This window comes from Phyllobacterium zundukense (assembly GCF_002764115.1).
Lineage (GTDB): Bacteria > Pseudomonadota > Alphaproteobacteria > Rhizobiales > Rhizobiaceae > Phyllobacterium > Phyllobacterium zundukense.
In genome coordinates this window covers 1900447-2012443 of sequence record NZ_CP017940.1, presented here as the reverse complement: position 1 = coordinate 2012443, position 111997 = coordinate 1900447, and the positions used below count along the sequence as shown (strand labels likewise).

The 111997-nt window shown below is 57.3% G+C and carries 118 protein-coding genes, 4 tRNA genes and 2 pseudogenes (2 of these 124 running past the window's edge); 81 read left to right on the top strand and 43 right to left on the bottom strand.

What is annotated here, in order from left to right; translation table 11 throughout:
* The 6 genes and pseudogenes from BLM14_RS10095 to BLM14_RS10070 form a co-directional block, all read right to left on the bottom strand.
* Positions 1 to 272 carry the 5' end (the start) of an ATP-binding protein gene (locus BLM14_RS10095; RefSeq protein WP_099999238.1) on the bottom strand. The gene continues 1432 nt to the left of window position 1, outside the view, so 272 of the gene's 1704 nt are visible here — the first part of the coding sequence; the start codon lies at positions 270 to 272; its stop codon lies off the left edge, out of view.
* Between the two features lie 36 nt (positions 273 to 308).
* Positions 309 to 794, bottom strand: a pseudogene (locus tag BLM14_RS32655) (HD domain-containing protein); the annotation flags it as partial.
* A gap of 50 nt (positions 795 to 844) precedes the next feature.
* Positions 845 to 1162 carry an HD domain-containing protein gene (locus BLM14_RS10085; protein WP_133123849.1) on the bottom strand — a complete coding sequence of 106 codons (318 nt, stop codon included), beginning with the start codon at positions 1160 to 1162 and terminating at the stop codon, positions 845 to 847.
* The gene (locus BLM14_RS31765; RefSeq protein ID WP_237143327.1) at positions 1152 to 1559 is read right to left on the bottom strand and encodes a hypothetical protein; all 408 of its coding nucleotides are present in this window, start codon (positions 1557 to 1559) and stop codon (positions 1152 to 1154) included. Before BLM14_RS31765 ends, BLM14_RS10085 begins: the two co-directional genes overlap by 11 nt.
* A 325-nt stretch (positions 1560 to 1884) precedes the next feature.
* Entirely contained in the window at positions 1885 to 2829 is a 945-nt protein-coding gene (locus BLM14_RS10075; RefSeq protein ID WP_099999235.1) for an adenylate/guanylate cyclase domain-containing protein, read from the bottom strand.
* 223 nt (positions 2830 to 3052) lie between these two features.
* On the bottom strand, positions 3053 to 4126 hold the full coding sequence (locus tag BLM14_RS10070) for a sensor histidine kinase (RefSeq protein ID WP_099999234.1): 1074 nt from the start codon (positions 4124 to 4126) through the stop codon (positions 3053 to 3055).
* Between the two features lie 313 nt (positions 4127 to 4439).
* Between BLM14_RS10070 and BLM14_RS10065 the strand changes: the two genes are divergently transcribed.
* The 4 genes from BLM14_RS10065 to BLM14_RS10050 all read left to right on the top strand — a co-directional run bounded on the left by BLM14_RS10065 (position 4440) and on the right by BLM14_RS10050 (position 8035).
* The gene (locus tag BLM14_RS10065) at positions 4440 to 4823 is read left to right on the top strand and encodes a nuclear transport factor 2 family protein (protein ID WP_099999233.1); all 384 of its coding nucleotides are present in this window, start codon (positions 4440 to 4442) and stop codon (positions 4821 to 4823) included.
* 187 nt (positions 4824 to 5010) lie between these two features.
* Positions 5011 to 5289: a hypothetical protein gene (locus BLM14_RS10060; protein ID WP_099999232.1), complete on the top strand. Its 279-nt coding sequence runs from the start codon at positions 5011 to 5013 to the stop codon at positions 5287 to 5289.
* Between the two features lie 65 nt (positions 5290 to 5354).
* Complete coding sequence (locus BLM14_RS10055) at positions 5355 to 6125, top strand: pyrroline-5-carboxylate reductase (RefSeq protein WP_099999231.1); 771 nt, start codon at positions 5355 to 5357, stop codon at positions 6123 to 6125.
* A gap of 269 nt (positions 6126 to 6394) precedes the next feature.
* Positions 6395 to 8035, top strand: a complete 1641-nt coding sequence (locus tag BLM14_RS10050; protein WP_099999230.1) for an arylsulfatase — start codon at positions 6395 to 6397, stop codon at positions 8033 to 8035.
* Between the two features lie 12 nt (positions 8036 to 8047).
* Here BLM14_RS10050 and BLM14_RS10045 read toward each other — a convergent pair whose 3' ends face one another.
* The 4 genes from BLM14_RS10045 to BLM14_RS10030 all read right to left on the bottom strand — a co-directional run bounded on the left by BLM14_RS10045 (position 8048) and on the right by BLM14_RS10030 (position 10587).
* Positions 8048 to 8446, bottom strand: coding sequence for a YciI family protein (locus tag BLM14_RS10045; protein WP_099999229.1), 399 nt, complete (start codon positions 8444 to 8446; stop codon positions 8048 to 8050).
* Positions 8447 to 8497: 51 nt separating this feature from the next.
* Entirely contained in the window at positions 8498 to 9142 is a 645-nt protein-coding gene (locus BLM14_RS10040; protein WP_099999228.1) for an FMN-binding negative transcriptional regulator, read from the bottom strand.
* A 111-nt stretch (positions 9143 to 9253) separates the two neighbouring features.
* Positions 9254 to 9745, bottom strand: a complete 492-nt coding sequence (locus tag BLM14_RS10035; RefSeq protein ID WP_099999227.1) for an anthrone oxygenase family protein — start codon at positions 9743 to 9745, stop codon at positions 9254 to 9256.
* The gene (locus tag BLM14_RS10030) at positions 9742 to 10587 is read right to left on the bottom strand and encodes an NAD(P)H-binding protein (RefSeq protein ID WP_099999226.1); all 846 of its coding nucleotides are present in this window, start codon (positions 10585 to 10587) and stop codon (positions 9742 to 9744) included. Before BLM14_RS10030 ends, BLM14_RS10035 begins: the two co-directional genes overlap by 4 nt.
* A 93-nt stretch (positions 10588 to 10680) precedes the next feature.
* Here BLM14_RS10030 and BLM14_RS10025 point away from each other — a divergent pair, with 93 nt between their 5' ends.
* Both BLM14_RS10025 and BLM14_RS10020 read left to right on the top strand, forming a co-directional pair.
* Positions 10681 to 11313 (top strand): TetR/AcrR family transcriptional regulator, encoded by a 633-nt coding sequence (locus BLM14_RS10025; protein ID WP_204251952.1) that lies wholly within the window; start codon positions 10681 to 10683, stop codon positions 11311 to 11313.
* 2 nt (positions 11314 to 11315) lie between these two features.
* Positions 11316 to 11756, top strand: coding sequence for an SET domain-containing protein-lysine N-methyltransferase (locus BLM14_RS10020; RefSeq protein WP_099999224.1), 441 nt, complete (start codon positions 11316 to 11318; stop codon positions 11754 to 11756).
* On the opposite strand, the gene BLM14_RS10015 is transcribed toward BLM14_RS10020, so the two are convergent.
* Both BLM14_RS10015 and BLM14_RS10010 read right to left on the bottom strand, forming a co-directional pair.
* On the bottom strand, positions 11753 to 13231 hold the full coding sequence (locus tag BLM14_RS10015) for a pyridoxal phosphate-dependent decarboxylase family protein (RefSeq protein ID WP_099999223.1): 1479 nt from the start codon (positions 13229 to 13231) through the stop codon (positions 11753 to 11755). The genes BLM14_RS10020 and BLM14_RS10015 overlap by 4 nt on opposite strands.
* A gap of 188 nt (positions 13232 to 13419) precedes the next feature.
* On the bottom strand, positions 13420 to 14055 hold the full coding sequence (locus BLM14_RS10010; protein ID WP_237143326.1) for a cysteine hydrolase family protein: 636 nt from the start codon (positions 14053 to 14055) through the stop codon (positions 13420 to 13422).
* Positions 14056 to 14326: 271 nt separating this feature from the next.
* Between BLM14_RS10010 and gatB the strand changes: the two genes are divergently transcribed.
* The 5 genes from gatB (at position 14327) to BLM14_RS09985 (ending at position 17855) form a co-directional block, all read left to right on the top strand.
* Positions 14327 to 15829 carry an Asp-tRNA(Asn)/Glu-tRNA(Gln) amidotransferase subunit GatB gene (gatB, locus tag BLM14_RS10005; RefSeq protein ID WP_099999222.1) on the top strand — a complete coding sequence of 501 codons (1503 nt, stop codon included), beginning with the start codon at positions 14327 to 14329 and terminating at the stop codon, positions 15827 to 15829.
* On the top strand, positions 15830 to 16336 hold the full coding sequence (locus BLM14_RS10000; protein ID WP_099999221.1) for a GNAT family N-acetyltransferase: 507 nt from the start codon (positions 15830 to 15832) through the stop codon (positions 16334 to 16336).
* The gene (locus BLM14_RS09995; protein WP_099999220.1) at positions 16333 to 16821 is read left to right on the top strand and encodes a GNAT family N-acetyltransferase; all 489 of its coding nucleotides are present in this window, start codon (positions 16333 to 16335) and stop codon (positions 16819 to 16821) included. The genes BLM14_RS10000 and BLM14_RS09995 overlap by 4 nt, the downstream gene beginning before the upstream one ends.
* An 87-nt stretch (positions 16822 to 16908) precedes the next feature.
* Positions 16909 to 17307, top strand: a complete 399-nt coding sequence (locus BLM14_RS09990; RefSeq protein ID WP_099999219.1) for an NADH:ubiquinone oxidoreductase subunit NDUFA12 — start codon at positions 16909 to 16911, stop codon at positions 17305 to 17307.
* A 98-nt stretch (positions 17308 to 17405) separates the two neighbouring features.
* Positions 17406 to 17855, top strand: a complete 450-nt coding sequence (locus BLM14_RS09985; RefSeq protein ID WP_099999218.1) for a DUF2155 domain-containing protein — start codon at positions 17406 to 17408, stop codon at positions 17853 to 17855.
* A 49-nt stretch (positions 17856 to 17904) separates the two neighbouring features.
* On the opposite strand, the gene BLM14_RS09980 is transcribed toward BLM14_RS09985, so the two are convergent.
* The 8 genes from BLM14_RS09980 to BLM14_RS09945 form a co-directional block, all read right to left on the bottom strand.
* The gene (locus tag BLM14_RS09980; RefSeq protein WP_099999217.1) at positions 17905 to 18318 is read right to left on the bottom strand and encodes a VOC family protein; all 414 of its coding nucleotides are present in this window, start codon (positions 18316 to 18318) and stop codon (positions 17905 to 17907) included.
* Between the two features lie 150 nt (positions 18319 to 18468).
* Entirely contained in the window at positions 18469 to 19002 is a 534-nt protein-coding gene (gene aat, locus BLM14_RS09975; protein WP_237143534.1) for a leucyl/phenylalanyl-tRNA--protein transferase, read from the bottom strand.
* Between the two features lie 83 nt (positions 19003 to 19085).
* On the bottom strand, positions 19086 to 20447 hold the full coding sequence (accC, locus tag BLM14_RS09970) for an acetyl-CoA carboxylase biotin carboxylase subunit (RefSeq protein ID WP_099999215.1): 1362 nt from the start codon (positions 20445 to 20447) through the stop codon (positions 19086 to 19088).
* Positions 20448 to 20478: 31 nt separating this feature from the next.
* On the bottom strand, positions 20479 to 20940 hold the full coding sequence (gene accB, locus BLM14_RS09965) for an acetyl-CoA carboxylase biotin carboxyl carrier protein (protein WP_099999214.1): 462 nt from the start codon (positions 20938 to 20940) through the stop codon (positions 20479 to 20481).
* A gap of 38 nt (positions 20941 to 20978) precedes the next feature.
* Positions 20979 to 21422: a type II 3-dehydroquinate dehydratase gene (gene aroQ, locus BLM14_RS09960; RefSeq protein WP_099999213.1), complete on the bottom strand. Its 444-nt coding sequence runs from the start codon at positions 21420 to 21422 to the stop codon at positions 20979 to 20981.
* A gap of 122 nt (positions 21423 to 21544) precedes the next feature.
* Positions 21545 to 22336 (bottom strand): DsbA family protein, encoded by a 792-nt coding sequence (locus BLM14_RS09955; RefSeq protein WP_099999212.1) that lies wholly within the window; start codon positions 22334 to 22336, stop codon positions 21545 to 21547.
* 53 nt (positions 22337 to 22389) lie between these two features.
* Complete coding sequence (locus BLM14_RS09950) at positions 22390 to 23799, bottom strand: M48 family metalloprotease (RefSeq protein WP_099999211.1); 1410 nt, start codon at positions 23797 to 23799, stop codon at positions 22390 to 22392.
* Between the two features lie 178 nt (positions 23800 to 23977).
* Positions 23978 to 26917: an Rne/Rng family ribonuclease gene (locus tag BLM14_RS09945; protein WP_099999210.1), complete on the bottom strand. Its 2940-nt coding sequence runs from the start codon at positions 26915 to 26917 to the stop codon at positions 23978 to 23980.
* A gap of 714 nt (positions 26918 to 27631) precedes the next feature.
* Here BLM14_RS09945 and BLM14_RS09935 point away from each other — a divergent pair.
* From BLM14_RS09935 to prfB, 3 genes are all read left to right on the top strand, one after another.
* Positions 27632 to 28837, top strand: coding sequence for an N-acetylmuramoyl-L-alanine amidase (locus BLM14_RS09935; protein ID WP_418314229.1), 1206 nt, complete (start codon positions 27632 to 27634; stop codon positions 28835 to 28837).
* 262 nt (positions 28838 to 29099) lie between these two features.
* Entirely contained in the window at positions 29100 to 31559 is a 2460-nt protein-coding gene (locus tag BLM14_RS09930; RefSeq protein WP_099999207.1) for a penicillin-binding protein 1A, read from the top strand.
* A gap of 114 nt (positions 31560 to 31673) precedes the next feature.
* Positions 31674 to 32802, top strand: a protein-coding gene (prfB, locus tag BLM14_RS09925; protein WP_099999206.1) for a peptide chain release factor 2 whose coding sequence is annotated in 2 segments (ribosomal slippage) — positions 31674 to 31742 and positions 31744 to 32802 — 1128 coding nt in all. Because the reading frame shifts where the segments join, the coding sequence is not laid out codon by codon here.
* A gap of 7 nt (positions 32803 to 32809) precedes the next feature.
* Here the strand turns inward: prfB and BLM14_RS09920 are convergent.
* The 4 genes from BLM14_RS09920 to bcp all read right to left on the bottom strand — a co-directional run bounded on the left by BLM14_RS09920 (position 32810) and on the right by bcp (position 35397).
* Positions 32810 to 33091 carry a helix-turn-helix domain-containing protein gene (locus BLM14_RS09920; protein WP_099999205.1) on the bottom strand — a complete coding sequence of 94 codons (282 nt, stop codon included), beginning with the start codon at positions 33089 to 33091 and terminating at the stop codon, positions 32810 to 32812.
* A gap of 21 nt (positions 33092 to 33112) precedes the next feature.
* Positions 33113 to 33406 carry a type II toxin-antitoxin system RelE/ParE family toxin gene (locus BLM14_RS09915; protein WP_418314177.1) on the bottom strand — a complete coding sequence of 98 codons (294 nt, stop codon included), beginning with the start codon at positions 33404 to 33406 and terminating at the stop codon, positions 33113 to 33115.
* Positions 33407 to 33535: 129 nt separating this feature from the next.
* Complete coding sequence (locus tag BLM14_RS09910; protein WP_099999204.1) at positions 33536 to 34816, bottom strand: M23 family metallopeptidase; 1281 nt, start codon at positions 34814 to 34816, stop codon at positions 33536 to 33538.
* 107 nt (positions 34817 to 34923) lie between these two features.
* Positions 34924 to 35397, bottom strand: coding sequence for a thioredoxin-dependent thiol peroxidase (bcp, locus tag BLM14_RS09905; RefSeq protein WP_099999203.1), 474 nt, complete (start codon positions 35395 to 35397; stop codon positions 34924 to 34926).
* A 229-nt stretch (positions 35398 to 35626) separates the two neighbouring features.
* Here bcp and BLM14_RS09900 point away from each other — a divergent pair, with 229 nt between their 5' ends.
* The gene (locus tag BLM14_RS09900) at positions 35627 to 38935 is read left to right on the top strand and encodes a YhdP family protein (protein WP_157929511.1); all 3309 of its coding nucleotides are present in this window, start codon (positions 35627 to 35629) and stop codon (positions 38933 to 38935) included.
* A gap of 205 nt (positions 38936 to 39140) precedes the next feature.
* On the opposite strand, the gene tyrS is transcribed toward BLM14_RS09900, so the two are convergent.
* The gene (gene tyrS, locus BLM14_RS09895) at positions 39141 to 40394 is read right to left on the bottom strand and encodes a tyrosine--tRNA ligase (protein WP_099999201.1); all 1254 of its coding nucleotides are present in this window, start codon (positions 40392 to 40394) and stop codon (positions 39141 to 39143) included.
* Between the two features lie 129 nt (positions 40395 to 40523).
* On the opposite strand from tyrS, the gene BLM14_RS09890 reads away from it, so the two are divergent.
* On the top strand, positions 40524 to 41624 hold the full coding sequence (locus BLM14_RS09890; protein WP_237143503.1) for an anhydro-N-acetylmuramic acid kinase: 1101 nt from the start codon (positions 40524 to 40526) through the stop codon (positions 41622 to 41624).
* Here the strand turns inward: BLM14_RS09890 and BLM14_RS09885 are convergent.
* Positions 41621 to 42295, bottom strand: a complete 675-nt coding sequence (locus BLM14_RS09885) for an alpha/beta hydrolase (protein WP_099999199.1) — start codon at positions 42293 to 42295, stop codon at positions 41621 to 41623. The two genes, BLM14_RS09890 and BLM14_RS09885, sit on opposite strands and share 4 nt — an antisense overlap.
* Positions 42296 to 42493: 198 nt before the next feature.
* Here BLM14_RS09885 and BLM14_RS09880 point away from each other — a divergent pair, with 198 nt between their 5' ends.
* The 7 genes from BLM14_RS09880 (at position 42494) to BLM14_RS09850 (ending at position 49400) form a co-directional block, all read left to right on the top strand.
* Complete coding sequence (locus tag BLM14_RS09880) at positions 42494 to 43669, top strand: cysteine desulfurase family protein (protein WP_099999198.1); 1176 nt, start codon at positions 42494 to 42496, stop codon at positions 43667 to 43669.
* A gap of 167 nt (positions 43670 to 43836) precedes the next feature.
* Positions 43837 to 45363, top strand: a complete 1527-nt coding sequence (sufB, locus tag BLM14_RS09875; RefSeq protein WP_099999197.1) for a Fe-S cluster assembly protein SufB — start codon at positions 43837 to 43839, stop codon at positions 45361 to 45363.
* 11 nt (positions 45364 to 45374) lie between these two features.
* A complete protein-coding gene (locus BLM14_RS09870) occupies positions 45375 to 45563 on the top strand; it encodes a hypothetical protein (protein ID WP_133123851.1) in 189 nt (62 codons plus the stop codon).
* A gap of 92 nt (positions 45564 to 45655) precedes the next feature.
* The gene (gene sufC, locus BLM14_RS09865) at positions 45656 to 46411 is read left to right on the top strand and encodes a Fe-S cluster assembly ATPase SufC (protein WP_099999195.1); all 756 of its coding nucleotides are present in this window, start codon (positions 45656 to 45658) and stop codon (positions 46409 to 46411) included.
* Between the two features lie 11 nt (positions 46412 to 46422).
* Positions 46423 to 47694 carry a Fe-S cluster assembly protein SufD gene (gene sufD / locus BLM14_RS09860; RefSeq protein ID WP_099999194.1) on the top strand — a complete coding sequence of 424 codons (1272 nt, stop codon included), beginning with the start codon at positions 46423 to 46425 and terminating at the stop codon, positions 47692 to 47694.
* Between the two features lie 42 nt (positions 47695 to 47736).
* Positions 47737 to 48978, top strand: a complete 1242-nt coding sequence (locus BLM14_RS09855; protein ID WP_099999193.1) for a cysteine desulfurase — start codon at positions 47737 to 47739, stop codon at positions 48976 to 48978.
* 5 nt (positions 48979 to 48983) lie between these two features.
* Entirely contained in the window at positions 48984 to 49400 is a 417-nt protein-coding gene (locus tag BLM14_RS09850; RefSeq protein WP_204252004.1) for an SUF system Fe-S cluster assembly protein, read from the top strand.
* On the opposite strand, the gene BLM14_RS09845 is transcribed toward BLM14_RS09850, so the two are convergent.
* Complete coding sequence (locus tag BLM14_RS09845) at positions 49397 to 49972, bottom strand: hypothetical protein (RefSeq protein ID WP_133123852.1); 576 nt, start codon at positions 49970 to 49972, stop codon at positions 49397 to 49399. The genes BLM14_RS09850 and BLM14_RS09845 overlap by 4 nt on opposite strands.
* Positions 49973 to 50098: 126 nt before the next feature.
* Here BLM14_RS09845 and sufA point away from each other — a divergent pair, with 126 nt between their 5' ends.
* Positions 50099 to 50473: a Fe-S cluster assembly scaffold SufA gene (gene sufA / locus BLM14_RS09840; RefSeq protein WP_099999190.1), complete on the top strand. Its 375-nt coding sequence runs from the start codon at positions 50099 to 50101 to the stop codon at positions 50471 to 50473.
* Between the two features lie 11 nt (positions 50474 to 50484).
* On the top strand, positions 50485 to 50805 hold the full coding sequence (locus tag BLM14_RS09835) for a TfoX/Sxy family protein (protein ID WP_099999189.1): 321 nt from the start codon (positions 50485 to 50487) through the stop codon (positions 50803 to 50805).
* Positions 50806 to 50808: 3 nt separating this feature from the next.
* Here BLM14_RS09835 and BLM14_RS09830 read toward each other — a convergent pair whose 3' ends face one another.
* From BLM14_RS09830 to BLM14_RS09820, 3 genes are all read right to left on the bottom strand, one after another.
* Positions 50809 to 51180, bottom strand: coding sequence for an NUDIX domain-containing protein (locus BLM14_RS09830; protein WP_237143502.1), 372 nt, complete (start codon positions 51178 to 51180; stop codon positions 50809 to 50811).
* Between the two features lie 45 nt (positions 51181 to 51225).
* Positions 51226 to 52731: a DEAD/DEAH box helicase gene (locus tag BLM14_RS09825; RefSeq protein ID WP_099999187.1), complete on the bottom strand. Its 1506-nt coding sequence runs from the start codon at positions 52729 to 52731 to the stop codon at positions 51226 to 51228.
* Between the two features lie 185 nt (positions 52732 to 52916).
* A complete protein-coding gene (locus BLM14_RS09820; protein ID WP_100001179.1) occupies positions 52917 to 53690 on the bottom strand; it encodes an NAD kinase in 774 nt (257 codons plus the stop codon).
* 154 nt (positions 53691 to 53844) lie between these two features.
* Here BLM14_RS09820 and BLM14_RS09815 point away from each other — a divergent pair.
* Positions 53845 to 53920: transfer RNA gene (locus tag BLM14_RS09815), tRNA-Thr, on the top strand.
* A gap of 313 nt (positions 53921 to 54233) precedes the next feature.
* On the opposite strand, the gene BLM14_RS09810 is transcribed toward BLM14_RS09815, so the two are convergent.
* Positions 54234 to 54527, bottom strand: a complete 294-nt coding sequence (locus BLM14_RS09810; protein ID WP_133123853.1) for a hypothetical protein — start codon at positions 54525 to 54527, stop codon at positions 54234 to 54236.
* A gap of 307 nt (positions 54528 to 54834) precedes the next feature.
* Positions 54835 to 55209, bottom strand: a complete 375-nt coding sequence (locus BLM14_RS09805) for a VOC family protein (RefSeq protein WP_099999185.1) — start codon at positions 55207 to 55209, stop codon at positions 54835 to 54837.
* A gap of 493 nt (positions 55210 to 55702) precedes the next feature.
* Here BLM14_RS09805 and BLM14_RS09800 point away from each other — a divergent pair, with 493 nt between their 5' ends.
* The 3 genes from BLM14_RS09800 (at position 55703) to BLM14_RS09790 (ending at position 59583) form a co-directional block, all read left to right on the top strand.
* Positions 55703 to 56533 (top strand): nickel-binding protein, encoded by an 831-nt coding sequence (locus BLM14_RS09800; RefSeq protein ID WP_099999184.1) that lies wholly within the window; start codon positions 55703 to 55705, stop codon positions 56531 to 56533.
* Between the two features lie 224 nt (positions 56534 to 56757).
* Positions 56758 to 57024: a DUF2277 domain-containing protein gene (locus tag BLM14_RS09795; RefSeq protein ID WP_099999183.1), complete on the top strand. Its 267-nt coding sequence runs from the start codon at positions 56758 to 56760 to the stop codon at positions 57022 to 57024.
* A gap of 909 nt (positions 57025 to 57933) precedes the next feature.
* Positions 57934 to 59583 carry an FAD-binding dehydrogenase gene (locus BLM14_RS09790; RefSeq protein WP_099999182.1) on the top strand — a complete coding sequence of 550 codons (1650 nt, stop codon included), beginning with the start codon at positions 57934 to 57936 and terminating at the stop codon, positions 59581 to 59583.
* Positions 59584 to 59622: 39 nt separating this feature from the next.
* On the opposite strand, the gene BLM14_RS09785 is transcribed toward BLM14_RS09790, so the two are convergent.
* From BLM14_RS09785 to rlmB, 3 genes are all read right to left on the bottom strand, one after another.
* The gene (locus BLM14_RS09785; RefSeq protein ID WP_099999181.1) at positions 59623 to 60216 is read right to left on the bottom strand and encodes a YceI family protein; all 594 of its coding nucleotides are present in this window, start codon (positions 60214 to 60216) and stop codon (positions 59623 to 59625) included.
* Positions 60213 to 60812, bottom strand: coding sequence for a cytochrome b (locus BLM14_RS09780; protein WP_099999180.1), 600 nt, complete (start codon positions 60810 to 60812; stop codon positions 60213 to 60215). The genes BLM14_RS09785 and BLM14_RS09780 overlap by 4 nt, the downstream gene beginning before the upstream one ends.
* A gap of 101 nt (positions 60813 to 60913) precedes the next feature.
* Positions 60914 to 61777 (bottom strand): 23S rRNA (guanosine(2251)-2'-O)-methyltransferase RlmB, encoded by an 864-nt coding sequence (gene rlmB / locus BLM14_RS09775; protein ID WP_099999179.1) that lies wholly within the window; start codon positions 61775 to 61777, stop codon positions 60914 to 60916.
* A 240-nt stretch (positions 61778 to 62017) separates the two neighbouring features.
* On the opposite strand from rlmB, the gene BLM14_RS09770 reads away from it, so the two are divergent.
* The 13 genes from BLM14_RS09770 to rpoC all read left to right on the top strand — a co-directional run bounded on the left by BLM14_RS09770 (position 62018) and on the right by rpoC (position 77375).
* Positions 62018 to 62102: transfer RNA gene (locus BLM14_RS09770), tRNA-Tyr, on the top strand.
* Between the two features lie 25 nt (positions 62103 to 62127).
* Positions 62128 to 62201, top strand: a tRNA-Gly gene (locus BLM14_RS09765).
* Between the two features lie 238 nt (positions 62202 to 62439).
* A complete protein-coding gene (gene tuf, locus BLM14_RS09760; protein WP_099999166.1) occupies positions 62440 to 63615 on the top strand; it encodes an elongation factor Tu in 1176 nt (391 codons plus the stop codon).
* A gap of 200 nt (positions 63616 to 63815) precedes the next feature.
* On the top strand, positions 63816 to 64880 hold the full coding sequence (locus BLM14_RS31005; RefSeq protein WP_133123854.1) for a hypothetical protein: 1065 nt from the start codon (positions 63816 to 63818) through the stop codon (positions 64878 to 64880).
* Positions 64881 to 65056: 176 nt separating this feature from the next.
* Positions 65057 to 65132 (top strand) — tRNA-Trp (locus BLM14_RS09750).
* A gap of 227 nt (positions 65133 to 65359) precedes the next feature.
* Positions 65360 to 65560, top strand: a complete 201-nt coding sequence (gene secE, locus BLM14_RS09745; protein WP_099999177.1) for a preprotein translocase subunit SecE — start codon at positions 65360 to 65362, stop codon at positions 65558 to 65560.
* 37 nt (positions 65561 to 65597) lie between these two features.
* The gene (gene nusG / locus BLM14_RS09740) at positions 65598 to 66128 is read left to right on the top strand and encodes a transcription termination/antitermination protein NusG (protein ID WP_099999176.1); all 531 of its coding nucleotides are present in this window, start codon (positions 65598 to 65600) and stop codon (positions 66126 to 66128) included.
* 139 nt (positions 66129 to 66267) lie between these two features.
* A complete protein-coding gene (rplK, locus tag BLM14_RS09735; RefSeq protein WP_099999175.1) occupies positions 66268 to 66696 on the top strand; it encodes a 50S ribosomal protein L11 in 429 nt (142 codons plus the stop codon).
* A gap of 4 nt (positions 66697 to 66700) precedes the next feature.
* Positions 66701 to 67399: a 50S ribosomal protein L1 gene (rplA, locus tag BLM14_RS09730; protein ID WP_099999174.1), complete on the top strand. Its 699-nt coding sequence runs from the start codon at positions 66701 to 66703 to the stop codon at positions 67397 to 67399.
* Between the two features lie 346 nt (positions 67400 to 67745).
* A complete protein-coding gene (rplJ, locus tag BLM14_RS09725) occupies positions 67746 to 68264 on the top strand; it encodes a 50S ribosomal protein L10 (RefSeq protein ID WP_099999173.1) in 519 nt (172 codons plus the stop codon).
* A 47-nt stretch (positions 68265 to 68311) separates the two neighbouring features.
* Positions 68312 to 68689: a 50S ribosomal protein L7/L12 gene (rplL, locus tag BLM14_RS09720; RefSeq protein WP_099999172.1), complete on the top strand. Its 378-nt coding sequence runs from the start codon at positions 68312 to 68314 to the stop codon at positions 68687 to 68689.
* Between the two features lie 185 nt (positions 68690 to 68874).
* A complete protein-coding gene (gene rpoB / locus BLM14_RS09715) occupies positions 68875 to 73026 on the top strand; it encodes a DNA-directed RNA polymerase subunit beta (protein ID WP_099999171.1) in 4152 nt (1383 codons plus the stop codon).
* Positions 73027 to 73166: 140 nt separating this feature from the next.
* Positions 73167 to 77375, top strand: a complete 4209-nt coding sequence (rpoC, locus tag BLM14_RS09710) for a DNA-directed RNA polymerase subunit beta' (RefSeq protein WP_099999170.1) — start codon at positions 73167 to 73169, stop codon at positions 77373 to 77375.
* Positions 77376 to 77594: 219 nt separating this feature from the next.
* On the opposite strand, the gene BLM14_RS09705 is transcribed toward rpoC, so the two are convergent.
* Entirely contained in the window at positions 77595 to 77876 is a 282-nt protein-coding gene (locus BLM14_RS09705; RefSeq protein WP_099999169.1) for a hypothetical protein, read from the bottom strand.
* 468 nt (positions 77877 to 78344) lie between these two features.
* Here BLM14_RS09705 and rpsL point away from each other — a divergent pair, with 468 nt between their 5' ends.
* From rpsL to BLM14_RS09535, 34 genes and pseudogenes are all read left to right on the top strand, one after another.
* Positions 78345 to 78716 carry a 30S ribosomal protein S12 gene (gene rpsL, locus BLM14_RS09700; protein WP_008121760.1) on the top strand — a complete coding sequence of 124 codons (372 nt, stop codon included), beginning with the start codon at positions 78345 to 78347 and terminating at the stop codon, positions 78714 to 78716.
* Between the two features lie 60 nt (positions 78717 to 78776).
* Entirely contained in the window at positions 78777 to 79247 is a 471-nt protein-coding gene (gene rpsG / locus BLM14_RS09695) for a 30S ribosomal protein S7 (protein ID WP_099999168.1), read from the top strand.
* A gap of 33 nt (positions 79248 to 79280) precedes the next feature.
* Positions 79281 to 81368: an elongation factor G gene (gene fusA / locus BLM14_RS09690; RefSeq protein ID WP_099999167.1), complete on the top strand. Its 2088-nt coding sequence runs from the start codon at positions 79281 to 79283 to the stop codon at positions 81366 to 81368.
* 65 nt (positions 81369 to 81433) lie between these two features.
* Complete coding sequence (gene tuf / locus BLM14_RS09685) at positions 81434 to 82609, top strand: elongation factor Tu (RefSeq protein ID WP_099999166.1); 1176 nt, start codon at positions 81434 to 81436, stop codon at positions 82607 to 82609.
* Positions 82610 to 82672: 63 nt separating this feature from the next.
* Complete coding sequence (gene rpsJ / locus BLM14_RS09680) at positions 82673 to 82981, top strand: 30S ribosomal protein S10 (RefSeq protein ID WP_008124902.1); 309 nt, start codon at positions 82673 to 82675, stop codon at positions 82979 to 82981.
* Positions 82982 to 83006: 25 nt separating this feature from the next.
* On the top strand, positions 83007 to 83744 hold the full coding sequence (rplC, locus tag BLM14_RS09675) for a 50S ribosomal protein L3 (RefSeq protein ID WP_099999165.1): 738 nt from the start codon (positions 83007 to 83009) through the stop codon (positions 83742 to 83744).
* Positions 83744 to 84364: a 50S ribosomal protein L4 gene (rplD, locus tag BLM14_RS09670; protein WP_099999164.1), complete on the top strand. Its 621-nt coding sequence runs from the start codon at positions 83744 to 83746 to the stop codon at positions 84362 to 84364. The genes rplC and rplD overlap by 1 nt, the downstream gene beginning before the upstream one ends.
* The gene (locus tag BLM14_RS09665; RefSeq protein WP_027233163.1) at positions 84361 to 84654 is read left to right on the top strand and encodes a 50S ribosomal protein L23; all 294 of its coding nucleotides are present in this window, start codon (positions 84361 to 84363) and stop codon (positions 84652 to 84654) included. Before rplD ends, BLM14_RS09665 begins: the two co-directional genes overlap by 4 nt.
* A 20-nt stretch (positions 84655 to 84674) precedes the next feature.
* Positions 84675 to 85508 carry a 50S ribosomal protein L2 gene (gene rplB, locus BLM14_RS09660; protein WP_099999163.1) on the top strand — a complete coding sequence of 278 codons (834 nt, stop codon included), beginning with the start codon at positions 84675 to 84677 and terminating at the stop codon, positions 85506 to 85508.
* Positions 85509 to 85523: 15 nt separating this feature from the next.
* Complete coding sequence (gene rpsS / locus BLM14_RS09655) at positions 85524 to 85802, top strand: 30S ribosomal protein S19 (protein WP_008124912.1); 279 nt, start codon at positions 85524 to 85526, stop codon at positions 85800 to 85802.
* Positions 85803 to 85804: 2 nt separating this feature from the next.
* Complete coding sequence (rplV, locus tag BLM14_RS09650; RefSeq protein WP_099999162.1) at positions 85805 to 86194, top strand: 50S ribosomal protein L22; 390 nt, start codon at positions 85805 to 85807, stop codon at positions 86192 to 86194.
* Positions 86194 to 86904: a 30S ribosomal protein S3 gene (rpsC, locus tag BLM14_RS09645; RefSeq protein WP_099999161.1), complete on the top strand. Its 711-nt coding sequence runs from the start codon at positions 86194 to 86196 to the stop codon at positions 86902 to 86904. The genes rplV and rpsC overlap by 1 nt, the downstream gene beginning before the upstream one ends.
* 40 nt (positions 86905 to 86944) lie before the next feature.
* Positions 86945 to 87358: a 50S ribosomal protein L16 gene (gene rplP / locus BLM14_RS09640; RefSeq protein WP_099999160.1), complete on the top strand. Its 414-nt coding sequence runs from the start codon at positions 86945 to 86947 to the stop codon at positions 87356 to 87358.
* A gap of 12 nt (positions 87359 to 87370) precedes the next feature.
* On the top strand, positions 87371 to 87571 hold the full coding sequence (rpmC, locus tag BLM14_RS09635; protein WP_099999159.1) for a 50S ribosomal protein L29: 201 nt from the start codon (positions 87371 to 87373) through the stop codon (positions 87569 to 87571).
* 11 nt (positions 87572 to 87582) lie between these two features.
* Positions 87583 to 87825 carry a 30S ribosomal protein S17 gene (rpsQ, locus tag BLM14_RS09630; protein ID WP_099999158.1) on the top strand — a complete coding sequence of 81 codons (243 nt, stop codon included), beginning with the start codon at positions 87583 to 87585 and terminating at the stop codon, positions 87823 to 87825.
* 79 nt (positions 87826 to 87904) lie between these two features.
* Complete coding sequence (gene rplN, locus BLM14_RS09625) at positions 87905 to 88273, top strand: 50S ribosomal protein L14 (protein ID WP_008124924.1); 369 nt, start codon at positions 87905 to 87907, stop codon at positions 88271 to 88273.
* A gap of 10 nt (positions 88274 to 88283) precedes the next feature.
* Positions 88284 to 88595 (top strand): 50S ribosomal protein L24, encoded by a 312-nt coding sequence (gene rplX, locus BLM14_RS09620; RefSeq protein WP_099999157.1) that lies wholly within the window; start codon positions 88284 to 88286, stop codon positions 88593 to 88595.
* Positions 88588 to 89145 carry a 50S ribosomal protein L5 gene (gene rplE, locus BLM14_RS09615; protein ID WP_099999156.1) on the top strand — a complete coding sequence of 186 codons (558 nt, stop codon included), beginning with the start codon at positions 88588 to 88590 and terminating at the stop codon, positions 89143 to 89145. The genes rplX and rplE overlap by 8 nt, the downstream gene beginning before the upstream one ends.
* Before the next feature lie 25 nt (positions 89146 to 89170).
* On the top strand, positions 89171 to 89476 hold the full coding sequence (gene rpsN, locus BLM14_RS09610; RefSeq protein WP_099999155.1) for a 30S ribosomal protein S14: 306 nt from the start codon (positions 89171 to 89173) through the stop codon (positions 89474 to 89476).
* A 12-nt stretch (positions 89477 to 89488) separates the two neighbouring features.
* Positions 89489 to 89887, top strand: a complete 399-nt coding sequence (gene rpsH, locus BLM14_RS09605) for a 30S ribosomal protein S8 (protein WP_099999154.1) — start codon at positions 89489 to 89491, stop codon at positions 89885 to 89887.
* Positions 89888 to 89926: 39 nt separating this feature from the next.
* Positions 89927 to 90460 carry a 50S ribosomal protein L6 gene (gene rplF / locus BLM14_RS09600; RefSeq protein ID WP_099999153.1) on the top strand — a complete coding sequence of 178 codons (534 nt, stop codon included), beginning with the start codon at positions 89927 to 89929 and terminating at the stop codon, positions 90458 to 90460.
* 12 nt (positions 90461 to 90472) lie between these two features.
* Positions 90473 to 90835: a 50S ribosomal protein L18 gene (gene rplR / locus BLM14_RS09595; RefSeq protein ID WP_099999152.1), complete on the top strand. Its 363-nt coding sequence runs from the start codon at positions 90473 to 90475 to the stop codon at positions 90833 to 90835.
* 101 nt (positions 90836 to 90936) lie between these two features.
* Positions 90937 to 91500 carry a 30S ribosomal protein S5 gene (gene rpsE, locus BLM14_RS09590; protein ID WP_091922984.1) on the top strand — a complete coding sequence of 188 codons (564 nt, stop codon included), beginning with the start codon at positions 90937 to 90939 and terminating at the stop codon, positions 91498 to 91500.
* Between the two features lie 68 nt (positions 91501 to 91568).
* On the top strand, positions 91569 to 91769 hold the full coding sequence (rpmD, locus tag BLM14_RS09585) for a 50S ribosomal protein L30 (protein ID WP_099999151.1): 201 nt from the start codon (positions 91569 to 91571) through the stop codon (positions 91767 to 91769).
* 17 nt (positions 91770 to 91786) lie between these two features.
* Positions 91787 to 92263 carry a 50S ribosomal protein L15 gene (gene rplO / locus BLM14_RS09580; RefSeq protein WP_099999150.1) on the top strand — a complete coding sequence of 159 codons (477 nt, stop codon included), beginning with the start codon at positions 91787 to 91789 and terminating at the stop codon, positions 92261 to 92263.
* A gap of 129 nt (positions 92264 to 92392) precedes the next feature.
* Positions 92393 to 93733 carry a preprotein translocase subunit SecY gene (gene secY, locus BLM14_RS09575; protein WP_099999149.1) on the top strand — a complete coding sequence of 447 codons (1341 nt, stop codon included), beginning with the start codon at positions 92393 to 92395 and terminating at the stop codon, positions 93731 to 93733.
* On the top strand, positions 93730 to 94380 hold the full coding sequence (locus BLM14_RS09570) for an adenylate kinase (RefSeq protein ID WP_099999148.1): 651 nt from the start codon (positions 93730 to 93732) through the stop codon (positions 94378 to 94380). The genes secY and BLM14_RS09570 overlap by 4 nt, the downstream gene beginning before the upstream one ends.
* 210 nt (positions 94381 to 94590) lie before the next feature.
* Positions 94591 to 94959, top strand: coding sequence for a 30S ribosomal protein S13 (gene rpsM, locus BLM14_RS09565; protein ID WP_091876975.1), 369 nt, complete (start codon positions 94591 to 94593; stop codon positions 94957 to 94959).
* 131 nt (positions 94960 to 95090) lie between these two features.
* The gene (rpsK, locus tag BLM14_RS09560; RefSeq protein ID WP_008124952.1) at positions 95091 to 95480 is read left to right on the top strand and encodes a 30S ribosomal protein S11; all 390 of its coding nucleotides are present in this window, start codon (positions 95091 to 95093) and stop codon (positions 95478 to 95480) included.
* Positions 95481 to 95590: 110 nt separating this feature from the next.
* The gene (locus BLM14_RS09555) at positions 95591 to 96604 is read left to right on the top strand and encodes a DNA-directed RNA polymerase subunit alpha (RefSeq protein ID WP_099999147.1); all 1014 of its coding nucleotides are present in this window, start codon (positions 95591 to 95593) and stop codon (positions 96602 to 96604) included.
* A gap of 72 nt (positions 96605 to 96676) precedes the next feature.
* On the top strand, positions 96677 to 97105 hold the full coding sequence (gene rplQ, locus BLM14_RS09550) for a 50S ribosomal protein L17 (RefSeq protein WP_027233184.1): 429 nt from the start codon (positions 96677 to 96679) through the stop codon (positions 97103 to 97105).
* A 308-nt stretch (positions 97106 to 97413) separates the two neighbouring features.
* Positions 97414 to 97827 (top strand): annotated as a pseudogene (locus tag BLM14_RS09545) (hypothetical protein); the annotation flags it as partial.
* A 76-nt stretch (positions 97828 to 97903) separates the two neighbouring features.
* Positions 97904 to 98146: a type II toxin-antitoxin system Phd/YefM family antitoxin gene (locus tag BLM14_RS09540; protein ID WP_099999146.1), complete on the top strand. Its 243-nt coding sequence runs from the start codon at positions 97904 to 97906 to the stop codon at positions 98144 to 98146.
* Positions 98147 to 98569 carry a type II toxin-antitoxin system VapC family toxin gene (locus tag BLM14_RS09535; RefSeq protein ID WP_099999145.1) on the top strand — a complete coding sequence of 141 codons (423 nt, stop codon included), beginning with the start codon at positions 98147 to 98149 and terminating at the stop codon, positions 98567 to 98569.
* Between the two features lie 7 nt (positions 98570 to 98576).
* Here the strand turns inward: BLM14_RS09535 and BLM14_RS09530 are convergent, their stop codons facing one another.
* Together BLM14_RS09530 and BLM14_RS09525 are read right to left on the bottom strand one after the other, a co-directional pair.
* The gene (locus tag BLM14_RS09530) at positions 98577 to 99188 is read right to left on the bottom strand and encodes a LysE family translocator (RefSeq protein ID WP_099999144.1); all 612 of its coding nucleotides are present in this window, start codon (positions 99186 to 99188) and stop codon (positions 98577 to 98579) included.
* A gap of 90 nt (positions 99189 to 99278) precedes the next feature.
* The gene (locus tag BLM14_RS09525) at positions 99279 to 100091 is read right to left on the bottom strand and encodes an AraC family transcriptional regulator (RefSeq protein ID WP_099999143.1); all 813 of its coding nucleotides are present in this window, start codon (positions 100089 to 100091) and stop codon (positions 99279 to 99281) included.
* A 268-nt stretch (positions 100092 to 100359) separates the two neighbouring features.
* Between BLM14_RS09525 and BLM14_RS09520 the strand changes: the two genes are divergently transcribed.
* Positions 100360 to 101724 carry a DegQ family serine endoprotease gene (locus tag BLM14_RS09520; protein WP_100001175.1) on the top strand — a complete coding sequence of 455 codons (1365 nt, stop codon included), beginning with the start codon at positions 100360 to 100362 and terminating at the stop codon, positions 101722 to 101724.
* A gap of 18 nt (positions 101725 to 101742) precedes the next feature.
* Complete coding sequence (locus tag BLM14_RS09515) at positions 101743 to 103056, top strand: replication-associated recombination protein A (RefSeq protein WP_099999142.1); 1314 nt, start codon at positions 101743 to 101745, stop codon at positions 103054 to 103056.
* Between the two features lie 50 nt (positions 103057 to 103106).
* On the opposite strand, the gene BLM14_RS09510 is transcribed toward BLM14_RS09515, so the two are convergent.
* A complete protein-coding gene (locus tag BLM14_RS09510; RefSeq protein ID WP_099999141.1) occupies positions 103107 to 104879 on the bottom strand; it encodes a glucan ABC transporter ATP-binding protein/ permease in 1773 nt (590 codons plus the stop codon).
* Positions 104880 to 105079: 200 nt separating this feature from the next.
* On the opposite strand from BLM14_RS09510, the gene crcB reads away from it, so the two are divergent.
* The 3 genes from crcB to BLM14_RS09495 are packed head-to-tail and all read left to right on the top strand — an operon-like array spanning position 105080 to position 107317.
* Positions 105080 to 105457, top strand: coding sequence for a fluoride efflux transporter CrcB (gene crcB / locus BLM14_RS09505; protein WP_099999140.1), 378 nt, complete (start codon positions 105080 to 105082; stop codon positions 105455 to 105457).
* A gap of 36 nt (positions 105458 to 105493) precedes the next feature.
* Positions 105494 to 106480, top strand: coding sequence for an RluA family pseudouridine synthase (locus BLM14_RS09500; protein WP_099999139.1), 987 nt, complete (start codon positions 105494 to 105496; stop codon positions 106478 to 106480).
* A 42-nt stretch (positions 106481 to 106522) separates the two neighbouring features.
* On the top strand, positions 106523 to 107317 hold the full coding sequence (locus tag BLM14_RS09495) for an ATP12 family chaperone protein (RefSeq protein ID WP_099999138.1): 795 nt from the start codon (positions 106523 to 106525) through the stop codon (positions 107315 to 107317).
* Positions 107318 to 107411: 94 nt separating this feature from the next.
* Here BLM14_RS09495 and glnA read toward each other — a convergent pair whose 3' ends face one another.
* From glnA to uvrA, 4 genes are all read right to left on the bottom strand, one after another.
* Complete coding sequence (gene glnA / locus BLM14_RS09490) at positions 107412 to 108821, bottom strand: type I glutamate--ammonia ligase (RefSeq protein ID WP_099999137.1); 1410 nt, start codon at positions 108819 to 108821, stop codon at positions 107412 to 107414.
* 71 nt (positions 108822 to 108892) lie between these two features.
* Positions 108893 to 109231 (bottom strand): P-II family nitrogen regulator, encoded by a 339-nt coding sequence (locus BLM14_RS09485; RefSeq protein ID WP_008123000.1) that lies wholly within the window; start codon positions 109229 to 109231, stop codon positions 108893 to 108895.
* A gap of 250 nt (positions 109232 to 109481) precedes the next feature.
* A complete protein-coding gene (locus BLM14_RS09480) occupies positions 109482 to 110288 on the bottom strand; it encodes a DUF72 domain-containing protein (protein ID WP_099999136.1) in 807 nt (268 codons plus the stop codon).
* 61 nt (positions 110289 to 110349) lie between these two features.
* On the bottom strand, positions 110350 to 111997 hold the 3' portion of the coding sequence (gene uvrA, locus BLM14_RS09475) for an excinuclease ABC subunit UvrA (protein ID WP_099999135.1). Its footprint extends 1274 nt past the window's final position; the window shows 1648 of its 2922 coding nt (coding positions 1275-2922); its start codon lies beyond the right edge, outside the window; its stop codon occupies positions 110350 to 110352.

The following is a 111997-nucleotide window of genomic DNA, read 5'->3' as shown; positions in this document are numbered from 1 at the left end:
CGAATCGCGTCCATTGCGTTCTGAACCAATTCACGGATTGCTGGAAACTTGTCATTCCCATAAAGTTGTTCGCCTCCCAGTTTTTCTACCAGTCTGGGGATGTCAGAAATAGAGAATGCCGTATCGATCGGCTTCCATCCGCGAACCCTTACGGAGTCGGTCAAAGCCATTGGCGTTTCTAAATTGGACACGCGCTTTGCTGAGAAGCGCAAGTCATCACCTCTTAGACGAGACAACAATCCGTCTGTTTTCTTTAGTTCGTCATCGACCATCTTTAATGTGTCGTAAAGTAGCCACCATTCAGAACTTTCCGTTCTTTCAAAATCAGACGTCGATGCGTAATACAAACCATCGCCCCTGAGTTGAGGTTGAGTAAGTCTGTTTTGAAAATGCCAATGCTGTTGCGAGAGGGGGGATAGTCGAGCTTTTCGAAGTGCCAACAGAAAGCCGGGAGCCCGCCTTTCGTCTATATGGGCTGCATCGGCTGTCCGCAGAATGCATGCCAATTTAAGCAAATCGATAGATTAGACCGCTGGGAAAGATGCTGGTGCCGGTATTTTGCGGTTAAGATTGGCCGCTAGAACGTCATGATTCCACCAGTGACTAGCAGCAAGTTGACCAATGAATTGCCCAAGTTTTTGCCGAATCTCACCATTCTCTATCAATGTTCGATGCCCGTTGGGACTTGGCCACTCCGTAAATGGAAGAAACTCTGCCTGCTTCGCATGCTGCTCTCGCAGAAAAACAATCAGTGCGGCCGCGTCGTTTTCGGTACCGTTTGCATTGTATTTCAAGCAGATATTTTGGTGAATTTTCTGCCATTCCCTGGTCAACTTGATCTGGGTCAATCCCCAGGGTAGGACGCCATCGTCATACCAGCATCGTGAAAAAGCAAAGCTCCACCTAGTACAAATCCCTCGAGAGGGTTTATACTATAGTTTTCTCCGGTTATCTGATCTGCAATATCCCACAAGGCGTCTAAATGTGTAATGTCATGTACGGTATATTGGGGAAGATCTACGCTAATTTCCCCTACTAGATAGGCGACCTGTGACCGCATATTCTTGTAAGTCGAAACCAACCTTTCGACTTGCTCGGAATGTTGAATATCGTCGTTGTTTTCAAATAGCTTTTTCCACAACAAGCTCTTTTCAAATGACACTGATTACCTCTAAGCGATTCCGTATGGACAAGTGTAGATGGAACTCGAGCCCACAGCAATCTCTGGTTGAGCTGCTTTTACTGTAGTCCTTTATTTTAAACAAGTTGTGAATGGCCGTTCCAATTTTTACTGCGCGGTCTGGTGTTGTGACTAAATGTAGCCATACTTCACCACCCCGCACCATCTCCGCCATCGCCCGCGCTTCCGCCGTGTGCTGAGCGGCCTCATGCCCATCCGCAACGCCGGTGCTGACCTTCCACTCACCTTCGATCGCGGCGATTTCAATCTCGATGCCGATGATGCCCTTCAGCTGGGCGCGATATAGGTCAGCGACCGCCCAAGGCGCGGCGCCCCGTTGCTGGGCGGCCTTCGAGCGCACTAAATTGGCTTGATACACATGCGCTCACGATCCCAGATCGTTCCAATGGAACAATAAACGGCGCCGGACGTTCATTGAAGACCGGGTGCTGTCACGACAATGCCCTGCTCAAGGCAGGACGGCGCAGACCAGAGCACCCATAGGAGACTCACATGGATCTCACCACACTTCTCATTATTGTCCTTATCATTTTTCTGCTAGGCGGAGGCGGCTGGTATGGCCGTGGGCGCTGGTACTAGGAGACAGCGAGCGATTGCTCATAGGTCCTGAAGAACCAGCCAGCCGGCTTAAAATGCATAATCACTGATAAGCTGCGAACTGCTTGAGTCGGCTCATTTCCGCTCTAACGTGCCGCTGGTCCGGACGCGAGCGTCTCCAGCCGGATCTCGGCCAAACTCCTGAACTCGCCATCCGGATATTTTTCGAGGTAGGCTTCAAACATTACCCGGAGTTCAGTGTCCTTGATGGAGTTCCAGAACTCGAGTTCCACGGTGCGATCTTCGGTTGAAGATTGGTCGGAGATCGAAGGCGTGGCCAGACGGGCCTGAGCCAAAGCTGCGAAGTCTCCTTCCGGAAACTGCGCCAGATAGGCTTGATACTCTGACGGATCGTTGCTCGCCTGTACCGATTGCCAGAACGCAAGTTCAACGGCGTCGGCCCCGGCCGCGACGGGCGGGTTCTGGTCATTTGCCAGGTGAACGCCCTCTGTCGGCGCGACGGGCTCTGTTTGGGGCAGTTCCGCCGTTGCATTCGGATCGAAACAGACGCGGAAGACACGCACGGGTCGGCTAATGTTCTTGACGCGGTGTTCGCCAAGGTCCTCGAACTCATAATCCATTCGGTCGCGCAGGTGATCGCGCACGCCCCGCGTCACACAGATGCCACCCGGCTCGGCGATCGCCTCCAGGCGTGCGGCGACGTTGACGCCGTCGCCGAAGATGCCGCCGTCCTTGACCATCACATCGCCGACATTGATCCCGATGCGCAGCAACATTCGGTTCTTGGCCGGTAGAACGGCATTGGCCTTGGTTAGAGCCTGTTGGATCGAAACGGCGCATTGGACCGCATCGACAACGCTTGCGAACTCGGCCAATACGCTATCGCCGGCGGTGCCGGAGATTTCCCCACGACCGGCCGCGATCAATGCGTCGATGATATTGCGATGAGCTGACAACGTCGCAAGGGTTTGCTCCTCATCATCGTGCATCAGGCGCGAATATCCTTCGACATCCGCAGCCAGAATGGCAACCAGCTTGCGCTCAAGAGGAGGGGCTTCAACCGTGGGCATGTTGCTTATGCGCTCCCTTGTTTGCTTACTCATGTCATGGCCTGGCCCGATTAGTGGCTTTCAATGGTGAACACGCCAGCACGCCACTATATTCGTCATCTGTTTGCGATCCCCGCAGCAAGCGAGAAGCAGTTTTGCATCCCGGTCACGGCTATGCAGCTTCGGAGCCCTTCTCTTCGCCGTCGGCTTGGGGTCTGTCGAGAAGTTCGGGGTGGAAGATGGTTCATGCCGCCTGCGGCATGCGCGACGTGAAGGTCGCCCGGGTGATGGACACGCTAGTACCCTCTGCGCTGCTGGCGACGTCCATGCGGGCATCAAGCTGCTTTACCAGAGCCTCGACAATAGCTGTTCCGAGCCCGCCAGCGGTTTCGCCGACGGTAACAGCGTTTTTCCCGATGCCGTTGTCAGAGACGATCAGTTTCCAGTCTGCCTTGTCAGTCTCGTAGGTGACGGCGATCCGGTCGCCGGATTTGGCTGACGGGAAAGCGTACTTGATCGCGTTGATGACGAGTTCGGTGACGATCAGGCCAAGGCTGACGGCCTTGTCTGATCCTATCCATCCTGCGTCTGCCGTCACATCGAGCGTAAGGGGGTTGCTTTCCCCGGTCATCGAGGCGGCCAGACTGCGGCAGAGCTTCGTCAGGTAAGAACCGACTTCAATCTGGTCAATACTGTTGGATGTATGCAGGTGCCTTTGCACCTCGGCCACCGACATGACGCGCTGATGGGCGTCGCGGAGATGAAGCCGTGTTTCCTCCGACGTGACGGCCCCCGCCTTCAACAGCAAGATGCTGGCAATGATCTGCAGGCTGTTGGCGACGCGGTGCTGCATCTCTTGAAGCAGGATATCCTTCTGGCGCAGCAGCTCTTCTGTCTGCTTGAGCAGGTCATCCTTTTCCCGTTCGATCGCCCGGCGACTGGTTACGTCAGAAAAAGCAAGCAGGATCGTGGAAATGGCGTTGTCGTCGTAGAGAACGGTTCGAGCGTTCAACAGCATGGTTCTGCGGCCGAGATTGGGAAAATCATGCTCGACCTCGAAGCCGTCCATTGCGGCACGTTCGGGAATGATTGTCTCCAACAGGACACGAAGGGCAGGGATGTCCCATTGTCCGTCCCCTAGCGAGTAGAGCAAATGGCCTCGTGTCTGCTCTGGATCGACCTTGAATGTTTCATAAAAGGAGCGGCTGGCAGCCAGCACACGAATTTCACCATCAAGTACAATAAACGGCTCAGGAATCGTGTTGACGATTGCCTGAGCAAGCTTTTGCGCGTCTTCGATATTTTGCAGGTCGATCATGGCAGGAAGTTGATCCAATCTAGACCACGACGCAGCTGTGACAGCCCACGTATAATCCCATGAACAAGATACACCTTCCCGCCAAAGATGTCGCGAACCGTTTTTGCACGCGGCTGTTTAGTTTTGGCTCCGCAAAGGCGGGGCAACCGATCCCAACGATGTCGCCGTGCCCCTCGCGAGGGGCACTGATCTCCAGAATGGAGGGCGGATCGTCGGCCGAATGGAGCGATAGACGTCAGCGTTGGACCGCGCTGCTGGAACTTGACACCGATGTAGAGCGTTTTGCGGTGATACAACATCGCAGGAGGACGTCATGAACGCTCATGCCAAGCCAACGAAGAACGAGATCGTCAACCTTGAGAAATCGTATTGGGACGCGATGAAGGCGAAAGATGGCCGCCGCACTTCCGAACTCTCGGGGAAGACCGCGCTCGTCACTGGCGCACAAGGGGTCATGCGTATCGAGAAAGCGAAAATGGGTAAGATGACCGAGGAAGGAAATTGGAGCCTCGACTCCTATGCCCTCGATGATATCGAAGTATCCATGCCTTCGCCCGACGTTGCGCTCATTGCATATACAGTTCGGCAGAGCGTCACGATGAATGGAAGTCACAAGATCTGCGAGCAGCCGACAGTTCTGTCTGGATTCGCGGGTCAAAAGGATGGGAGTGTCACGCCCACAGCGAGACGTTCTTAAAGTGATATAGGGGGCTGCCCGCGTGACCCTTGCGTGCGGCACCCTCCATGGGGCCAACGGAGTTGGTTTCGTGGCGGTGTCTGCTCTAAGCGGACGCCGCCCGCACTCAGCATTGTCGTTTTGGAGAGAGCACCAATTGAGTTAGATTGGTGCGCTTTGTTTCGGCTACTCTGCTGTAGGAATCATCATGAACAGACCAACTACGGTTCTTCTTCCTTTGGTCTTAGCTGTCGGTTTGCATTCCCCGCCTGCATTTGCCCAAGAGGACACTGCAGCAGCGCAGTATACCACCATCAACAAGATCATCAGAGGTGAGGGAAAGCCCGGTGAAACCGCTACAGCCAAGAACGGGGAAGTTGTTTACACCGTTCTGGAAGGTGGCGTCGTTGAAATCAGGAACTTGCGCTACAACACGGTGCAACGATTCAGTACGATAAAGCCGAACGATAACTTCAAGTCGAAATAACAACGCCAATGTTTGCCATTCGCGACATGGCTTGCTGATGCGTACGTCAAACTAAGCGGGGAACGATGAAATTAGGTTTTGTAGGAACGGGTGCGATAACCGAGGCCGTTGTCACTGGCTTGATGAAATCGAGAACGGATATCAGTTCTGTCATCGTCTCTCCCCGTAGTGCGCACGCCGCATTCCGGCTGGCAGAGATGTTTCCACTCGTGCGCGTAGGCGTCGACAATCAGGATGTCGTGGACAGCGCCGACATCGTCTTTCTTGCGGTCAGACCACAGATCGCCGAGGAAGTGGTCAAACAACTCCGATTTCGTCAGCAACAGCAGGTGGTGAGTTTTATCGCTGCTGTCCAGATCGAGGCGCTTGCCGGTTGGATTGGCGCGCCCGTAACCATTACCCGGACAATTCCCCTGCCATTCGTCGCTGAGTTGCGGGGAGCGACGGCAATCTATCCGCCCAATGAACAGGTGGCTGAGCTGTTTTCTTCGCTCGGGACTGCGGTGCAGGCAGAGAACCTCAAGCAATACGATCTTTTCGGCGCGGCGAGTGCGCTGATGGCCACATATTTCGGCCTGCTGGAAACAAGCGCCCATTGGCTCGAAGCGGAAGGAATGTCCTATGATCAGGCGAGCCTGTATCTCAAGCAGCTGTTTGGCGGCCTGTCCCACGTAACGGACGCCTCGAAGGAGCAATCGTTTGAGGCAATGGCTTCCGAGTTTTCGACAAAGGGCGGTCTGAATGAGCAGGTCTTCACCGAGTTTACCGGGAATGGTGGAACGAAGGCCCTGACGCTTGCCCTCGATTCCGTACTCAAGCGTATCGAACAGAGCTGAATTAGCGGGCGCTGACACCCGGCGGCGACTGGCCCATTGCGGACCTCGTCGACGCGCGAGAAACGGATGTTACCGTTACGTACTTGTTCCTCGCCTGTGAGAGAACGATCATCCGTGGCCAAGACACGCCGCTCAGTCCTGTTATCGGCATCACGGCGTGCAGCTTCGCACGGTCACAGAGCACATGAGGTGCTACGGGCGTAACGACGTCGAACTACCCGCAGCAACCTGTCTCTCTGGTTTTGGCCTGATCAACGGGAGGGGCAACAATGGCAAACAGTGCAAATCCGAGCAGGCGCGACATCTTGCTGACGGGCGGATCGTTGCTCGCCATGTCGGCGATCAGCACAGTTGTAAACACGGCGGCGAGCAATACCGCTATGGCCCAGGCAGCGGGCACGAAGCCCAACATCCTCGTCATTTTCGGCGACGATATCGGATACTGGAATACCAGCACCTACAATCGCGGCCAGATGGGCTACCGCACGCCGAACATTGACCGTATTGCCCAAGAAGGCGCGGTCTTCACCGACCTCTACGCCCAGCAATCCTGCACCGCGGGACGCGCGGCGTTCCTCACCGGGCAAAGCTGCTTCCGCACGGGGCTGCTCAAGGTCGGCCTGCCGGCTGCGCCGGAAGGACTTTCGGAGAAGGACCCGACGCTTGCTGAATTGTTGAAGCCGCAGGGCTATGCCACCGGCCAGTTCGGCAAGAACCATGTAGGCGACCGCAACGAGTTTCTGCCCACGGTTCACGGCTTCGACGAGTTCTTCGGCAATCTCTACCACCTCAACGCCGAGGAGGAGCCGGAAAACGTTGATTACCCCAAGAACCCTGAGTTCCGCGCCAAGTTCGGCCCGCGTGGCGTCATGAAATGCTTGGCAACTGACACGGATGATACGACCGAGGACCCGCGCTTCGGACGGGTAGGCAAGCAGAAGATCGAGGACACCGGGCCGTTGACCAAGAAGCGCATGGAAACCGTGGACGAGGAGTTCCTGGCGGCTGCCAAGGATTTCATCGACCGGCAGCACAAGGCCAACAAACCATTCTTCTGCTGGTTCAACTCAACCCGCATGCACATTCACACCCACCTCAAACCCGAGTCGACAGGCAAGACGGGTCTGGGGGTTGAAGCTGACGGCATGGTCGAGCTGGATGGCATGGTTGGCCAGCTTCTCCAGCAACTCGACGACCTCGGCATCGCCGACAACACGATCGTGTTGTGGACCACCGACAACGGCGCGGAAGTTTTCTCATGGCCGGATGGTGGCACGACGCCATATCATGGCGAGAAAAATACCAGTTGGGAAGGTGGCTACCGCGTTCCCGGCATGATGCGCTGGCCAGGTGTCATAAAGCCGGGCACCGAGATCAACGAGATCGTATCCCACGAAGACTGGGTATCCACGCTGGTTGCGGCAGCCGGGGAACCGGACGTCAAGAACAAACTGCTGGCCGGCTACGAGGCGGCGGGCAAGACCTTCAAAGTCCATCTCGACGGTTATGACCAGCGCGATCTCTTGGCTGGCACCGGCCCAAGCAAGCGGAAGGAGTTCTTCTACTGGACCGACGACGGCAATCTCGCGGCGTTTCGCTATGACCGCTGGAAGATTCTGTTCATGGAGCAGCGGGCGGAAGGCTTTGACGTATGGCAGGATCCGTTTGTCACCTTGCGGGTTCCGAAGATCTTTGACCTGCGCGCCGACCCCTTCGAGCGCGCCCAGCATGAATCGGACCAATATGAAAACTGGCGGCTGGACCGGACATACCTGCTCGTGCCCGCCCAGGCCTTCGTTGGCGAGCATTTGCAGAGCTATGTCGAGTTCCCGCCCCGGCAGAAGCCCGGCAGCTTCTCGCTCGACCAAGTATTGGCGAAATTGCATGAGGCCGGCAGCGGCAAGAACTGACGCCCAGTGGGGCTAACGCGAAACCTGAAGACTCTCGTCCGGGGCTGCCAGTGGCGCGCCTGGGCGGTAGAGCAAGATCGGCCGGATTTCATACACTGCAGTCGGATTGACACGGCGCAGGTCGCGCGCGGCGGCGATGGCTGCCTCAATCGTCGGGCAATCCACAACGTAGAAGCCGAGCAACTGCTCCTTGGTCTCGGCAAAGGGGCCATCCATGATCGTGCCGGCATCCTTGCCGCGCAAGGTCACGGCGCGTTGCGTCGGACCAAGCCGCGCGGCCGGGCCCAAACACTTTTCCCGGACGAGGCGATCATTGACCTGGAGCAGTTCGGCCATCAGCGCCGCATCCTCCTCTTTGGTCCATGATTCGACCACTTCCTCCTCGTGATAGGCCAGGATGGCGTAGAACATGGATTGTCTCTCCCTGTGCACCAGTCAATTTCGGCACGATCATTGGTTACATCAATTCGTGGCGCCACCCCGTCGTACCATCTCGGCCATGGCCAGCGCCTCTGCGGTGTGCTGATCGGTTTCGAGCCCATCCGCAACGCCGGTGCGGTCACTTTCCGGGCGATTCTGGCTGACCTTCCACTTGCCTTCTATCTCGATGATTTCGATCTCGATACCGATGATGCCCTTCAGCTGGGCGTCGATATAGGTCGGCGGAGCGTCATCGACCGTCCATGGCGCTGCCCGCGGCGCCTCATTGTGGCCGGTGAGGCTCGCAACCTGGCTGGCAAGCCAGGCGCGGTCGTCGATGATCCTCGCCGTGCCGCGCACCTGTACGATGGCATAGTTCCACGTGGGTACGACCTTGCCCGTCTCGCGCTTCGTCGCATACCATGAGGGCGTCACATAGGTCTGTGCGCCCTGGAAGACGACGAGCACGCGCCCGTCCTTTTCGAGATCGCGCCATTGCGGATTGGCGCGGGCGAGATGGCCGCGCAACGTGCCCTTGGGCGAGGCATTTGGATCAATCAGGAATGGAATGGCATTGGCAACCGGGCCATCCGCGCCGGTCGAAATCAACAGGCCGAGCGGATGCGCCTTGATCAGCCCGTGCTGGATTTCGAGCCTGTCCTCACGGAAATGCGGCGGCTGGTACATGGGGCGTTACTCCTTGGCTTTGGCGGGCGCGATACTGCCTCAGGGACGGGTTTTGCGCAAGGATCCGGAGAGAGGGGCGAAGCGCGGCGGTGCGCGCTTCGCTGGGTGGCGTCAGACGGCCGCCTGCTTGGCATAGGCGAGGATGAACGCGATGAGCGCGGCGATATTGGCAAGCGTGCGCACATGGTTCCACGGCAGCCACTCGGCAAGGTAGCGGGTCCACAGGGCCGCGCCCTCCGGGCTCGTTGGCGCAACGGCGGCCAGCGCATCATTGAGCGGGACGTTGAACACCATGGTGACGCCGATGGTGCCGACGAGGAAGATGAGGCTGCCGATGAGCACATAGAGCGAACCGGGCTCGGTCCAGCGCAGAATGCTGACGATGCCGAGGCCGAGGCCGAGCACGGCCGTGCCGAAGAAGGCGAGGCCGAATGTGGCGTTGAGGATCGTCACATTGATCGAGTTCATGGCTGCAATGCCCTGCTCGGGCGGCAGCTTCGCCAGCGCTGTCATGACGAACCTGGAGAAAGCGAAGAACAGCCCGGCTATCAAGCCGCTGCCGAGCGCAGCGACAAGGGTGAGGAGCGGGATGAGGGCGATCATTTCGCGCCCTCCCAGATGCCGGTTGCGGCGGTTTCGCGGGCATAGTCTGCGAAATCGCGCGGTTTGCGGCCGAGCGCCTTCTGAACGCCGTCGGTCAAGTATTCATTGCGCCCGTCGAGAACCACGGTGAAGAGCTCGTTGACGAGGGCGGCGATATCGGCAGGAACCTGTTCCTGTTCGAGGCCATGCATGAATTCCTCCGGGGTAATGGTGCGGTAGTCTATGGTGCGCCCGCTGGCCTTGGCAATCTCGCCCGTGGCCTCGGCGAAAGTCAGCATGCGCGGGCCGGTCACCTCGTAGAGCTGGCCGACATGGCGGTCATCGGTGAGGGCGGCGATGACGACATCAGCGATATCGTCGGCATGGATGAAGGGTTCGCGCACGCTGCTGACCGGCAGCGCCATTTCGCCGGCAAGGATCGGGCCGAGCAGCATGTTTTCGCTGAAGTTCTGCATGAACCAGCTGGCGCGGACAATGGTCCAGTCGGCACCGGAGGCCCGCAATGCCTGCTCGGCGCGCTGGGCTTCCGGCTCGCCACGGCCTGAGAGCAGCACGAGGCGTGTTACGCCCTTGCGCACGGCTAGGCGGGCGAGGTTGCCGATGGCATCGGCCGAGCCTGGAACGGCGAGGTCTGGGTAATAGGTGATATAGGCAGCCGAGACGCCTTCGAGCGCGGTTGCCCAGCTTTCAGGGTTCTCCCAGTCGAAGGCGGGGCTGGCGCTGCGCGAGCCGATGCGGACCGGGACGCCCTGCGCGGTCAGCCGCTCGGCAACGCGGCGGCCGGTCTTGCCGGTGCCGCCGATGATGAGGACGGGGAATTTCGAAGCGTGAAATGTAGTCATTTTCATCTCCCTTTAAACATGAGCATTTCTCATATTTGCAAATGTGATAAATCCTCATATTATAGGAGTCAAGGGAAAATGTGAGGAATGCTCATGAACAAGATTGCGGCGGTCGAGAGCGAAACGGGGGCGGTGCGCCGTGAACCGACGCAGAAACGCAGTCGCGAGCGCGTGGAGCGCATTCTCGGATGCGCCTCGACCCTGATCGGGAAGAGCGGCAGCGATGCCATGCGCATGAGTGACGTGGCGGAGATGGCAGGAATTTCGATCGGCTCGCTGTATCAATACTTTCCCGACAAGGGCGCGATCATCCGCACGCTGGCGGAACGCTACAATGTGGCGGGGCAGGTGTGCATCGCGGATGGCCTTGCGGATGTGCGGGACCGGGAAGGATTGCGTCGGGCGTTCGGCGAGCTGATCGACGTCTACTACGCGATGTTCCTGGCCGAACCGGTGATGCGCGACATCTGGTCGGGCACGCAGGCCGACAAGGCGCTGCGCGATATCGATCTTGCCGACAGCCGCATCAATGGCGCTGTGCTGGCGGCGGCGCGGGCGAGGGTCGATCCCGAAGCGGACCGGGCGGAGCTGGAGACATCAAGCTTCCTGATCATGCAGCTCGGCGAAGCGACGATGCGCCTTGCGATCTCGGTGGAGCGCAAGGAGGGCGATGTGCTGGTGGAGCATTACAAGCGCCTGGTGCTGCGCGAGATGATGGAGGGGTAGGGATGACCAAAGCCAGCATCGACACCTGCGCCGAAATTTTCCTCAATGGCGAGGCGCTGGTCGATACCATTCCGGAGACATATCTTGCACCAGGCGCGGCGCAGGGGCAGGGGCTGCATACGCGGCGGCCGTGGGCGAAGGATGAAGTGCTGTGCGTCCTCGACGGGCAGGTGATCGAGGCGCATCGGTATCCGGTGCTATTGACCGAGATGGAGTGGAATGCCTTGCCGGGCGAGAGGCTGCTGGTTCGGCCCTTGCGCACCAGCTACGGCTTTATCAATCACAGTTTTGAACCGAACCTCGAGATCGGCCCGGATTACCGGACGATCCGGGCCATTCGTGCGATTGCAGCTGGCGAGGAACTGACGCTCGATTATGCGGCGCAGCCGGTACCGAAGGGCTATCTGGAGCGGGACGACACGCAGTTCATGCGTAAACCCTAGTCAGCCGCACTGGTGTTCGCGATCTCGTCGCCGAGGCGAATTGTTTCCCGGATCAGCAGCTCCAGGTCCTCGCGCCGGGTTCGGTGATTGTTGATCGCGACGCGCAGGCAATGCTGGCCATGAACCGTCGTGTCCGAAATGGCTGCCGTGCCTTCTTCCTGTAGCCGCAGCATGATCTCGGTGTTGAGCGGCTTCAACATGTCGCCGTCCATTCCTTCGGGGTGATAGCGGTAGCAGACGATGTTGATATTTGTCGGCGCCACCAGTTCCAGGAGGGGTTCGTCCTCTATGAGCATGGTGAGGTACCTTGCCTGTTCGACGTTCTGGTCGATCAGGCGTCCGAACTTTTCGATGCCATGCTCCTTGAGCGCCATCCAGACCTTCAGGGCCCGGAAGCCGCGGGTGGTCTGCAGGCCGAAATCATGCAGCCAGTTGGCGGATGCGAGGCCGCGGGGTGTCATTTCCAGATATTCGGGCGTCACGGCAAATGTAGCGTGGTGCGCATCGGCATCGCGGATCAGCGCGCAACCGGCTTCGAAGGGAGCATGCAGCCATTTGTGCGGGTCGAGCGCCACGGAATCGGCAAGCTCGATTCCGGCGACGCGATATTTGTTCTCGGGAGCGATGGTGAGGAGCGCGCCGATACAGCCATCGACATGAAACCAGAGGTCCTCTTCCGCAGCCAGTTTCGCCAGACCTTGCAGGTCGTCAATAGCGCCGGTGTTGACTGTTCCGGCCGTTCCGATCACGCAAGCGGGTTGAAATCCCGCCGCGCGATCCTCGGCGATCGCCTCGCGCAGGGCGGTGATGTCGATCTGCAGTCCTGCATCTGTCGAAATGCGCCGTAGAGCCCGATTCCCAAGTCCAAGCGCCTCCATTGCCTTGCGGTGGCAACTGTGAACCTGATCGGAGCCATAGAAGCGCAGGGGCTTCTCCATGGCAGCGAGACCCAACTCGCGTACGTCAACACCTGCCTTCAGGTTCCGCGCCACGGCGAGGCCTATAATGTTCGCCATCGAACCGCCGCTGACCAGAGTGCCGCTGGCCGAAGCAGGAAATCCCATCATCTCCTTGCACCAGTTCACCACCTGCAGGTCCATATAAGCCGCAGCATGGTTGCCGCCGCCAAGGTTCGACCCCTGGATTGCCGCCAGAAAATCGCCGAGCGCACCGGTAAAATTGCTTGAACCCATATACCAGGCCCAGAAGCGGGGATGAACGTTTCCCATGGGATAGGCCATCACGTTCTCCGCAACCTCGCGGTAGATTTCCGCTAGCGGCGCTGGCCCTTGCGGCAGGGAAGACTCAAAGAATGCTTTCACTTCCGCAGGGATGTCCTGCCACACAGGTCGATCGCGGACATCACGCAGATAGCGGACCGCATCGTCGACGACCCGATGTGACAAGGTCTGCACATCGGCCCAGTCATCCGGGTCGAGCGTTTCTTCGGCAGCAGCTTTCCGCAAAGTGTTCATTCGAGCTTCCCCCAACCGCGCCCTTACAGGGCGGCAAACTGAAACCTTGGCAATGAGCGCTAAGGGATGCTCTATCCCCGAAGCGCTTCTCCGGGCCAATCGGGTAGCTTACTATGGACCGATTGGGGTGCGTTTCAATGAAAATTCGCACCGGCAGAACGTAGCCGATCCCCAGGAACCTCTATGTTTCAGCCCCAGACGGCGGACAGATCTTCCACTGTGCAAAGCATTGCATCCCCCATATATTTCATGCTCGCCATCGCCCTGTCCGCTGCCTCGGCATCGCCGCCGCCGCACGCGTCCGTTACCACGATGGGGATAAGGCCAAGATCGGCGCCGTGGCGGACCGTGGGTTCGATGCCGATTTCGGTGGCGATGCCGCAGATAAGAAAACTCTTCAGGCCGCAATCGCGCATGGCAATCGCCAGGGGCGTCCCTTCGAAGGCCGAGAAGGTGATCTTGTCGAAGATGGCTTCGTCGTCGCGGACCTCGAGTTCCGGGGCGAGGGCAAAGCCGGGACTGTCGCGCAAGAACCAGGGATGAACATCCTCGGCCGCCGATTTGCGCTGCCAGGCCATCATCTGCCGGAACTGAAATACACCCGCCATCCGCGTTGGCAACGACATGTGCCGCATGAAGAAGATGCGTATACCTGCGGACCGGGCGATCTGCACGGTTTGCAATACGCGCTCCAGGATGGCCGGTCCTTCCTCCAGCTGGCGCAAGATTCCAATCTGCATGTCGTAGACGACAAGCGCAGTTGTCTCGGGCCTTGTTGCTTCGGCGAGGGTTTCAGGAATAGCAAGACCATGGATATTCTGCATCAGTTCTCCTCCGTTGCATGCCTCGAGCGATTCAGCTCCGGTCGCTCTTCCCAAGGGTTACGTTATCACGAACTTTCCGGGAAAATAGATCAGGGTCGCACCTGCCTTATGTAGAGATCGAGGCATGCACGACCAGCATTTCCGCGGATCATCAGCCGTTCGCACGGAGAAACACTTGCCTCGTTAGGCGGATTGCACTAGCCAGTATCAGAGACCTTTTGCTAGTTTCTCAAGGCCTCCAGATATTTTTAGCCAGGAATGACAGCCCAGCATGACTCTCGTTGATACCCGTACGCCCGAACCCAAGCGTTTCATTTCCGGTGCCACAGGCGATTGGGAGATCGTCATCGGCATGGAAGTTCATGCGCAGGTCACTTCCAATTCGAAACTGTTTTCCGGTGCGTCGACCACGTTCGGCGCGGAGCCGAACGAGAATGTTTCCCTGGTGGACGCCGCGATGCCCGGCATGCTGCCGGTTATCAATGAGTGGTGCGTGCGTCAGGCGATCCGTACGGGGCTTGGCCTCAAGGCGCAGATCAACCTGAAGTCGGTTTTCGACCGCAAGAACTACTTCTATCCCGATCTGCCGCAGGGCTATCAGATTTCGCAGTTCAAACAGCCGATCGTTGGCGAAGGCACGATGATCATCTCGGTTGGCCCCGACAGACAAGGCGAGTTCGAGGACATTGAGATCGGCATCGAGCGCCTGCATCTCGAGCAGGACGCGGGCAAGTCGCTGCACGACCAGAATCCGACCATGTCCTATGTAGACCTGAACCGCTCTGGCGTGGCGCTGATGGAAATCGTCTCCAAGCCGGACATGCGGTCTTCCGACGAGGCGAAAGCGTATCTCACCAAGCTGCGCACCATCGTGCGCTATCTCGGCACCTGCGATGGCAACATGGACGAAGGCTCGATGCGTGCCGACGTGAACGTTTCAGTGCGCAAGCCGGGCGGTGAGTTCGGTACACGCTGTGAAATCAAGAACGTCAACTCGATCCGCTTTGTCGGCCAGGCCATCGAATATGAGGCGCGGCGCCAGGTCGCCATCCTCGAAGATGGCGGTTCGATCGATCAGGAAACGCGGCTGTTCGACCCGGTGAAGGGCGAAACACGCTCCATGCGTTCCAAGGAAGAGGCGCACGATTACCGCTATTTCCCTGATCCCGATCTGCTGCCGCTGGAATTCGAGCAGGCCTATGTCGACGAGCTGAGGGCCGATTTGCCGGAATTGCCGGACGACAAAAAAGCTCGGCTTGTCTCGGAGCTGGGCCTTTCCGTCTACGACGCATCGATCCTCGTGACCGAGAAGGCGATTGCCGATTACTACGAGGCTGTCGCCAATGGGCGCGATGGCAAGCTTTCCGCAAACTGGGTGATCAATGATCTGCTTGGGCAGCTGAACAAGGCAGGCAAGGGCATCGAGGAATCGCCTGTATCGCCGGCCCAGCTTGGGGCGGTGATCGACCTGATCAAGGAAGGCACGATTTCCGGCAAGATCGCCAAGGATCTGTTCGAGATCGTATGGAACGAGGGTGGCGATCCGCGTGAACTCGTTGAAAGCCGCGGCATGAAGCAGGTCACGGACACCGGCGCGATCGAGAAAGCCGTCGATGATGTTATTGCCGCCAATCCGGACAAGGTCGAGCAGGCAAAAGTAAAACCGAGCCTTGCCGGATGGTTTGTCGGGCAGGTGATGAAATCGACCGGCGGCAAGGCCAATCCTCAAGTCCTCAGCGATCTGGTCAAGGCGAAACTGGGGATTGTCGAATAGATGTGGGTTCGCAGCGCAACGAGGGAAGACCTGACCGCTGTTCACGAGCTGCTTGTCTATACCTGGCATGCGACCTTTGATGACGTGTACGGGATCGAGAAGGTCAATGCCGTAACCAATCACGCGCATTCGATCGATGCATTGAAGAAGCAATTGGCCAAGCCATATTCCGAATTCATTCTCGCCGATGACGGGGCTGACATTCTCGGCATGGCCTATGCCTCGCAGAAAGACCACAAGCTTTCAGTCCTAAGCCAGCTTTATGTCCATCCCGAGCATCAGAACAAGGGTGTCGGTTCGCTGCTTCTGGCCGAAGTTGAAAGCGCATTTCCCGGCGTCTATGCGCTCCAACTCGAAGTAATCGAGCAGAATCAAAATGCTGTGCGCTTTTATGAAAGCAGAGGTTACGAACGCACGAAGGTGATCGACGGCTGTGGCGCCATGTTGCCAGGTGTGCCCGTGCTGGTTCTGGAAAAATCGCTGACCGGATACGAGCTGGCGCCGTGACCATCGAAACCGAACTCTCTTTCCGGCAGGCCACACGCGACGACCTGCCAGCACTGATAAGGCTCTTTGCCGAGGATTCCATCGGCGGCCATGGCGATACGACCGATCCGGTAGCCGTGCCGCTCTATGAAAGTGCCTTCGCAGCCATCGAGGCGAGCCCCAATGATCTTCTGTTCGTCGGTGTTCTGGGCGAAGAGGTCGTCGCCACGGCACAGGTGACATTCATCACGTCGCTCACGGGGCGCGGCACGAGAAGAATGGCCATTGAGACGGTGCAAACGCGTGCCGATATGCGCAGCAAGGGCATTGGTGCGCGGTTGATCAATCATTGCCTTGATGTCGCGCGTGAGCGGAATATTGCGCTCGTGCAATTGACTTCCAATGCCAAACGCCCCGATGCGCACCGCTTTTATGAAAAGCTCGGTTTTGAAAAGACCCATGCCGGTTTCAAAATGCGGTTGGAACCTGCTCACGCGTCAACTTGACCCTTGCTATCGCGTAATGATACGGCCATAAACCGGTGAGTTGCCATAGCGCTATTATGGGCTGAACGACATCGTTCGAGGATTGCCATGAAGACCTTCATACTTCAGTTTTTCACCTGGTGGAACGGACAGACGCTCGGTACCCGCTTCTTCACCTGGCGCAAGGGTACCAAGGTCGGTGAAGACCAGTTTGGCAATGTCTATTTCGAGGGCACATTCGATTCGGAAGGCCGCAAACGCCGCTGGGTGATCTACAATGGTTACGCCGAGGCATCGGCTATTCCTGCCGGCTGGCATGGCTGGATGCACCACAGGGTCGATACGCCGCCTTCCAAGGAAGATTACAAGCCGCACGCCTGGGAAAAGAATCACCAGCCGAACCTCACTGGTTCTGCAGCCGCCTATCGTCCGCAGGGTTCGATCGCTCGCGGCGACAACCGTCCGACCGTGACCGGCGACTATGACGCCTGGACGCCCGGTTCCTGATCCCAGAGACGTTTCTCTGATCTTCTTCTGCCACAATTGGTCATTATCGACAGGCTGGAATCAAAGTCTCCCCGACACACGCTGAAACCGGAAGTGAAATGATCCGTTCGAGCCTATCCTTTCTCTTCCATCATCAATTCCGCATGGCCGCAGCCGGTTTGATTGCGGCGAGTGTGATGTCAGCAGTTGCCGGTACCCAGGCTTCTGCCGACGACAAGATAACCAATCCGATCGCTGTCTTTTCCGGTCTCGACAAGATCACCGGCCGGATCACGACCTTCGACGTCTATATCGACGAGACCGTGCAGTTCGGTGCGCTGCAGCTGACGCCGCGCGCCTGCTATACTCGTCCGGATACGGAAGCACCGAAGACCGATACCTTTGTCGAAGTGGATGAAATCACGCTCGACCGCAAAATCCGCCGGATTTTTTCCGGCTGGATGTTTGCCGACAGCCCCGGCTTGAACGCCGTGGAGCATCCTGTCTATGACGTCTGGCTGAAGAGCTGCAAGCAGACGTCAGACGTTCCCGCGCCCGACAAGGGGTGAGGCGACCCCGCCACGCCGGTGCGGACCAGGGCCATTGTGAGGTGGCCTGTTAACCGACCTTCGGGCAGTTGATCATCCACGGCGTGCCAAAGCGATCGACAAACATGGCAAAGCGGTGCGCCCAGGACGTTTCGGTGATCGGAAGGGTCATCGTTTCCGCGTCTTTTGACAGCGCGGCGAACAGGTTTTCGGCCTCGGCAGGCGTCTCTGTGTTGAGAGCAACTGCCATGCCCTGCGCCTTCGTGAAATAGGGTGGCGGAGCATCCGAGCCCATCAAGACGTTGTCGCCGATTTTCAGGTACGCATGCATGATGTGATTTGCCGATTCCGGCGGATATTCGCCACTTCCGGGCATTTCGTCGAACCGGATCATGGCTTCGATCTTGCCACCCAGCACGCGTTCGTAGAATTTGAATGCTTCTTCACATTGACCATCAAAATTCAGGTATGGGTTGATTTTCACGGCAGGTCTCCTTTGTCGTTGGGGTCTTCCCGCATTCAAGACGAACGGGAGGTAGTCAGTCCGACATCCCTGGCGAAAATTTGTTTGGATTGCGCTGAACATCGGCGGCAATACTGCAGGCTAGCACGATAATGTGGTGGTTATGTTGCTCTAGAATTCAGCCGGCTGGGCGAGGGCATTTTCCAGCATTTTCTGGTACTGACGGCGTGGGATCTCGACGGCGCCAAATGATTCCAGATGATTGGTGGTGAACTGTGTATCGAGCAGGGTGAAGCCCTTTTCGATCAGATGTCCGACCAGGTGGACGAGGCAGACTTTCGATGCATCCCGTTCGCGCGAGAACATGCTCTCGCCGAAGAAGGCCGAGCCGAGCGCAATGCCGTAGAGGCCGCCGACCAGTTTTCCGTCGAGCCAGGCTTCCACCGTATGGCAATAGCCGAGTTCGAACAGCTTGCCGTAGGCCTCGCGAATGGGCGCGTTGATCCATGTGCGGGCGCGCTCACCGCTGCCGCTGGCGCAACCGCCGATAACGCCGGCGAAATCCGTATCATAGCGAATGTCGAACCGCGCCTGGCGGACAACCTTGCGCAGACTACGCGACACGTGGAAATTCTCGAAGGGGATGATGCCGCGCTTTTCCGGACGAACCCAGAAGATTTCCGGATTGTCGGCCTCTTCGGCCATGGGAAAGACCCCGGTTGCATAGGCGCGCAGCAGCAACGCGGGGTCAATTTTGAATATCTCTTCCGGGTCTCTACCCGACATGCCTATTCTTCTACGGTGTCTGCTGTGTCACCAGCCAGATATTTCTCGAGCCAATGAATATCATAATCGCCGTTGGCAATGTCAGGATTGTTGATCAGATCCTGAAACAGCGGCAACGTCGTCTTGATGCCGTCGACTACGAACTCGTCCAGCGCGCGGCGCAGACGCATCATGCACTCCACGCGATTGCGACCGTGAACGATCAGCTTGCCGATGAGGCTGTCATAGTATGGCGGGATCTTGTAGCCCGTGTAGACGCCCGAATCGACGCGTATGCCCAGACCGCCCGGGGTATGGTAATGGGTGATCTTGCCGGGCGAGGGCACGAATGTGCGCGGGTCTTCCGCATTGATGCGGCATTCGATGGCGTGACCGGAGAAGCGGATGTCTTCCTGGGTCACCGACAGGCCGCCGCCGGCGGCAACACGAATCTGCTCGTGCACGAGATCGATGCCGGTGATCGCTTCGGTCACCGGATGCTCGACCTGGAGACGGGTGTTCATTTCGATGAAGTAGAACTCGCCGTTCTCGTAGAGAAACTCGATGGTACCGGCGCCGCGATATCCCATATCGGCCATGGCATTGGCGCAGATCATGCCGATCCGCTCGCGTGCATCGGAATTGAGGGCAGGTGAGTTTGCCTCTTCCCAGACCTTCTGGTGGCGGCGCTGCAACGAGCAGTCGCGTTCGCCGAGATGCACGGCCTTGCCATTGCCGTCGCCCATGACCTGGACTTCGATATGGCGGGGCTTCTGCAGGTATTTCTCGATGTAGACGGCATCGTCGCCGAAGGCCGCACCGGCTTCCGAACGTGCGGTCGACAGGGCAACGGAAAGCTCGTCTTCGTTCAGAGCGACCTTCATGCCACGGCCACCGCCGCCTGCAGAGGCCTTGATGATGACCGGGTAACCGATTTCGGCACAGATGCGCGCAGCTTCCCTGTCGTCCGTCACGCCGCCGTCCGAGCCTGGAACGACCGGAATGCCGAGGCGTTTTGCGGTGCGCTTGGCTTCGATCTTGTCGCCCATGACGCGGATATGCGCCGCGGTGGGGCCGATGAATGTGATGTTGTGGGCTTCAAGGATTTCGGCGAACTTGGCGTTCTCCGACAGAAAGCCATAGCCCGGATGAATGGCATCTGCCCCGGTGATTTCGCAGGCAGCGACGATCTGGTGGATATTCAGATAGCTTTCACGCGAGGGGGGCGGTCCGATACAGACGCTTTCGTCGGCAAGCCGCACATGCATGGCGTCCGCGTCGGCGGTCGAGTGCACGGCTACCGTCTGGATGCCGAGCTCCTTGCACGCACGCAGGACACGCAGGGCAATTTCGCCGCGGTTGGCGATGAGGATTTTCTGAAACATCACGCTCTCGATCTGCTCACGGTTCCGGACCCTATTCAATCACAACCAGCAACTCGCCATATTCGACGGGTTGGCTGTCTTCGACGAGGATAGCGGTAACGGTGCCGGAACGGGGCGATGGAATCTGGTTCATTGTCTTCATCGCTTCGATGATCAGAAGCGTCTGGCCTTCCTTGACCTGTGATCCGACCTCGATAAAGGCGCGGGCGCCGGGGGCGGGCGACATGTAGACGGTTCCGACCATGGGCGATGGAATGGCGTTCTTCGAGGGGTCGGGCGCAGCAACTGGAGCAACAGCGGCGGTCGCAGCTACGGGAGCAGCGGCCGGAGCCTGTGCATAGACAGGGGCGGCGGCTTGAACCGTTACCTGGCGCGAAACGCGAATGCGAAGGTCGCCCTGTTCGATCTCGATGTCGGTGAGGTCCGTCTCGTTCAGGATTTCCGCGAGGTCGCGGATCATGACCTTGTCGATCCCGGTGTTTCTGCTAGCCATGCTTTTTCAAGCCCCTTATCTCTGTTTGCCAGTGTCCGCTATTGCGACGCCGCCAGCTTGATGAGTGCGCGCAGGCCCATCACGTAGCCATCGACCCCGAAGCCACATATCACCCCTTTGGCCAAAGAGGAAACGTAGGAGTGATGGCGGAATGACTCGCGCGCGTGAATATTGGAAAGATGAACCTCCACCAGCGTGACCGAAGCCGCGCGGATGGCATCATGCAATGCGATGGATGTATGCGTGTAGGCGGCGGGATTGATCAACACCAATGCCTTCTGCTCGCCTGCCTCCTGAATCCAGCTGACCAGATCACCCTCATGATTGGACTGGCGAAACACGATATCGACCCCGAGGTTCTCACCCTCCGAGCGGCACAAAGCCTCGATATCGCTCAATGTTGTGGCGCCATAGATTCCCGGCTCACGCTTTCCAAGCATGTTCAGGTTCGGGCCGTTGAGGATAAAGATCTGTTGCTTCATGATTACCGGACGGTTCGAGGTTCTGGTCCCATATAGACGGCTTATCGGCAAGCGAAAAGCCTGCAAAGTCACGTTATTGCTTGTCCACAAAGGGTTTTCGCAGGCAGAAGTAAATATTAGTTCTATTTGTTGCGAATATGGCTGATCCTCTCGGCCAGCGCGTCTGCTCCGAGTGCGCCGGGAACAACCTCATTGCCCACGACATAGGACGGCGTGCCAGTGATACTCAAGCTGTTTGCCAGTTCGTAGTTGTCGCGGAATGCGGCAGCTATTTCGGGAGCTTTCATCTTTTCGCGGACCTGTGCCTCGTTTGCGCCGAGCTTGACGGCAATCGCCATGGCGGATTCTTCGGTTGCGCGGCCTTCGCCACCCAGCAGATCACGGTGGAACTCGAGATACTTCTCCGGCATCAGTGCCTTGAACGCCTTGGCTACCATATGCGCGCGCGTTGAATCCGCACCAAGGATCGGGAATTCCTTCATGACGAAGCGCAGGTTCGGATCGCTTTTCAGCAGCGCATCCATGTCGGGCAGCGCCTTTTTGCAATAGCCGCAGTTATAATCGAAGAACTCGACGATCGTTACATCGCCGCTCGGATTGCCGAAAACGGCATCCATCGGCGACAGAAAAATCTTGTCCTTGTTTTCGCTGATGACCTGCGTCGAAGCTTCCTTCTGCGCAGCCTCCTGCTTGGCATTGAGCGCCGTCTGCACCTCAAGCATTACCTCGGGATTGTTGATGAGGTAGTTGCGTACAATCCCTTCGATTTCTGCCCGGTCGGTGGTCGAAGCCGTCATTGTTGACATATCAGGCGCAGCACTGACCAACTCAGTCCGCCCCGCCTGGTAGCCGAGAGCGAACGCAGCAACGCCGACGAGACCGGCGGCTGCAGCAACCAGAGTGACTTTTGTCATAGTGAACTGTCCTTTTCAAATTCTGTTCTGCAACGGACGCGGAGGCACGCGTCTCATTTGCGCTTCTTGGTCTTGGTGCTGATGATGTCCTGAGCCTGTATCCACTCGGGCGAGCCGCTTTTCAAGCCACGCTGGGCACGAATGGCAAAGATTTGCGCTTCCTGGATCTTGCCGGAATAGTATTTTTCTTCGGCGCTGGCGAGATCGGAACGGGGCATATCGCCCATCTGACCGTAGGCTTGCGCCAGATAGGCATAGCCGGCTGGCGACTCGCGGTCGCGGCCGATACTTGCTTTGATAATATCGACGGATTCCTTGAGATTGGCAGGTGTCCCCGTCAGCATCAATGACCGTCCGTAGCTCATGCGTATCAGGCTGGATTTTCGTGGATCGAGCGCACTGGCCTTCTGAAAGGCCCGGGCCGCTTCTTCCGCCTTGTTCTGTTTCAACAGAATCTCGCCCTTGATCTCCTGAAAATACGGGTTCTTCGGCTGTTCCTTGATCAGTGCATCGATCTTGGACATGGCCGATTGCGAAGAGCCATTGAGATAAGTTGCGATGGCATCGCCATAGCGTGCACCAATGTTCTTCGGATCCTTGCGGAAAGTTTGCAGAACACTTGCTCCCCCGCCGGTATAGGCTGCGATCTTGCCGCGCATCAGGTCGTGACGCTGCTGCAAGGCGGGACTGTCCGGCTTGTCGAAATAGGGGCTCGCATGGGCCAGCGTTTCCAGATTGGCGATGCGTTCCCGCGGCAGAGGGTGGCTGATCCGATAGGGATCCGCGCGCGTGCCAGTCAATGACAGGGCATTGGAGAAGCGCTCAAACGTCGTCAGCATACCCTTGGCGGATTGGCCGGTGTTTGCAAGATAGGTAATGGCGGAACGGTCTGCCGCCATTTCTTCCGTGCGCTGATAATTGAGCAGCCCGCGCATGGCGGCTTCAGTGCCACCCATGGCGATGCCTGCGCCGGCCTGTGCGAGGCCGCCCTGGCGGCTGGCAGCGCCAGCGACCATCGCGCCCATGCCGAGCAGGCTGGCAACCACGGCCATCGTCTTGGCGTTGGCAAGCTGTTCGCGCAGCTGGAACTGGTGACCGCCTGCAAGGTGGCCAGCCTCATGGGCGAGAACGCCGATGATTTCATTGGGCGTTTCGGCCTGGAGCAGGGCACCGGTGTTGATGAATATGCGTCTGCCGTCCACGAAGGCATTGAAGCTGCGGTTATTGACCAAGACGATGCTGATAGCGTGTTTGGACAGACCCGCCGTCTTGATGATTGGGGTGGCGTAGTCAGTAACAAGGGCTTCGATTTCCGCATCGCGGACAATGGGTACGGATGCTGACTGCGCTGTGGCAACAGCGGTCTGCGTGGCGCAAAACGCGCCTGCAGTCAGCATGATGAGCGCGCTGCGCGCCATGGCAATGATCGATTGACGTGAACTGATCTTATGAAATGCAATCATGTCCTATTCGTACCCAAATCGATCTTTGAAAGAAAGAGAGGCCTGTGATGCTCCCCACTTTGTGAAGCCAGCCTATGTCGACAAATCTACGGCATTGGGAAGCATAAACAGAGTCTCCATAAAGAAGAACCGGCAATGATGCCGGTTCTTCAACTCACTTACTCATGGTTTTTGAAGCTCAAAAGAAGCCCTTCTTTTGCCACCAGCCACGCTTTGGTGCGGGTTCGCCTTCGGCTTTCTTTTCCTTGGCGGTGGAGGAGGTAACGACAGGCTTGGTCTCTTCGATCTTCTTCGGTTCGGGCGCGGCAACGGGCTCCGGCGTTGGTTCCGGCCGTACTTCTACAGGTGTACTGGCCGCAACTTCCGCTATGGCAGGCGTCTCTTCGACAACTGCCTCAACCTTCCTCGCCGACTTGCGCGGTGCGCGTTTCGGTTTGGCTGGCGCTTCCGGTTCTGCTTCGGCAAGAACCTCGGCAACGGCGATTTCAGCCGCCTCGATTGCCGCCTTGGCGCGGGACTTGCGCTTTGCAGGTTTCTTTGCAGGCGCTTCCTCGATTGCCGCTGTCTCAACGCCAGGTACTTCAACAGCTTCCTGCAGCGCTACAGGTGCTTCCGCAACCAGGGGTGTCACTTCAGCGAGCCTGGCCTTTGAGAAGTCCGGCAAAGGAATCGATACGAACACGGGCTCGGCATCCGGAACCGTTTTCGCGATGACCCGATTGCCGGCATCGTCACCATCTTCGGGACGCTTGTTCTTACGGCCACCACGACGGCCACGCCGACGCTTCTTGCGACGTTCGTTTTCTTCCTCGCGTGCCTTGGTAGCGGCGGCGTCTTCGCCTTCCACGGGGGGCTGATCGGCGTCATCCGCGTCGTCATCGCTACGAACAGGCTGACCTTGCTCAGCGCCCGCGAAGTCCTGGCGATCGCGACCACCACGACGCCGACGCTTGCGTCTGCGCTTGCGCGACGCATCGTCATTGTCGGCGATTCTCGCAGATTCGCCCGTCTGAGCTTCTACGACATCCTCATCTGCATCTTCGATGACTGGATCGGTTTCATCGAAATCCTCGGCGAATCCGAGGGTCGGCGTCTCCGTCAACGGAACAATCGGGCCAAGAGCAATGGAACCCTTGTCGATGGCAAAGTGCTGGGCACCGACGCTGTCATCGGCTTCGATGCTGATGGTCAGGCCAAACCGTGCTTCGAGATCGGCCAGATTCTGACGCTTGTGGTTGAGGACATAGAGTGCCGTTGCGACGGTCGTGCGAACGATGATGTTGTTCTGCGAGTGGCGCAGCAGATATTCCTCGATCGACCGCATGACATGCAGGGCGATGGAGGAGGCGGAGCGCACATGACCGGTACCGCCGCACATTGCGCAGACCTGGGTCGTGCTTTCCAGAACGCTGGCGCGGATACGCTGACGCGACATTTCAAGAAGGCCGAAATGCGAGATCCGGCCAACCTGAATGCGGGCGCGGTCATCCTTCAGGCAATCCTTCATCCGCTTTTCGACGGCGCGGTTGTTGCGATTCTCTTCCATGTCGATGAAATCGATGACGATCAGACCGGCAAGATCGCGCAGGCGAAGCTGGCGCGCAACTTCATCCGCTGCTTCAAGATTCGTCTGCAAAGCCGTATCTTCGATGGAATGTTCGCGTGTCGAGCGGCCGGAGTTGACGTCGATCGCCACCAGCGCTTCCGTCTGGTTGATGATGATGTAACCACCGGACTTCAGCGTCACTTGCGGCTGGAGCATGCGGTCCAGCTGCGCTTCGATGCCATTGCGGGCAAAGATCGGTGTGAGTTCCCGGTAGGGCTGCACGACCTTGGCATGACTCGGCATGAGCATGCGCATGAAGTCCTTGGCCTCGCGGTATCCGTTTTCGCCGGCAACGAGGATTTCAGTGATGTCTTTATTGTACAGGTCGCGGATCGACCGCTTGATCAGGCTGCCTTCTTCGTAGACCAGCGTAGGCGCGGTCGAGGCGAGGGTGAGGCTGCGGACGTTTTCCCACAGGCGCATCAGATATTCGTAGTCGCGCTTGACCTCAGGCTTGGTGCGCATGGCACCGGCAGTGCGCAGGATCACACCCATACCTTTCGGCACTTCGAGATCCTTGACGATATCCTTGAGACGCTTGCGGTCCTGAATGCTGGTGATCTTGCGCGAAATGCCACCGCCACGTGCCGTGTTCGGCATCAAGACGGAGTAACGGCCGGCAAGCGACAGATAGGTGGTGAGAGCAGCGCCCTTGTTGCCGCGCTCTTCCTTGACGACCTGAACCAGCAGGATCTGCCGGCGCTTGATGACGTCCTGGATATTGTACTGACGGCGCTGGAAGCGCTGATGCGTCGGCACTTCTTCCATTGCGTCCTCGGCTCCAACGGACTCAACCTCGTCGAGTTCGTCCGGCGCCTCGTCCTTGTCTTCGTTCGACCGATGCCTCGACCTTCTGGAGCGGCCTTCGCCGGCATCAGATACGGTCCTTTCCTCGGTGTCTTCTTCGGACGCTTCGTCCGTATCGACACCGACGGCTTCCGATATCACATCGGCGTCGATCGACGCTGCAATGCTCTGCCCATGGCTTTCGTCGCTTGAGGACGATTCATCCTGCGACCCATCGGTGATTTCTCCGGACGCATCGTGCTCGTCTCCGGCTTCGCCTGCAGCCGGGTTTTCTTCATCCGAAGTGTCCAGCTTTGCCGAATCATCATTCTGACGCGGGCCACGGCGGCCGCGGCGGCGGTTGCGCGATCCACGATCGTTGCGATCGCGGCTACGCTGTTCGGTCGCGTTTTCTTCGTGATCCTCGTCCTGGCTCGCAGCTTCCGCTTCGGCGTCGATCAGTGCCTGACGATCGGCAACAGGGATCTGGTAGTAATCGGGGTGAATTTCGCTGAACGCAAGGAAGCCGTGGCGATTGCCACCATATTCCACGAATGCAGCTTGAAGGGACGGTTCGACGCGTGTGACACGCGCTAGATAGATATTGCCCTTGATCTGTTTCTTATGTTCCGATTCAAAGTCAAATTCTTCAATTCGATTGCCGCGAACCACGACAACCCGTGTTTCCTCCTGGTGGGAGGCGTCGATTAGCATTTTGTCCGACATTATAATTCTTCTCCCCGGCTGAAATGCTATCAACGCGGGACAGCCAGGAAACCCTCGGGGTGCCTGGCGCCGTATCTTCACATTTGCCGGATTTATTTAAGTTCGCAGAAACAGACAGACACGGCATCGCGCGGAGCTGCCCTCGGGCAGCCGCGGCTTGCAAGCCGGTTATAATCACGTCTGTAGCAAACATTTCTGTTCCTGACGAAACGACCTCACGAATGGCACGCTTGTCTGCTGTGCCGACACTGTTAACACCCTCGAAAGGGCTGGCTCGATGCGCCTTGTCTGCGCGATCTGCCGTTCACAAAAAGCGCTGCCGACAATCCCTGTCTGCTCGCGCCAAATTCTTTTTTGGTTACCGCAGCGAATCTTCGCCATTGCCACTCCGTGTCTCTGTTCTCATTGTCAGCCGGTCGTTTGCCGTGACATCAAAGAGCCTGATTCCGGAGGGCAGGAAGTAACCCACCTTTGCTTTTAGGAGGTGTGTCGCGTTATGACAAGGACTTCTTCATAATCCTGTCATTGATGCGCCAAGCACAAAGGGTACCATAAGACATTATTAACCATGGTTCCTTACCTATTAGTCATAGATAGTGTGTCCTGGGCAGGATGCCAATGCATACTGCGTCTGATACAAGTTGTGCCAGCGGGAACTGTCTCCCCGCATCGCACCTGTTGGCAAGAGAGATGAGCGTGATCTGTCGGATATTCATGGCTGCTGCCATCGGCTTTCTTGTCTTTCTACAGGCGGGCGAGCCTTCGCGTGCAGCAGACGAACTGGCAGCCCTGACGTATCAGGTCGCGGGCGACGAGCTGCGAACCCGTATCGTCATCAATTTCGATCGCGAGCCCGACGTCTCGACGATGCTGCTTGATCAGCCGCACAGGCTGGCAATCGACATGCCCAAAGCCGTTTTTGCCTTCGACAAGAAATCAACAGAACCGCGCGGGCTGGTTACGGATGTGCGCTACGGATTAATCGACGATCAGCGCTCACGGCTGATTTTCACGCTCAAAGGCCCTTTTGCCGTCGAGCAGCTTAATGTCATCAAGAATGACAGCAGCCCGGGATACCGGCTTGTCGCGGATTTCGTCGCTTCATCGGACCGCCAGTTCGCCGAAGCGCTGAAGACGCAAAATGCCACCACTGCTTCGACCGAAGGAGCACCGAAAGGCGATCGGCTTGCCGCTGCTGCACCCAATGAGGTCAGCAAGGCGCCAAAGCCGTTCACCGTTGTGATAGATCCGGGCCACGGCGGTATCGACAGCGGCGCGGAAAGCGCGAGCGGCATCATGGAGAAGAATGTCACGCTGATGTTTGCGCAGCAACTGCGCGACGAACTCAGCAAGTTCCCCGGCCTGAGGGTTGAAATGACCCGGAACGGCGATGAGTTTATGCGGTTGACGGAGCGGGTGAGAGTCGCCCGGCAATATGAAGCCGATCTCTTCATCTCCATCCATGCAGATACGATCAACAGGGGCAATATTCGCGGCGCTACGGTTTATACGGTCTCGGACAAGGCCTCGGATGCCGAGTCGCGTGCGATGGCGGATCGTGAGAATCGTTCGGATGCGGTCGCAGGGATTACATTTGACAACGAGACGCCGGAAATTGCCGACATTCTCATGGACCTGACTCGCCGGGAGACGCATACTTTTTCGTTGAGCTTTGCCAAGACCGTGGTGAAATCGCTGAAAAAAGACGTCAACATGATCAACAATCCGCATCGCTTTGCCGGATTCCAGGTACTGCGCGCGCCGGACGTTCCCTCCGTTCTCGTAGAAATCGGTTATCTTTCCAATCCGGAAGACGAGAAACTGATGCTTGATCCGGCCTGGAGAGGTCATGTGGCCGAAAGACTTGCTTCGGCCGTAGGCGAATTTGCCGGCAAGAAGACCGCTGGCGCGCTCAACTGAGCGTTCTGACGTTCCGCACGAAATCGCCCATCTTGGCGTTGCCGAAACTCCACAATTGGTATTTAAATTGTGAACACGAACGGGTTCTCCTTGCCTTTGTCACATTTGTCGCCCAATTGCGTCGATGAACTACCGGCCTTGCTTTGGACGATTGCCGGACCAGGAACACCTCTGATCGGTGTTTTCCACGAAGCAATCTGCATGGATCGGATCATGTATTGATAGTATACATGCCAACAGGTGAAATGGGTTCCGCATACAAATGATACGCTTGATCGGATATTTTTTCGGAATCGGCACGGTCATGGCGCTTCTGGCGGCGGGTGCTGTTGCGCTCTATGTCGTCAACATGTCCAAGGACTTGCCTGATTACGAAGTTCTGGCGAAGTACGAGCCGCCGGTCATGACCCGTGTCCATTCTTCGGACGGTTCGCTGATGGCTGAGTTTGCACGCCAGCGCCGTCTCTATCTGCCGATTCAGGCAGTGCCCGATCGCGTCAAGGCAGCCTTCATTTCAGCCGAGGACAAGAATTTCTACCAGCATCCGGGTGTGGATATCGGCGGTCTGGCCCGCGCGGTCGTCACCAATATCCAGAATTGGGGCTCCCGGCGTCCGGTCGGTGCATCGACCATTACCCAGCAGGTGGCAAAGAACTTCCTTTTGAGCAACGACCAGACCATCGGGCGCAAGGTCAAGGAAGCGATTCTGTCGTTCCGCATCGAGCAGGCTTATTCCAAGGATCGCATTCTTGAGCTCTACCTCAACGAAATCTTCTTCGGTCTGAATTCTTACGGCATTGCCGGTGCCGCGCTGACCTATTTCAACAAGTCGGTCAATGAGCTGACGGTTGCCGAAGCGGCCTATCTCGCCGCGCTTCCCAAGGGACCATCCAACTATCATCCATTCCGTCAGCCGGAGCGGGCTGTTGAGCGCCGCAACTGGGTGATCGATCGCATGGCCGAAAACGGCTATGTCACGATGGAAGAAGCCAAAGAGGCCAAGGCGGAGCCGCTGGGCGTCACGCCGCGCCATACCGGCAACTATCTCTTCGCTTCCGAATATTTCGCCGAGGAGGTCCGGCGCCAAATCATTGCCCGCTACGGCGAGAATGCGCTTTATGAAGGCGGTCTGTCCGTTCGCACAACGCTCGATCCTAAAATGCAAGTCATGGCGCGCGCCGCACTGCAGCATGGCCTGTTCAAATATGACCATGCGCGCGGCTATCGCGGTGCTTACAAGACAATTTCAACCAATGGCGACTGGGGCATCCCACTCTCCGAGATCAAGGCTTTCTCCGATGTCCCGGATTGGGAACTGGCCGTTGTTCTTGAAGTAACGCCGGAGCAGGCGATCATTGGGCTGCAGCCGGAGCGCGACGCCTCCGACAAGCTCGTCACCGAGCGCAAGAAGGGAACCATTGATGCCGCTGACGTCAAATGGGCCTTCCGCCTGCTCAATGACGACAAGCGCACCACCGCCAAAACTCTGGAAAATGTCTTCAATGTCGGCGATGTGGTCTTCGTCCAGAAGAAAGAAGGCAGCGAGACGGCTTTCGATCTCCAGCAGGTTCCGAAGATCGAAGGCGGCGCGGTGGCGATGGATCCGCATACGGGCCGCGTTCTGGCAATGGTTGGCGGCTTCTCCTTTGCCGAATCCGAGTTCAACCGCGCCACACAGGCGATGCGTCAGCCGGGATCGTCGTTCAAGCCCTTCGTCTATTCAGCAGCGCTCGACAACGGCTACACCCCCGCTTCGGTCGTGCTTGACGGTCCGATTTCGGTGGATCAGGGCGGCAGCCTTGGCATATGGGCACCGAAAAACTATGGCGGAAAATTCGCAGGACCGTCGACGCTGCGCTACGGCATCGAGCAGTCGCGCAATCTGATGACTGTGCGGCTCGCCCAGGACATGGGCATGAAGCTGGTTGCCGAATATGCCGAGCGGTTCGGCATTTATGACAAGATGCTGCCGGTGCTCGCCATGGCGCTCGGTTCGGGCGAAACGACTGTTCTGCGCATGGTCACCGGCTATTCGATCATCGCCAATGGCGGGCGCAAGATAACGCCGTCCATGATCGACCGGATCCAGGACCGCTACGGCAAGACGGTCTTCAAGCATGACGAGCGCAAGTGCGACAACTGCTCTGCTGCCGAATGGAAAGGCCAGGCGGAACCGGAGCTGATCGATGATCGCGACCAGGTGCTCGACCCTATGACCGCCTACCAGATCACATCGATGATGGAGGGCGTCGTTCAGCGCGGTACCGCCACGATCCTGAAGAGCCTCAATCGTCCGATCGCCGGCAAGACCGGAACCACCAACGACGAAAAGGATGCGTGGTTCATCGGCTTCACGCCGGATCTCGTATTCGGCCTTTACCTTGGCTATGACACGCCTGTTCCCATGGGCAAGGGTTTCACCGGTAGCGGTCTTGCAGCGCCAGTGTTCAAGGATTTTGCCGAAGCGGCGCTCCAGGGGCAGCGTTCCGTCGATTTCCGCGTCCCCGAGGGCATGACGGTAATTCCAATCGATCGCAAGACGGGCATGCGCGCATCGCCAGATGGCCCCAACGTGATCATGGAAGCGTTCAAGCCGGGCACAGGCCCAGCCGACAGCTATTCGGTCATTGGCATGGATTCGTTCTCGGAAGGCGCACCGGTCAGCGTGCAATCCCCCAACGTCAATCGCGCGATACAGGGCGGCGGCGGCGGCCTTTTCTGACCGCTTCGATCTCTGAGCTTCATGGAAGCCTGAAGACTTTACATCGCGCGGACCAGTCAATATGGTCCGCCGAAATTTGAAATCCATAAAAAGACAAGAAGGAACGGACAGCCAATGCGCGCCGAAATCGAGACGCTGGTCGACGAGATCAAGCAGGCCATAAGCCTGCTGAGGAGGCATCTTTGACTGGGATACGTCAATCAAACGCCTGGGCTATCTGAACCAGCTTGCCGAAGACCCGTCGCTCTGGAACGATGCGCAGGAAGCGCAGAAGCTGATGCGCGAGCGCCAGCAGCTGGAAGACAGCATCAATTCTATCCGCGCCTTGACCCAATCTCTGGAAGACAACATCGAACTCATCGCCATGGGCGAGGAGGAGGATGACAAGTCGATCGTTGCCGAAGCTGAAGAAGCGATTCGCAGCATCAAGCAGGAGGTCGATCGCCGTCAGATCGATACGCTGCTTTCCGGTGAAGCGGATGCCAACGACACCTATCTCGAAGTCCATTCCGGTGCCGGCGGTACGGAGAGCCAGGACTGGGCGTCGATGCTCCTGCGCATGTATACGCGCTGGGCCGAACGCAAGGGCATGAAGGTTGAACTGCTCGAAGTACATTACGGGGAAGAGGCGGGCATCAAATCCGCGACAATTCTCGTCAAGGGGCACAACGCGTATGGCCTTCTGAAGACCGAGTCCGGTGTGCACCGGCTGGTGCGCATCTCGCCATATGATTCCAATGCGCGCAGGCACACATCGTTTTCCAGCATCTGGGTCTACCCGGTCGTCGACGACAATATCGACATCGCGGTGACGGAAGCCGATGTCCGTATCGATACCTATCGAGCGTCGGGTGCGGGCGGTCAGCACGTCAACACGACGGACTCGGCTGTCCGTATCACCCACATCGCAACCGGTATCGTCGTACAATGTCAGGCTGAGCGCTCACAGCACAAGAACCGCGCCACGGCATGGTCGATGCTGCGCGCCCGCCTCTATGAGGCCGAGCTCGAGAAACGCGAACAGGCGGCGGATGCGATTTCAGCCTCCAAGACCGACATCGGCTGGGGTCACCAAATCCGTTCCTACGTGCTGCAGCCCTATCAGCTGGTGAAGGACTTGCGCACCGGCGTTGAGAGCACGAGCCCGCAGGATGTGCTCGACGGCGATGTCGACATGTTCATGGAGGCGGCGCTGGCACATCGCGTGCATGGTACGGATGTGGAAGTGGAAGACATTGCCTGACCACGCGTCAGGCTGCTTCCAGTTCAATATGAACCCGGCGGCCAAGGGCTGTGGCGATATTCACTAGCGCGTCGAGTGAGAAGCGCGACACGCGGCCACGCAACAGATCGTTTATGCGCGGTTGCGTGACGTCACAGTGGGTTGCCGCGTCGATCTGCTTCCAACCCTTTTCTTTGATGATGTCCGCTATCTGTCTCATCAATTCGGCTCTCGCCCGCAGATTTGCAGCTTCAGCCGGTGTATCGGCAATCGCGTCCCATACGCTGTCAAAGGTTTCCGTTTCGATCATTCAGTTGCCTTTTCAATTTTCTCAGGCGAGCCTGATCTCCTGCGCCCGAGTGGTTTGCGTCTTCTTCTGGAAAACACTTAGAACACAGACCGCGTCTGGCATCTTTGCCGTGTAAATTAGTCTGTAAGTCCCGCTATCATCCCATATCCTGATTTCTGCGACACCCCTGCTGATGGAGGGCATCGGCTTGTAGTCGTCAGGCTCCTCACCGCGCTGTACCTTGTCCAACTGGTATCCAGCGTCTTGCCTGGCAAACGCAGGAAAATCACGGAGGCGCTTGATGGAGTCTCCAAGAAATTTTAATTGCTTAATCATTAAAATATACTGCTTTGGATATAAAGGCAAACTGGCTGAAAAGAGCTGTTTTAAAAAGCAAATAGCTTGAATGGAGCGGTCATTGTTTCATGACTCACTTCCTTGAAAAATTATATCTTCTGCTTAAGCCTAAAGTTCCGCCGCAATTTGCCGGCCAATGGTCAAATAGCTTGCCGGGTTGATTGCGTTGCCGTTCTTGCGAACCTCATAATGCAGGTGAGGGCCGGTGGAACGGCCGGTACTGCCGACCTTACCGAGAACATCGCCCGATTTGACATGCTGGCCGACACTCACGAGGATTTGGCTCATATGGCCATAGCGCGTGGACAGGCCGTTGCCGTGGTCCACCTCGACCATATTGCCGTAGCCGCCGGTGTAGTCGGCTGCCGTCACCGTTCCATTGGCTGTGGCCAGTACGGAGCTTCCGGAAATGGCGCGAAAATCCATGCCTGAATGAAAGGCCATCATCCCGAGAAGCGGGTCTTTTCGCACGCCAAAGGGGCTCGAGACCGGCATGCCGGGGGCTGGATTGGCGATCGGAACGGCCTTCGCGAGAGCCTTGGCCCCCTCAAGTCGCGCAAGAGCCTCATCAAGATCAACAAGCTTCGTGTCAAATCCGGCGGCGGGACTTGTGCTAGCCAGAAGCAATGGGCCGCCGGCGCCCGACTTATCATCGTCCAGAACCGGTTTGACGCCGGTTGCTGCCAGCGCTTCCATGATCTTGTCGGCGCTTTCATAGGCGGTGTTCGACAGCATCTGTATCTGTTTGGTTTGCCGAGTTTCAATGGCGTTCAGGGAATGGTCGACAGAATCCAGGAGTTCGGCCTTATCGACGCTGGTCTTTGCCTTGTCATCGCGCGGCGCGGGCTTGCGTGTTGAAGTCGTCGGTCCTGTTATGATCGGATCTATGCCATAGAAGCCATCCGCATCGTCTGAGTTCACCACGTCCTGGCCGTCGCGATCCATGACGAGGTCGGCGCCCGCTTCTGCCGGCACAGCGGTTCCGCCGCGCGCTGCACGTTCGATCACTGGCGCAAGCTTGTCATGCCGTTCGCTCAGTGCTTTCTGCCGTTGAATGAGTTCGGCGACTTTGCCATCCATCATTTTCTGATCGAGCAACTGCCGGCTCGTGACGCGGTCAAGTTGCGTGCGCAGTGCCGCGATGCGGTCCTCGTAGGCCTGCTGCAGGCGGGCCTGCCGCGCGACACTGCCGCTTATGAGGTCGTCGCGGAAGACGAGATAGGACGTTGCGAGGAGATAGCTGCCGGCGAGGCCAAGAGCGAGGGTGCCGCCAAGAAGCGCCGCCCAAGGCCTGACAGTGAAATGACGGATGGTTTCGCCCCGCGCGATGATGATCGTGTGGGGCTCTTTCGTGGCGCCGAAGATGCTGGGATTTTTGATCTTCTTCATTGCGGCTACGTCCGTCGATTTGCAGCTTCAATTTATGAAAACATTACACTCTGTTAGGGTTAACAAACCCTGACGGGGCAGTGCGTTTCACTCAAAAAACGTGCAAATTATGCCTGCAGAGCCCTGGTTGCTTCGAGTACCTCGGCCGCATGACCCGGAACTTTGACCTTGTTCCAGACTTTCGCGATCTTGCCGTCCGAATCGATCAGGAAGGTTGTCCGCTCCACGCCCATATATTTACGGCCATACATGCTCTTCTCGACCCAGAGCCCGTAGGATTCGATGATGGCCTTATCCTCGTCGGCAACCAGCTCAACCTTCAGGTCGTGCTTTGTCTTGAACTTGTCGTGCTTCTTGACGGGATCCGGCGACATGCCGATGACTTTTGCGCCAAGCTTTTCAAATTGCGGTTTAAGCCCCGAAAACTCGATCGCTTCCTGCGTGCAGCCGCTGGTATTGTCCTTGGGATAGAAATAGAGGACGACCGGATTTCCGCGTAAACCTGAAAGGGTAATCGTGCCGCCGCCATCGCGCGGCAAGGTGAAGTCCGGAGCATTGCTGCCAATATCCAAAGCCGTCATAGGAATGCCTTTCTTTTGATTATTGAATGCGCGCCTCAGTTACGCAACTATAGAGAGGCACGGGAATCGTCTACGGTTTCCCAATTGATTCCTCAATTGGCTTGGGAATTTGACAGAGAAACCGGAAAAAGTCCGTTTTACAAAGCGAGACTTCACAAAACTGCATCATTACCCTTCGGCTTTCGAGCAAGGCGAGGTTCCCGTGGTGATGCCGCCAAGGCGATCTCGCGTGCGATTCGTCTGTGGTGCCGCTTCCTCCTTCCTGATTCTGATTGCTGTACTTGCCGGAATCGCCTTCGTGATTCTGCGCGTTGGCGTTGGAGGCGAGGCGTTGACGCAGCGCGCTCAGCAGGCGCTGAAGACGGTCCTTGGCCCGGAAGCCGTCGCGACGATCCAGTCCGCACAGATTTCGCTTGATAAGCGCCGCCACGTCGCCCTCGAAGCCCGAAACGTGAATATTGCCGACGCCAAGCGTGGCATCGAGATCAACAATGTCCGCTCGGTCCGCATCGGTCTGGCGACCCTGCCGCTGCTGCATGGAAATGTGCAGGTAGAGCGGCTCGAACTGGACGGCGCGCAGATCAAGGTGACGTCGCAAGTCCCCTTCGATTTCATGGCTCTCGTGCCCATCGATGACCGCGGCCTGGTCGATCTCGATGGCGCGACAAATGCGATCTTCGCTGGCCTCGAGAGCGCGGTCTCCCTGCTCGACCAGCGCGAGACACGCGACATCACGATTTCAGATACGTCGTTTGATTTCACGATTGCCGGAGCGCCGGAGCGCCTGCGCATCGTCAATCTCGATCTGTCGGAGGCGGGTGGGCCGGTGTCAATTAAGGGCACGGTGGAATGGCGAGGCAAGGAAATCGATATTGCCGCTCAGGCCAAACGTTCGGCAGTTGGCGAAAAAATCGAAGCCTTCTCGCTGGCTATCAGCAAGATCCCGCTGGTCGGCAAGTTTGGCCAGGCACCTGTTCCCGACATGGACGGTATCAAGCCGGACGGAGCATATCTTGCCTATGCTAACGAAGCCGAGGTGAAGCTGGACGGAATCGCCGCGACTGCGTCCGAACCTTCACGTGTACGGGGTGCGCTCAATATAGGTGAGGGGCTGGTTACTGTCGGCAATGTCGACGACATGGACGTCGGGACCCAGATCAATTTCGAACATGTGTCGGGCACCGACAAGATCGAGATCAAGCCGTCCAACATTCATTTCGGCGCTTTCAAGGGTGTCGTCGAGGGTGCGGTAGGGCCGGAGCCACGCCCGGCGGACGCAGCTGTACAGGCCAATCCCGGCTACCGGTTCGAATTGATCACGCAGCAGGCGATTTCGGCGCCGAAGGACTCCACCGAACCGGCACTGGCGTTCAATGCGCGGGTTGCTGGGCGGTATGATCCGGCGCAAAAGCAGTTTGATGTCTCCCAAATCGCCGTGCGCGGCAACGGCGAAAGCGAACTCTACGGCCAGGCCGGTGCGACCTTTGGCAAGGGCTCGCCCGCCATGACCCTGGATTTGCGCATCCCCAAAATGCCGGTTTCCCACGCCAAGCAGCTGTGGCCGGTCTGGGTTGCCACGGGAGCCCGCCGCTGGGTGCTGGAAAATCTCTATGGAGGCACAGCGAAGGATAGCAGGATCGACGTGATTTTTGCTGCCGGGCGTTTCGACGGACCGGGAAAACCGCCGCCGCTGAAACCCGATGAGGTCCAGGTCGATTTTGCGATCGAAAATTCACGCTTCGATATCGTTGGTGATCTGCCGCCTGTTCGCAATGCCGATGGGAAGATCAGCGTGCGCGGCGCCTATACGACCATCAATCTGGAAAAAGGTTCGTCGTTTACCCCGAACAATCGCGAGGCGCGGATTGTTGATGGCACGCTCATCATTCCGTGGGGTCCGCAAAGGCCGGTTCTGTCCGAACTGGACCTCAATCTGGAGGGAGATGCTTCTGCAGTTGCGGAAATCATCGGCTTCAAACCGATCAATGGTCTGAAAAACCTTCCCTTTGCTCCGGAAGACATCAAGGGCAATGTGAAGACCCATGTCCTTGTGACATTCCCGGTTACGCGCCATTCGCCGGAGGGCAGCCTTAAATGGTCGGCCGACATGGCGCTATCCGATGTTTCGATTGCCAAGAAGATCGACGGGCAGACAATCTCCGATGCCGATGGAACACTGTTCGTCACGAAAGACGAGGCGCGCATCGATGCCAGGGCGCAGCTCAATGGCGTACCGGCTGAAGTGAAGCTGTTCGAGCCATTGGGAGGCAATACAGCCAAGCGTGAACAGAGCGTAACGCTCCAGCTCGATGACAAGACCCGCAATGCACTGTTTCCGGCGCTCGATCCGCTGCTTGCCGGTCCGATATCGGTCGATATCGACAAGGCTGCCGACGGCTCGCGGCTCGCCACAGCCGATCTGACAAAGGCCGAAATCAAGCTGGCGCAACTGGGCTGGACCAAGGGGGCCGGGGTCAAGGCGAGCGCCAAATTCGCGCTGCAGCAGGACGGCGACAACGTCAACATCCGAGATCTGGATGTATCCGGCGACACATTTCGTTTGCGTGGCGATGTGAAGGTCGTGGGTGGCGATCTGACCTCCGCTGATTTCAGCAATGTAAAGCTCAATCGCGGCGACGATATCGCCGTGAAGGTCGCCCGGACAAAGTATGGGTATCGTGTCGATGTAAACGGCACATCCTTCGACGCACGCCCTTTGCTCAACCAGATCACCGACAAGAAACAAAAAGGTGCCGATAGCGATAGCAAACAGCGTGTCCTCGTCAATGCGGACATTGACGAGGTGGCGGGGTTCTATTCGGAAAACTTCCGCAATGTTTCGCTGTCCTATGAAGGGGTAGGTTCCAACGTCTCCGGTCTTGCATTCAACGCGATAACGAAATCCGGGCAAAAGGCGATTGCCACGGACAGTTCCGAAAGCGGCGCACGGTCCATCAGCCTCCAGTCAAAAGATGCCGGCGCGGTCCTGCGCTTCTTCGGCTTCTATGACAAGATGTCGGGCGGCAGCATCAGCGTCGCGCTGGATTCCAAGGGCGACGGCCCGTTGCGCGGCCAGGTCGATGCGCGGAACTTCACGCTGGTCAATGAACCCCGTCTTGCCAAGCTCGTTTCCACTTCGCCGAACGGCACAAGCCTGAACGATGCGGTGCAGAAGAATATCGACGTTTCGACAGTCACATTCGATCGCGGTTTCTCGCAGATCGAAAAAGGCTCGAACTACATCAATCTCGCCAATGGCGTCATTCGCGGCTCGACCATCGGCACGACATTCCAGGGCGTACTCAGCGATCCGCAGGGCAATATGTCCCTCACTGGAACATTCATGCCCGCCTATGGCCTCAACAGCATGTTAAGCGATCTACCCATACTTGGACTGTTCCTTGGCAATGGCCGTGATCGCGGGCTGATCGGCATCACTTACAAATTGTCTGGCCCGCTGAAGCAGCCGCAGATCACCGTCAATCCAATCTCGGTGATTGCGCCTGGTATTTTCCGCTCGATCTTCGAGTTTCAGTAGAAAGCCCGCTTATCTCGCCCCTTGTGGGGAGAAAGCGATTTCAGCATCTTGGCGCTTGCTAAGTGCTAGAAATCGCCAGAGAGGGGATTCAGCGCGATAGATGCAATCCCCTCACTTGGATTTTCTAAGGATTTAGCAAAGAGGCTAATCCAAGAAAATCCTTTCTCTCCCGCAAGGGGAGAGATTATCGGCATCGACTGCCGTGCTAGACCGGCCGGACCAGAATGTGCTTCTTCTTGCCGAGCGAAAGCTTGATGACGCCGTCGGCAGTAACGTCGGACGTCCCAACTTTAGCCTTTTCGTCGGCAATGCCGAGGTCGTTGACCCGCACTGCGCCACCCTGGATGTGGCGGCGGGCTTCGCCGTTCGATCCGGCAAGGCCTGCCTTGACGAGAAGTGTCAGGATCCCGATTCCGGCTTCGAGTTCACCGGTGGCGATCTCGATGGTCGGCAAATTGGTTGCCAAAGCGCCTTCCTCGAAGGTTTTGCGCGCGGTTTCCGCTGCTTCTTCGGCCGCGGCACGACCGTGAAGCAAGGCTGTGATCTCCGTCGCCAGAACCTTCTTTGTCTCGTTGATTTCCGCGCCGCCCAGGGAGGCGAGCCGGGTAATCTCGTCCAGCGGCAATGTCGTGTAGAGCTTGAGGAAGCGCTCGACGTCGGCATCTTCCGTGTTGCGCCAGTATTGCCAGAAATCATAGGGGCTGAGGAGATCGGCGTTGAGCCAGACAGCGCCGTTCAACGACTTGCCCATCTTGGCGCCCGACGAGGTGGTCAGAAGCGGCGAGGTGAGGGCGTAGAGCTGCGGCGTCCCGAGGCGATGGCCAAGGTCGATACCATTGACGATATTGCCCCATTGATCCGAGCCCCCCATCTGCAAGCGCAATCCATAGCGCTTGTTCAGCTCGACGAAATCATAGGCCTGCAGGATCATATAGTTGAATTCGAGGAAGGACAGCGACTGCTCACGATCGAGGCGCTGTTTTACCGAGTCGAAGGACAACATGCGGTTGACGGAAAAATGCTGACCGACATCGCGCAGGAATTCGAGGTAGTTGAGCGGCAACAGCCATTCGGCATTGTTGACCATCAGCGCGTCTTTCGGACCATTGCCGAAGCTCAGGTAGTTCGAGAAAACCCGCTTGATGCCATCGATATTGTGCTGGATGGTTTCCGGCGTCATCAGTTTGCGCGCCTCGTCCTTGAAGGAGGGGTCGCCAACCATGCCGGTGCCGCCGCCCATCAGGGCGACCGGACGATGACCAGTCTTTTGCATCCAATGGAGCATCATGATCTGCAACAGGCTGCCCGCATGCAAGCTGGAGGCTGTCGGATCAAAGCCGATATAGGCTGACACGGTTTCCCGGGCGAAGAGCGCATCCAGACCCGCATCGTCGGAGGTCTGATGGATGAAGCCGCGCGTGGAAAGCGTGTGCAGAAATTCGGATTTGAAGGCAGACATGGACATTTTCCTGATTGAATCGGCGTGCACGAAATGCGTGCCGTGTGAGACGGAGCCGTTTAACATCATTCTTTATCGAATCACAAGAAAGGCAGTGTCTTGGCAGCGATACGGCGTGCAATCGGACTGATGAGCGGTACCTCCATGGACGGAATCGACATCGCCCTCATTGAAACCGACGGCGACGCCGAGGTCCGGCGGGGTCCTTCGGACTTCGTGCCGTATGAAACTGCGTTTCGGCGCCAGATCGAAGCCGGTCTTGAGGATGCGAAATCGATCAGGACAAGAGACCAGCGTCCAGGTTTGCTGGGAGCTGTCGAAAAGGAACTGACGAAGCGCCACGGCGGCGCCGTGCTCAAGTTCCTGTCTGATCATAAGATCGGCAAGAATGACGTTGATATTATTGGCTTTCATGGACAGACGGTCCTGCACCGGCCTCTGGAAAGCCTGACCGTTCAGCTTGGCGACGGCAAGATGCTGGCTGATATGACGGGCATTCCGGTCGTCTATGACATGCGGGCCAATGACATGATACATGGCGGGCAGGGCGCGCCCCTCGTGCCGGCTTACCATCAGGCGTTTGCAGCCCGCATTCCCGCCGAACTCGGCAAGGGAAAGCCGGTCGTCTTCGTCAATATCGGCGGCATTTCCAACATCACGATCATTTCAGGTGGTGACGACCCGATCGCTTTCGATACCGGACCGGGCAATGCGCTGATCGACCAATGGGTGTCGGACAAGGCGGGGATCGCCTACGACGCGGGCGGTTCGATCGCCAGCGAGGGCCAGATCATTGCCAATGTTGTTACGCGCTATCTTACGAAACCATTCTTTGACCTCAAACCGCCCAAATCGCTGGACCGCAATGACTTTACCCTTGCAGATCTTGGCGATCTCGAGCTGGCGGACGGAGCGCGGACTCTGGCGCGCGTTACAGCCGAGGCGATCCTCAAGGCCAGTGCCTATGCGCCGGAAAAGCCATCGCTCTGGATCGTTTGCGGCGGCGGACGCAAGAACACGACGATCATGAACGATCTTGCGGAAGGCGCTGCGACCACCAAGGCAAAAGTCATTGTTGCGGAAGATCTGGGGTTCAACGGCGATTCAATGGAAGCCGAAGCCTGGGCCTATCTCGCCGTGCGGGCGCTGGATGGATTGCCGCTGACATGGCCGACTACCACCGGCTGCAACGCCCCCGTGTCCGGGGGCGTGCTCGTAAAGCCTTCTTAGCGCAGGCGCTTCGGCTTGGCCTCGACCAATTCGCCATTCAGGCGGCGATCAAGATAGTCGGAGCATTCAGCAATGACTTCGTCGGTCATGCCGGAGAAGAAGTGGTTGGCACCGACCATCGTCCTCTGGGTGATGGTGATACCCTTCTGCGTCTTCAGCTTGTCTACCAGGCCCTGGACATCCTTGGGCGGTGCGACCTTGTCCTGATCGCCATGAAGGATCAGGCCGGAGGAGGGGCAAGGGGCGAGGAAGGAGAAATCATAGGTGTTGGGCTGTGGAGCGACGGAGATGAAGCCTTCGATCTCGGGGCGGCGCATCAGCAGCTGCATGCCGATCCAGGCGCCGAAGGAATAGCCGGCGACCCAGCAGGTCTTGGAATCCGGATGCAGCGACTGCACCCAGTCTAGTGCGCCAGCGGCATCCGACAATTCGCCCGAACCATGATCGAACTCACCCTGGCTGCGGCCAATGCCACGGAAGTTGAATCGCAATGTCGTAAAACCGCGCTGCTGGAACATGTAGAACAGATCGTAGACGATCTTGTTGTTCATGGTCCCGCCAAACTGCGGGTGCGGATGGAGGACAATCGCAATCGGGGCATTTTTTTCCGTCGAAGGCTGATATCGGCCCTCAAGACGTCCCGCTGGTCCATTGAAAATTACTTCAGGCATGTATACTCCACTTTGGCCGTAGGGCGGTTCTTGACAGGCCGGGCTTGACGGCAATCAACAGCACCCATAAAACCAGTTTAGAACCGTTCAAAACTGGTGTAGAATTTTATCTCGAAGCGGCTTAATAGGCTGGTCCGAGGCTGAATTTCAAGAAAATTGCGCTTTTCGACTGCGCAGAGTTCAAAAGAATAGGATGGCATGGCCACCAATCGCACCTATCTGGACTATAATGCAAGTGCGCCGCTGATCCCGGCGGCGCGCGATGCTGTCGTCCATGCCCTTGTGCAGACAGGCAATCCGTCATCCGTTCATCAGGAAGGCCGTGCCACAAAGGCAATTCTTGAAGCAGCGCGCCGCGAAGTGGCTGCCCTCGTCAATGCCAAGCCTGATCATGTGGTCTTTACATCGGGTGCCACCGAGGCAGCTTCAACCCTGCTGACCCCGCATTATGTGATGGGGCGGGCGCCGATGCGCCTGTCGCGGCTCTATGTCAGTGCGAGCGAACACCCTTGCATGCTTGCCGGCGGTCAGTTTTCGGCGGAGCAGATCGATAAAGTGCCAGTGGGTGGCAATGGCTTGCTCGATCTTGAGCGTTTGCGCGCGCTTCTTGGCTCGCATGATCGCAGCCAGGGCCTGCCTCTGGTTGCCGTGCAGGCAGCGAACAATGAAACGGGCGTGTTGCAGCCGATCCCAGCAATCGGCGCGCTCGTGAAGGAGTTTGGCGGGCTGTTCGTGGTTGACGCGGTTCAGGCTGCGGGGCGTATTCCACTTGATATTGCAACATGTTCTGCCGATTATCTCATCCTGTCTTCGCACAAGATTGGCGGACCGAAGGGTGTAGGCGCAATTGTCGCCGTCTCCGATCTTGTGATGCCGAAGGCGCTGGTTCGCGGCGGCGGACAGGAAAAAGGCCATCGCGCCGGCACGGAAGCCTTGCCGGTGATTGCCGGTTTTGGCGCGGCTGCGCGCGTGGCCAGGGAGCGTCTGAATTCCGGTGGCTGGCCGGCACGAACTCGCGAGACGATAGAGCACAGTATTCGCGCGATCGCACCGGACGCCATAATCTACGGCGAAAACGTCGAGCGGCTGCCTAACACCACCATGTTCTCGCTGGCGGAAATGAAGGCGGAAACCGTGCAAATCGCTTTCGATCTCGGCGGAATTGCGCTATCGGCAGGTTCTGCCTGTTCCTCGGGAAAAGTCGGCCCCAGCCATGTGCTGGCAGCGATGGGATATGGCGATGGGACCGGTGGTCTGCGGGTCTCCACGGCGCCGGAAACCAGCGAGGAAGACATCACGCTTTTCCTCGATGCGCTGAAAAATATCGTCGCGCGGCGCGACCGGTCGAAGCCGGCTGCAGCCGATGCGGCGTAGAGAATTTCGATTATTGGCAAATAATAGCCGGTAATTGCAAAAAATCCGGTGAATACCGGTGTTAAATCGTGCAATTGCACATTACATAGAGGCAAATATTCAAGACGACATACGCCTTGACGTTTGCAACTGCGGGACCTTGAACCCCGCGTGGATGGAGAACGCCAATGCCTGCCGTGCAGGAAACTATTGATCGTGTCCGTACGCTGGACGTGGACCAGTACAAATATGGCTTTGAAACCCTTATCGAAATGGATAAGGCGCCGAAGGGCCTGAATGAAGATATCATTCGCTTTATCTCTGCCAAGAAGAACGAGCCGGAATGGATGCTGGAATGGCGTCTGAAGGCTTATGAACGCTGGCTGACGATGGAAGAGCCCACTTGGGCACGCGTGAATTATCCAAAGATCGACTTCCAGGACATGGTTTATTACGCCGGTCCAAAGAACCAGACCGGTCCGTCTTCGCTTGCCGATGTCGATCCGGAACTGCTGCGCACCTATGAAAAGCTCGGAATTCCGCTGAAAGAGCAGGAAATCCTGGCTGGTGTGCGCAAGGTTGGTGAACCGAGCCCGGATGATGAAGAAGAAGCGAGCGACAATGTCTACAAGTCCGGCCGCGTCGCGGTGGATGCCGTATTCGACAGCGTCTCGGTCGTCACCACGTTCAAGGCGGAACTTGCTAAAGCCGGTGTCATATTCTGCTCGATCTCGGAAGCGATCCGCGAACATCCCGATCTGGTGAAGAAGTATCTCGCAACGGTTGTCCCGGTTTCGGATAATTTCTACGCGACGCTGAATTCGGCTGTCTTTACCGACGGCTCGTTCGTCTATGTGCCGAAGGGTGTGCGTTGCCCGATGGAGCTGTCCACTTACTTCCGCATCAATGAGCGGGATACAGGCCAGTTCGAACGGACACTGATTATTGCCGAAGAGGGCGCTTATGTGTCCTATCTCGAAGGCTGCACCGCGCCGCAGCGCGACGAAAACCAGCTGCACGCAGCGGTCGTCGAGCTGATTGCGCTGGACGATGCCGAGATCAAGTATTCGACGGTGCAGAACTGGTTCCCTGGCGACGCGGAAGGCAAGGGTGGCATCTACAACTTCGTCACCAAGCGTGGCGATTGCCGCGGCGTCAATTCGAAGATTTCCTGGACGCAGGTCGAGACCGGTTCGGCGATCACCTGGAAATACCCGTCGGTTATCCTGCGCGGCGACAATTCACGCGGCGAGTTCTATTCGATCGCCGTTTCGAATGGTCATCAGCAGATCGACAGCGGTACCAAGATGCTGCATCTCGGCAAGAACACGTCGAGCCGCATCATCTCCAAGGGTATTTCGGCCGGCAAGTCGAACAACACCTATCGCGGCCTGGTTTCGGCGCATCGCAAGGCCGAAAACGCCCGCAACTTCACCCAGTGCGATTCACTGCTGATCGGCAATGACTGCGGTGCGCATACGGTGCCCTACATCGAGGCAAAGAACGCCACGGCGCAGTTCGAGCACGAGGCAACCACCTCGAAGATCTCCGAAGACGCACTGTTCTATGTGATGCAGCGCGGTATTCCGGAAGAAGAAGCAATTGCGCTGATCGTCAATGGTTTCGTCAAGGAAGTCATTCAGGAGCTGCCGATGGAATTTGCGGTTGAAGCGCAAAAGCTCATCGGCATCAGCCTCGAAGGCTCAGTCGGTTAATGGCCCCGGTCATGAAGGAAGAGCTCGACCGACTTCGCAGGCGCTACAAGGAGCTGGGCGAAGTCATCGACGACCTGACGGATACGTTGGGTCATGCTTCCTCCGCGACCGAAAGTGTCCTCGAACCAGAGCTGATAAGGGCGCGCAAGGAGCTCTCTTCAGTGGTCGAGCGGCTCAAGAGCCTGAGCGGCGAGAGTTGATAGTTTGGATGGCGTGGGCCATCGACTGACAGGATCAAGATTTATCATTGGGATCGCCAAGGCTGATCCTCGGAATTCGAAAAGGTAGTACTATGCTGGAAATCAGAAACCTTCATGCGAAGATCGCAGACACCGACACCGAGATCATTCGTGGTCTGAACCTCACCGTCCAGGCAGGCGAAGTCGCGGCGATCATGGGGCCGAACGGTTCCGGCAAATCGACGCTGTCCTATATCCTCGCAGGCCGCGAAGACTACGAGGTCACCGAAGGCGACATTCTCTACAACGGCGAATCCATTCTCGAGCTCGACCCGTCCGAGCGCGCCGCCAAGGGCATTTTCCTGGCATTCCAGTACCCAATGGAAATACCCGGCGTTGCGACAATGGAATTCCTCAAGGTGGCAATGAATTCCCAGCGCAAGGCGCGCGGTGAAGAGCCGCTGAAAATTCCGGAATTCATCTCCCGCGTGAAGACCGCTGCCGCGTCGCTGGACATGGATATTGCCATGCTCAAGCGCCCACTCAATGTTGGTTTCTCCGGCGGTGAGAAGAAGCGCGCGGAAATCCTGCAGATGAAACTGCTGGAGCCGAAGCTCTGCGTTCTCGACGAGACCGACTCCGGCCTCGACATCGATGCTCTGAAGATCGTTGCCGATGGCGTCAACGCTCTGCGTTCGCCAGACCGGGCCGTGATCGTCATCACCCACTACCAGCGCCTGCTCGACTATATCGTGCCGGACAGCGTGCATGTTCTCTACAAGGGCCAGGTAATCAAGTCGGGTGACAAGAATCTTGCGCTTGAACTGGAAGAAAATGGTTATGCCGATATTATCGGCGAGGCCGCTTGAGGAATAGTGTCATGAATGTTCATACAGGACGCCAGCCCACAGCCGCTGAATCGGCGCTGGTTGACGCTTTCGTCGACCGGATGGGCGATCTGCCCGGCGATGGCGAGATCGCCGGTGCCCGCGACAACGCCATCGAGGCGTTGAAGACGCAGGGCCTGCCGTCGCGTCGCGTCGAGGCCTGGCACTATACGGACCTGCGCACGTTGCTGCGCAGCGTTGCCGCCTATGACGAGACAGCTGGAACGAATGCCTTGCCGCCGGTTATTGCCGGCTCTGCTGTGGCTACCGTTTCCAATGGTGTGGCTCTTGTTGCCCCGCGCGTTGAAGGCGTTGAATTCACGAAATTCAGCGAAAAGCTGATCGATGGCTCCGTCATCAGTCAGCTTGCCATTCGTGACGGCGACGATGCGATCGGCCAGATCAATGCGGCCTATGTCACGGACGGCTGGGCGGTATCGTTTGCCGATGACGTGGAACTGGAAGCACCGCTCGAACTGCAGAACGCGCAGCTGCGCGGGCAGGGGCATGTGCGTTTTCCGGTCAAGTTCGGCAAGGGCGTCAAGGCAACGATTATCGAACGCCAGACCGGCGGCGACGGCGAAGGTTTTTCGACGAGCGTCAGCAATGTAACGGTTGCCGACGATGCCGAAATTACCTGGATCATCCTGCGCGAGCAGGGCGTCCATGCCACGCAGCTGGCACAGTTCACTGCAACGCTCGGTGCCAACGCCAAACTGACGCTTTATGTCGTCAATGCCGGCGGCAAGCTTGTCCGGCAGGAAGTGCATGTGCTGGTGAAGGGCGAAGGCTCCGACTTCCAGCTTCGCGGTGTCAATCTGCTCGGCGGCGACAGCCACACCGATGTGACGATGACGCTCGGCCATCTGGTCGAAAACACCACATCGGTGCAGATCATCCGCAACGTGGTGACGGACCAGGCACGCGGCGTGTTTCAGGGGCAGATCAAGGTCAACAAGATCGCCCAGAAGACCGACGCCCGCATGGCCTGCAACACGCTGCTGCTTTCGGATGATGGCGAATTCGATGCCAAGCCGGAACTCGAGATCTTTGCCGACGATGTGGCCTGCGGCCATGGTGCGACTGTTACCGAAATCGATGGCAATCACCTGTTCTATCTGCGGGCGCGCGGCATTCCGGAAAACGAAGCACGTGGCCTTTTGATCAAGGCTTTCGTTGCTGAAATCGTCGAGGAGCTGGAAAACGAGCCACTGGTCGAGGCGCTTGAGGCGATTCTCGAAAAATGGCTCGCCACCCACGTCTGATCGATCGAACGCAGCCAAATTTACACGGGAAAGCGCGGCAATATGGATACGAAGATCATTCAAAGCAGCTACGACGTAGAGGCTATCCGCCGCGATTTCCCCATACTGTCGCGGGAAGTCTACGGCAAGCCGCTGGTCTATCTCGACAATGGCGCCTCGGCTCAGAAGCCGCAGGCTGTCATCGATATGATCACGCATACCTATTCGAATGAATATGCCAATGTGCATCGCGGCCTGCACTTCCTGTCGAACGCAACGACCGATGCCTATGAAAAGGCTCGTGAAAACGTTCGCCGGTTCCTGAATGCCGGTTCGGTTGACGAGATCGTGTTTACGAAATCCGCCACCGAAGCGATCAACACGGTTGCCTATGGCTATGGCATGCCAAACATCGGCGAAGGTGACGAGATCGTGCTTTCGATCATGGAGCACCATTCCAACATCGTGCCGTGGCATTTCATTCGCGAACGTCAGGGTGCGAAGCTCGTCTGGGTGCCTGTCGATGATCAAGGTGCATTCCACATCGAGGAATTCGAGAGCCGGCTGACCGACCGTACAAAGCTTGTCGCCATTACCCATATGTCGAACGTGCTTGGCACCGTCACGCCGATCAAGGAAATCGTCCGCATCGCCCATGCGCGCGGCATTCCCGTGCTGGTCGACGGCAGCCAGGGCGCGGTACACCTGCCGGTGGACGTGCAGGATCTCGGCTGCGACTGGTACATTTTCACCGGACACAAGATTTATGGTCCATCCGGTATTGGCGTGCTTTATGGCCGCAAGAACATGCTGGAATCGATGCGGCCCTTCCAGGGTGGCGGCGAAATGATCGAAGAGGTGACGGAGGATATCGTCACCTACAATCATCCTCCGCACCGCTTCGAAGCGGGCACTCCGCCGATCGCCCAGGCGATCGGGCTTGGCGCCGCGATCGAGTATGTCGAGAAGATCGGCCGCGCGGCCATTCTCGCGCATGAGGAAGATTTGCGCGATTATGCGCATGAGCGGCTGCGCCAGATCAATTCCTTGCGTATTTTTGGCGATGCCAAGGGCAAAGGCGCCATTATTTCCTTCGAACTCGAAGGCATACACGCGCATGACGTGTCGATGGTGATCGACCGTGCCGGCGTTGCCGTTCGGGCAGGGACACATTGTGCTCAACCACTTTTGAAGCGCTTCGGCGTCACTTCGACATGCCGTGCCTCATTTGCCATGTATAATACGATAGACGAGATCGATGTTCTCGCCGATGCGCTGGAAAAGGCGCGGAAATTCTTTGGGTGATGACGATGACCGACAAAGTCGAGACACTGGAAAAAGAAGAAGCGCCGATCGCTGATGCCGGTTCCGTACATACCGGGGTCGGGACAGCGTCCGTATCTGCCATTCCCGCCGAGGAACTGGCACGCATGACCGATGACATCATCGGCGCGCTGAAAACTGTCTACGACCCGGAAATTCCGGCCGATATCTATGAGCTAGGCCTCGTCTACAAGATCGACATCGAAGATGACCGTTCGGTGAAGATCGAAATGACGTTGACTGCCCCGGGCTGCCCCGTCGCGGGTGAAATGCCGGGCTGGGTGCAGGATGCCGTTAGCGCGGTGGAAGGTGTCAGTTTCGTCGATGTTACCATGACCTTCGATCCGCCCTGGACACCGGACCGCATGTCGGAAGAAGCGCAAGTCGCCGTCGGCTGGTACTAAGGAGCTTCGCAGCCTTCCGGTACGCTTTCCTCGAAAGGCTTTTCGGATTTCTCCAGGGTTCCGTCGAGTATGGATAGCGGCACGTATGGCACGCCCTGAATCGCCGGGTTGGCGAGCTTGAGGCGATAGCAACCATTGAAGACCGTAACAGTGCCATCCTTGCCTTCGGACTTGATCGCCAGGGGCTGGCTCCAAAAGGCGGAACCGGCGGCGCCTTCGCCCACGGCCTTTCCGAACTGCACCTCCACCGATGCGGTGGTATCATAGCCCGCCTGGAATTGCGGGAAGGGCTGCGGCGGATTGTCGGGAGCGTAATAGCTATAGGCGCGGGCGTATTCTCCCCGGTTGATCGCGTTGTAATAGGACAGGATCAGCGTTTCCGGCGTACTGCGATTGTCGAGATATTCCGGCGGTGTCTGGCTCGCGGCTGATTCCTTTGGCGCGGGCGTTTCGGTGGGGGCAGGCTCTGTCGCCTTTGGCTGTTCCGGCTGTTTCGTTTCCTGGGCGAAAGCCGGCGCAAGGTTGAGCGTCAGCGAGGCTATGCTGCAAAGAACGAGATGGCGATAGTTCATGATTTCAGCCTTCTGCCAGTCGAGTTTGTTGGTCCGGGACAGTTTGAACACTTGCGGTGACGGTTGTGTAACACTAACTATGTCATTGAATGATCGTTCCGCGATCACGAAGAAGAGAGATGAGAAATGGGTCGTTTTTCTGTCATGACGTTGACTGACGCCGCCGCACAGCGCGTAAGCGACATTGTGGCGACGCGCGAGAATGCGCTCGGCATTCGCGTCGGCATCAAGAAAGGCGGCTGCGCCGGCATGGAATATATGATCGACCTCGTGACGGAAGCGAAAGCTGGCGATGATGTCGTCGAAAAGGACGGCTCGAAGGTCTTCGTCGCGCCGGAAGCTGTTCTCTACCTCCTCGGCACGCAAATGGATTTCGAAGTGACAAAGCTGCGCACAGGCTTCGTCTTCAACAATCCCAACCAGACCTCTGCCTGCGGCTGCGGCGAATCGGTTGAACTCACACCGGCAAAGCCCGAAGCCTTGGCTTCCGCCGCTTCCTGACCTTTTTCGTTATGGACAATGACGCAATCGAGGATCTGTTTTCAGGCCTCGGTCCTGTCACCATCAAGCGCATGTTTGGCGGCAAGGCGGTATATTTCCAAGGGCTGATTATCGCGCTTGAAGTTCAGGATGAAATTCTCCTGAAGGCCGACGAGGTTTCGGCGCCCGCTTTCGAAGCTGCTGGCTCCAGACAATGGCGCTATGAGCGCAAATCGAGAAAACCCGTCGATATGCCGTACTGGTCTATTCCCGAAGATGCTTTCGACGATCCTGACATCATGACTGAATGGGCCAGGCTTGCCCACGAGGCGTCATTGCGCCGGGCAAAGTAACGCTCACGCCAGTCCGCGCTGCCGAACCAGGTCGATGGCGTGCAGCGTCGGCAAGGTCAGGCGTTCCGGCAGATCGTCGAGGGAGAACCAGTCGATCCCGCCATGTTTGTCGGGTTCGAGCAGCTGCATCTCACCGGAATAGCTCTGCGCCAGGAACAGGACACCCAGCCAATGCTGCTGTTCATCATGGAAGAGTTGTTCGCTGAGGCCGAGGAGCGCGATCGCTCCAGCCTGAAGCCCGGTTTCCTCGAAGGCCTCGCGGCGGATAGCCTGTTCGGCGGTCTCCAGAAAATCCACCTTGCCGCCGGGAATGCCCCAGGCACCGGCCTCAGGGCTCTTCTTGCGCTGTAGCAGGAGGATATGGGCGTCTTTCAAGAATACGATTCCGCATCCAACGCCCGGTAGCTGCACGAGAAAACCTCAGACTTTGGTGTCGATCAGCATGAAGGCAGGGATCTCATCACCGAAACCAACCGGCGCTGAACCCATGTCGTCGCGGTCGCGGCGATGATCGCGACGCGGTTCGGTATGCGGGACGCGAGCGCGGCGCTGCTCGTTATCGGCCTTGATCGCGGCTTTTTGCGGCTTTTCCGCGGTGCGCACGATCGGTTGCTCCTCGACTGGCTGAACTTCGGCTTCCTTCGCCCGTTCGGCGGCAGCGATGATATCGATTTCCGACTGCGGTCGCTCGCGTTCGCGGCCTTCATTGCGTGGCCGGCGTTTCGGCTCAGGTTTACCTCGGCCGCGGCCACGGCGCGGTGCCTCATCCGGTTCCGTCGAGACGGGCAGGGTGGACAGATCGCCATCGTGCCAGATGATATCCTCGCCAATCAGCTTTTCGATCGACGCCAGATATTTGGTATCGGCCGGCGTCACCAGCGTGAAAGCCTTGCCCGAACGCCCGGCGCGGCCCGTACGGCCGATGCGGTGCACGTAATCTTCCGAATGGATCGGCACGTCGAAATTGAACACATGGCTGACGTCCGGAATATCGAGCCCGCGTGCGGCGACGTCGGAAGCAACGAGAAGCTTGAGCTTGCCATCCTTGAAGCTCGCCAGCATCGTGGTGCGTGCGCGCTGATCCATGTCGCCATGCAGGGCGCCGGCATCGAAATCGTGCTTCACGAGCGAGCGGAAGAGCTCGGAGACATCTTTCTTGCGGTTGCAGAAGATGATCGCGTTCTTCAGGCCTTCGTCCTCGGCGCGGATCAGGTCGCGCAGCACGGCGCGCTTTTCCCAATCCTTCTTGCCGGATTTGACCAGCTTCTGTTCAACCGTCTTGGCCGTCGTTGCCGCCTTGGCAACTTCGATGCGGACGGGTGAATGCAGGAACTGTTCCGTCAGCTTGGTGATTTCCGGCGGCATGGTGGCCGAGAAGAACAGCGTCTGGCGGGTGAAGGGGATCAGCTTGCAGATGCGCTCGATGTCCGGGATGAAACCCATGTCGAGCATGCGGTCGGCCTCATCGATGACGAGAATATCGACAGCGCTCAGGAGTAGCTTGCCGCGCTCGAAATGGTCGAGCAGGCGGCCGGGCGTTGCGATCAGGACGTCTGCGCCGCGTTCGAGCTTGCGCAACTGATCGTCGAAGGACACGCCGCCAATCAGCAGCGCGACGTTCAGACGGTGGTTCTTGCCATATTTGACGAAGTTTTCCTCGACCTGCGCAGCGAGTTCGCGCGTCGGCTCGAGGATCAGCGTGCGCGGCATGCGGGCGCGGGCACGGCCCTGTTCCAGCAGCGTCAGCATGGGCAATACGAAAGAGGCGGTCTTGCCGGTTCCGGTCTGCGCGATGCCAAGGACATCCTTGCGTTGCAGCGCATGCGGGATGGCGCCAGCCTGGATCGGTGTCGGAATTGTATATCCTGCTGCTTCTACAGCATTGAGCACTTTCGGTGAAAGGCCCAGATCGGCAAAGGTGGTCAAAGGAGGTTTAACTTTCTATCTGCAGTCATTGCGGTGCGGTCCGTCATCGGCCAAAGCGTCAGACGCTCGAATTGCACAGCGTTTTGCTGCAATGGCGTTACGGCGCGAGCCAGCAAAAGTCAACTCTCAGGTGTGGTCACATTTAAGAGTTTGTTACAATTGTGCGCCATTTTATTCTAATGTTGTCAATAAAGGAACTGTTCCTTGAGAATTCGTTCGTTCCACGAATGGTTCTTGTCAAACAGAATGGTCGCCCGCAAATGAGATGCTTCCTCGACTGTGACGGATAGAACGGACTTTACTTCCGTATGATCGGCGACGGCATTGACCGGCCGTTTTTCCGGTTCGAGAATATCGAAACGCACCGTCACCCGGTTGGGCAGGAGAGCCCCGCGCCAGCGGCGGGGGCGAAAGGCGGAAACCGGGGTGAGGGCGAGCAGCCGCGCATCGAGCGGGATGATCGGCCCCTGCGCGGAGAGGTTGTAGGCGGTGGAGCCGGCGGGCGTTGCCACCATGACGCCGTCGCAAATCAATTCTTCCAGCCGCACCTTGTCATCGACGGTGATCCTGATCTTCGCAGCCTGGTAGGACTGGCGCAGCAGGGAGACTTCATTGAGTGCAAATGCCGTAAACTCGCCGTCTTCGACTGACTCCGTGACCATCTTCAATGGCCGGATCGTCTCGGCATGCGCTGCCTCCACGCGCTCCTTCAACCCGGCTTCGCTGTACTCATTCATCAGGAAGCCGACGGACCCGCGGTTCATGCCGTAGATCATCTTGCCCTGGTTCATGTAATTCTGCAGCGTCTGCAGCATGAAACCGTCGCCGCCAAGCGCAACGATGACATCGGCGTCCCTTGCTTCGGCGTGACCGTAAATCCGGGCCAGATCGTGCTGCGCCTCGTCGGAATCCGGCGTGCCTGAGGAAAGAAAAGCAAATGTTTCGATTTTCCGGTTCATGGCTGCCTGCATGCGCGAATGACTGAGGACGTATCGCCTAGCACGCCGCGACTGATCTGGCAAAACGCCCGGCGATCAAAAAAACTGTAAAATTATCGCGCGGGGCTGTTTTTTCGTTTTACAGATCGGAGGTTTGTGCTAATCGGACGCCGCTGCCCTTGTAGCTCAGTTGGTAGAGCATCTGATTTGTAATCAGAGGGTCGGGAGTTCGAGTCTCTCCGGGGGCACCAAAAAACCTCAACAAAATCAAATAGATAATGGCACTCTCAGGCGCGCAACTGTAGGCCGCATTGCGGCAAATCGCATTTTTTGCCTTGTAGCGAAATGATCTGCTTCCGAAGCCATCCTGCCACCCTTGACCAGAATCGCGTTCCTTGGCCCACTGTGACCGAATGCGGTGGAATCGTTTCTCGACCGCTTATGAAAAGGTATTGCGTGGATGAACAGGGGATGACGGGGTTGCAGCCCTTCCGTGCACCCGGACTATCTCGATAGGGCCTTCCCCGCATGAGAGGGATTGGCGCGAACCAATCCCCCAAAACGTTACTGGCCTGTCATGATGACGTTAGGGCCGCGCCCCATGGTGCAAGCTTTCAGACGGGCGATTTCCGCCCCATGGTCGCCGCCGGCCATGCTGGATACCGGCAAGCCAATCAGGAAGACGCCAAGCGCGTCATTCGTCGCGGCGGATTGCTGAACCGTTGACAGGGCGGCAAGTTGTTGCGCCGCGTTGGGCGGGCAATTGCTGGCGTAGGCAAGCGGCTGGATGCGGCCGGGCGGCGTGGCGCAACCGGCGAGCAGGGCGATGGCAATGAATGGTGATGCTAGTTTCTTCAATTTGGTCATTTCCCCGAAAGCGTTTCTCATCAGGCCGGTTTGCTTCATCCCCCCGGCGACGGGCGGGCGCCCGAATGCTCAGAGTACATGCCCAAGGCTTAAGGATTGCGCCCGAGTAAAATTAAGGTTTTAACCATCTAACGCGCATCAATGGCTAACTAGTTTTTCCTTATTTCGTGACAGGGCCGGTTTTTTCTAAAGCGCCGCAAGTCGCGGTCCCAGGCGAGCCTGTTCAAACGCCACTCGTCGCTCGACGAACTGGTAAGGCGGGCGAAGCCCGCTTGTTGACGTCTCCTCAATCGAAGGGTTAGGCCTCAGGTTCGTGGCAAACCGCTTCTATGTTGTGCCCGTCCGGGCCAATGACGAACGCTGCATAGTAGTTCGCGTGGTAGTGCGGGCGCAGACCAGGCGCACCGTTATCTTTGCCACCCGCCTCCAGAGCCGCGCGATAGAAGGCTTCGACTTGCTGGCGATTCTCGGCCGTGAACGCCAAGTGAAGATGCGCCGGCTTCTCCTCGGTTTGGTACAGGCACAATGAAGCCTTGCCCTTTGGACTAAGCTCGACGCCGTATGTCGGCGGCCCCTCCGATACAACAGCTACGCCGAGTGGTTCGAGTGCCGTGAGGAAGAACGCTTTGCTCGCTTCATAGTCGCTGACTCCGAATTTGACGTGGTCGAACATGAGTTCTCCTGAAATTTGTGGGCCTGCCTGACGCATAGGCAATCTTTTAACGTCCTGTGCTGCGCATTTTGCAAAGTCTGCCTGCGCTGCTAAGCGGTTTCGCGGCTGGTTTTGCGTCTCTGCAAAAAATGGGAGGAAGATGCGCAACCGGGATTGCAGCAGTGTCTTCCTCCCCAAATCTGACTGCGGGCATGTGGGGGACATTTGGCAGTCAGCAAAGACAGATTACAGTGCACAACCAACCGGTGTCCAATGAGTGTTTTGCAACCTGCTGGATTAAAAATTCATAATTTTGATGCATCGGCGCCTGGGGTTTTCAAAGGGATTTGCAAGGATCGATTGCTGATAGCCACCTGTGTAGTACAATGGCGGTTCACTATCGTTGATAACCTCGGCGGAGGACCAGGGATAGTCGGGCGATGGCCGATTGGAACTGCGTCAATCGCACCTGCATGACATTCGCAGTTGGTTCAAGACTGGGAGGGAGCCGATAATGCCCATATTCATGGACCGGCATGATATGAAGGGTGTTACAGCCGCTGAGATCGCAGAGGCGCATCGCAAGGACCTCGAAGTCCAGGACCGGTATGGGGTCAGGTTCCTTACATATTGGTTCGACGACAAGCGGGGCACCACCTTCTGCCTCATCGATGCACCCGACAAGGATACGGCGCAATGCGTGCACCGCGAAGCGCATGGCCATGTGGCGGGTGAGGTCGTGGAGGTCGCGCTTTCTGCTGTGGAGGCATTTCTCGGCCGCATCCAGGACCCGGAACCATCTGAAGATCACTCGGGTGCGCAGATGGACTGCGGACATCGGGCAATCATGTTCACCGATATCGTGGGTTCGACCAAGATGACCGAACGTCTCGGCGATCGGAGGGCAACTGAATTGGTCCGCGCTCACGACTCCATCGTGCGCAGGTGTTTGAGCCGTTCGGGTGGACATGAGGTAAAGCACACTGGCGATGGGATTATGGCGTCCTTCGCCTCTACATCGGAAGCTCTCGATTGTGCTGCTTCCATTCAGCAGGAGTTCCGCCGGTTCAACCTTGGTAATCCAGAGCCGCTTCACATACGCATCGGCTTGGATTGCGGGGAGCCCATCGAGGACAGTCACGATCTCTTCGGTTCTACGGTCCAACGCGCCGCCCGGTTGTGCGCTGCTGCGGCGACTGACCAGATTCTCGTTTCGGAAGACATATGTCTTGAGGGCGGCGGTCCCGACATCTTCAAACAGACGAGGCATCGGCGCTTCAAGGGGTTTTCAAACCCCGTCGCTGCGTTCGAGTACATCTGGACAAATCCGAACGCCGGCAGGTGATGTCACGTTGGAATCGCGCCTGAAGTCCAGGCCAGCCGCACAGCTATCTGAACGCTTACAGCCTGTCCCATCTTGCAAAATGCGCTGCCTCGCGCTTGGATAGCGATAGCATTTGTCGCCCAACGGGAAGGCATCGGCAGCTCCGGTCTTCCGTTGCGAGCAATTTCGCGGGCTGTACGCCAAAGCCCGCCCTTATCTTTGTGATCGAGAACAAGGAGACCGCCATGTGCCGCAACATCAAAACATTGTTCAACTTCGAGCCGCCCGCGACCCAGGATGAAATTGACGCTTCCGCTCTGCAATTCGTGCGCAAGCTCTCCGGGTTCAACAAGCCGTCGCAGGCCAATGCGGAGGTGTTCGACCGGGCTGTTGCGGAAGTCGCGGATGCGGCGCGCCGTCTGCTTTCATCCCTCCATACGCACGCGCCGTCGCGGGATCGTGACATCGAAGCCGAACGGGCACGCGAGCGGGCAAGGGTCAGATTCGCGTAGGGAGCGGCGCGTAGCGATTTCGGCATCTTAGCGAGCGTAGCAAAGCTCAAGTGCCAGAGATCGCAAGAGAGGGGTAGTTTTGCAGTGATCTTGCTTTGGATGAAAAGGCACCCACCTCTCCGTCATCCTCGGGCTTGACCCGAGGACCCACGGCAAAGGGCGAGAATTTATCCACCATCCCGACGCGATCCAGGGAACGAAACCGTCAACGCAAACGGCCATTGGGAATTTCACTTTGCTGGAATGCGTTGCGTGCCGTGATATTCCAATCCTTCTCAACCGTGGGTCCTCGGGTCAAGCCCGAGGATGACGGAAAGGGGCACCCTACGATTATTGGAGAAGAAGGTGTCGGTCGAACCTCACCCGATCTCACCGCACGTAAAATAATCCCGCCAACTTATCCAACACCTGCAAACCTCGTTTATTCTTCTCCCGTCCTTTCCACGGGGAACTGCTTCCGGAGCCGTTCGAAGCGGGGAGAGGATCGGCGCCTCCGATGGCGGGTAACGGACCCGCGGAAGTTGCATCCAAGGGTTCCCCTGCCGGTACTAGGACCGGTGCGTGCTGGACGAGCACTGTGAGGGGCGGTGGGTCAGGTAAGGGCTACGAGCCCGGCCGCTGCCGTCGCGACGCGGAACGGATGCGATAGAAAAACGCCGGACGGGCGGTCTTCGGATCGCATATCACTACCAAAAGACGCGCTTCGACGACCGCCCGTCTTCCCAACCATTCAATGGCCAGACTCGAGATGAGGGCGTGGCAAGGGAGAAACGTGATGGGTTTTCGGGGCTTTCCGTTCCACATCTCAATTCGAACTTGCCGAAGCATGGCTTTTGACAGACAACGTTGACGTAAAGGTAATATGAATTTACCCGGCTTGTCAGGCCGTTGGAATTGGGAGGTTTCAGTATGGCATATGATGCCGACGCCATCGTCATCGGCGCGGGGCTCGCGGGGCTGGTTGCGGCGACGGAATTGGCCGACGCTGGAAAACGCGTGATCATCCTCGATCAGGAGCCGGAGCAGACGCTTGGTGGACAGGCGTGGCGGTCGTTCGGCGGGTTGTTCTTTGTCGATTCTCCCGAGCAGCGCCGTTTGCGCATCAGGGATTCGCGGGCGCTTGCCCTGCAGGACTGGATAGGTTCGGCCGGTTTCGACCGGGAGGAAGATCATTGGCCACGCAAATGGGCGGAGGCCTATATCGATTTTGCGGCGGGCGAGAAACGCTCATGGCTGCATGCGCAGGGCATGCGCTGGTTCCCAGTCGTCGGCTGGGCCGAGCGCGGCGGATCGCTGGCCACCGGACACGGCAATTCGGTGCCGCGCTTTCATATCACCTGGGGAACGGGGCTTGGCGTGGTCGAGCCATTCATTCGCCGCGCCCGCGAGGCCGAGCGGCAAGGCCGCATTTCCTTCCGCTTCCGCCATCGGGTAACAACGCTGGTCACGAGCGCCGGAACGGTGGACGGGGTCGAAGGCGAGATACTTGTGCCCAGCGACGTCAGGCGCAGCGAGCCGAGCTCGCGCATTGTCGCGGACACATTTGCCCTGAAGGCGCAAGCCATCATCGTTGCAAGCGGCGGTATCGGTGGCAACCACGATCTGGTGCGCAAGAACTGGCCCAAGCGGCTGGGAACGCCGAAACATCTGATCAGCGGCGTGCCAGACCATGTCGACGGGCTGATGCTGGGTGTCGCCGAGCGGGCAGGCGCGCATCTGATCAACGGCGACCGCATGTGGCATTATGTAGAGGGCGTGCACAATTGGGACCCGATCTGGACCAAGCACGCAATCCGCATCCTGCCCGGCCCGTCATCGCTGTGGTTCGATGCGCAGGGTGATCGCCTGCCGGCGCCGTGCATGCCGGGTTTCGACACCTTGTCGACGCTCGATCGCATCATGAAGTCCGGTTACGACTATTCCTGGTTCGTGCTGAACCAGACGATCGTGAAGAAGGAATTCACGCTTTCCGGTTCGGAGCAGAATCCCGACTTTACCAGCAAAAGCTGGCGACAGGTGGCGAAGCGCGCCCTCGGCGGCGTGCCTGCACCGGTCCAGGCCTTCCTAGACAATGGCGAGGATTTCATCGTCGAGAAGGATTTGTCCGATCTGGTGCGCCGCATGAATGCGCTGACCGGCGACAATCTCATCGATGCGGGCAGGCTGAGGGCGCAGATCGTGGCGCGGGACCGCGAAGTCGATAATCCCTATACGAAAGACGCGCAGATCACGGCCATCCGCGGCGCCCGCAATTATATTGGCGACAGGCTGGTGCGCGTGGTTCCGCCGCACAAGATCCTCGATCCGAAGCACGGACCCCTGATCGCCGTTCGGCTCAACATCCTGACCCGCAAATCGCTCGGCGGTATCGAGACGGATCTGAGCGCTCGGGCGCTGAAAGCAGATGGCGAGCCGCTGGCCGGCGTCTATGCCGTGGGCGAGGCGGCCGGCTTCGGTGGCGGCGGCATGCATGGCTACAATTCGCTCGAGGGCACGTTCCTCGGCGGCTGCATCTTCTCGGGTCGCACGGCGGGCAGGGCGGCGGCGAAGGCTCTCTGAACGCCGCCTCAGGCCGGTTTGATCAGGCGGATTTGGCAGTTATGAGCGCTGACCGCGGATGGTCATGTCGAACTGGACGACATTGGAATAGATCGGCGTGCCGACATCCATGCCATAGCGTGAGCGCATGACCTTGCCCTGTACATGAAAGGTGATCGAATTCTTGCCATGGTCCGAAAGGTTGGCCTGAAAACTTGCCGGGCTGCTCTTGCCGCGTGCCGTCAGGATGCCGGCCACCTCGGCCGTGTCGGCGCTGGTCTGCGTGATTTGCGTCGACTTGAAGGTGATGGTTGGATAATTCGCGGAGTCGAAAACCGCATCCGAGCGCAGGAAGCTCTCGATCCGAGCTTGCCCGGTGGAAACGCTTTCCGGATAGAGCGTGAAATTAATCATCGACTGGCTGATGTCTGACTTGTTCAGCGCGAACGTGCCGGAGAACTTCTTGAAATTGCCGGTAATGCCGCCCCCGCCCACCTGGGAAACGGTAAAGCCGACACGAGATGAGGGCTGGATAGCATAGCGCCCCGCAACTTCGGACAACGTGTCCGCTTGGGCAGCGATCGGGGAGAAGGCAAGGAGGGTGGCAATGCCCGCCCGCAGAACGTTGGAAAATAGTGCGTCAGTGGTCTTCATGATGATTTTCCTGTCAGTTTGAACGCCTCTTGCCGGCTTTTCGCGGCAGTCGGGCTCAGCATACGCATGAGGATTGCATCCCTCTGCCAGAAATGGTGGTGCAGCGCTGCAAGGATGTGCGCTACCGCGACGAAGGCGGATAGATAGGCGAGCCAGGCGTGGCTGGCCGTCCAGAAAGCCTCGGCAGCGTCGGATATCGTGATGGGAAGTTGCGGGATCACGACGAGATTGAACATGAATGTCGGAATTTGCAGGGGCGAACTCGATGCCACCGCCCAGCCGGTCAGCGGCACAAGAAACAGGCTGAGATAGAGGATGGTATGGGCGCCATGCGCGGCTACCCGCTCAACCGGGCTCATGCTTTGAGGATCACGCGGCCGAGGATTCGCGACTTTCCAGAGAAGACGGAACGCAGAGAGGCCAAGAATCAGGAAGCCAAAGGATTTGTGCCACTGGTAGAGGCTGAACTGGAGGGTGAAATCGCTCACCCTGACCATCAGATAGCCAAGCACGATCTGTCCAATAAAAATGAGGCCGATGATCCAGTGAAAGAGGATCGACACCAAACCAAACGATTCCCTGCTATTTCGCAGCATCAGCGCACTCCATCGCGCAGGTCGCTCAAATCATGAGACAAGACCTGGCGCGAGGTGAACACCGCTGATCCGAATAATATTCGGGATCGTTTCGCTTTTTTCTAGCCGGTCTTGGTACTCAGGAAACGCTGCGCTGCATAAAGCGAGATTGCGGCGGCGTTTGAAACGTTCAGCGATTTGATCGCGCCGGGCATATCCAGCCGGGCGAGGTGGGTGACCGTCTCACGCGTCTTCTGCCGCAGCCCCTTGCCCTCGGCGCCGAGGACAAGCGCAATGCGGCCCTCCGCCATAGTCTTCTCGAGCTCAAGCGGGCCTTCCGAATCAAGGCCGATCGTTGCGAAGCCGAGTTCGTGCAATTCGCCGATCGCATCGGCAAGATTGCGCACCTCGATATGTGGAATAAGTTCCAGGGCACCGGAGGCGGCCTTTGCCAGAACACCGGATTCCTGCGGGCTGTGACGTGCGGTGGTGATGATGGCACCTGCACCAAAGGCGACGGCGGAACGCATGATGGCGCCGACATTGTGCGGATCGGTGACCTGATCGAGAATCAGGAGCAGCGAACTGTCCTGCAGCGCCTTGAGCGACTGGGCCTTGAGCGGCTTGGCCTCGATCATGACGCCCTGATGCACGGCCTCCGAACCGGTTTCGCGATCGATGGCGCGTGGGTCGACAATTTCAACGTCGAAGGGCAGGGCGTCCGAATCGGCAATCTCCAGCCGGTCGAGCGCATTCTTCGTCACCAGCATCCGCTTGATCTGGCGCGCGGGATTGTCCAGCGCAGCGCGCACCGTATGCAGGCCATAAAGCCGCACAAGGCCTTCCGGCGCCTGGGTGCCATCGACAGCCGGGCGCGACGCGCGCTGGGCTTGCGGCGGACCTCCGGCCTTCTGGTCGCGGAACTGACGGCGCAGCGTCGCATAATGTGAATCTTTGGGTGTACGGGAAGGTTTTTGATCGGTCATGGTGCCGACATATACTCTTTTGACCGGCCAGGCGATACCGAGTTGTCACCGAAATCGCAGGCGCTGGCTCGTTTACCGTCATATTTCTTCAACCTATTTCCACAAGCCATTCATTTTCTGAAGGGAAGTGTTGACACCACGTGGGCTAGTCGGCATAAGGCCCTCCGCAAGCAGCAGCCGGGACGCATGTCCGGGAGGCTTTGCAGAGTGCCATATGGTGCGGTTCCATCGGCAGTGACCGGAGGGGTGCCCGAGTGGTTAAAGGGGACGGACTGTAAATCCGTTAGCTTGGCTTACGTTGGTTCGAATCCAACCCCCTCCACCACTGCCGGAACCGAACGCCATGATGTGCGGGTATAGCTCAGTGGTAGAGCAGCAGCCTTCCAAGCTGAATATGCGGGTTCGATTCCCGCTACCCGCTCCAGATTTGCAAGGGCACCGCGTGCACGCGACAGTGCGCAGGGGTGCTCTTCGATTTTGTCTTGAGCATTGTACCTTCGCTCATGTGTTTCCATATGAACGAGCAGGCTTAGGCAATTCAAACCCGATTGATCGTTTTTGATCGAGCGGGTGACTGTGCTGACGGACGGCTTGCTGTCTCGTCTGAGCTACAAACATGGTACCGGCGCAAGACCGGTTGTGATGACGAGAGAACGACAGCTATGGCTAAGAGCAAGTTTGAACGTAACAAGCCGCACGTCAACATTGGCACGATTGGTCACGTTGACCATGGCAAGACGTCGTTGACGGCAGCGATTACGAAGTATTTTGGAGAGTACAAGGCGTACGACCAGATCGACGCAGCGCCGGAAGAAAAGGCGCGCGGCATCACGATCTCGACGGCGCACGTTGAATATGAGACGGCGGCGCGTCACTATGCGCACGTCGATTGCCCCGGCCACGCCGACTATGTGAAGAACATGATCACCGGTGCGGCACAGATGGACGGCGCGATCCTGGTTGTGTCGGCTGCCGACGGCCCGATGCCGCAGACGCGCGAGCACATTCTTCTGGCCCGTCAGGTTGGCGTTCCGGCGATTGTGGTGTTCCTGAACAAGGTCGACCAGGTTGACGATGCCGAGCTGCTCGAACTGGTTGAGCTGGAAGTACGCGAGCTTCTGTCGAAGTACGACTTCCCGGGCGACGACATTCCGATCGTCAAGGGTTCGGCTTTGGCTGCGCTGGAAGACTCCAACAAGGAAATCGGCGAAGACGCGGTACGCGCGCTGATGGCGGAAGTCGACAAGTACATTCCGACGCCAGAGCGTCCGGTTGACCTGCCGTTCCTGATGCCGATCGAAGACGTGTTCTCGATCTCCGGCCGTGGTACGGTTGTGACGGGCCGCGTTGAGCGCGGGATCGTCAAGGTCGGCGAAGAAGTCGAGATCATCGGCATCAAGCCGACGTCGAAGACGACGGTGACCGGCGTTGAAATGTTCCGCAAGCTGCTCGATCAGGGCCAGGCTGGCGACAACATCGGTGCCTTGCTTCGCGGTGTTGACCGTGAAGGCGTCGAGCGCGGCCAGATCCTTGCCAAGCCAGGTTCGGTCAAGCCGCACACCAAGTTCAAGGCAGAAGCCTATATCCTGACGAAGGATGAAGGTGGCCGTCATACGCCATTCTTCACCAACTACCGTCCGCAGTTCTACTTCCGCACGACCGACGTGACGGGTGTAGTGACGCTGCCGGAAGGCACGGAAATGGTCATGCCCGGCGACAACATCGCAGTCGATGTGACGCTGATCGTGCCGATCGCGATGGAAGAGAAGCTGCGCTTCGCTATCCGTGAAGGTGGCCGCACCGTCGGTGCAGGCATCGTATCGTCGATCATTGAGTAAACGACTGCATCGAACGAATTTAGAATTGGAAAAGGCGGCCGAGTTGGCCGCCTTTTTTGTATTACCGGATTGGTTCTTCGGACGATTGAAATAACTGTAGCAAATGCCGGGATTCTGCGGATAAATAACTTTGGGCAGAGCATGGGGTGGCGTTCCTGCCCAGACGACTACGGCCATCTGGTGATATTGGGATATTGGGTGTGGCGTTGCGTTTTGGTCTGTTTTGGCTTTGCCTGTCGGTTCTCCTTGTCAACAGCACAAGCCAAGCCGACGTGGCCGGCTCGGGCCCGGAGCCCGGAAATACCAGCGTGCCTTACGCGCCGCCGCGATTACCGACTTTTCCCAAAATGGATTGCGGCATCACAACCTGTCCTTACGCGCCGGCCAGGTTGCCTGATGTAGTGCCGCCGTCGATAGGTGGCAGGCCCCAGCAATTCACGCCCTACACGCCTGCAAGACTGCCGGAGTTACCTCAAACAGCTCCGGTTGCGACGGTGCCGAAGCCGGCTGCAAAGCAGCCCAAGCAATTCGAACCCTATACGCCTTCTGACACTGCCATGCGCTTCGTAATTGTCCGTAACGCGAGCCCGAGCTGCGAGCCGTTGTGTCCTGAGTGGATATCGGCATCTGGCACGATCATGACGAACTCGCCATCGAAGCTACGCAAGGTTCTCAAGCAACTGGGAAAAAGGAAGCTGCCCATCGTGATTGATTCGAATGGCGGCAACGTAGACGCTGCGATGGAAATGGGCCGGATGATCCGAAAGGGCAGGCTGAATGTTTCGGTTGGGAGCACCAGCTTCACACGATGTCATCCGGATCAGAAGGGTTGCAAGTCGCCTTATCAGGACGGTGCCTTCTCCGGTTATTCCTATCCCGGATTTGCCAATTGTCTGTCGGCCTGTCCCTTTATACTTGCTGCGGGAACAAAAAGGTCGGTCAGTCTGTGGTCGCAAGTCGGCATCCATCAGATTACGACGACCGTCACGAAAATGATGACGAGGTACGAGACAACCTATCGAATTGTCAAAGGCAAGCGGAAAACCGTCAATACGCGCGTGCTCAATCGCAAGACAACCGGCAGCTATACGACGACCGACCTGAGCAAGTCGCAACGCAGGCACATCGACCGCTATTTCATGGAGATGGGGGTAAATAAAACACTGGTTGAGCGGATGCTGGCAATTCCCGCGAGTGATATTGCGATTCTCTCCGCGGAAGAACTCGAGCAATACGGATTGGCGACGGAGCGTGGCGATCAGTAACTGCGGGCAGCCTTTCCCTCTTGAAAACTGCGTTCTAACCCAGCTTAAGAAGGTGCAATAGCGGCGAATGCGGGCATTTGCCGGGCAAGAGTGCCTGCCGGCGTTCTAATTCCTGCAAAGCAATGCCGATAGGGCTTGAAATAACAGCGGGTTTGTGGAATGTACGCCCCGAACGTAGGGGAGTAGCTCAGTTGGTAGAGCGGCGGTCTCCAAAACCGTAGGTCGCAGGTTCGAATCCTGTCTCCCCTGCCAATGCATAGTCTGCCCGTACACGATTGGATGGTGTATCGCGCAGATGTTTGGAAAGAAACGAATCCGGGGCCTTGTGTTTTACCGGAATCGGTTCTATGTAACATCAACAGACACGCGGTGCGTGGAGCTGAACGGTCAGCTTTACGGGCCGTAATGGTGTGGACAGATGGTGTTGTGACGATTGCAACACAGCATGTTTACAGCAACATGACACGCACGAGCGGTAAATGGCATCCAAAACGAATCCAATAACTTTTTTTCAGCAAGTGCGCGCTGAAACCGCAAAGGTCACCTGGCCTTCGCGTCGCGAAACGCTCATTTCCACCGCGATGGTGATGGTAATGGCGTTTTTTGCTGCGATCTTTTTTTTCGCGGCTGATCAGTTGATGGCGTACGGGATCGATCTCGTTCTCGGTCTTGGTCGTTAACGCAGGCTGACAAGAAAATCGGGATTGGGAATCAATAATGACCGCGCGCTGGTATATCGTTCACGCCTATTCGAATTTTGAAAAGAAGGTCGCAGAGTCGATCGAAGAAAAGGCGAGGCAGAAGGGTCTGTCGCACCTTTTCGAGAAGATCCTCGTGCCGACTGAAAAAGTGGTCGAAGTGCGTCGTGGCCGCAAGGTCGATGCTGAGCGCAAGTTCTTCCCGGGCTATGTCATGGTTCGTGCCGAGTTGACGGATGATGCCTATCATCTGATCAAGAACACGCCGAAAGTGACGGGCTTCCTCGGTTCGGACAACAAGCCGATCGCCATCTCCGACAAGGAAGCCGAGCGCATCCTGACTCAGGTCCAGGAAGGTGTCGAGCGTCCAAAGGCTTCGATCTCGTTCGAGATTGGCGAAAGCGTTCGGGTTGCCGATGGTCCGTTTGCTTCGTTCAACGGCACTGTTCAGGAAGTCGACGAAGAGCGTTCGCGCCTCAAGGTAGAGGTTTCGATTTTCGGCCGCGCTACGCCGGTCGATCTGGAATTTGGTCAGGTCGAAAAGGTCTGATCCATCTGGCGGCTCCCTGAGCTGCCGCCACATCAGTGGCAAACATGGTGGGAGGTGAGTCGGTCTTAGCCGGACCATCAAGCCGCACCACCAAACTGCAACCGCCGGTTTTCCGGCACAATGTAAAGGCAGAGAAGTTATGGCTAAGAAAGTAGCAGGCCAGCTCAAGCTGCAGGTTTCGGCAGGATCGGCAACGCCGTCCCCGCCGATCGGACCGGCACTTGGTCAGCGCGGCATCAACATCATGGAATTCTGCAAGGCCTTCAATGCGGCTACGCAGGAACTGGAAAAGGGTTCGCCCATTCCGGTCGTGATTACATATTATCAGGACAAGTCCTTCACCTTTGTGATGAAGACGCCGCCGGTGTCTTACTTCCTCAAGAAGGCTGCAAACCTGAAGTCCGGTTCGAAAGAACCAGGTAAGGTTGTTGCTGGCAAGATCTCGCGCGACAAGGTCCGCGAAATCGCTCAAGCAAAGATGAAAGACCTGAACGCAGCGGACGTTGAAGCCGCCATGCGCATGGTCGAAGGTTCTGCCCGTTCGATGGGCCTGGAAGTGGTGGGCTGAGACGATGGCAAAACTTTCAAAGCGTGTAGCGAAGGTTCGTGAAGGCGTTGACCGCAACAAGCTCTATGACCTGACTTCGGCTATTGCCATGGTCAAGGAGCGTGCGGTTGCCAAGTTCGACGAGACGATCGAAGTTGCAATGAATCTCGGCGTTGATCCCCGCCATGCGGACCAGATGGTTCGCGGCGTTGTCAATCTGCCGAATGGTACGGGCCGTACGGTTCGCGTGGCTGTGTTTGCCCGCGGCGAAAAGGCTGAAGAAGCCAAGAAGGCCGGTGCTGATGTCGTTGGTGCGGAAGATCTGTTCGAGATCGTCAATGGCGGCAAGATCGATTTCGATCGCTGCATTGCCACTCCGGACATGATGCCGCTCGTCGGCCGTCTCGGTAAGGTTCTCGGCCCGCGCGGCATGATGCCAAACCCGAAGGTCGGTACGGTTACCACTGACGTCGCTGCTGCCGTCAAGGCTTCCAAGGGCGGTGCCGTCGAGTTCCGCGTCGAGAAGGCCGGTATTGTTCACGCTGGCGTTGGCAAGGCATCCTTCGATGCCAAGGCGCTGGAAGAGAACATCAAGGCATTCGCCGATGCAGTCACCAAGGCAAAGCCAGCTGGCGCCAAGGGTGAATACGTCAAGCGTGTCGCGATTTCTTCGACGATGGGCGCTGGCGTCAAGATCGATCCATCAACCGTACGTCCTGCGTAACTGTTGATTGAACTCTCAAGCCTAACCGTTTGAGATGATAAGAATTCCAGGCCCTTCGGGGCCTGGATAACCGGATGAAAGTCCGGTTATCCTGTCCGAGATTGCGGGTGGTTCGCCTTAATATCGCAAGAACCCGCATGAGACGTGGAACAACCAGGTTTTGAGGGCATCGCCCAATGAACAAGGTTCGAACCGTAGTTGCCTTTCGCTTGCAGCCGATTTCGGCGAAGCAGGGGGGACAGGATCCTCAAGTGCTGTGTGGTTCCAGTTTTCGAGTTGGCCCCTTGCAGCAAAAGGCAACCCGGCAGGGACGCAATCAAGCGTTTCTGTCAAATGGAGAGAGACAGTGGAAAAAGCGGAAAAGCGCGAATTCGTCGCGTGGCTGAATGGGGTCTTCAAGGACTCTGGTTCAGTTGTCGTGGCCCACTATACCGGTCTCACCGTTGCGCAGCTGAGCGATCTTCGCTCCAAGATGCGTGATGCTGGTGGCACCGTTAAAGTCGCGAAGAACCGCCTTGCCAAGATCGCTCTTCAGGGCACGGATTCGGAAGGTATCGCTGACCTGTTCACAGGTCAGACACTCGTTGCCTATTCCAACGATCCGATTACGGCACCAAAGATCGCCATTGAATTTGCCAAGGGTAACGAAAAGCTCGTCATCCTCGGTGGCTCGATGGGAGCAACAACTCTCGACCCGGATGGTGTGAAGGCTCTGGCCGCACTTCCATCACTCGACGAGTTGCGCGCAAAGCTGGTTGGTATGATCCAGACACCGGCTACCCGCATCGCTCAGATCGTCAACGCACCGGCAGGTCAGCTTGCCCGCGTTTTCGGCGCCTATGCCCGGAAGGACGAAGCGGCATAAGGCCGTTCTCGCTGTCAAAATATCGAACCTTGTAAAGGAATACCAAAATGACTGATCTCGCAAAGATCGTAGACGACCTGTCCAACCTGACCGTTCTCGAAGCTGCTGAACTTTCGAAGCTTCTTGAAGAGAAGTGGGGCGTTTCTGCCGCTGCTCCGGTTGCTGTTGCTGCTGCCGCTGGCGGTGGTGCAGCTGCTGCTGCAGTTGAAGAAAAGACTGAATTCGACGTCGTTCTGACCGAAGCCGGTGCTAACAAGATCAACGTGATCAAGGAAGTACGCGCTATCACCGGTCTCGGCCTCAAGGAAGCCAAGGACCTCGTTGAAGCCGCTCCTAAGGCGGTCAAGGAAGCTGCTACCAAGGACGAAGCTGACAAGATCAAGGCACAGCTCGAAGCTGCTGGCGCCAAGGTCGAACTCAAGTAAGTCTTGCGTTATTGGCGGGCAGGGCAACCTGTCCGCCAACTATCCCCTTCGGGGGTTCCGGTACTGAACCCTTTTCCTGACGGCAATTTCGATGCTTTCAGGAAACGGGTTTTGTCCCGTTCACGGGGCCGCATACGCGGTTTTAAGAAACAGGCCAGTTTCTGGCATAAAGACGAGGAGCGACGATGGCTCAGACCCATTCTTTCAATGGTCGTAGGCGCGTACGCAAGTTTTTCGGTAAGATTCCGGAAGTCGCAGAGATGCCGAACCTCATCGAGGTTCAGAAAGCTTCCTACGATCAGTTTCTGATGGTGGAAGAGCCCAAGGGCGGGCGTCTGGATGAAGGCTTGCAGGCTGTATTCAAGTCTGTATTCCCGATTTCGGATTTCTCTGGTGCTTCCATGCTCGAATTCGTCAAGTACGAATTCGAAGCTCCAAAGTTCGACGTTGACGAATGCCGTCAGCGCGATTTGACCTATGCTGCGCCGCTCAAGGTGACGCTGCGCCTCATCGTGTTCGATATTGACGAAGATACCGGCGCGAAGTCGATCAAGGACATCAAGGAACAGGACGTTTACATGGGCGACATGCCGCTCATGACCGACAACGGCACGTTCATTGTCAACGGCACCGAGCGCGTGATCGTATCGCAGATGCACCGTTCGCCGGGCGTCTTCTTCGATCATGACAAGGGCAAGACGCATTCGTCCGGCAAGCTTCTGTTTGCCGCGCGCGTCATTCCTTATCGCGGTTCCTGGCTCGATATCGAATTCGACGCCAAGGATGTTGTCTATGCGCGTATCGATCGCCGCCGCAAGATTCCTGCGACATCGCTATTGATGGCGCTTGGCATGGATTCGGAAGAAATCCTGTCGACCTTCTACAACTCCATCGCCTTCAACCGTGATGGGGATACCTGGCGGATTCCTTTCTCCGTGGACCGTTTCCGCGGATTCAAGGCGACGACTGACGTTATTGACGCTGATACCGGTGAAGTCATTCTCGAATCCGGCAAGAAGCTGACGGCACGCAGTGCAAAGCAGTTTGCTGAAAAGGGCCTCAAGTTCATCAAGGCGACCGAAGACGACCTGTTGGGCACCTATCTTGCCGAAGACATCGTCAACATGGAAACCGGTGAAGTCTATCTCGAAGCCGGCGACGAGCTTGATGAGAAGACGCTCAAGGTTCTGCTCGATACCGGTGTCAGCGAAATCAACGTTCTCGATATCGACCATGTCAATATCGGACCGTACATTCGCAACACGCTTGCCGTGGACAAGAACGAAAACCGCCAGGACGCGCTGTTCGACATCTACCGCGTCATGCGTCCGGGTGAACCGCCAACGATTGACTCGGCCGAGGCCATGTTCAAGTCGCTGTTCTTCGATTCAGAGCGTTATGATCTCTCAGCCGTTGGCCGCGTGAAGATGAATATGCGCCTTGATCTCGATGCGGAAGATACCGTTCGTATCCTGCGCAAGGAAGACATCCTGGCCGTGGTCAAGATGCTGGTCGACCTGCGCGATGGCCGCGGTGAAATCGACGACATCGACAATCTCGGCAACCGCCGTGTGCGTTCGGTCGGCGAATTGATGGAAAACCAGTACCGTGTTGGTCTGCTCCGCATGGAGCGCGCCATCAAGGAACGCATGTCGTCCATCGAAATCGATACCGTCATGCCGCAGGACCTGATCAACGCGAAGCCGGCAGCCGCTGCCGTCCGCGAGTTCTTCGGTTCCTCGCAGCTGTCGCAGTTCATGGATCAGACCAACCCGCTGTCCGAGATCACGCACAAGCGTCGTCTTTCGGCATTGGGACCCGGCGGTTTGACCCGCGAGCGCGCAGGCTTTGAAGTCCGCGACGTTCATCCGACGCATTACGGCCGTATCTGCCCGATCGAGACGCCGGAAGGCCCGAACATCGGTCTGATCAACTCGCTCGCAACCTTCGCCCGGGTCAACAAGTATGGCTTCATCGAAAGCCCGTACCGCAAGATCATCGATGGCAAGGTGACGGACGAAGTCGTTTATCTGTCCGCTATGGAAGAAGCCAAGTACCACGTGGCGCAGGCCAATGTGGAACTCGACGCTTCCGGCGCATTCACGGACGAGTTCGTTGTCTGCCGTCATGCGGGTGAAGTTCTGATGGCGCCGCGTGAAAACGTGGACCTGATGGACGTTTCGCCAAAGCAGCTCGTCTCGGTTGCCGCAGCGCTCATTCCGTTCCTGGAAAACGACGACGCCAACCGCGCCCTGATGGGCTCGAATATGCAGCGTCAGGCCGTTCCTCTGGTTCGTGCCGAAGCGCCGTTCGTCGGAACAGGCATGGAGCCGGTGGTCGCTCGCGACTCCGGTGCCGCTATCGGTGCACGCCGTACAGGTATCGTCGATCAGGTCGATGCGACCCGTATCGTTATCCGTGCAACGGAAGACCTCGTACCGGGCAAGTCAGGCGTCGATATCTATCGCCTGATGAAGTTCCAGCGCTCGAACCAGAACACCTGCATCAATCAGCGTCCGCTGGTTCGTGTTGGCGACCGGATCGAAAAGGGTGACATCATCGCTGACGGCCCTTCGACGGATCTGGGCGATCTGGCTCTCGGCCGTAACGTGCTCGTCGCGTTCATGCCGTGGAATGGCTACAACTACGAAGACTCCATCCTTCTGTCTGAAAAGATCGTTTCGGATGACGTGTTCACCTCGATCCATATCGAGGAGTTCGAAGTCATGGCCCGCGACACGAAGCTTGGACCGGAAGAAATCACGCGTGACATTCCGAACGTTTCGGAAGAAGCGCTGAAGAACCTGGACGAAGCCGGTATCGTGTATATCGGTGCCGAAGTTCAGCCTGGCGATATCCTCGTCGGCAAGATCACGCCGAAGGGCGAAAGCCCGATGACGCCGGAAGAGAAGCTTCTGCGCGCCATCTTCGGTGAGAAGGCTTCGGACGTTCGTGACACCTCGATGCGCATGCCGCCCGGGACCTACGGTACGGTTGTGGAAGTTCGCGTTTTCAATCGCCACGGCGTTGAAAAGGACGAGCGCGCCATGGCTATCGAGCGCGAGGAAATCGAGCGTTTGGCCAAGGACCGCGACGACGAACAGGCAATCCTGGACCGCAACGTCTATGGCCGTCTGGCCGATGTTCTCAATGGCAAGTCTGCCGTTGCCGGACCGAAGGCGTTCAAGAAGGGTACTGTCGTTACACAGGACGTCATGGGCGAATACCCGCGTTCCCAGTGGTGGCAGTTTGCTGTCGAGGACGAGAAGATCCAGGGCGAAATCGAAGCTCTGCGCAACCAGTACGACGACTCCAAGAAGCTGCTCGAGCAGCGCTTCATGGACAAGGTCGAGAAGGTCCAGCGCGGCGACGAGATGCCTCCAGGCGTCATGAAGATGGTCAAGGTCTTTGTCGCTGTGAAGCGCAAGATCCAGCCAGGCGACAAGATGGCTGGCCGTCACGGCAACAAGGGCGTTGTTTCGCGTATCGCCGCTGTTGAGGATATGCCGTTCCTTGAAGACGGGACGCATGTCGACATCGTGCTCAATCCGCTTGGCGTGCCAAGCCGCATGAATGTCGGGCAGATCCTTGAAACGCATCTGGGCTGGGCCTGCGCCGGAATGGGCAAGAAGATCGGGGAACTGATCGAAGCCTACAAGGCACAGCACGCACAGGGTAACGGCGACATTGGTCCGCTGCGGGCGACGATTGAGTCGATCATTCCGGACAATGACCGCAATGAGCCGGTTCGCAACTATGACGACGAGAGCATCGTGCGTCTTGGCGAACAGATGAAGCGCGGCGTGTCGATTGCAACACCGGTGTTTGATGGTGCGCATGAACCGGACATCAACGTGATGCTGGAACAGGCGGGCCTGAAGTCCTCGGGTCAGTCGACGCTCTACGATGGACGTACGGGTGAAACTTTCGATCGTCAGGTGACTGTCGGCTACATCTACATGCTGAAGCTGCACCATCTGGTCGACGACAAGATCCACGCCCGTTCGATCGGACCATACTCGCTCGTTACGCAGCAGCCCCTGGGTGGTAAAGCCCAGTTCGGCGGCCAGCGCTTCGGTGAAATGGAGGTCTGGGCCCTCGAAGCATACGGTGCGGCTTACACGCTGCAGGAAATGCTTACGGTCAAGTCCGATGACGTCGCCGGTCGTACCAAGGTCTATGAAGCGATCGTCCGTGGCGACGATACGTTCGAGGCCGGTATTCCGGAGAGCTTCAACGTTCTCGTCAAGGAAATGCGCTCGCTCGGACTTAACGTCGAGCTGGACGATACGCGTCAGCAGGAACAGCAACAGGCTTTGCCGGACGCTGCAGAGTAAAAAGGGAAGGGTGCGCAGTCCGCTGCGCACCCGACCAGTTTGTTTCGAGCCGCTGCAGAAGCGGCATTTGATCTAGATGGACCGCGGCGGCGGATATCCATCGCAAGCAGAGGGCACTTTCTGCCCCATGGAGAAACGGCATGAACCAAGAGGTCATGAATCTTTTCAATCCTCAGGTGCCTGTGCAGGCATTCGATTCCATCCGGATTTCGATCGCCAGCCCTGAGAAGATTCTGTCCTGGTCATACGGTGAGATCAAGAAGCCGGAGACGATCAACTACCGCACCTTCAAGCCGGAGCGGGATGGTCTCTTCTGTGCTCGGATCTTCGGGCCGATCAAGGACTATGAATGCTTGTGCGGCAAGTACAAGCGCATGAAATACAAGGGCATCATCTGCGAAAAGTGCGGTGTGGAAGTCACGCTGTCACGCGTTCGCCGTGAGCGCATGGGCCATATCGAACTCGCAGCTCCGGTTGCGCACATCTGGTTCCTGAAGTCTTTGCCCAGCCGTATCGGCACGTTGCTCGACATGACCCTCAAGGGCATCGAGCGCGTTCTCTATTTCGAGAACTACATCGTGACCGAGCCAGGCCTGACTGCCCTTAAGGAGCACCAGCTCCTTTCGGAAGAAGAATACATGATCGCAGTCGATGAGTACGGTGAGGACGCCTTCACCGCTCTGATCGGCGCGGAAGCCATTCATGAACTTCTGGCTTCGATGGATCTGGAGAAGATCGCCGGCGATCTGCGTGCAGAACTCGCCGAGACCACTTCGGATCTGAAGCAGAAGAAGCTGATGAAGCGTCTGAAGATCGTCGAGAACTTCCTGGAGTCGGGCAACCGTCCGGAATGGATGATCATGAAGATCGTTCCGGTCATTCCGCCGGACCTGCGTCCTCTGGTTCCGTTGGATGGCGGCCGTTTTGCAACGTCCGATCTGAACGATCTTTATCGCCGCGTGATCAACCGTAACAACCGTCTGAAGCGCCTGATCGAACTGCGCGCTCCCGGCATCATCATCCGCAACGAGAAGCGCATGCTTCAGGAATCGGTTGATGCGTTGTTCGACAATGGCCGTCGCGGCCGTGTTATCACCGGTGCCAACAAGCGTCCGCTGAAGTCGCTGTCCGACATGCTCAAGGGCAAGCAGGGCCGCTTCCGTCAGAACCTGCTCGGCAAGCGCGTCGACTATTCCGGCCGTTCGGTCATCGTGACCGGTCCGGAACTGAAGTTGCACCAGTGCGGTCTGCCGAAGAAGATGGCGCTCGAACTGTTCAAGCCGTTCATCTATGCCCGTCTTGACGCCAAGGGGTATTCCTCGACCGTCAAGCAGGCAAAGAAGCTGGTTGAAAAGGAAAAGCCGGAAGTCTGGGATATTCTTGACGAGGTCATCCGCGAGCATCCGGTTCTCCTGAACCGTGCGCCGACGCTGCACCGTCTTGGTATCCAGGCATTCGAACCCACCCTGATCGAAGGCAAGGCAATCCAGCTGCATCCGCTCGTCTGTACCGCTTTCAACGCGGACTTCGACGGTGACCAGATGGCTGTTCACGTTCCGCTTTCCCTGGAAGCGCAGCTTGAAGCACGCGTTCTGATGATGTCGACGAACAACATCCTGCATCCCGCAAACGGTCTGCCGGTTATCGTTCCGTCGCAGGACATGGTTCTGGGGCTGTACTATCTGTCGATCGTTGCGGCTAAGGAGCCGGGCGAGGGCATGGCCTTTGCCGATATGGGCGAACTTCACCATGCCATCGGCAGCGGTGCTGTTACCCTGCACACCAAGATCAAGGGCCGCTTCAAGAGCATTGATGCGGACGGCAAGCCGACGTCGAAGATTTTCGAGACCACGCCTGGCCGCATGATCATCGGTGAGCTTCTGCCGAAGCATCACAATGTGCCTTTCGACATCTGCAATCAGGAAATGACCAAGAAGAACATCTCCAAGATGATCGACACGGTCTATCGCCATTGCGGTCAGAAAGAGACGGTCATTTTCTGCGATCGCATCATGCAGCTCGGCTTCAGCCATGCCTGCCGCGCCGGTATTTCCTTCGGCAAGGACGACATGGTCATTCCGGAAACCAAGGCGAAGCTGGTTGCTGAAACCGAAGCTTTGGCAACCGAATATGAGCAGCAGTACAATGACGGCCTGATCACTCAGGGCGAGAAGTACAACAAGGTCGTTGACGCTTGGGGCAAGTGCACCGAGAAGGTCGCCGATGAAATGATGGCGCGCATCAAGGCCGTCGAGTTCGATCCTGTTACTGGCCGCCAGAAGCAGATGAATTCGATCTACATGATGTCGCACTCCGGTGCTCGTGGTTCGCCGAACCAGATGCGTCAGCTGGGCGGTATGCGCGGTCTGATGGCCAAGCCTTCGGGCGAAATCATCGAAACGCCGATCATTTCGAACTTCAAGGAAGGCCTGACCGTGAACGAGTACTTCAACTCGACCCACGGTGCCCGCAAGGGTCTCGCCGACACCGCCTTGAAGACGGCTAACTCCGGTTATCTGACACGCCGTCTTGTTGACGTCGCGCAGGATTGCATTGTCATCTCCGTGGATTGCGGCACGACGACGGGCCTCACCATGCAGCCGATCGTTGATGCCGGCCAGGTTGTTGCGACCCTCGGCCAGCGTGTTCTCGGCCGTACGGCACTCGAAGACATCCTGCATCCGATTTCGGGCGACGTGCTTGTCACCGGTGGCAACATCATCGACGAATTCGATGTCGATGCCATCGAGAAGGCTGGCGTTCAGTCGATCCGCATCCGTTCGGCTCTTACCTGTGAGACCCGTGGCGGCATCTGCGCCAAGTGCTACGGCCGCGATCTGGCCCGTGGTACGCCGGTCAACCAGGGTGAAGCTGTCGGCGTTATCGCTGCTCAGTCGATCGGTGAGCCAGGCACGCAGTTGACGATGCGTACGTTCCACCTTGGTGGTACGGCACAGGTGGTCGATCAGTCGTTCCTCGAAGCCAGCTATGAAGGCACCGTGCAGATCCGCAACCGCAACGTGGTGCGTAACTCTGATGGCCATCTGGTCGTCATGGGCCGCAACATGGCCGTCGTCATCCTCGATGCGACCGGCAAGGAACGCGCTACACACCGCGTCACCTACGGTTCGCGTATCTATGTCGATGACGGCGATAACGTTAAGCGTGGCCAGCGTGTGGCCGAGTGGGATCCGTATACCCGTCCGGTCATGACGGAAGTCGAAGGTCATGTCGAATTCGAAGACATGGTCGATGGCCTCTCGGTTACGGAAACGACGGACGAGTCCACCGGTATCACCAAGCGCGTGGTTATCGACTGGCGTTCGACCCCGCGCGGTTCGGATCTGAAGCCTGCCATCGTCGTCAAGGACAAGGCCGGCAAGGTTCTGAAACTTGCAAAGGGTGGCGATGCACGCTTCCAGCTGTCCGTGGAATCGATCCTTTCGGTCGAGCCCGGCTCGCACGTGAAGGCGGGTGACGTTCTTGCCCGTATTCCGATGGAAAGCGCCAAGACCAAGGACATCACCGGTGGTCTGCCGCGCGTTGCGGAACTGTTCGAAGCCCGTCGTCCGAAGGATCATGCGATCATCGCCGAAATCGATGGTACGGTTCGCTTCGGCCGCGATTACAAGAACAAGCGTCGCATCGTCATCGAACCGAACGACGAGACGCTTGAGCCTGTCGAGTATCTGATCCCCAAGGGCAAGCCTTTCCATCTTCAGGACGGCGATGCCATTGAAAAGGGCGATTATATCCTCGACGGCAACCCGGCACCGCATGACATCCTGGCCATCAAGGGCGTGGAGGCTCTGGCTTCCTACCTCGTTAACGAAATCCAGGAAGTCTATCGTTTGCAGGGCGTTCTGATCAACGACAAGCACATCGAAGTGATTGTTCGTCAGATGCTGCAGAAGGTCGAGATCACCGAGTCCGGCGACACCGGCTTCATCCCCGGCGATCATGTTGACCGGATCGAGCTGGACGAAATCAACGAGCGTCTTGAAGAGGATGGCAAGAAGCCAGGCTACGGCACTCCTGTGCTGCTCGGCATCACCAAAGCCTCGCTGCAGACGCCGTCGTTCATCTCGGCAGCGTCCTTCCAGGAAACAACGCGCGTCCTCACGGAAGCCGCTGTTGCCGGCAAGATGGATGCTCTGCAGGGCCTGAAGGAAAACGTCATTGTTGGACGTCTGATCCCGGCAGGTACCGGCGGCACGGTCAAGCAGATCCGCCGCATTGCCGGAGCCCGCGACGAGTTGATCATCGACGAGCGCCGCAAGGAGTCGGGTGCAACGGCTGTGAAGGCTGGCCCGATGCTGACGGACATGACAGGCCAGCCGGCCGAATAAGCCGGTTCGTCAACCAATGAAAAAGGCCGCCCACGAGAAATCGCGGGCGGCCTTTTCGTTTCAGGATTCAACTGGGTGCACCTGAAGTGCTATCTGGAGTGGATAATCTTGTACCAGAATCGCCGATTCTCGTGCGGGATTTGCCATTCTCCGTATGAGATTCGCACGAAGACGTGCAAAGTCCTTATGAGAATGGACAATTGCCGTCAGCTAACGGGGCTACTCATTAAACTCAATGAGTGCAGCCTGACCGGTGAGGGCGTTCTTGTAAGCAGATAGGTGGGGTTCCTCTTCCGGCTCTTCGGTCAGCGTCCCGATCTCGAGCAGCTCCGCCTCGTCATAGCCTTCATTGGCAAGGATCTGCAGGGCGATGTTGACGAGATTGTCGGTGTCCTCGGTCATCAGGAGCAGATGCACCTGCCGCGGCTCGTCTTCCTTGTTCTTCCAGACATCGGCGACGATGAGCTGGACGGGTTTCGACTCGGATGGTGCAGATGACATTGAATGATTCCCGATTCCAGGTTTTAAGGGTGCAGAGTGGATATTTTGACGCCTCTTAGCATAAACCGGCATGAAAACGCTGTGCACGAATTGAAATTTTGCTTGAATTAATGCCTCGTCGGCGAAACTATCTTTCATTCAGGCCACAAAGCGCCTGCAAACGCTGCAAACCTTAATAATATTTGGGGTTCAGGCTTGACGAGAGCCTAGGGACCAAGTATCAGCAGCCCATCTGAGCCGATGTGAGATTGGCTGTTTCGGAGCGACACGCTCTGGAGTTCATCTCAAACAGGGTTCGTTTTACGATCGAAATGCAATTTGCCGCTCGCATGAAGCCACAGGGCTTCCTCTGCTTTTATTCGGGCAACCACCTCGCGGTGGTTTAATCGCCCGAATTCGTGCATGAGCATGGCGCTGAAACGGCCCTGACGGGCGAAGATACGAGATTTGTGAAAGAGGGAAGGTTGAATGCCTACCGTAAACCAGCTGATCCGCAAGCCGCGCACTGCGCCGGTAAAGCGCAATAAAGTCCCTGCTCTGCAGGAAAACCCGCAGAAGCGCGGCGTTTGCACTCGCGTCTATACGACGACACCGAAGAAGCCGAATTCGGCTCTCCGTAAGGTCGCCAAGGTGCGTCTGACGAACGGATTTGAAGTCATCGGATATATTCCGGGTGAGGGGCATAACCTTCAGGAACACTCCGTCGTGATGATCCGCGGCGGCCGTGTAAAGGATTTGCCGGGTGTTCGTTACCACATCATCCGTGGTGTTCTGGATACCCAGGGCGTCAAGAACCGCAAGCAGCGCCGTTCCAAGTACGGTGCGAAGCGTCCGAAGTAAGATTTTCCGGGACTTTGGCCACCAGGTAGGTCAACCCGATGCAGATAAGAGACAAAGAATATGTCCAGACGCCATAGTGCAGAAAAGCGTGAGATCAATCCGGATCCGAAGTTCGGCGATCTCGTTCTGACCAAGTTCATGAATGCAGTCATGCATCATGGCAAGAAGTCAATTGCTGAGCGTATCGTTTACGGTGCGCTTGAGTCCGTTGAGTCCAAGAGCAAGCAGGAGCCGGTTGCCCTGTTCCATCAGGCTCTCGACAATGTAGCGCCGCACGTAGAAGTACGTTCGCGCCGCGTTGGTGGTGCAACGTACCAGGTTCCGGTCGATGTTCGTCCGGAGCGTCGTCAGGCTCTTGCTATCCGTTGGCTCATCAATGCAGCCCGCGGCCGCAATGAGACGACGATGATCGATCGCCTGTCCGGTGAACTCCTGGATGCTGCGAACAACCGTGGCTCGGCTGTGAAGAAGCGTGAAGACACGCATCGCATGGCAGAAGCCAACCGCGCATTCTCGCATTACCGCTGGTAATCGTCGAAACCCTATTCTTGAAGGCACCCTATCATGGCCCGCGAATATAAAATCGAAGACTACCGTAATTTCGGTATCATGGCGCACATCGACGCCGGCAAGACCACGACCACCGAGCGTATCCTTTATTACACCGGTAAGTCGCACAAGATCGGTGAAGTACATGATGGCGCCGCAACCATGGACTGGATGGAGCAGGAGCAGGAGCGTGGCATCACGATCACTTCCGCTGCGACCACCACCTACTGGACCGGCCGTGACGGCAAGAAGCGCCGCTTCAACATCATCGACACCCCGGGCCACGTTGACTTCACGATTGAAGTAGAGCGTTCGCTGCGCGTTCTCGACGGTGCGATTGCACTGCTCGATGCCAATGCCGGTGTTGAGCCGCAGACTGAAACCGTCTGGCGTCAGGCCGAGAAGTATCATGTCCCGCGCATGATCTTCGTCAACAAGATGGACAAGACCGGCGCCGATTTCTATCGCTGCGTCGACATGGTCAAAACCCGTCTTGGTGCCAAGGCGCTCGTCATGCAGCTGCCGATCGGCGCTGAAAACGAGTTCAAGGGCGTCGTCGATCTGATCGAGATGAAGGCCCTTGTTTGGCGCGACGAACAGCTGGGTGCGCAGTGGGACGTCGTAGAGATCCCTGCTGACCTCCACGCGAAGGCGGAAGAATTCCGCGAAATGCTGATCGAGACTGCTGTCGAAGTCGACGAAGCTGCGACAGAAGCCTATCTCGAAGGCAACATGCCGGACAATGATAAGCTGCGTCAGTTGATCCGTATCGGCACCTGCCGCGTGGAATTCCATCCGGTATTCTGCGGTTCTGCTTTCAAGAACAAGGGTGTACAGCCGCTTCTTGATGGTGTCGTCGAATTCTTGCCTTCGCCGGTGGATGTTCCGGCGATCAAGGGTATTGATCCGAAGACCGATGCAGAAACAGTTCGCAAGTCGTCCGACGAAGAGCCTTTGTCGATGCTGGCGTTCAAGATCATGAACGACCCGTTCGTTGGTTCGCTGACGTTCTGCCGCATCTACTCCGGCAAGCTGACCAAGGGCATTTCGCTCGATAACACGGTAAAGCTGAAGCGCGAACGTATCGGCCGCATGCTGCAGATGCATTCCAATTCGCGTGAAGACATCGAAGAAGCGTTTGCCGGTGACATCGTTGCCTTGGCAGGCCTCAAGGAAACCACAACGGGTGACACGCTTTGCGATCCGCTGAAGCCGGTTATCCTGGAACGTATGGTCTTCCCGGAGCCAGTTATCTCGATCGCGATCGAGCCGAAGACCAAGGCTGACCAGGAAAAGATGGGCCTCGCGCTTAATCGTCTTGCTGCTGAAGATCCCTCCTTCCGCGTCAAGTCGGACGAAGAATCCGGCCAGACTATCATTTCCGGCATGGGCGAGCTTCATCTCGACATTCTCGTGGACCGTATGCGCCGCGAGTTCAAGGTCGAGGCGAATGTCGGTAACCCGCAGGTTGCCTACCGTGAATCGATCACCCGTAAGGCTGAAATCGATTACACGCACAAGAAGCAGTCGGGTGGTTCGGGTCAGTTCGCCCGTATCAAGGTTATCTTCGAGCCGCATGATGGCGACGAGTTCATCTTTGAATCGAAGATCGTCGGCGGTGCAATTCCGAAGGAATACATCCCTGGCGTTGAGAAGGGTATCTTGAGCGTCATGGGTGCGGGTCCGCTCGCAGGCTTCCCGATGCTCGGCGTGAAAGCCACGCTGATCGACGGTGCCTACCACGATGTGGACTCCTCGGTTCTCGCCTTCGAAATCGCAGCTCGCGCTGCATTCCGCGAAGGTGCGCAGAAGGCCGGTGCCCAGCTGCTCGAGCCGATCATGAAGGTCGAGGTTGTAACCCCTGAAGATTACGTCGGTGACGTGATCGGCGATCTGAACTCACGTCGTGGGCAGATCTCGGGCACGGAAGCTCGTGGTATCGCGACCGTCGTCAATGCAAACGTGCCGCTGGCCAACATGTTTGGTTATGTGAGCAACCTGCGTTCGATGAGCCAGGGTCGTGCACAGTACACCATGCAGTTCGATCACTACGAACCTGTTCCGACAGCAGTCGCACAGGAAATTCAGAAGAAGTTTGCGTAACCAACCGGTTGCGCGTGACAGTTGTCAGTAAGCCTGAGCAGGCGAACATATAACGGAGAGCTCAGATGGCTAAGAGCAAGTTTGAACGTAACAAGCCGCACGTCAACATTGGCACGATTGGTCACGTTGACCATGGCAAGACGTCGTTGACGGCAGCGATTACGAAGTATTTTGGAGAGTACAAGGCGTACGATCAGATCGACGCAGCGCCGGAAGAAAAGGCGCGCGGCATCACGATCTCGACGGCGCACGTTGAATATGAGACGGCGGCGCGCCACTATGCGCACGTCGATTGCCCCGGCCACGCCGACTATGTGAAGAACATGATCACCGGTGCGGCACAGATGGACGGCGCGATCCTGGTTGTGTCGGCTGCCGACGGCCCGATGCCGCAGACGCGCGAGCACATTCTTCTGGCCCGTCAGGTTGGCGTTCCGGCGATTGTGGTGTTCCTGAACAAGGTCGACCAGGTTGACGATGCCGAGCTGCTCGAACTGGTTGAGCTGGAAGTACGCGAGCTTCTGTCGAAGTACGACTTCCCGGGCGACGACATTCCGATCGTCAAGGGTTCGGCTTTGGCTGCGCTGGAAGACTCCAACAAGGAAATCGGCGAAGACGCGGTACGCGCGCTGATGGCGGAAGTCGACAAGTACATTCCGACGCCAGAGCGTCCGGTTGACCTGCCGTTCCTGATGCCGATCGAAGACGTGTTCTCGATCTCCGGCCGTGGTACGGTTGTGACGGGCCGCGTTGAGCGCGGGATCGTCAAGGTCGGCGAAGAAGTCGAGATCATCGGCATCAAGCCGACGTCGAAGACGACGGTGACCGGCGTTGAAATGTTCCGCAAGCTGCTCGATCAGGGCCAGGCTGGCGACAACATCGGTGCCTTGCTTCGCGGTGTTGACCGTGAAGGCGTCGAGCGCGGCCAGATCCTTGCCAAGCCAGGTTCGGTCAAGCCGCACACCAAGTTCAAGGCAGAAGCCTATATCCTGACGAAGGATGAAGGTGGCCGTCATACGCCATTCTTCACCAACTACCGTCCGCAGTTCTACTTCCGCACGACCGACGTGACGGGTGTAGTGACGCTGCCGGAAGGCACGGAAATGGTCATGCCCGGCGACAACATCGCAGTCGATGTGACGCTGATCGTGCCGATCGCGATGGAAGAGAAGCTGCGCTTCGCTATCCGTGAAGGTGGCCGCACCGTCGGTGCAGGCATCGTATCGTCGATCATTGAGTAAAATTAAGGTTTTATGCAGAGGCGCCTGCTATAGGGCGTCTCCGCTAAACAAGGAAAAGATGAAATGAACGGTCAAAACATCCGCATTCGCCTCAAGGCGTTTGATCATCGGATCCTTGACGATTCGACGCGGGAAATCGTGTCGACTGCCAAGCGTACCGGTGCCAACGTGCGCGGACCGATCCCGCTTCCTACACGGATCGAGAAGTTCACTGTTAACCGGTCGCCGCACATCGACAAGAAGAGCCGCGAGCAGTTCGAGATGCGCACACATAAGCGTCTTCTCGATATCGTAGACCCAACCCCGCAGACTGTAGACGCGCTGATGAAGCTCGATCTTTCCGCTGGTGTTGATGTCGAGATCAAGCTGTAAGGCTTGAGGACGGAAGGACGAACCGATGCGTTCAGGTGTAATTGCACAGAAGCTGGGCATGACTCGCGTCTATAACGACGCAGGCGAGCATGTGCCGGTGACAGTACTCCGGATGGAGAATTGTCAGGTTGTGGCTCAGCGTACAGTCGAGAAGAATGGCTACACTGCCGTTCAGCTCGGTGTTGGTCTGGCCAAGGTAAAGAATACAACGAAGAGCTTGCGCGGTCATTTCGCGACGGCTTCCGTTGAGCCAAAGGCGAAAGTCGCGGAATTCCGCGTCTCTGCCGACAATCTTCTTGATGTCGGTGTTGAGATCACTGCCGAACATTACGTTGCCGGCCAGAAGGTCGATGTGACTGGTACTTCGATCGGTAAGGGTTTTGCCGGTTCGATGAAGCGCCATAACTTCGGCGGTCACCGCGCTACGCACGGTAACTCGGTCACCCACCGCGCTCACGGTTCTACCGGTCAGCGTCAGGATCCGGGCAAGGTGTTCAAGGGCAAGAAGATGGCCGGTCACATGGGTCAGACCCGCGTGACAACACAGAACATCGAAGTCGTTTCGACTGACCTCGATCGTGGCCTCATTCTGGTTCGTGGTGCAGTTCCTGGTTCCAAGGGTGCATGGATCCTGGTACGCGATGCCGTCAAGGTAGCGCTGCCGGACAATGCTCCGAAGCCAGCTGGTCTCCGCCAGGCAGCTAACGGTACAGCCGCTGTGTCTGATGCAGAAGTGGCGCAGACAACTGAGGGAGCCGAATAATGGACCTTTCGATTACAACACTTGAAGGCGTCGATGCCGGCAAGGTGAAACTCTCCGAGGAGATTTTCGGTCTTGAGCCGCGCGACGATATCCTTCAGCGCATGGTCCGTTACCAGCTCGCCCGCAAGCAGCAGGGAACGCACAAGGCAAAGGGCCGTTCGGAAATCGCACGCACCGGCGCCAAGATGTACAAGCAGAAGGGTACGGGCCGCGCCCGTCACCATTCGGCACGTGCACCGCAGTTCCGCGGCGGCGGCAAGGCTCACGGTCCGGTTGTTCACAGCCACGATCATGCCCTGCCGAAGAAGGTCCGCGCCCTTGCGCTTCGTCATGCCCTGTCCGCCAAGGTCAAGGCTTCCGACCTGATCATCGTCGATGATCTTCTGTCGGCCGAAGCCAAGACAAAGGTACTTGTTTCGCAGTTCGCCAAGCTTGGCCTCGAAAATGCGCTTCTCATCGGCGGTGCCGAGATCGATGCGAATTTCCGTCGCGCTGCTTCGAACATCCCGAACATCGATGTTCTGCCGATCCAGGGCATCAATGTTTACGACATTCTGCGTCGTGGCAAGCTCGTGCTTTCCAAGGCAGCAGTTGAAGCTCTCGAGGAGCGTTTCAAATGACTGATCTTCGCCACTACGACGTGATCGTCAGCCCGGTCATTACGGAAAAGTCGACCCTGGTTTCCGAAAACAACCAGGTCGTCTTCAACGTAGCCCGCAAGGCAACGAAGCCGGAAATCAAGGCCGCAGTCGAAGCGCTGTTCCGCGTGAAGGTTACGGCAGTCAATACAGCTGTGCGCAAAGGCAAGGTGAAGCGGTTCCGCGGCATCGTCGGGCGCCAGAGTGATGTCAAGAAAGCAGTCGTGACGCTCGCCGAAGGCCAGTCGATCGATGTTTCGACTGGTCTCTGAGGGGCCGTGGAGTAAAGACAATGGCACTCAAAAAATACAATCCAACCACACCAAGCCAGCGTCAGCTGGTGATTGTGGACCGTTCGGAGCTCTACAAGGGCAAGCCTGTCAAGGCTTTGACCGAGGGTCTGTCGTCGAAGGGTGGTCGTAACAACTCCGGTCGCGTGACTGCACGTTACCAGGGTGGCGGACACAAGCGCACATACCGCTTCGTCGACTTCAAGCGTCGCAAGCACGATGTTGCTGCCAAGGTTGAACGCCTTGAATACGATCCAAACCGGACCGCATTCATTGCGCTCATCCGCTACGAAGATGGCGAGCTGAGCTACATCCTGGCTCCGCAGCGTCTGGCCGTTGGCGACAGCGTTATTGCTGGCGCACAGACGGACGTAAAGCCGGGCAATGCGATGCCTTTGTCTTCGATCCCGGTCGGCACCATCATCCACAATGTGGAGATGAAGCCAGGCAAGGGCGGTCAGATCGCTCGCTCCGCCGGTACCTATGCGCAGCTCGTTGGCCGCGACCAGGGCATGGCAATCCTTCGCCTGAATTCAGGTGAACAGCGCCTCGTCCACGGTTCGTGCTTTGCCACGGTCGGTGCAGTATCCAATCCTGACCATGGCAATATCAGCCTTGGCAAGGCAGGTCGCAGCCGTTGGCTCGGTAAGCGTCCGCACGTTCGCGGTGTTGCCATGAACCCGGTCGATCACCCCCACGGTGGTGGTGAAGGCCGTACGTCGGGTGGACGTCATCCAGTTTCTCCGTGGGGCAAACCCACGAAGGGCAAGAAGACGCGCTCCAATAAGTCGACGGACAAGTTCATCGCTCGTTCGCGTCATCAGCGCAAGAAGTAAGAGAGGTAGTCTGAAATGGCTCGTTCAGTTTGGAAAGGCCCGTTCATCGATGGCTATCTTCTCAAGAAGGCTGAGAAGGTACGTGAGGGCGGTCGCAGTGAAGTTATCAAGATCTGGAGCCGGCGCTCCACGATCCTGCCGCAGTTCGTCGGTCTGACGTTCGGCGTGTACAACGGTAACAAGCACGTTCCTGTTTCGGTCAACGAAGAGATGATCGGACACAAGTTTGGTGAATTCGCCCCGACGCGTACCTATTACGGGCACGGCGCGGACAAGAAAGCGAAGAGGAAATAAAGATGGGCAAGGCTAAGGCTCCGCGCCAGCTTAAGGACAACGAGGCGAAAGCCGTTGCCCGTACGCTCCGCATCAGCCCTCAGAAGCTTAATCTGGTGGCTGCTCTGATCCGTGGCAAGAAGGTTAATGCCGCTCTTGCCGATCTGGAATTTTCGCGCAAGCGGATTGCAGGCACGGTGAAAAAGACTCTCGAATCAGCTATCGCCAACGCAGAAAACAACCATGACCTGGATGTTGATGCTCTGGTTGTTGCTGAAGCCTACGTTGGCAAGTCAGTCGTGATGAAGCGTTTCCATGTTCGTGGTCGCGGTCGTGCAAGCCGGATCGAGAAGCCATTCTCGCATCTGACGATCGTCGTTCGCGAAGCTGAGGAAAAAGGGGAGGCCGCATAATGGGCCAGAAGATTAATCCGATTGGCTTCCGCCTTGGCATCAATCGGACCTGGGACTCGCGTTGGTACGCGAACACAGGTGAATACGGCAAGCTGCTGCATGAAGACCTGAAGATCCGCAAGTATCTGATGGACGAACTGAAGCAGGCCGCCATTTCCAAGGTGGTGATCGAGCGTCCGCACAAGAAGTGCCGCGTCACGATCCACGCTGCACGTCCGGGTCTGATCATCGGCAAGAAGGGCGCCGATATCGAGAAGCTGCGCCGCAAGCTGTCAGAAATGACCAATGCAGATGCCGCACTCAATATCGTTGAAGTCCGCAAGCCAGAAACAGATGCGGTTCTCGTTGCTCAGTCCATTGCTCAGCAGCTGGAACGCCGTGTTGCATTCCGCCGTGCCATGAAGCGCGCCGTTCAGTCGGCAATGCGTCTTGGTGCAGAAGGCATTCGTATCAATTGCTCGGGCCGTCTCGGCGGTGCGGAAATTGCTCGTATGGAATGGTACCGTGAAGGCCGCGTGCCTTTGCATACACTTCGTGCCGATATCGATTACGGAACTGCTGAAGCACATACCGCTTATGGCATTTGCGGCGTCAAGGTCTGGGTCTTCAAGGGCGAAATCCTTGAACACGATCCAATGGCTTCCGAGCGCCGTGCTGTCGAGGGCGATGCAAGCCATCAGGGTTCGGGCCGTCGCCGCGAAAACGCTTAAATAGCGTCTTTCGGAAACGAGAATTTTGGAGTAGAGAACAATGCTGCAGCCTAAGCGCACAAAGTTCCGCAAGCAGTTCAAGGGCCGTATCCACGGCGCGTCGAAGGGCGGCACGGATCTTAATTTTGGTGCTTTCGGCCTGAAGGCCCTCGAGCCGAACCGCGTTACGGCGCGTGAGATCGAAGCCGCTCGCCGTGCAATTACCCGTCACATGAAACGTGCCGGTCGTGTGTGGATCCGGATTTTCCCGGATGTACCGGTCACATCGAAGCCTACTGAAGTCCGCATGGGTAAAGGTAAGGGTTCGGTTGACTATTGGGCTTCCCGTGTCGCACCAGGCCGCGTCATGTTCGAGCTCGACGGCGTTTCGGAAGAAATCGCTCGTGAGGCGCTTCGCCTCGGAGCGGCCAAGCTTTCGGTCAAGACGCGCTTTATTCAGCGCATCGCAGAATAAGGGGTGGATGTTATGAAATCCGCAGATGTCCGGGCGATGAGCCTCGATCAGTTGAATGAAGAATTGGGTTCCCTGAAGAAAGAGCAGTTCAACCTGCGCTTCCAGAAGGCAACCGGCCAGTTGGAAAAAACCGCTCGCGTCCGGCAGATCCGCCGTGATATTGCGCGCATCAAGACTGTCGCCCGCCAAAAAGCGGTCGAGAGCAAGGCTTAAGGAAGAAAACCATGCCTAAACGCATTCTGCAGGGCGTTGTCGTGAGCGACAAAAACGACAAGACCGTTGTGGTCAAGGTCGAGCGGCGCTATTCGCATCCGCTCCTCCAGAAGACTGTGCGCCAGTCCAAGAAGTACAAGGCGCACGATGAGAATAACCAGTTCAAGGTCGGCGATGCCGTTTCCATCCAGGAATCGAAGCCGATTTCGAAAGACAAGCGTTGGGTTGTCGTTACAGACGCCCCGGCGAGCTAATTATCTGTAGGTAAGTACGCAGCAATCGCGAGGGGCAAGGAAAGCCCAGTCCGGTTGAACAAGAAGAAGGCGGCTAGTCATGATTCAGATGCAAACAAACCTCGACGTGGCGGATAATTCCGGCGCACGTCGTGTCATGTGCATCAAGGTGCTGGGCGGTTCGAAGCGGAAATATGCTTCGGTCGGCGACATCATTGTCGTTTCGATCAAGGAAGCAATTCCGCGCGGCCGTGTAAAAAAAGGTGACGTGATGAAGGCGGTGGTTGTTCGCACCGCCAAGGACATCCGTCGCGCGGACGGGAGCGTTATTCGTTTCGACAAGAACGCCGCCGTTTTGATCGACAATAAGAAAGAGCCTATCGGCACGCGTATCTTCGGACCGGTTCCGCGCGAACTTCGCGCAAAGAGCCACATGAAGATCATCTCGCTGGCTCCAGAAGTTTTGTAAGGAGCAGACGATGCAGAAGATCCGTAAAGGCGACCGCGTTGTCGTTCTTGCTGGTAAGGACAAGGGCCGTACCGGCGAAGTAATCAAAGTTTTGCCGAAGGACGAGCAGGCGCTCGTTCGCGGTATCAATGTTGTCAAGCGTCACCAGAAGCAGACACAGAACCAGGAAGCCGGCATCATTTCGAAAGAAGCGCCGCTCCATCTGTCGAATATTGCTATCGCCGACAAGGATGGTAAGCCGACCCGTGTTGGCTTCAAGGTCCTCGAGGACGGCAAGAAGGTACGTGTAGCAAAGCGTTCAGGAGATCTGATCGATGGCTGATGCAAAAATCGAACCCCGTCTGAAGAAGCAGTACTTTGAAGTAGTACGTAAGGCGCTTCTCGAGGAGTTCAAATACGACAACGAGATGCAGATCCCACGCATCACCAAGGTTGTCCTCAATATGGGCGTTGGTGAAGCAACTGCTGACTCCAAGAAGCCAACTGTCGCAGCTGAAGATCTGGCATTGATTGCTGGTCAGAAGCCGGTTATTACGCGTGCGCGCAATTCGATCGCTACCTTCAAGGTTCGTGAGAATATGCCGATCGGTACGAAGGTCACCCTTCGTAAAGAGCGCATGTATGAATTCATCGACCGTCTGATCACGATTGCGCTTCCGCGCGTTCGAGATTTCCGCGGCTTGAATCCAAAAAGCTTTGACGGTCGTGGCAATTTTGCCATGGGCATCAAGGAACACATTGTGTTCCCGGAAATCAACTACGACAAGGTTGATCAGATCTGGGGCATGGACATCATCGTTTGTACGACTGCAAAGACGGATGATGAAGCACGCGCTCTCCTGCGCGCCTTCAACTTCCCCTTCCGCCAGTAACGGCAAGCGTAGCGAGGTATATGAAATGGCTAAGACGAGCGCAGTCGAAAAGAACAAGCGCCGTGGTCTTCTGGTAAAACGTTTCGCTGCAAAGCGTGCGCGCCTGAAGGCTATCGTGATGAACCAGTCGCTGCCGTTGGACGAGCGCTTCCGCGCCACCATCCAGCTGGCAGAACTGCCACGGAATTCCACCAAGGTTCGTATTCGCAACCGTTGCGAAGTTTCGGGCCGTCCGCGCGGTTATTACCGCAAGATCAAAATGTCGCGTATCGCATTGCGCCAGCTGGGTTCGCTCGGCCAGGTGCCCGGCGTCGTGAAGTCGAGCTGGTAAGGGAGAAGACGGATGTCTATGACAGATCCTCTCGGCGATATGCTGACACGTATCCGTAACGCAACAATGCGCAAGAAGGGCAAGGTTTCGACGCCTGCCTCCAAGCTGCGTGCCCGCGTTCTGGATGTTCTTCAGGCTGAAGGCTATATCCGCGGATACAGCCAGGTTGATTTCGAAAACGGCAAGTCCGAGATCGAAATCGAACTGAAGTATTTTGAGAATGTACCGGTAATTCGCGAGATTACCCGTATTTCGAAGCCCGGCCGTCGCGTTTACGTCTCGGTCAAGTCGATCCCGCAGGTTGCTAACGGCCTTGGTATTTCGATCCTGTCGACGCCGAAGGGCGTAATGGCGGATCACGAGGCACGTGAACAGAATGTTGGTGGCGAATTGCTCTGCCGCATATTCTAATGCGCGGGCTGTAACAGGAAGAAACGGACAGGTTGAAAAATGTCTCGTATCGGTAAAAAACCCGTGGCAGTCCCGCAGGGCGTAACAGCCAGCGTAGACGGCCAGACCATCAAGGCCAAAGGCCCGAAGGGGGAACTCTCCTTTGTCGCCAATGACGACGTTGTGGTCAAGTTTGAAGACGGTGCCGTCAGCGTTAATCCGCGCGACGATTCCAAGATCGCTCGTTCGAAGTGGGGCATGAGCCGCACGATGGTCGTCAACATCTTCACAGGTGTTAAGGACGGTTTCGAAAAGCGTCTTGAAATCAGCGGCGTTGGCTATCGTGCGGCAATGCAGGGCAAGAACCTGCAGCTGTCGCTCGGCTTCAGCCATGAAGTGGTCTACCAGGTGCCGGAAGGCATCACGGTTGCTGTCCCGAAGCCGACGGAAATCGTCGTCACCGGCATCGACAAGCAGCAGGTTGGCCAGGTCGCGGCTGAAATTCGCGAATATCGTAGCCCAGAGCCTTACAAGGGCAAGGGTGTGAAATATGCGGGCGAGAAGATCGTTCGTAAAGAAGGTAAGAAGAAGTAAGGAATTCGTGTCATGGCATCGCCGAAAGAAATCATTCAGCGTCGCGCTTCGCGTGTTCGCCGCCAGCTCAAGGCGGTTGCCGGTGACCGTCCGCGGCTCAGCGTCCACCGTTCTTCAAAGAATATCTATGCGCAGGTCATCGACGATGCGCATGGTCATACGATTGCATCCGCATCCACTCTCGAAGTTGACCTCAAGGGCAAGCTGAAGACCGGTGCAGATTCGGAAGCAGCGGCACTCATCGGCAAGCTCGTTGCAGAGCGCGCCGTCAAGGCCGGCATCAAGGAAGTTGTCTTCGATCGTGGTGCTTATATTTACCACGGCCGTGTAAAGGCACTTGCTGAAGCTGCCCGCGAAGCTGGTCTCAGCTTCTAAGGCAAAACTTTCGGGATCCGGAACTGCAAGGGCTTGTCTCTTGCAAGCCGGATTTCGCAAACATCATTCGTGCTACCGGAAAAGAAAAAGGAATTAGGAGCATGGCACAGGAAAAGAGAAGCCGCGAGGATCGCGGTCGCAACGAAGAGCGCGATAGCGAATTCGTTGACAAGCTCGTGCATATCAACCGCGTCGCCAAGGTCGTCAAGGGCGGCCGGCGTTTTGGCTTTGCTGCTCTCGTCGTTGTCGGCGATCAGAAGGGCCGCGTAGGTTTCGGTCATGGCAAGGCGCGTGAAGTGCCGGAAGCTATCCGCAAGGCAACGGAATCCGCCAAGCGCGAAATGATTTTCGTACCGCTGCGTTCGGGCCGTACCCTTCATCACGATGTTGAAGGCCGTCATGGCGCCGGCAAGGTTCTGCTTCGCGCAGCCACAGCTGGTACAGGTATCATCGCTGGTGGTCCAATGCGCGCCGTATTCGAGACGCTTGGTGTGCAGGACGTTGTCGCAAAGTCACTCGGTTCGTCGAACCCGTATAACATGGTTCGCGCGACGTTTGATGCCCTGAAGCATCAGATGCATCCGAAGGACATCGCTGCTCAGCGCGGTATCAAGTATTCGACACTGCAGGCTCGCCGCCGCGATGTGGTCGGTTCGGAAGAATAGGCCATAGATGGCGCAGCAGGGCAGGGCCTTCGGGTTCCTGCTCACTGTAGAGACTAAAGGACAAAGTCATGGTTGAGAACAAGAAGGGTAAGACGGTTACGGTCGAACAGATCGGTAGCCCTATCCGCCGTCCGGCAGAACAGCGCGCAACGCTGATCGGCCTGGGCCTCAATAAGATGCATCGCCGTCGTACATTGGAAGATACGCCTTCCGTACGTGGCATGATTGCAAAGGTTCAACATCTCGTCCGCGTTGTGGACGAGGCTTGATACCGGAGATTAAGCAAATGAAACTCAATGATCTGAGTGAAAATCCAGGCGCGACCAAAGCACGCAAGCGCGTTGGCCGTGGTATTGGTTCGGGCTCCGGCAAGACTGCCGGTCGTGGTGTCAAGGGTCAGAAGTCGCGTTCGGGCGTTGCTATCAACGGTTTCGAAGGCGGACAGATGCCGCTTTACCGTCGCTTGCCTAAGCGCGGTTTCACCAACATCTTCTCGAAGAACTTCAACACCGTTTCGGTTGGCCGTATCCAGACTGCCATCGACGCCAAGAAGCTCGATGCCAAGGCACCGGTCACGATTGAAGCCCTCAAGGCTGCCGGCGTTATTCGCCGCCCCAAGGATGGCGTTCGTCTGCTTTCCGATGGCGAGATCACGACCGCAGTAACCTTCGAGGTTTCCGGTGCATCCAAGGCTGCGATCGAAAAGATCGAAAAGGCCGGCGGTACCGTCAAGCTTCCAGCTGCTCCTGCAGCTGCAGAATAAATATGCCTATTCAGGCGGCGATCTCCACGATCGCCGCTTGTACCTTTTATCAAGGGCACATATCTGGGTAGAGCCGCCGATTCCCGTTTCGGGTGGCGAGGCCCTGACGGGCACAGACCGGAGACTATAATGGCTTCAGCCGCAGAACAGCTCGCGTCAAATCTCAATTTCTCTGCTTTCTCGAAGGCCGAAGAGCTCAAAAAGCGCATTTGGTTTACGCTTGGCGCATTGCTGGTTTACCGGCTTGGTACTTATATCCCGCTGCCGGGTATCAATCTCGGTGCATTCGCCCAGGCCTTCAACAACCAGGCCCAAGGCATCCTCGGCATGTTCAACATGTTCGCAGGCGGTGCCGTTGAAAGAATGGCAATCTTTGCCCTCGGCATCATGCCATACATTTCGGCTTCGATTATCGTCCAGCTGATGACTTCCGTTGTTCCGGCTCTGGAGCAGCTGAAGAAGGATGGCGAGCAGGGCCGCAAGGTCATCAACCAGTATACGCGTTATGGCACCGTGCTTCTGGCAACGGTTCAGGCCTACGCGATTGCGGTTGGCCTGCAGGGCAGCCAGGGCATTGTTACGGATCCGGGTCCGTTCTTCCTGTTCTCGACGGTCATCACGCTCGTCGGTGGCACCATGTTCCTGATGTGGCTGGGCGAGCAGATCACGGCACGCGGTATCGGTAACGGTATCTCACTGATCATCTTCTCCGGTATCGTCGCAAACCTGCCACAGGCTATTTCCGGTACGCTGGAACTCGGCCGGACAGGTGCGCTGTCGACGGGTGTCATTCTGGCCGTCATCGTACTGACGATAGCCGTCATCGGCATCATCGTCTTCGTTGAACGTGCCCAGCGCCGCCTTCTGATCCAGTATCCGAAGCGCCAGGTTGGCAACCGCATGTTCCAGGGCGATACCTCGCATCTGCCGCTGAAGCTCAATACAGCGGGCGTTATCCCGCCGATCTTCGCTTCGTCGCTGCTGCTTCTGCCTGCCACGATCGCCGGCTTTGCCAATAGCCAGAATATGCCGGCATGGGCGACGACAATTCTGTCGTCACTTGGTCATGGCCAGCCTGCTTATATGGCACTTTATGCAGCGATGATCGTCTTCTTTGCCTTCTTCTACACGGCACTTGTCTTCAACCCGAAGGATACTGCCGATCAGTTGAAGAAGCATTCCGGCTTCATTCCCGGCATTCGCCCCGGCGAGCGTACGGCTGAATACATCGATTACGTCCTGACACGAGTCACGGTTCTTGGCGCCATCTATCTTGTTATCATCTGCATGCTGCCTGAATTCCTGATCTCGTGGGCTGGTGTTCCTTTCTATCTCGGCGGTACGTCGCTGTTGATTGTCGTGAGCGTGACGCTCGATACGGTTGCGCAGATCCAGGGTCACCTGATTGCGCATCAGTATGAAGGGCTGATCAAGAAGTCGAAGCTCCGTGGGGGGAAACGCAACAGATGAGATTAATACTTCTCGGACCACCGGGGGCAGGTAAGGGAACTCAGTCTCAGCGCTTGGTAGACAAATTGGGCATACCGCAACTCTCCACGGGAGACATGTTGCGCGAGGCGGTGAAAGCCGGGACAGATGTTGGCCTGCGGGCCAAGGCTGTCATGGATGCCGGCAACCTGGTTTCCGACGAAATCGTCAATGCGATCGTTTCCGAACGCATCGACCAGCCGGATGCGGCCAAGGGGTTCATCCTTGACGGTTATCCACGCACATTGGTTCAAGCCGATGCGGTCGAAGCGATGCTGGCGGACAAGGGTCTTGAACTCGATTGCGTGATCGAACTCGAAGTGGACGACAATGTCCTCGTCGAGCGGATCTCCGGCCGCTATTCCTGCGCGAAGTGCGGTACCGGCTACCACGACACCAACAAGAAGCCACATGTTGCAGGTGTCTGCGACAAGTGCGGTTCGACGGAATTCAAGCGCCGTCCGGACGACAATGCCGAAACGGTGCGCACGCGCCTGGAGGCTTACTACAAACAGACCTCGCCACTGATTGGCTACTACTACGCCAAGGGCAAACTCAAGAAGGTCGATGGCATGGCTGACATGGAAGATGTCACCGCATCGATCGAAAAAATTCTGTCGGAACTCTAAGTCTGACAAAAAACTATCGGGGGAGTTGACTTTTCGCAGCGATTCCTTCAAGTACGGCGCAAATTCGCTTGGATATAAAGCGGTCGGCGCCGATCCGGTAAAGCAGGTTCGGGGCTGATCGTTTGTGTTTGTCCCGGATATCATTTTTCATCCCGTCATCTGGCTGCCGCGTTGGCACTCCAGCTCTGCCGGTTAACAAGGAGAACAGACGTGGCTCGTATCGCTGGCGTCAACATCCCGACGAACAAGCGCGTTGTTATCGCGCTTCAGTACATTCACGGGATTGGTCAAAAGTTTGCTCAGGAAATCGTCGCGAAAGTCGGCATTCCTGCAGAGCGTCGCGTCAACCAGTTGACGGATGCGGAAGTCTTGCAGATTCGTGAAACGATCGATCGTGATTACCATGTTGAAGGTGATCTTCGTCGTGAAGTTTCCATGAACATCAAGCGTCTGATGGACCTGGGCTGCTATCGCGGTCTGCGTCATCGTCGCTCGCTGCCGGTTCGTGGTCAGCGCACGCATACCAATGCGCGTACCCGCAAGGGTCCTGCCAAGGCAATCGCCGGCAAGAAGAAGTAAGTTTGTTCCGGCGCGGTTCGCTGCGCCGGTTCTGCTTTTTGCAGAGTTAAGTGCTGGTTTCGCACTCTAACTGAAACCACGGTGGAGCCTCTGGAAATACGGAGGCGTCGAGATCAACTGAAAGGACTACCATGGCCAAGGAAGCCACGCGCGTTCGCCGTCGCGAGCGCAAGAATATTTCGTCGGGCGTTGCCCACGTCAATTCGACATTCAACAACACGATGATCACCATCACGGATGCACAGGGCAATGCGATTGCCTGGTCCTCCGCCGGTGCGCAGGGCTTCAAGGGTTCGCGTAAATCCACGCCTTTCGCTGCACAGATGGCTGCTGAAGACTGCGCCAAGAAGGCACAGGAACATGGCATGCGTTCGCTCGAAGTTGAAGTTTGCGGACCTGGCTCCGGCCGTGAATCGGCTCTGCGCGCACTCCAGGCTGCCGGTTTCACGATTACATCGATCCGCGATGTAACGCCGATCCCGCACAATGGCTGCCGCCCGCGCAAGCGTCGCCGCGTCTAATCTTTTGCGACAGGATTTGGCCGCATGAGCTGATTTTCAGCTCCTCTGCGGTTTCCACGCCTCAATGCCACGATTGGATGGTGGTAAAGGCAAGGATGAAGGAAAAATAAATGATCCAGAAGAACTGGCAAGAATTGATCAAGCCGAACAAGGTCGAGTTCCAGACCTCCGGCTCGAAGACAAAGGCAACGGTCGTCGCTGAGCCGCTCGAACGCGGTTACGGCTTGACGCTCGGCAATGCCTTGCGCCGTGTGCTCCTGTCCTCGCTGCGTGGTGCTGCCGTGACAGCTGTGCAGATCGACGGCGTTCTGCATGAATTCTCGTCGATCCCCGGCGTGCGTGAAGATGTGACGGACATCGTCCTCAACATCAAGGAAATCGCGATCCATATGGAGAGCGACGGTCCAAAGCGCATGGTCGTCCGCAAGGAAGGCCCGGGCGTCGTAACGGCTGGCGATATCCAGACCGTTGGCGATATCGAAATCCTCAATCCGGAACACGTGATCTGCACGCTGGACGAAGGCGCTGAAATCCGCATGGAATTCACCGTCAACACCGGCAAGGGTTACGTACCGGCTGACCGCAACCGCGCAGAAGATGCTCCGATCGGCTTGATCCCGGTAGACAGCCTCTATTCGCCGGTTCGCAAGGTGTCCTACAAGATCGAGAACACCCGTGAAGGTCAGGTTCTCGACTATGACAAGCTGATCCTGCAGATCGAGACCGATGGTTCGATCTCCGGTGAAGATGCCGTTGCTTATGCAGCGCGCATTCTTCAGGACCAGCTGGCGATCTTCGTCAACTTCGACGAGCCACAGAAGGAAGTTCAGCAGGAACAGGTCACTGAGCTTGCGTTCAACCCGGCTCTGCTCAAGAAGGTCGATGAACTCGAACTCTCGGTACGTTCGGCAAACTGCCTGAAGAATGATAACATCGTCTACATTGGCGATCTCATTCAGAAGACAGAAGCAGAAATGCTGCGCACACCGAACTTCGGCCGCAAGTCGCTGAACGAAATCAAGGAAGTTCTGGCTTCCATGGGTCTCCATCTCGGTATGGAAGTTCCTTCATGGCCGCCGGAGAACATCGAAGATCTCGCGAAGCGTTACGAAGACCAGTATTAAGAACCCGGGCTTTTGCCCGACAACAAAGCCCGGGCCGTGAGCCCGAAAAAGAGAAACTGAAGGAGAAGGCTCATGCGCCACGGTAATTCAGGCCGCAAGCTTAACCGGACTGCCAGCCATCGTAAGGCGATGTTTGCCAATATGGCTGCATCTTTGATCGAGCATGAGCAGATCGTAACAACGCTGCCCAAGGCCAAGGAAATTCGTCCCATCGTTGAAAAGCTTGTCACGCTCGGCAAGCGCGGTGATCTGCACGCTCGTCGTCAGGCCATTTCGGCAATCCGCGATGCAAAGCTCGTAGCCAAGCTGTTCGACACGCTCGCTCCGCGCTATGGCCAGCGCAACGGCGGCTATATCCGCATCATGAAGGCAGGCTTCCGCACCGGTGACAATGCACCGCTCGCAGTTGTCGAATTCGTCGATCGCGATACCAGCGCCAAGGGTTCCAAGGATCTGGCCCGCGTTGCTGCTGAACAGGCTAACGAAGCCGAAGCAGCGTAATCAACGCTTCGACACTATGAGAATTGAGAAGGGGGCTCGCGCCCCCTTTTTGTGTTTCTTGATTTGCCGGCGCTTCTCGAGAATTCAGCCTCCAAATTGGCCGGTGTAACTGTAACGTACTTGAATCGTTCAGATCGCCTCTTCAACCTGTCCGTGGGATTCCTGTTCCCAGGGAGGGTTCGATGAACAAGAGTCGGCAAGAAAATACGCAACGCGGTACAGCAATCACGAATAGCCATTGCCGTCTGCTATCAGGAATGGCGTTGCCGGTATTATTGGTGGCTTGTGTCTTTGCCGGTGCTGCAGTGGCCCAGCAGCCGACGCTGGCGCAGCAAAATGCGATCAAATCAGCCTGCCGTTCTGATTTCATGGCGCAGTGCTCGGGCGTGCAACCAGGTGGCCAGGCTGCCCTATCATGTTTGCAGCAGCATAGCTCGTCCCTGTCAGCCGGTTGCCAGGAGGCGATTGGTGCACTTGGCGGTGGAAAATCTGCACCGGCGGCTACTACGGGGACGGCTCCCGCTGCAACTGCGCCTGCCACACCCACACCGACGTTTACGCCGCGTGAAGAAATGGCAATCGCGCGTCAGGAGTGCGGTCCGGACTTCAGGTCCCTTTGCAGTTCGGTTGCGCTTGGCGGAGGCCGCGCGATTGCCTGCCTGAGGAAGAACATGGCACGGCTTTCGCCAGGCTGCCAGAAGGTGCTGACGGCGGGCAGGTAGTCGAGCAGATTCTGCCCGTTTGAATTGCAGGTACGACTACGCTATATATGACCAGTTAAATGGTCAGGAGAGCAAAATGGCGACCGTCAACCTTGCTGAGGCAAAAGCCCATCTGAGCGAACTCATTAATCAGGTAGAGGCTGGCGAGACCATAGATATTTTGCGCCGGGGGAAATTGGTCGCCCGACTAGTACCCGCAGAATCTCCGCGCAAACCAATTGATATCGAGGCTTTACGCAAACTGACAGAGGGGATGCCGGTACAAGCAGAGTCTGGCGGTGATTTTGTCCGCAGAATGCGCGATGAAGACCGTTATTGAATGCTTTATGTAGACACTTCCGTTTTTGTTACAGCGTTTACTACCGAGGCGGGCAGCTATCGCATGCAAGACTGGCGGGCTGCTCAAAATATTGAAGAGCTAACGACAAGTGAATGGACCATCGCCGAATTCTCTTCAGCACTGTCTGCAAAGTTGAGAACAAAACAGATCGAGATATTTCACCGTAATAGCGCCCTTGTTTTATTCGCCCATATGACAAGAAGTTCTGTGAAGATTCTTCAAATTACTGGCACGCATTTTCACTCAGCCGCGCAACTGGCCGATCAATATGCGCTTGGTATAAGAGCGGGTGACGCCTTGCATCTGGCTGTCGCTATTGATCACAACGCTACACTCTGCACTCTCGATAAAAAGCTGGCCGAAGGCGGAAAAGCTATGGGTGCAAGGACCAGACTGCTTTGAGGCTGCCTTACCGATCCGCCAGCGCCAGTTTGACTCCCAGCGCCACAAATGCACCGGCAAATGTCCGGCGCATCCACGTCAATACCCCCGGCCGCGAGATGACCTGATCGCGGACAGAGGCGGCAAAGAGACCATAGCCAACGAAGACAACAACGGTCATCAGCATGAAGACTGCGCTCAAGCCAAGCATGCGGACGAGCGGGTGAGGCTCCGTGACGCTGACGAACTGCGGCAGAAACGCCAGAAAGAAAATCGACAGTTTCGGGTTGAGGATATTGATCAGGATCGCCGTGATCGTAACCTGAGCGGTGGACCGTTCGCCGGTCTCATTTTCGACATTGAGTGAACCTTTCTCGCGCAGAGCGTTCCAGGCCATATAGAGGAGATAGGCGACACCCACATATTTGAAGGTCTGGAAGGCGAGGGCGCTCGTGTGCAGGATAGCCGCCAATCCTCCGATAGCGGCAGCCATGTGCGGAATGATTCCGATGGTGCAACCGTATGCTGCTGCGACGCTCGCCTTTGCGCCCCGCGAGAGGCCCGTCGCCAGTGTGTAGACGACACCGGTGCCCGGCGAGACGACGATAATGAATGAGGTGATCAGGAATTCGATGCCCACAGCAAACTCTCCTTGGCAGGTTTCAGTAGACATGAATGAAACCGATACGGAGCTGTTCGTCTTGAACAGGATTGCAGCTGACGCGGAAAATCAGGCGAATGCGGCGGCGTAGGCACCGGGCGAGACGCCGTATGTGCGAACAAACAGGCGCGTCATGTGGCTTTGATCGGCGAAACCGCTGACGGCGGCGGTATCGGCCAGTCCCGATCCACGGGCGATGAGGCGGCGAGCGAGATCAATGCGGCGCTGCATGAGATAGGCGTGCGGCGTGAAACCCGTAGCCCTGACAAAGCCGCGCAAAACCTGGAACCGGCTCAGGCCGCTTTCCCTGGCAAGATCGGCAAGCGTGATTAAAGCGGCCGGTTCATCGTCGATCAGATCCATTGCCGTGCGGATTGGCAGGGGTGGAGTATACAAGTCATCGTGATCGCTTCGCTCACGCACGATGCCTTCTAGCAGTCTCAAAAGAAGCTCCTCGCGATGGAGTTGGGATGACGTGTTGCTGGTCGTTGTCATGGTGGAGAAGAGCTGCTGGAACAGCGTTGCTGTCTTGGCATCCTCCATCACAGGCTGCGAGAACTCGCAGGTCTTCTGCACACCCTCATTCATATCGCCGGCGGCTTCACCGATAATCGCGGGAGCGAAATAGAGCATACGCCAGGAGCGCCCGGCATCGCCTATCGGCATGCCGTCATGCACTTCGCCGGGATTGACGGTAATGACATTGCCGGGACCTGCTTCCACCATGCCGCGGCCGCTGTGGGATTTCTGCGCGCCCTGGTGAATGACGCCGATGCCGTACTGTTCATGCGTATGTCGTGGAAAGGAATGGCGTGTCGCGGCCTCGACCACTTCAATGCCGACGACCTCGCAAGGGAAGATTTTGAACTGGCCCTTTATCATTCTGCTTCAGCCTTGGCTTCCAGCTATTATTGTTGCGCTGTCCACTTCGCCATATTCCTATACCAAATTAAACGATCCAAGAAGTTCGAAACCCCCTGTAATCATATGTCTCAAATTTGCTTTGTTTCTTGGCTGGTATCTCCCTTGGAAATCACCACATTGGTCGAGACAGTTTGACTGATTCATGTATGTTCGGGAGATTGATATGAGTTTCAAGGTCGCACCATCGGCGCGGGCACTTTTCCTATGCACCGCTGTTCTTTCCGGCATGGTGACACCGCTTCATGCGCAAACGGCAATCGATACGACCAAACAGCTGCCCGCTACACGCAGTGAATTGCAGCTTTCCTTTGCGCCACTGGTGAAGCAGACGGCTGGCGCAGTGGTCAATGTCTATGCGGCTCATGCAGTGAAGACGCGTTCGCCCTTTGCCGGAGACCCGTTCTTCGAGCAATTCTTCGGTGGGCAGCAGTTCAATGGACCGCCGCGCGTGCAATCTTCGCTTGGTTCCGGCGTAATCGCCGATCCATCAGGCATTATCGTGACGAACAATCACGTCATCCGCGATGCTGACACGGTGAAGGTGGCCCTTTCCGATGGGCGGGAGTTTGAATCGAAAGTTCTGCTCAAGGACGAATCGACCGACCTCGCCATCCTGAAGATCGACGCCGGTGAGCCACTTCCCGCCTTGCCCTTAGCAGATTCCGACAAGGTCGAAGTGGGTGATCTCGTGCTCGCCATCGGCAATCCCTTCGGCGTCGGCCAGACCGTGACGAGCGGTATTGTTTCGGCACAGGCGCGCACGCGCGTCGGCATTTCCGATTTCGATTTCTTCATCCAGACGGACGCGGCGATCAACCCGGGTAATTCGGGCGGCGCGCTGATCGACATGAGCGGCAAGCTCATCGGCATCAATACCGCAATCTTTTCGCGTTCTGGCGGATCGATCGGCATCGGATTTGCCATTCCCTCCAATATGGTACGGGCGGTTGTTGAAACGGCAAAAGGCGGCGGCGAAACGTTCGAGCGGCCCTATATTGGCGCGAGCTTCCAGAATGTGACGCCGGATGTGGCTGAAGGACTGGGCATGAAGCAACCCTATGGCGCTCTGGTGACAAATATCACCAAGGGTGGTCCGGCGGAAAAAGGCGGGTTGCTCGTCGGCGATGTGGTGCTTTCGGTGGATGAGATGCGGATCGAAAATCCGGACGGGCTCGGATATCGCCTGAGCACGGCAGGGATCGGCAAGACCGTGAAGCTGGAAGTGCTCAGCCGGTCGAAGGAAAAGACCATTACGGTTGTGCTGGAGAAGCCAGGTCCAGACTCCCTGGACAACCAGATGCTCATTCAGGGAAGAAATCCCCTATCCGGCGCGCATGTGCTAAAGCTCACGCCGAGCAGCGCGGCGCGTCTGCGCCTGCCATCCGAAACAGAGGGCGTTGCAGTGGACAAGGTCTTCCCGAACACGCCTGCCGCGAGGATTGGCCTGCAACCCGGTGACATTGTGCGTGGAGTAAACGGCGCCGAAATTGAAACCATGGCCGACCTGACCAAGGCAATGTCTGCCAAGCCGGTACTTTGGCGCTTCGATTTCGAACGCGGCGGTGCCATAATCCGGCAGGTAATTCGTTAGACGAGGCAAATAAACGATATGGCGGATCTGTTTTCAGTCCATGAGGATCCGGCATCGGACAGAAGCCGGCCGCTTGCGGATCGGCTGCGGCCAAAATCGTTGAAGGAAGTGACCGGACAGTCGCATCTGACCGGTCCCGAAGGCGCATTGACGCGCATGATCGGCTCCGGCTCGCTCGGCTCGATGATCTTCTGGGGGCCGCCAGGGACAGGCAAGACAACCGTGGCGCGGCTACTCGCCAACGAGACCAATCTGGCGTTCGAGCAAATCTCCGCAATCTTCTCCGGTGTCGCTGATCTCAAGAAGGTCTTTGACATGGCACGGGCACGCAAAATGTCTGGCCGCCAGACCTTGTTGTTCGTCGACGAAATCCATCGCTTCAACCGGGCTCAGCAAGATTCGTTCCTGCCGGTGATGGAGGATGGCACGATCGTGCTCGTCGGCGCGACGACTGAAAATCCCTCATTCGAGCTCAATGCCGCTCTTTTGTCGCGTGCTCGGGTATTGGTGTTCCATCCCCACGATGAAGCAAGCCTGGCCGCTCTGCTGGAGCGCGCCGAGAGCCATGAGGGCAAAACCCTGCCATTGACCGAGGAAGCGCGTGCAAGCCTCGTGCGCATGGCTGACGGCGACGGACGGGCGATCCTGACGCTTGCCGAGGAGGTGTGGCGTGCGGCGCGCGACGGCGAGGTGTTCGACGCCGAACGTGTACAACAGATCGTGCAACGGCGTGCACCTGTCTATGACAAGAGCCAGGATGGCCATTACAATCTGATCTCGGCGCTGCACAAGTCTGTGCGGGGCTCTGATCCCGACGCAGCACTCTATTACCTTTGCCGGATGTTCGATGCGGGTGAAGACCCGCTCTATCTCGGCAGGCGGCTCGTCCGCATGGCAAGCGAGGATATCGGCCTTGCCGATCCGCAGGCGCTTGTGATCTGCAATGCAGCCAAGGATGCCTATGATTATCAGGGTTCGCCCGAGGGCGAGTTGGCACTGGCGCAGGCTTGCGTCTATCTCGCGACCGCGCCGAAATCCAATGCCGTCTACACAGCCTACAAGGCAGCCATGCGCACGGCGAAGGAAAACGGCTCGCTCGTTCCGCCGAAGCACATTCTCAATGCGCCGACAAAGCTGATGAAGGGCGAGGGCTACGGCAAGGGCTACGCCTATGACCATGACGAACCCGACGCCTTCTCGGGCCAGAACTACTTTCCGGACGCGCTTGGACGGCAGACCTTCTATGATCCGCCGGAACGTGGGTTCGAGCGCGAGATACGCAAGCGCATCGACTACTGGAACAAGCTTCGCAAGGAACGCGGGGAAGAATAATAAAAGGCCGCTGAAAAGCGGCCTTTTGTTTTGGTGGAGAGGTTTGCCGGTTAAGCGGCTGCCGGCTTGGGGAAGGGCGTCACATTTGCCGTATCGTCGTCGAGCTTCAGGCCGCCTGCCTTAAGCAGCGACGTGAAGCGGCCATTCTGGCGCGCCAGCTCATCGAAGCTGCCGGACTCGATAACTTCACCCTGATCCATGAAGAGCACGATGTCGGCATCGCGGACCGTGGAAAGACGGTGAGCGATGATGAAGGTCGTGCGGTTCTGGCACAGCTTGTCGACAGCAACCTTGACGCGTGCTTCGGTTTCAACGTCGAGCGCACTCGTTGCCTCATCGAGCACGAGGATCGGTGCATCCTTGAGGATGGCACGGGCGATAGCCACACGCTGGCGCTCGCCACCAGAAAGCTGCGAACCGCGCTCGCCAACAACCGTGCCATAGCCGCCGGACTTCGCGAGGATGAAGTCGCTCGCGTCGGCAGCTTCAGCAGCCGCAAGCACGTCCTCGGCACTGGCTTTCGGGCGGCCAATGCGGATGTTGTCCTCGATCGAACGGTTGAACATGCCGGCGTCCTGGAAAACAGTAGCGATGGCATTGCGCAACGAACGGCGGCTGATCGTACGCGTATCGATATCATCGACCAGAATACGGCCTTCCTTCGGATCATAGACACGCTGCAACAGGTTGATCAGCGTCGTCTTGCCGGCGCCGGTAGGCCCAACGATCGCAACCGTCTGGCCAGCCTTGGCCTTGAACGAAACATTCTTCAGTCCCTGTGCCGAATTAGCGAACTCGAACGAAACATTCTCGAATTCGACATCACCGCTAACATTGTCGATATCGTGAACCGACTTCGGTTCTACCGCATAAGCCGCAGAGGCTTCCATATCGAAGAAATCCTCAAGCTTTGCGCGGGCCGCGAAAATCTGGTTCACGAAGGCGCTGAGCTGATCAAGACGACCGATGAGCAGACCGGCAAAGCCGATGAACGACACAACCTGCCCGACCAGCATTTCACCTCGTATGACGAAATGGGCGCCGAGGGCCAGAACCACGAGGATGGATATTGTAGATGCCATGCGATTGATGCCGGCGGCCAAGGCCCACCAGTTCAATACAGGGTATTGCGCGGCAAGCAGCTGTTTCGTGTAGGACTGCAGGGCGCGTGTTTCTTCATCGATACGATTATAGCTCTGCAAGACAGAGATATTGCCCATCGAGTCTGTAACATGGCTGAAGGCCGTGATGTGATGGCGCTCGACCTGCGCCTGACCGTCCTTGGTCTTCGCTGTCACAAAGCGGCTCACGAGGACGTAAACGACACCCAGAATTGCCAATACGGAAGCCAGACGCCAGTCCTGCGCCACAGCCATGGGAATAAGACCGACGAGCGCCACTGTCGTCGCAAGGTGAGTGCGCATGAATTCGAGCCACAGGCCGAACAAGGTTTCAATGGCACGCAAAAGCGTATGCATCGCGTTGGATGTGCCACGCTGGTGGTGCCACGAAAGCGGCATGCTGATCACACGATTGTAAGACTCGGTGAGTACGGCAAGTTTGCGCCGGTGCGCAAGGCGGTCAGCCTCCCTCGCAACGAGGACATTTGCGCCGATGTGGAACAAGCCAACTGCAGCCAGTTGAGTAAGGGGAACCCATATGTCTGCCTTGTCGGCAATCGCCTGGATGACGAGACCCATAAGCAACGGCTCAAACAGCATCGTCAGAGCCAAGGCGATGTTGACCACGCAGATAAACACGGTCGCGCGCTTTTCAGCGCCGAGATATTGGAGCGATTTCCAATAGATGTTTAACAATGACACTTCGCCACTCCGCTTGCTTGGGCTGTTACTCAACGCTACAGATTGACTCTGCATCAGACTCTTGTGCACTGCAATATTCAATGCTCTAGAGTCATGGTAGTTGTGTGTTCCTACAAGGAACATTTTTCTACGCTGCGTAACGTCCCGTGATGATTCAACTAATTGAGTTCACAGAATAAACTGGCCGAGCTGAATGTAAAATGAACGCAATATTACTTGTGGCCTCCGGTGGGGCGATCGGCTCCGTCGCAAGATATCTCGTCGGAGTCTTGATGGCTCGAGCTTTCGGTACAGCTTTCCCTTACGGGACGCTAACGGTGAATGTCGTCGGCGGCTTTCTGATGGGGCTCTTCATCGAGCTGCTGGCGCGCCGCTTCGACGGTTCGCCGGAGCTGAGGCTGTTCGTTGCGGTCGGGATCATGGGCGGTTTCACCACCTTTTCGTCGTTTTCCCTGGATGTTGCCGTGCTGTGGGACCGCGGCGAGCTCGCAACGGTCATGCTTTACGTGTTTGCGAGCGTGATCTTGAGCATTGGCGCGCTGTTTTTTGGATTATGGCTCGCACGGCTGACAAGTTAGTGCTATTCGCTCCTCTGATCCAATAAGGCAGAGTTGATGGCAGCAGTAGAACAAAAGACAGTCGATACAGGTGAGGCGGAAATGCGCCTCGACCGGTGGTTCAAGGTACATTATCCGGGTTTGGGTTTCGGGCACCTGCAGAAATTGCTGCGGTCCGGCCAGATCAGGATCGATGGATCGCGTGCCAAGTCCGACACGAGACTGCAGGCCGGGCAGACTGTTCGCGTTCCTCCTTTGCCGGTGGATTCGAAAGCCGAGGGCCATCTGACGGGCAAAAGCATTCGCGGCCGTGAAGATGGCGATGTCCTGTCGCAGATGCTGCTCTACGAGGACCCGAAGGTTTTCGTGTTCAACAAGCCGGCAGGTCTCGCAGTGCAGGGCGGTTCCGGCGTCAATCGCCATGTCGATGACATGCTGGAAGCCTGGCGCAACAAGAAGGGTGAAAAGCCGCGGCTCGTTCACCGGCTCGATCGCGATACGTCCGGCGTTCTCGTTGTTGCGCGCACACGCGGCGCGGCGCAGGCGCTGACCGCCGCATTCCGCGAACGCGAGACGAAGAAGACCTATTGGGCCCTCGTCAAGGGCATACCGCGCAAGCGCGAAGACAAGATCACCACCTGGCTCGTCAAGGAAACGACCCCCGATGGCGATCGCATGCGCGTAGCGCAGCATGGCGAACCGGATTCGGATCATGCTGTTTCTTACTATCGGGTCATCGAATCTGCCGGACAGGTCCTGACCTGGCTGGAGATGGAGCCGTATACCGGCCGGACGCATCAGCTGCGTGTTCATGCTGCCCATATCGGCTGCCCGATTATTGGCGATCCGAAATATTTCGAAGCGGACACGAACTGGTCGTTTCCGGGTGGCATCCAGAACCGGCTGCATCTGCATGCGCGCAGAATTCGCGTCCCGAATCCATCCGGCGGCATCATCGACGTGACGGCGCCGTTGCCGCCGCATATGGTGCAGACCTGGAATTTGCTGGGGCTCGATGAGAACGACGCCGACGAAGACAATTAGAACTTGTCCCGGCGATAATCTAAAACAAACTGGACTTTGACGATGCGTAACGATCTTTTCAATATGGATGCGAAACAGGATCTTTCCGATCCGGATCCGGTTCGCCGCGCGCAGATCCAATCAAAACTGCCGCTGCCGAAGCGCTTCTACAAAGAGGCGGCAGTTGCCGAGCGCGAGGGCAGGTTTGCCATCGAGCTCGACGGACGTGTCGTCAAGACGCCGGCCCGGCAGAATCTTTCCCTGCCGACCCGGGCTGCCGCACAATTGATTGCCGACGAATTTTCGGCACAGGAAAAGGAAATCGATCCAGCACGCATGCCTGCAACGCGCCTCGCCAATACGGCGATCGACGGGATCGTCAACGATCCGCAGGCAGTGCTGGAAGATGTGCTGCGCTTCGCCTCATCGGACATGCTGTGCTACCGCGCCGGTTCACCCGAACGGCTGGTCAATCGGCAGACCGAACTCTGGGATCCGGTCATCGACTGGGCGGCGTCCGCTCTCGGTGCACGTTTCGTGCTGGCAGAAGGCGTGATGCATGTGGAGCAGCCGCGCGAGGCGCTTGGCGCATTCAGCGTTCACCTTGGCGGGTTCAGTGATCCGTTCGCCATTGCCGCCTTGCATATGATCACCACGCTGACGGGTTCGGCGATCCTGGCACTGGCTGTCGCCAATGGTGAGATTTCGGGCGAGGACGCCTGGAAACTGGCGCATGTCGATGAGGACTGGACGATCGAGCATTGGGGCGAGGACGCGGAAGCTGCCGCCCGCCGCGCAATCCGCGAAGGCGAAATGATGGCTGCAGTGAAAATGCTTGAAGCGGTTTCCGCTTCATAGACGCCGGATCGCCTCGTTCTCAAGTTCATTGTTAAATCAGAGAACAAAAAACCCGGCGCGAGCCGGGTTTTTTCATTGCAACAATGTGGTCCGATCAGACCGAGTAGTACATGTCGTATTCGACCGGATGAGGGGTCATCTCGAAACGCATCACTTCAGCCATCTTCAGTTCGATGAAGCTGTCGATCTGATCGTCGTCGAACACGCCGCCGGCCTTCAGGAAGCCGCGATCCTTGTCGAGGCTCTGCAGCGCTTCACGCAACGAACCGCAGACGGTCGGGATCTTCTTGAGTTCCTTCGCAGGAAGGTCGTAGAGATCCTTGTCCATCGGCTGGCCGGGATGGATCTTGTTCTTGATGCCGTCGAGGCCAGCCATCAGCATCGCGGCGAAGCCGAGATACGGGTTGGCTGTCGGATCCGGGAAACGGATTTCAATGCGCTTGGACTTCGGCGAGGAGCCGAAAGGAATACGGCAGGAGGCCGAACGGTTGCGTGCCGAATAGGCCAGCAGAACCGGAGCTTCATAGCCTGGAACCAGACGCTTGTAGGAGTTGGTCGACGGGTTGGTGAAGGCATTGATCGCCTTGGCATGCTTGATGATGCCGCCGATGAAGAACAGGCAGCTTTCCGAAAGACCGGCATATTCATTGCCAGCGAATGTCGGCTTGCCTTCCTTCCAGATCGACATGTGAACGTGCATGCCCGAACCGTTATCACCGAAAATCGGCTTCGGCATGAAGGTTGCAGTCTTGCCATAGGCATTGGCAACCTGATGCACGACGTACTTGTAGATCAGCATCTTGTCGGCGTTACGGGTGAGGGCGTCGAACTTGATGCCCAGTTCGTGCTGGGCGGCAGCCACCTCGTGGTGATGCTTTTCAACGCGCACGCCCATTTCGGTCAGGACGGTGAGCATTTCGGAGCGCATGTCCTGCGCACTGTCGATTGGCGGAACCGGGAAATAACCGCCCTTGACGCGCGGACGGTGGCCGAGATTGCCGGTTTCATAGTCGGTGTCGTCGTTGGACGGCAATTCGGTGGAGTCGACCTTGAAGCCGGTATTGTACGGATCGGCCTTGTACTTGACGTCATCGAAGACGAAGAATTCAGCTTCAGGGCCGACGAAAATGGTGTCACCGATGCCTTCTGCCTTCATGTAGGCTTCGGCTTTCTTGGCGGTGCCGCGCGGATCGCGATTGTAGGATTCACCGGAAATCGGATCGAGAATGTCGCAAAGGATGACCATGGTCGACTGGGCAAAGAAAGGATCCATGTGAACGGTGTCCGTGTCTGGCATGAGAACCATGTCGGACTCGTTGATGGCCTTCCAGCCGGCAATGGAGGAGCCGTCGAACATGACACCATCGGCAAACATGTCTTCATCGACTTCAGCAATGTCCATCGTCACGTGCTGCAGCTTCCCCTTGGGATCGGTGAAGCGGAGGTCAAGGAACTTTACGTCGTTGTCCTTGATCTGTTTCAGAATATCTTTGGCGGTCGTCATGTCATTTTTCCTTATTCAGCGACGATGATTGTTGTTGCCGGCGCGAACGCACCTGCAGGTGGGTGTCGGGATCAGATGGCGTCGATGCCGGACTCACCGGTCCGGATGCGTACAACTTCTTCGATGTTGGAGACAAAGATCTTTCCGTCGCCGATACGGCCGGTCTGTGCGGCCTTGCGGATCGCCTCGATAGCGGCCTCGACGGATTCATCGCCCAAAACGATCTCGACTTTCACCTTCGGCAGGAAGTCGACGACATATTCGGCGCCGCGATACAATTCGGTATGACCTTTTTGACGGCCAAAACCCTTGGCCTCCGTAACCGTGATACCCTGAAGCCCGACTTCCTGCAGTGCCTCTTTCACCTCATCCAGCTTGAATGGTTTGATGATGGCTTCAATTTTCTTCATCAGAGAACAATCTCCCTATGCGTAGAAACGGACCTCTTGCCCGCTTGCCAAACAAAAAGCAGGAAGCATGCCAACTAGCCCCTTACGGACAAATAATTCCAGGAATGAGTTTTTAACCTGCCGGGCAGGCAGTTTCCGAAACCATGGTCGTTTAGTCGGCCGCAAAATGCCACCGAATCTTGGATTGCGCGATGAAAGAATATGCATATTGCATAATAAATAGGCATTACACACCCACGCCAGGGCCGAATTACTTTGCAACACGCCGCTTTAATGCCTGTGCTGCCTGCGGAGCGCGCACTTTGCCTTCGTGGATGAAATAGACGAAAACATCGCGGGGGCGCTTCTCCGGGCGGTGATCGGGAGCTGCCAGAGGCAAATCGTCCGGTACATCCCCCTGTGCCCAAACTTTGGCGCGGCGTGCCCATTTGTCGAGCGCCTCGGCGGGATAGGCGGTTTCGATGGCATCGTCGCCCTTCTGCAGCCGAGCATAGACGAAATCGGCGGTAATATCGGCAATTTCAGGATATTCGAAATGCTCGGCATATACCACCGCCACATCTTTCTTGCGCGCCAGGGCGATGAAATCCGGATCGATGAAGGAGGGATTGCGGACCTCAATGGCATGGCGCAGCGGCAGGCCGGCTTCCTTCTTTGGCAGGAGATCGAGAAAAGCGCCGAAATCATCCACGTCAAATTTTTTCGTCGGGGCGAACTGCCAGATCAGCGGGCCAAGCCTGTCGCCAAGCTCGGCGACGCCCGACTTGATGAAATATTCCATTGATTCACCGGCTTCGGCAAGAACCCGGCGGTTGGTGACAAAACGGTTGCCCTTGACCGAGAAAATAAAACCATTCGGGACCTGCGAGGCCCATTTGGCAAAAGTCGCCGGCTTCTGGGTACCGTAATAGGTGCTGTTGATCTCGATCGTCTGCAGGTGCTGGCCGGCATATTCGAGCTCTTTTGTCTTGGAGAGACCTTTCGGATAGAACGTGCCGCGCCACGGCTCGAAAATCCAGCCGCCAATGCCTGTCCTAATGGTTCCGCTGTCGCTCATTCCGGTTCTCCTCCCTCCGATACCAGCTTGTAAGAACCCGCCACAGGGGCGGGTTTCCAGATCATTCTGCTGCAGCCTGCGTCTTGTGTCCTGGACGCCGGCGCAGAAGCTCCTTGAGGAACTGGCCCGTATAGGAACGGTCGACCTCGACGATGTCTTCGGGCCGGCCGACAGCGACAATCTCGCCGCCGCCATCGCCGCCATGCGGTCCAAGGTCGATGACCCAGTCGGCGGTCTTGATGACTTCGAGATTGTGCTCGATCACCACCACGGTGTTGCCCTGATCTACCAGCTCGTGCAGCACCTCGAGCAGTTTCGCTACGTCGTGGAAGTGCAGGCCGGTGGTCGGCTCATCGAGGATATAGAGTGTGCGGCCGGTGGCCTTGCGCGATAATTCCTTGGCGAGCTTGATACGCTGGGCTTCACCACCGGAGAGGGTATTGGCCTGTTGGCCGACGTGGATATAACCGAGACCGACCTTGGCCAGCGTCTGCAGTTTGTCCCGCACGGCCGGGACGGCTGCGAAGAACTCCGCACCTTCCTCCACAGTCATGTCGAGCACATCGGCGATCGATTTGCCCTTGAACAGCACTTCCAGCGTCTCGCGATTGTAGCGCTTGCCATGGCAGACGTCGCAGGTGACATAGACATCCGGCAGGAAGTGCATCTCGATCTTGATCACGCCGTCGCCCTGGCAGGCTTCGCAGCGTCCACCCTTGACGTTGAATGAGAAGCGGCCTGGCTGATAGCCACGCGCCTTCGCCTCGGGGAGACCGGCAAACCAGTCGCGGATCGGTGTGAAGGCACCCGTATAGGTTGCTGGATTGGAGCGCGGTGTGCGGCCGATTGGCGACTGGTCGATATCGATGACCTTGTCGAGAAATTCCAGCCCGTCGATGCGGTCATGGTCTGCAGGATGTTCGCGCGACCCCATGATGCGGCGTGAGGCAGCCTTGAACAGCGTTTCGATCAGGAATGTCGATTTGCCGCCGCCGGAAACGCCGGTCACAGCGGTGAAGGTGCCGAGCGGAATCTCGGCTGACACATTCTTCAGATTGTTGCCCCGCGCACCGACAATCTTGATGCGCTTCTTGGTTGTTTTCCGTCGTTCCGACGGCACCGGGACCGCGATAGCGCCTGACAGATATTTGCCGGTCAGCGATTTCGGACTGGCCATGATATCGGCGGGTGATCCTTGCGCGATGATCTCGCCGCCATGAATGCCTGCGGCCGGACCGATATCGACGACATAATCGGCGGTGAGGATCGCGTCCTCGTCATGCTCGACGACGATGACCGTATTGCCGAGATCGCGCAGGTGACGCAGGGTCTTCAGCAGTTGCTCATTGTCACGCTGATGCAGGCCGATGGATGGCTCGTCGAGCACATAGAGCACGCCTGTCAGGCCAGACCCGATCTGCGAGGCGAGGCGGATGCGCTGGCTTTCGCCGCCGGACAGGGTTCCGGAATTGCGCGACAGCGCGAGATAGTCGAGACCGACATCATTGAGGAATCGCAGGCGTTCGCGAATTTCCTTGAGGATACGCGCGGCAATCTCGGTCTGCTTCTCGTTGAACGTCTTGTCAATTTCGCGGAACCAGGCGTCGGCATGGCGAATGGACTTTTCAGTGATCTGGCCGATATGCAGGCCACCGATCTTGACCGCCAGCGCCTCCGGCTTCAGCCGGTAGCCATTGCAGGCCGGGCAG

Excerpts from the sequence above, each read along its gene's own strand:
- accC (WP_099999215.1), bottom strand. The coding sequence starts at position 20,447 with ATGTTTCAGAAAATCCTCATCGCCAACCGCGGCGAAATTGCCCTGCGT.
- rplP (WP_099999160.1), top strand. The coding sequence starts at position 86,945 with ATGCTGCAGCCTAAGCGCACAAAGTTCCGCAAGCAGTTCAAGGGCCGT.
- rplR (WP_099999152.1), top strand. The coding sequence starts at position 90,473 with ATGGCATCGCCGAAAGAAATCATTCAGCGTCGCGCTTCGCGTGTTCGC.
- BLM14_RS09935 (WP_418314229.1), top strand. The coding sequence starts at position 27,632 with ATGGCTGCTGCCATCGGCTTTCTTGTCTTTCTACAGGCGGGCGAGCCT.
- BLM14_RS09515 (WP_099999142.1), top strand. The coding sequence starts at position 101,743 with ATGGCGGATCTGTTTTCAGTCCATGAGGATCCGGCATCGGACAGAAGC.
- rpsC (WP_099999161.1), top strand. The coding sequence starts at position 86,194 with ATGGGCCAGAAGATTAATCCGATTGGCTTCCGCCTTGGCATCAATCGG.
- sufD (WP_099999194.1), top strand. The coding sequence starts at position 46,423 with ATGAATGTTCATACAGGACGCCAGCCCACAGCCGCTGAATCGGCGCTG.
- secY (WP_099999149.1), top strand. The coding sequence starts at position 92,393 with ATGGCTTCAGCCGCAGAACAGCTCGCGTCAAATCTCAATTTCTCTGCT.
- BLM14_RS09520 (WP_100001175.1), top strand. The coding sequence starts at position 100,360 with ATGGTGACACCGCTTCATGCGCAAACGGCAATCGATACGACCAAACAG.
- rpsG (WP_099999168.1), top strand. The coding sequence starts at position 78,777 with ATGTCCAGACGCCATAGTGCAGAAAAGCGTGAGATCAATCCGGATCCG.
- rpoB (WP_099999171.1), top strand. The coding sequence starts at position 68,875 with ATGGCTCAGACCCATTCTTTCAATGGTCGTAGGCGCGTACGCAAGTTT.
- BLM14_RS09785 (WP_099999181.1), bottom strand. The coding sequence starts at position 60,216 with ATGAAGACCACTGACGCACTATTTTCCAACGTTCTGCGGGCGGGCATT.
- BLM14_RS10070 (WP_099999234.1), bottom strand. The coding sequence starts at position 4,126 with ATGATCGACCTGCAAAATATCGAAGACGCGCAAAAGCTTGCTCAGGCA.
- rpsQ (WP_099999158.1), top strand. The coding sequence starts at position 87,583 with ATGCCTAAACGCATTCTGCAGGGCGTTGTCGTGAGCGACAAAAACGAC.
- BLM14_RS09705 (WP_099999169.1), bottom strand. The coding sequence starts at position 77,876 with ATGTCATCTGCACCATCCGAGTCGAAACCCGTCCAGCTCATCGTCGCC.
- rpmD (WP_099999151.1), top strand. The coding sequence starts at position 91,569 with ATGGTTGAGAACAAGAAGGGTAAGACGGTTACGGTCGAACAGATCGGT.
- BLM14_RS09500 (WP_099999139.1), top strand. The coding sequence starts at position 105,494 with ATGGCAGCAGTAGAACAAAAGACAGTCGATACAGGTGAGGCGGAAATG.
- BLM14_RS09480 (WP_099999136.1), bottom strand. The coding sequence starts at position 110,288 with ATGAGCGACAGCGGAACCATTAGGACAGGCATTGGCGGCTGGATTTTC.
- sufC (WP_099999195.1), top strand. The coding sequence starts at position 45,656 with ATGCTGGAAATCAGAAACCTTCATGCGAAGATCGCAGACACCGACACC.
- BLM14_RS09855 (WP_099999193.1), top strand. The coding sequence starts at position 47,737 with ATGGATACGAAGATCATTCAAAGCAGCTACGACGTAGAGGCTATCCGC.
- BLM14_RS09850 (WP_204252004.1), top strand. The coding sequence starts at position 48,984 with ATGACCGACAAAGTCGAGACACTGGAAAAAGAAGAAGCGCCGATCGCT.
- BLM14_RS09805 (WP_099999185.1), bottom strand. The coding sequence starts at position 55,209 with ATGTTCGACCACGTCAAATTCGGAGTCAGCGACTATGAAGCGAGCAAA.
- secE (WP_099999177.1), top strand. The coding sequence starts at position 65,360 with ATGGCATCCAAAACGAATCCAATAACTTTTTTTCAGCAAGTGCGCGCT.
- BLM14_RS09790 (WP_099999182.1), top strand. The coding sequence starts at position 57,934 with ATGGCATATGATGCCGACGCCATCGTCATCGGCGCGGGGCTCGCGGGG.
- rplL (WP_099999172.1), top strand. The coding sequence starts at position 68,312 with ATGACTGATCTCGCAAAGATCGTAGACGACCTGTCCAACCTGACCGTT.
- rlmB (WP_099999179.1), bottom strand. The coding sequence starts at position 61,777 with ATGACCGATCAAAAACCTTCCCGTACACCCAAAGATTCACATTATGCG.
- rpmC (WP_099999159.1), top strand. The coding sequence starts at position 87,371 with ATGAAATCCGCAGATGTCCGGGCGATGAGCCTCGATCAGTTGAATGAA.
- BLM14_RS10045 (WP_099999229.1), bottom strand. The coding sequence starts at position 8,446 with ATGTTCTACGCCATCCTGGCCTATCACGAGGAGGAAGTGGTCGAATCA.
- BLM14_RS09870 (WP_133123851.1), top strand. The coding sequence starts at position 45,375 with ATGAAGGAAGAGCTCGACCGACTTCGCAGGCGCTACAAGGAGCTGGGC.
- gatB (WP_099999222.1), top strand. The coding sequence starts at position 14,327 with ATGACTCTCGTTGATACCCGTACGCCCGAACCCAAGCGTTTCATTTCC.
- tyrS (WP_099999201.1), bottom strand. The coding sequence starts at position 40,394 with ATGTCTGCCTTCAAATCCGAATTTCTGCACACGCTTTCCACGCGCGGC.
- rplK (WP_099999175.1), top strand. The coding sequence starts at position 66,268 with ATGGCTAAGAAAGTAGCAGGCCAGCTCAAGCTGCAGGTTTCGGCAGGA.
- BLM14_RS09845 (WP_133123852.1), bottom strand. The coding sequence starts at position 49,972 with ATGAACTATCGCCATCTCGTTCTTTGCAGCATAGCCTCGCTGACGCTC.
- BLM14_RS09555 (WP_099999147.1), top strand. The coding sequence starts at position 95,591 with ATGATCCAGAAGAACTGGCAAGAATTGATCAAGCCGAACAAGGTCGAG.
- BLM14_RS10075 (WP_099999235.1), bottom strand. The coding sequence starts at position 2,829 with ATGCCCACGGTTGAAGCCCCTCCTCTTGAGCGCAAGCTGGTTGCCATT.
- accB (WP_099999214.1), bottom strand. The coding sequence starts at position 20,940 with ATGGCTAGCAGAAACACCGGGATCGACAAGGTCATGATCCGCGACCTC.
- sufA (WP_099999190.1), top strand. The coding sequence starts at position 50,099 with ATGGGTCGTTTTTCTGTCATGACGTTGACTGACGCCGCCGCACAGCGC.
- BLM14_RS09795 (WP_099999183.1), top strand. The coding sequence starts at position 56,758 with ATGTGCCGCAACATCAAAACATTGTTCAACTTCGAGCCGCCCGCGACC.
- BLM14_RS10000 (WP_099999221.1), top strand. The coding sequence starts at position 15,830 with ATGTGGGTTCGCAGCGCAACGAGGGAAGACCTGACCGCTGTTCACGAG.
- crcB (WP_099999140.1), top strand. The coding sequence starts at position 105,080 with ATGAACGCAATATTACTTGTGGCCTCCGGTGGGGCGATCGGCTCCGTC.
- rpsK (WP_008124952.1), top strand. The coding sequence starts at position 95,091 with ATGGCCAAGGAAGCCACGCGCGTTCGCCGTCGCGAGCGCAAGAATATT.
- sufB (WP_099999197.1), top strand. The coding sequence starts at position 43,837 with ATGCCTGCCGTGCAGGAAACTATTGATCGTGTCCGTACGCTGGACGTG.
- rplQ (WP_027233184.1), top strand. The coding sequence starts at position 96,677 with ATGCGCCACGGTAATTCAGGCCGCAAGCTTAACCGGACTGCCAGCCAT.
- fusA (WP_099999167.1), top strand. The coding sequence starts at position 79,281 with ATGGCCCGCGAATATAAAATCGAAGACTACCGTAATTTCGGTATCATG.
- glnA (WP_099999137.1), bottom strand. The coding sequence starts at position 108,821 with ATGACGACCGCCAAAGATATTCTGAAACAGATCAAGGACAACGACGTA.
- BLM14_RS09985 (WP_099999218.1), top strand. The coding sequence starts at position 17,406 with ATGATCCGTTCGAGCCTATCCTTTCTCTTCCATCATCAATTCCGCATG.
- BLM14_RS10050 (WP_099999230.1), top strand. The coding sequence starts at position 6,395 with ATGGCAAACAGTGCAAATCCGAGCAGGCGCGACATCTTGCTGACGGGC.
- BLM14_RS10060 (WP_099999232.1), top strand. The coding sequence starts at position 5,011 with ATGAACAGACCAACTACGGTTCTTCTTCCTTTGGTCTTAGCTGTCGGT.
- rpsH (WP_099999154.1), top strand. The coding sequence starts at position 89,489 with ATGTCTATGACAGATCCTCTCGGCGATATGCTGACACGTATCCGTAAC.
- BLM14_RS10040 (WP_099999228.1), bottom strand. The coding sequence starts at position 9,142 with ATGTACCAGCCGCCGCATTTCCGTGAGGACAGGCTCGAAATCCAGCAC.
- BLM14_RS09890 (WP_237143503.1), top strand. The coding sequence starts at position 40,524 with ATGAGCGGTACCTCCATGGACGGAATCGACATCGCCCTCATTGAAACC.
- BLM14_RS10030 (WP_099999226.1), bottom strand. The coding sequence starts at position 10,587 with ATGACTACATTTCACGCTTCGAAATTCCCCGTCCTCATCATCGGCGGC.
- BLM14_RS09540 (WP_099999146.1), top strand. The coding sequence starts at position 97,904 with ATGGCGACCGTCAACCTTGCTGAGGCAAAAGCCCATCTGAGCGAACTC.
- BLM14_RS10020 (WP_099999224.1), top strand. The coding sequence starts at position 11,316 with ATGACCAAAGCCAGCATCGACACCTGCGCCGAAATTTTCCTCAATGGC.
- BLM14_RS10065 (WP_099999233.1), top strand. The coding sequence starts at position 4,440 with ATGAACGCTCATGCCAAGCCAACGAAGAACGAGATCGTCAACCTTGAG.
- BLM14_RS09570 (WP_099999148.1), top strand. The coding sequence starts at position 93,730 with ATGAGATTAATACTTCTCGGACCACCGGGGGCAGGTAAGGGAACTCAG.
- rpsL (WP_008121760.1), top strand. The coding sequence starts at position 78,345 with ATGCCTACCGTAAACCAGCTGATCCGCAAGCCGCGCACTGCGCCGGTA.
- rplO (WP_099999150.1), top strand. The coding sequence starts at position 91,787 with ATGAAACTCAATGATCTGAGTGAAAATCCAGGCGCGACCAAAGCACGC.
- BLM14_RS10025 (WP_204251952.1), top strand. The coding sequence starts at position 10,681 with ATGAACAAGATTGCGGCGGTCGAGAGCGAAACGGGGGCGGTGCGCCGT.
- rplX (WP_099999157.1), top strand. The coding sequence starts at position 88,284 with ATGCAGAAGATCCGTAAAGGCGACCGCGTTGTCGTTCTTGCTGGTAAG.
- BLM14_RS09535 (WP_099999145.1), top strand. The coding sequence starts at position 98,147 with ATGCTTTATGTAGACACTTCCGTTTTTGTTACAGCGTTTACTACCGAG.
- BLM14_RS09780 (WP_099999180.1), bottom strand. The coding sequence starts at position 60,812 with ATGCTGCGAAATAGCAGGGAATCGTTTGGTTTGGTGTCGATCCTCTTT.
- BLM14_RS09930 (WP_099999207.1), top strand. The coding sequence starts at position 29,100 with ATGATACGCTTGATCGGATATTTTTTCGGAATCGGCACGGTCATGGCG.
- rplD (WP_099999164.1), top strand. The coding sequence starts at position 83,744 with ATGGACCTTTCGATTACAACACTTGAAGGCGTCGATGCCGGCAAGGTG.
- rplB (WP_099999163.1), top strand. The coding sequence starts at position 84,675 with ATGGCACTCAAAAAATACAATCCAACCACACCAAGCCAGCGTCAGCTG.
- BLM14_RS09665 (WP_027233163.1), top strand. The coding sequence starts at position 84,361 with ATGACTGATCTTCGCCACTACGACGTGATCGTCAGCCCGGTCATTACG.
- BLM14_RS09990 (WP_099999219.1), top strand. The coding sequence starts at position 16,909 with ATGAAGACCTTCATACTTCAGTTTTTCACCTGGTGGAACGGACAGACG.
- rpsE (WP_091922984.1), top strand. The coding sequence starts at position 90,937 with ATGGCACAGGAAAAGAGAAGCCGCGAGGATCGCGGTCGCAACGAAGAG.
- bcp (WP_099999203.1), bottom strand. The coding sequence starts at position 35,397 with ATGACGGCTTTGGATATTGGCAGCAATGCTCCGGACTTCACCTTGCCG.
- BLM14_RS09915 (WP_418314177.1), bottom strand. The coding sequence starts at position 33,406 with ATGATTAAGCAATTAAAATTTCTTGGAGACTCCATCAAGCGCCTCCGT.
- BLM14_RS09945 (WP_099999210.1), bottom strand. The coding sequence starts at position 26,917 with ATGTCGGACAAAATGCTAATCGACGCCTCCCACCAGGAGGAAACACGG.
- tuf (WP_099999166.1), top strand. The coding sequence starts at position 81,434 with ATGGCTAAGAGCAAGTTTGAACGTAACAAGCCGCACGTCAACATTGGC.
- rplF (WP_099999153.1), top strand. The coding sequence starts at position 89,927 with ATGTCTCGTATCGGTAAAAAACCCGTGGCAGTCCCGCAGGGCGTAACA.
- BLM14_RS09820 (WP_100001179.1), bottom strand. The coding sequence starts at position 53,690 with ATGAACCGGAAAATCGAAACATTTGCTTTTCTTTCCTCAGGCACGCCG.
- rplN (WP_008124924.1), top strand. The coding sequence starts at position 87,905 with ATGATTCAGATGCAAACAAACCTCGACGTGGCGGATAATTCCGGCGCA.
- BLM14_RS09880 (WP_099999198.1), top strand. The coding sequence starts at position 42,494 with ATGGCCACCAATCGCACCTATCTGGACTATAATGCAAGTGCGCCGCTG.
- BLM14_RS10055 (WP_099999231.1), top strand. The coding sequence starts at position 5,355 with ATGAAATTAGGTTTTGTAGGAACGGGTGCGATAACCGAGGCCGTTGTC.
- nusG (WP_099999176.1), top strand. The coding sequence starts at position 65,598 with ATGACCGCGCGCTGGTATATCGTTCACGCCTATTCGAATTTTGAAAAG.
- aroQ (WP_099999213.1), bottom strand. The coding sequence starts at position 21,422 with ATGAAGCAACAGATCTTTATCCTCAACGGCCCGAACCTGAACATGCTT.
- BLM14_RS09495 (WP_099999138.1), top strand. The coding sequence starts at position 106,523 with ATGCGTAACGATCTTTTCAATATGGATGCGAAACAGGATCTTTCCGAT.
- rpsS (WP_008124912.1), top strand. The coding sequence starts at position 85,524 with ATGGCTCGTTCAGTTTGGAAAGGCCCGTTCATCGATGGCTATCTTCTC.
- rplC (WP_099999165.1), top strand. The coding sequence starts at position 83,007 with ATGCGTTCAGGTGTAATTGCACAGAAGCTGGGCATGACTCGCGTCTAT.
- rpsJ (WP_008124902.1), top strand. The coding sequence starts at position 82,673 with ATGAACGGTCAAAACATCCGCATTCGCCTCAAGGCGTTTGATCATCGG.
- BLM14_RS10015 (WP_099999223.1), bottom strand. The coding sequence starts at position 13,231 with ATGAACACTTTGCGGAAAGCTGCTGCCGAAGAAACGCTCGACCCGGAT.
- BLM14_RS09835 (WP_099999189.1), top strand. The coding sequence starts at position 50,485 with ATGGACAATGACGCAATCGAGGATCTGTTTTCAGGCCTCGGTCCTGTC.
- BLM14_RS10035 (WP_099999227.1), bottom strand. The coding sequence starts at position 9,745 with ATGATCGCCCTCATCCCGCTCCTCACCCTTGTCGCTGCGCTCGGCAGC.
- aat (WP_237143534.1), bottom strand. The coding sequence starts at position 19,002 with ATGGCCGAAGAGGCCGACAATCCGGAAATCTTCTGGGTTCGTCCGGAA.
- BLM14_RS09910 (WP_099999204.1), bottom strand. The coding sequence starts at position 34,816 with ATGAAGAAGATCAAAAATCCCAGCATCTTCGGCGCCACGAAAGAGCCC.
- BLM14_RS09885 (WP_099999199.1), bottom strand. The coding sequence starts at position 42,295 with ATGCCTGAAGTAATTTTCAATGGACCAGCGGGACGTCTTGAGGGCCGA.
- rpoC (WP_099999170.1), top strand. The coding sequence starts at position 73,167 with ATGAACCAAGAGGTCATGAATCTTTTCAATCCTCAGGTGCCTGTGCAG.
- tuf (WP_099999166.1), top strand. The coding sequence starts at position 62,440 with ATGGCTAAGAGCAAGTTTGAACGTAACAAGCCGCACGTCAACATTGGC.
- BLM14_RS09950 (WP_099999211.1), bottom strand. The coding sequence starts at position 23,799 with ATGATTGCATTTCATAAGATCAGTTCACGTCAATCGATCATTGCCATG.
- BLM14_RS09955 (WP_099999212.1), bottom strand. The coding sequence starts at position 22,336 with ATGACAAAAGTCACTCTGGTTGCTGCAGCCGCCGGTCTCGTCGGCGTT.
- rpsN (WP_099999155.1), top strand. The coding sequence starts at position 89,171 with ATGGCTAAGACGAGCGCAGTCGAAAAGAACAAGCGCCGTGGTCTTCTG.
- rplV (WP_099999162.1), top strand. The coding sequence starts at position 85,805 with ATGGGCAAGGCTAAGGCTCCGCGCCAGCTTAAGGACAACGAGGCGAAA.
- BLM14_RS09525 (WP_099999143.1), bottom strand. The coding sequence starts at position 100,091 with ATGATAAAGGGCCAGTTCAAAATCTTCCCTTGCGAGGTCGTCGGCATT.
- BLM14_RS09800 (WP_099999184.1), top strand. The coding sequence starts at position 55,703 with ATGCCCATATTCATGGACCGGCATGATATGAAGGGTGTTACAGCCGCT.
- BLM14_RS09920 (WP_099999205.1), bottom strand. The coding sequence starts at position 33,091 with ATGATCGAAACGGAAACCTTTGACAGCGTATGGGACGCGATTGCCGAT.
- BLM14_RS10010 (WP_237143326.1), bottom strand. The coding sequence starts at position 14,055 with ATGCAGAATATCCATGGTCTTGCTATTCCTGAAACCCTCGCCGAAGCA.
- BLM14_RS09485 (WP_008123000.1), bottom strand. The coding sequence starts at position 109,231 with ATGAAGAAAATTGAAGCCATCATCAAACCATTCAAGCTGGATGAGGTG.
- rplE (WP_099999156.1), top strand. The coding sequence starts at position 88,588 with ATGGCTGATGCAAAAATCGAACCCCGTCTGAAGAAGCAGTACTTTGAA.
- rplA (WP_099999174.1), top strand. The coding sequence starts at position 66,701 with ATGGCAAAACTTTCAAAGCGTGTAGCGAAGGTTCGTGAAGGCGTTGAC.